Here is a 115,343-nt window from a genome sequence, read left to right as displayed (position 1 = left end):
GCCAGTCACAAAACGAGTGATGGATGGCCGGAAAGACCGGGTTGCCCGGAATGGTATAGAACACCGCGTGAAAATCCTTGTCGGATTCGTAAAAGGCTTCGGAATCCTCGATGCAGTCCCAATTGCGGTTCAGGGCCTCACGCAAATGCCGGATATCGTCCTTGGTCGCGTCGGTTGCGGCCAGCCTGACCAGACCCGCCTCGACAAAGATCCTGACTTCGAAAATCTGGCCAACCCCACCGGGTTGACCGATCAGATGCTGAACCAACCCGCCAAGAACATTGGTGACCGTTCCGTAGCCGGGTTTGCGGACAATCGGGCGATGGCGTGGGCGGTCTTCGAGCAATCCCCGCCCAACCAGAATCTTGACGGCCTCGCGTGCAACCGTTCGGCTGACCGAGAATTCTCCGATGATCTCTCGCTCGGACGGAAACATCTGGCCGTCGTGCAACTCGCCGGAATAGATGCGCCGCTCAAGAACGGCGACCACCCTGTCCGCCGCACGATCAGTCGGTGGCTCGGCACCGGCGGATGATCCTTGCTTCATCTGTTGCATCTACCTCGTTTGTTTCACAGGCGATTTGGCCAGACAACAGCAATTTTTAGCATACCAAAAATCCAATAATTCGCAAGAATTGAAAAATTTGTTGACCGATATTCTATTTTTAGTCATACCAAACTGACAAGAGGCGCCGATGAGTCGGATGACGCCAATCGCGGAAAGGTTGTTTCAACACGTGAAAGACGAGGCTCTGTGCGGCGGCGCACACGATTGCCAGACGCGACATGAACCGGACCCCGAGTTCTTTTGCATCGAAGCAGACATCGAAAACCAGGCCGGACTGCATTTCAGGCGATCCAAGACCTGGCGGGCTGACCTGGAAAAATTGCCGAAATCGGCACCTTTGGAGGAAAATTCATGAAGATCAAAACCATTCTTGGCGCGGTTGCCTCTGCAGCTGCGCTGGCTCTTGGCGCGCCTGTCGCGTCGGCCGACGCACTGAAGTTTGCGCATGTCTACGAGGTCAGCCATCCCTTACACGCGGCTGCGCTGGAGGCTGCGAAATTGTTCAGCGAGCGCACCGATGGTCGCCATACCATCGAAGTCTTTCCAGCTTCATCACTGGGCAAGGAAGCCGCGCTGAACGAAGGTCTTAGCCTGGGAACGGTCGACATCATCTATACTGGTGGCGGCTTTGCCGGATCGATCTACGGGCCCGCCGCCATGACAGATTTCCCGTTCACCCTGCGCAATCTCAAGCATTGGCAGGCGTATTACGAAAGTGATCTCTTTCAGGACGTGTCGGCGGGTTACACCGATGCATCCGGTGGTAATGTGATCGGCGCGGTCAGCTATTACGGATCGCGGCATGTGACGGCCAACAAGCCGGTGCTATCCCCTGCCGACATGAAGGATCTCAAGATCCGGGTACCAAATGCGCCGGCCTACGTGCTGTTTCCGGAGGCAACCGGAGCAAACCCGACGCCGATGGCCTTCTCCGAGGTCTACCTGGCTCTTCAGCAAGGCGTTGTCGACGCCCAGGAAAATCCGCTGACCACGATCCAGGCCAAGCGATTCTACGAGGTGCAAACCGACATCAGCCTGACCGGTCACATCACGAACTCGATCTTCACCGTGGTATCAGGCGTGCGGCTGTCTCAGCTAAGCGATGAGGACTCGGCGATCCTCTACGACGTTCTCGGCGAAACCGCGCTGCAATCGACCAAAGCGATTATCGCCGCCGAAGAAACGCTGGTCGAGTGGTTTCGCGAACAGGGGATCAACGTTCACGAGGTTGATCGCGCGCCGTTCATCGAGGTGGTTGCCCCGGCCTTGACCTCGGGCGATCTGCCTTTCAGCGGCGAACTCTATGAACAGCTGCAGGCCATTCCCGACGCCGAATGATATGACGACGCGCAGGCCCGGTGGCCTAAGAAAACTGCCGGGCCAATTCATCAGGGGAGGAAACCCAGTGACCGAGCATACAAAAGGCGATCATCTGGAGAGTCTTGTCGACGAGTTGGAGGAGATCTCGGACGATATTTCGGATGTCCGTTGGATGGACATCCCGGTTCTGGTGATTTTCGCCATCCTCTTCGTCATTGTCGCGTTGCAGTTCTTTACGCGCTACGTGCTGAATGACAGCCTCGGATGGACCGAGGAAATCGCCCGTTACTTCCTGATCCTTCTGGGGTTCGTCGGCGGCGTGACCTGTGTCCGCAAGGGCAAACACATCTTTCTTGAATTCTCTTACCATTACCTTCCGACCAGAGCGATCAAACCGCTTGTCTCGCTTTCCGAAGTGCTGGTCGCCGGGTTCTGGGGCTATGGTGGCTGGCTGGCCATCGAATTGGCACAACGCACCCGCAGCAACATGGTCTCGATCAATCTGCCCAAGGCCTACATCTACTATCTGGTCAGCGCGGGCTGCTTTCTGATGGCCGTGTATGCGGTCGCCAATCTGATCACGCTGCTCGGCAAACCCGCCGATCAGGTTGCGCGTGAGAAACTCGCACACCCTTCGGACGGAATCTGAACATGGCCCTAGCGACTCTCTTTATCCTCCTGACCCTGTTCCTGTTCTTCGGCGTTCCCGTCGCGGTCTCGCTGGGACTGGCTTCGCTGGTTTATATAATGATGGCCGGAATGCCGGACGTCCTGCTGATCCACACCATGATCGGCGGCATCGACAGCTTCCCGCTGCTGGCCATTCCGTTCTTCATCCTGGCCGGACACCTGATGAACACCGGTGGCATCACCACCAAGATTTTCGCCTTTGCCCGCGCGCTTGTCGGCTGGTTGCCCGGTGGGCTCGGGCATGTGAATGTCGGCGCGTCGGTGATTTTCGCCGGCATGTCCGGGGCTGCCGTCGCCGATGCGGGCGGATTGGGCAATGTCGAAATCAAGGCGATGCGTGAAGCCGGTTACGACACCGATTTCTCGGTCGGAGTGACCGCCGCCTCATCGACCATCGGTCCGATCATTCCGCCGTCGCTGCCGCTGGTGATATACGGTGTGATGGCCTCGGTCTCGATAGGCGAATTGTTCGCTGCCGGGCTGATTCCCGGTCTCTTGATGGCAGCGTCACTGATGGCGATGGTCGCCTGGTATGCCCGCGCGCGCAACTACCCCAAGGACAGCGGCATCAGCCTGTGCAACATCTGGATCACTTTCAAGCAGGCGTTTCTGCCGCTGCTGACCCCGGTGATCATCGTCGGCGGCATTGCCACCGGCGTGTTCACCCCGACAGAGGCCGCGATCGCCGCCGTGTGCTATGCGATGTTCCTTGGTCTGGTTGTCTACAAGACGCTGAACTGGAAACACCTGGTGCGTGTCTCGATGGACACCATCGAGACGTCGGCAGCGATCCTGATGATTGTCGCGGCGGCGGCGGTCTTTGCGTGGATCCTGACTTCAAACCAGGTCGCGGTCCATCTGGGCGACGCGATGCTGGGCATGACCACCAACAAGACGGTCCTCTTGCTGATCATGATGGTAATGGTGCTTGCCATCGGCCTGTTCATGGAAACCATCGCGGCGATCACCATTCTGGTGCCGGTGCTGTTGCCGATTGCACTCAAGGCCGGGATCGACCCTGTACACCTGGGCATTCTGGTGATCCTGAACCTGATGCTGGGTCTGCTGACGCCGCCGGTCGGCATGGTTCTCTTTGTCCTGTCCGAAGTGTCGGGGGTCAAATTCGAGCGCTGCGTCAAGGCGACCATGCCGTTCCTGGTGCCGTTGATCATCGTGCTGCTTTTGATCACCTTCTTTCCGCAAATCGCACTTTGGCTGCCCACGACGGTCTATCGCTGACCGAACATTCCAAAGACTATGAATGGAGACTGAACAAGTGACCAAACTAGCCGGGAAAACCTGTGTCATCACCGCCGCCGCACAGGGAATTGGGCGCGCCACCGCGGAACGGATGGTCCGCGATGGGGCGCGTGTGATTGCGACCGATATCAACACCGATCTGCTGAGCGAGGTCGCGGGTGCCGAACATGTCACGCTCGACGTCACGGATCAGGCGGCGATAACCCGATTTGCCGCCCAGACCGGTCCCGTGGACGTCTTGTTCAACTGCGCCGGCGTGGTCCACAGCGGCTCGATCCTGGACTGCCCGCGAAAGGACTGGGAGTTCGCGATCGGGCTGAACGTCACTGCAATGTACGACATGATCCGAGCCTTCCTGCCGGGCATGATCGAACGGGGAGCGGGCAGCATCATCAACATGTCCTCGGTCGCCTCCAGCCTCAAGGGCGTGCCGAACCGCGTTGCCTACCAGACATCCAAGGCGGCAGTGATCGGGCTGACCAAATCGGTCGCGGTGGATTTCGTCGGCCAGGGCATTCGCTGCAATGCGATCTGCCCCGGCACCGTCGAAAGCCCCTCGCTGCATGAACGGCTGCGCGCCACCGGTGACTATGACAAGGCGATGGCCGAATTCGTCGCCCGCCAACCCATGGGCCGCATCGCCCGCGCCGAAGAGATCGCCGCGCTGGTGACTTATCTGGCCAGCGACGAGGCCGGGTTCACGACCGGTCAGGCCCATGTCATCGACGGCGGCTGGGCCGCCTGAAATACAATCCCGATAAAAGGAAACACTCCATGAAACTCACTCGTTTTGGTGCGCCCGGTCAGGAAAAGCCCGGCGCTTTCGACGCGACCGGCACCCTGCGCGACCTGTCCGGGTATGTCACGGATATCGACGCCGACCTGCTGGCGGATCTGTCGGTGCTGGACGGCATCGACGTGTCCACCCTGCCCGCTGTCGATGGCAATCCACGACTTGGCCCTTGCGTCACCGGGACCACCAAATTCATCTGCATCGGCCTGAACTATTCCGATCACGCCGCCGAGACCAACAACCCGATCCCGTCGGAACCGGTGATCTTCATGAAGGCCACATCGACCATTGTCGGCCCGAATGACGATGTGATCATCCCGCGCGGCTCGGAAAAGACCGACTGGGAGGTCGAACTGGGTGTGATCATCGGCAAGCCCGCAAAATATGTCAGCGAAGCCGACGCATTGGATCACGTCGCCGGCTATTGCGTGATCGATGACGTATCCGAACGCGCGTTTCAGATCGAACGCGAAGGTCAATGGACCAAGGGCAAATCCTGCGACACCTTTGGCCCCATCGGTCCCTATCTGGTCACGCGCGATGAAATTCCCGATCCGCAGAACCTGACGATGTGGTGCGACGTGAACGGGCAGCGCATGCAGAACGGTTCCACCTCGACAATGGTCTTTGGCGTGGCGCACCTGGTGTCCTATCTCAGCCAGTTCATGACCCTGCTGCCGGGGGATGTGATCTCTACCGGCACTCCTCCGGGCGTGGGCATGGGCAAAAAGCCACCTCTGTACCTGAAGCCGGGCGATGTCGTCACCCTGGGCATCGAAGGACTGGGCGATCAGCGCCAGGTCTTTGTCGCCGATACCTGAACCAGAAACCGCCTATCGAAAGGGTCACCATGTCCGAGAAAACCGCGCTGAAACTGCATCCCGGCGACAATGTCGCCATCGTTCTGGTCAATGTCGAAGCCGGGGCACCCCTGTCTCCCTTCGACATTGCAGCGCAGACGCAGATCCCACGTGGCCACAAGGCCGCCGTGTGCGCTATCCGTGAAGGCGAAGACGTGGTGAAATACGGCCAGATCATCGGGCGCGCGAGTACCGATATCGCGCCCGGCGCGCATGTCCATGTGCACAATGTCAGCATGGCCGAGTTTGACCGTGACTATGCCTATGGCCAGCATGCCAAACCGCTGGAACCATTCACCGCGGCTGACCGTGCGACGTTTCAGGGCTACCGTCGCCCCGATGGCAAGGTCGGCACCCGCAACTATGTTGGCATCGTCACGTCGGTGAATTGTTCGGCGACCGCCGCACGTCTGATCGCACGCGAGGCGGAAAAACGCGGGCTGGTGGACAAATATCCGAATGTCGACGGCGTGGTGCCGATCATCCACGGTGCTGGCTGCTGTATCGGCACCGATGACGAGGCATTCTACAAGTTGCAACGCACCGTTTGGGGGTTTGCCACCCACCCCAATTTCGCCACCGTCCTGATGCTGGGTCTGGGCTGCGAGGCCAACCAGATCCCGCTGATGCTCGAGGTTTATGGTAATCCGCCAAAGGAACAATTCCGCTATTACACGCTCCAGGCCGAAGGCGGGACGCGCAAGACGGTGGAAAAGGGATTGGAATGGCTGGAACAGGCGCTGGCCTATGCCAACGAAGCGACCCGCGAAACCATCCCGGCGTCGGAACTGACGGTCGCGCTGCAATGCGGCGGATCGGACGGCTATTCCGGTATCACCGCAAACCCGGCTTTGGGCCACGCGGTCGACCTGCTGGTGCGCAACGGCGGCACCGCCGCATTGGCCGAGACGCCCGAAATTTACGGAGCGGAACATTTGCTGACCGGACGGGCCCAAACTCGGGATGTGGGCGAAAAACTGGTCGATCTGATCCATTGGTGGGAGGAATATGCCGCCAAGAATGGTTCGACCATGAACAACAACCCGACTCCGGGTAACAAGGCGGGAGGGCTGACCACGATCCTCGAAAAGTCACTGGGTGCGGTGGCCAAAGCCGGCACCACCAACCTTGCCGGCGTCTACAAATACGGCGAGAAGATCACCGCCAAAGGCCTCGTGTTCGTGGACAGCCCCGGCTATGATCCGGTGTCGATCACCGGCGAAGTCGCCTCGGGCTGCAACATGGTGTGTTTCACCACCGGGCGCGGGTCGTGCTATGGCAACAAGCCCGCCCCGTCGATCAAGATCGCGTCCAACACACCGATGTTCGACCGGATGAACGAAGACATGGACATCAATTGCGGCACGATCATCGATGGCGTCGAAACCATCGAGGAAGCCGGGCGGCGGATCTTTGATGAAATGCTGGCGGTGGCTTCGGGCAAGCGAACACTGTCCGAACAGCTCGACGTCGGTGACGCCGAATTCGCGCCCTGGCAGACCTACGCCCAGATGTAAGCGCACGCATCAGAACCAGATACGGGCGCCGTTCTAGCGGCGCCCGTTTTCGTCATGGCCAGGCAGTGATGCCCAGTTGATCGGGATCATGTGACCCGTGTGGCCGCCAACTTGTCCCAATCGAACGTCACCCCGATCCCTGGCGCGCTTGGTGCGACGGCCAGGTGATCTTCGACGACCAGCGGGCGGGTGGTGTAGGCATCTATGGGGAAGCTGTGCACTTCCAGCCAGCCGCCGTTGGGTCGGGCGGAAACCAGGCTGACATGCAATTCCTGCATGCCATGGCTGCACACCGGAATGCCATGTTTCAGGGACAATTCCGCGACTTGCAGCCAGCCGGTGACACCGCCGCAGTTTGACGCATCCGGCTGAATGAACGACAGACCCGCATCGGCAAAGGCATATTCGAACTCGTGGATTGTGTGCAGGTTCTCGCCCATCGCGAGCGGCATGCCGGTTGCGTCGGCAATCTGCTTGAAGCCATGGTAGTCATCCGGGATCGTCGGCTCCTCGAACCACAGCAGATCGAAAGGCTTGAACGCATGTGCGGCCTCGATCGCCTGCTCGACGCTCATTGAGTAATTCGCATCGACCATAAACGTGACATCCGGCCCGATCAGGTCGCGCACCGCCTTGATACGGGCGATGTCATCGGCCAGATCGGGCTGGCCGATCTTGATCTTCACGGCGCTAAAGCCACGGTCCAGATAGCCCCGGGTCTGGTCCAGCAACCGCTCAAGCGAAAAGTTGAGGTCGATACCGCCGCAATAGGCCTTGCACCTGTCCGCGGCACCCCCCGCCATCTGCGACAGAGGCTGGCCGCTGCGCTTGCCGCGCAGATCCCACAGGGCGATGTCGACGGCCGAGATCGCAAAGGAGGCGATACCGCCGCGCGCGACGTAGTGCAGGTGCCATTGCATCGCCTGATACAGTTCCTCGACCTGCACGCTATCCTGCCCGATCAGAAACGGCGCGAGATCATGCTCGACCATGGCGACAATCGCCCGCCCGCCGCGCCCGCCGGTATAGGTATAGCCGGTACCTTCGCTGCCATCGACGCATTGGACGGTCACAGTGATCAGTTCGAAATGGGTATGATCGCCATGCTTTGCATCGCTCAGAACCTCGGCGAGTGGCACGTTGAAATGTTTGACGTCGATACGCGAGATCAGGGTCATCGGAGGTCAGCTCACTTTCTGGTCTTGAGAGGAAACGCGGGTCTGGAACAGGATCACGACAAACAGGAAACCGCCTCGGATTACCATCTGCCAATAGGCACTCAGACTGATGGTACCGCGACCGTTCTCGAAGTTCAGGATATTAAACACCAGTCCAAGCAGCAGTGCCCCGGCAATGGTTGCCGGAACAGAACCGAGCCCGCCGGTCAGAAGGGTCCCGCCCACCACGACCGAAGCGATCGCCGACAACTCCCAGCCGATGCCTTCCAGAGGTTGACCCGCCCCAAAGCCCGAGGCGAGAAACAGCCCGGCCATCCCCGCGCAGGCCCCGCTGAGGATATAGACAAACGCCTTGGCCCTGTTGACCTTGAGCCCCATCAGGATCGACGCGTCTTCGCCACCGCCGATGGCCAGAACCGTGCGGCCAAGCGAGGTCTTTTCGAGCACGATCCACAACAGGACCGCGACGATGGCTACGATCAGGATCGCCCATGGGATTGTTCCAAATGCCTTTTCCATACCCAGCTTGGTAAAGTTCGACCCCCAGTCGACGCCAATGGTTTCGGCGCCCGAGATCACCAGCGCACCGCCCTTGGCCCCCAGCATCGTCGCCAGCGTTGCGATAAAGGGCGGAATTCGCATGGCGATTATGAAAAGGGCGTTGACCGCGCCGAACGCAGCCCCGGCCAGAATTGCTCCGGGGGCCGCCACGTCAAGTCCATAGGGGCTGAGATAGGCCGCCACGACCGAGGTGAAGGCGGCAACAGATCCCACTGACAAGTCGATTCCGCCGGTCATTATGACGAAACACATACCCAGCGAAATCACGATGAACATGGCGTTGTAATTCAGAAACGATGCGATGTTATAGGCACCGCCAAAATTGTCATACCGCAGCAATCCGAACAGGATCAGCAGGATCAGCGCAAGCCATACTGCGGTGGTCTGGGTGTTGCCGGCCAGATACTTGCGCAGGTCAAGGGCATCGGTGTCCAGCATGGTCATTCCTTCCGCGTCTGCTGGACATAAACCGCCAGCACGATGATCAGGGCCTTGGCGATCAGGGCGACCTCGTCCTGGATGCCATTGGCCAGGAGCGTGTACTTCACCAGTTGGATGATGATCGCGCCCAGGATCGCCCCGAATATCGGCGCGCGACCGCCCTGCAACAGTGCCCCGCCGACAACGGCGGCGGCGATGGCGTCCAGTTCCATCAGGTTGCCGTTGCGCGCCGCGTCCGAGGCCGAGTTGATCGCCACCACGATCAGCCCGGCAATGCCCGACAGGAAAGCGCAGATCATGTAGGCCCCGATCTTGACGGAGCGCACCGGGCCGCCGGAAAGCCGTGCGGCCTGCTCGTTGCCGCCGACCGCCAGCAGATAGCGGCCGAAAGTGGTGCGCCGGACCACCCAGTACAGCAGGACCGCGATGGCCAACGCCAGCCAGCCCTGAAACGGCAGCCCGAGAATCTTTCCGGTGCCGAGATAGCTGAAGGCGGGGTTCTTGAAGGTCTGAAGGTTGCCGTTGGTCAGCACCTGGGCGATGCCTCGCCCCGATATGAACAGGATCAGTGTTGCGATGATCGGTTGCACCCGAAGTATGCTGACCATGGCGCCGTTGAACACACCGCAGATCGCGGCAACCGCCAATGGCAGCGCGATGGCGGCCGTCAGTCCCAAAACCGGATATGCCATGGCAAACTCGGACTGGAAGATCAGCGGCGCCAGAGCTCCGGCCAGCGCCATCACGGCGCCGACCGACAGGTCGATACCACCGGTGGCGATTACCAGCGTCATACCCATCGCCACGATGGCGATGGTGGCCACCTGGCTGATATTCACGAACAATGTCTGAAGGTGCAGAAAGTTGGGCGTGAACAGGGCGTTGAACACGAGCAGGACGATCAGCGCAACGATTCCGCCATGGTGACGCAGGTTCCGGAATAATATGCCGCGTGCAGGCATGGTCCCGCCTGCCTTCTTGCCGGTTGCCGGGGTCATCGTCATGCCGACACCTCCTGATCGTGGTGATGGGCGATGGCCTTGACCAATGCGTTCTCGGTGATCCCAGGGTTTTGCAACTCGCTGACCGAACAGCCGTCCTGCAGAACCACGATCCGGTCTGCACCTTCGACCAGCTCCTCGAATTCCGAACTGATCAGCACCACGCCGAACCCCTGATCCACATAGTCGCGGATGATCGACTGAATTTCCAGCTTGGCGCCGACATCGACCCCGCGTGTCGGCTCGTCCAGGATCAGCAGATCGGGCTGTGTCGCGAGCCAGCGCGCCAACAAGACCTTTTGCTGATTGCCGCCGGACAATTCGCGGATCGGTTGATCCATGTCGGAAGTCTTGATGCCAAGGGATTTGATGTAATGCGCCACCAGTTCCTGTTCGCGCTTGCGGTCAATCTGTGCATTGCGGGTCAGCTTGGGCAACAGCGCCAATGTCAGGTTTTCACGCACCGACATGTCCGGAATGATACCTTCGGATTTGCGGTCCTCGGTCAGAAATCCGATACCCTCGGCGATGGCAGCCGCTGGATTTTCCGGTTCGGAACCGGCACCCTTGAAGGTCACGCGGCCCTTGGTCAGAGGATCGACACCAAACAGCGCACGCGCAGCTTCTGTCCGCCCGGATCCCAACAGGCCGCCCAGACCGACAATCTCTCCGCGATGCACGTTCAGATCGAACTTGCGCAGGCGGTTGCCGGTCGAGATGTCGTTAGCCGTCAACAGGATCTCGCCCGGCTCCTTGGTGCCGCCGCCGAATTCCGTCATGCCAGCGGCCTGAATGTCTTCGACGTTGCGGCCCAGCATATCGGCGATCAGTTCCAGTTTCGAGGTCTCCGCAATATTGCGCACGCCAACCGTCTGCCCGTCGCGCATGGTGGTGACCCGGTCGCAGACCGCGAAAAGTTCATCGAGAAAATGCGACACATAGAGAACGCAAACGCCGGCCGCTTTCAGGCTTTTAACGACACCGAACAGGGTCTTGACCTCGTTTGCGTCCAGCGACGAGGTTGGTTCGTCCATGATCACCAGCCTGGCATCCAGCGACACCGCACGGGCGATCGCGACCAGTTGCTGTATGGCCGTCGAATAGCTGCCCAGCCGGGCCCTGACGTCGATATCGATGCCGAACCGCGACAGGATTTCACGGGTGCGCCGATGCGCCTCGTTCCAGTCGACCAGAACGCCGAGCCGTTTGGGTTCATACCCCATCATCACGTTCTCGGTCACGCTGCGCAGGGGCACCAGGTTCAGCTCCTGATAGATCGTCGCAATGCCCGCAACCTGCGCCTCGCGCGGGCTGGATACGGTGGAGTCCTGCCCATCGAAGCGGACCGTGCCGGCATCGCGGCGATAGACCCCGGTCAGGATCTTGATCAGGGTGGATTTGCCAGCCCCGTTCTGACCAATCAGACCGTGCACCTCGCCCGGCGCCAGTTCCAGATCGGCCGCACGCAGGGCGGGGACACCGGAAAAGGACTTTTCGATCCCCTGCATGGAGACAAGCGGTTGCATCGGGCACCTCGGTTTTGAAGGATCGGAAGGGGCCGAAACGTCCGGCCCCCATCCAACGGGAGGACTCAGTATGCGGCGTCGATGTTCTCTGCCGCGTTGTCGACGGTAAAGATGCGATCCTGCACCTGAACCCAGGGTTCGATGGTTTCACCGGCGGCGTATTTGTTCATCACTTCGCAGGCGAGCGGGCCGAAGAACGGCGAACTTTCCACGGTGACGCCCATCTTGCCGTCGATGATCGCCTGCAGCGCGTCGCGCGTGCCGTCAATCGAGACCACCAGAACATCCTCGCCCGGCTTACGCCCGGCCAGTTCAAGCGCCTGAATGGCGCCAATCGCCATCTCGTCGTTATGGGCATAGACGATGTTCACGTCCGGATGCGCCTGCAACAGGGTTTCCATTACCTGGCGTCCCATGTCGCGGGCGAAATCGCCGGTTTGCGACGCAACGATGGTCATGTTGTCATGCTGTGCCATCACATCGTCAAAGCCCTTGCGGCGGTCGTTGGCGGGCGATGACCCGGTTGTGCCTTCAAGCTCGACGATGATGCCCTGCTCGCCTTCGAAATTCTCGAGCGTCCATTCCGCGACGCGGCGGCCCTGGTCGATGAAATCCGAGCCGAGGAACGACACAAAATGCTCTCCGGGCTTGGCGACGGCTGGATCAACCGAGCGGTCGATGAGAAAGGTCGGGATGCCAGCGGCGCGGGCCTTCATCACGGCGGGGATCAGCGGCTTTTCCTCGCGCGGCGGCAGGAACAGCACATCGATGCCCTGGGCGATCATACTGTCCACATCGGCGACCTGCTTGGCGGCGGACCCGGCCGCGTCAGTGGCGATCAGGTTCCAGCCGCAGCTTTCGGCGGTGTCGTGAAACGACTTGGTCTCTGCGATGCGCCACGGGTTGTTGGATTCCATCTGAGCGAAGCCGACGGTATAGGTGTCTTTCTGCTCAAGCGGCGGCAGACCGTCGGCCTGTGCCACTGATACCAGCCCCAGGCCGAACGCGGCCACGGTTCCAAGCAATGTTCTACGTTTCATATTCTTCCTCCGATTGGGTGCGACAGGGCTCTCTCCCCGTCGCGGTTTTGGGTCATCCCCAGTTCAGACAGGTGGTCTGTTTCGCAGATACCCATCAAATCCATTTTTGCCGTCTTTGTCGCCAAGACCCGATTGGCCCCAGCCCTCGTGAAGACCCTGCACCTGCGCCCCCTTTTTGCACGGTCGAGGCAACAGTCGCCGAATTTGAAGCGCGGGCTCGTGCATCAGAGCACACTGTCATTGGTGAACAGATGAACGGGCCGGCTGCACGGGGTGCCGTCGTTCAGGAGATCTTGGCCAAAATGTCAGTCCTTTTTGTATGACAAAACCTAACAAAGGATAGGTCCAACTATGTTCGCCTTGTCAAGATATTTATGAGAATACGCATCAATTTCAGGGAATTTTCAAATCTCAGGGGATATTCTATTTGAAAGATGTACTCTTTTATCATACCAAATCGATGAACAGGCGCAAAACTGAGTATCTTGGGAGAGCGCCGTCGACCGAGTCACGGAAAGGCAGCGGCAAAATGGGGGAGGCCATGAAATCCACGATTTGCAGCAGCGCCATCCCCTCGCGCAGGCGCGCCCCCAAAGACCGCGCCGCCGATGCACCCGAACAGGAGATCGAAACTCCGACTCTGAAACCACCCTGCATGTGGCGGGCGGCATCACACGACCCGGCTGCCGCCAACGATACCTTGTTACGGCAACTGGCCGCTGGCGAGGATGACGTGCGCATCACAGTGATTTGGAGGTAACGTGACCGAGGAATTCGATCATATCGTTGTCGGCGGCGGCTCGGCCGGTTGTGTGGTGGCCGCTCGTCTGGCTGGCGATGGTGGCGCAAGGGTGCTGTTGCTGGAGGCTGGTCACTCGCATCGCCACCCGCTGCTGGACATGCCACCCGGTATCTTCAAGATGATAAACGGCTCGAAATTCATGCGGTATCACAAGACAGTGCCGCAGGCGCATCTTGGAGGGCGGGTACACGACATCCCGCAGGGAAATGTGCTGGGAGGCGGGTCGTCGGTGAACGCCCAGGTCTACATGCGCGGGCGCCCTTCGGACTATGACGATTGGGACGACATTCTGCGTGGCAACAATGATCGGGTCGGATGGGGGTGGGACGACGTGCTGCCGCATTTTAGCGGAATGGAAGCCAACAACCGCCTCAACGACGATCTGCACGGGACCCATGGACCGATGCTGGTATCTGACCCCGGTCATATCAACGAATTCTCGCGCTGGTTCGTGCAGGCGGTCCAGGCCTTGGGCGAGCCGTTCAACCCGGATTTCAACGGCACCTCGCAGCGCGGCGTTGGTTTCTATCAGTTCATGAACCGCCACGGCAAACGCAGCTCCTCCGCATATGCCTACATAGCACCGCAGGAGGACAACCCCCGGCTCACGGTGCGCCTGCATTGTGCGGTACAGAACGTTATCATCGAAGAGGGCCGCGCGGTCGGCGTGGCGTACCGGGACAAGGCTGGCAAGACCGTCCACGCGCACGCAACCGGAGAGGTGGTTCTGGCTGCCGGTGCGCTGGTGACGCCCAAGCTGCTGATGCTGTCGGGGATCGGGCCAGCCGATCACCTCAAATCTCATGGTATCGCGTGCGTGGCGGACAGCCCTGGCGTCGGGCAAAACCTGATCGATCACCCCGAAGTTCCCATCACCGCAGTGGCGAATGGGCCTTACGGCTACTTCCGGCAAGGCGTCGGCTGGCGGATGCTGCGCAACGGGATGCAGTTTAAACTCTTCGGTACCGGTCCGATAACATCGGCAGGCGTTGAGGCGGGGGCATTCGTGAACCCGACCGCCCCCGCCGAGGCGCCAACGATCCAGGCGTTTTGCGTGCCGATTGTCTACCTCGACCGCGATACGCGCGACGAAATCGCAGACGACTATGGCGTGACCGTCACCACCGTCGTGATCAAACCGAGGTCGCGCGGAACGGTGCGGCTTGCTTCTGGCGATCCGTCGGCGATGCCTTTGGTGTCTCCAAACCTGCTGGCCGATCCCGCCGACATGCAGGATATGATCGATGGCCAGCGGTTCTTTCTGCGTGCATTTGCGGAGAGCCCCCTGGCGGATCATGTGCGCCGGGTGGCTCTTCCTCGTCCGGGTGATTTATCTGATGAGGCGCTCGCCAGCCATTGCCGACGGTTCGTCAAGACCAACTACCACCCCGCCGGTACCGCCAAGATGGGGGCTGACGGTGACAAGGCCGCGGTACTGGACGCCCGGATGCGGGTGCGCGGCATCGAGGGGCTGCGCATTTGCGATATGTCGGCGGTTCCCAACATCAATGCCGGAAACACCAATGCGCCGGCCATGATGCTGGGCGACAGATGTGCGGATCTCATCATGGGACGGCTTTGAACGAGTTCCGGCGTCAACCGAGTTCGGATGTCTCGGCCTTGCATGGCTGTCGCGTGTTTTTTCAATCGGCTGACCAGCCTGCGTTGGCTCAATCGAGGGGTCGAAAGAATCGCGCTGTGATCGCCAATGAGGTCCAGCTTCTCAAGACGTCAACCGATCGATTTTGGCGGATGAGTGCAGCCCGAGCAAAGGTCAAGGGTCGTTGTCCATGTCTTGATCGAGCGGTAGGTAAGCGCGGCAAGCCTTTGATTTCTTGTTGTCCGAACGGCTGGATGGAGCGGCTGCAATCCTTGTTGCTCGGTCCGGTCACATATGCCCAAACGAGCCCTTGAGCATCGCGGCGTCGGTTCAGATATCCATACGATTGATCTTGGTGCCGTTCACGGTCAAATCCAGCCGCGCACCTTTTTCGTCAAAGACAAAAACGACAATACCGGGGTTGGTGCCAGACAGGCTGGTTCGGGCGGATGAACTTTCGTCCATTACCGTGATTTCACTCTCGGCTGTCACCTCATAGTCATCTTTGGCCGTGAAGTCCCTGATCGCTATCTGTTTCATGAACATGGCAACATAGCCATGCGTTTCAAACCCCATCTGCGCACCGAATGTTAAGCTCGTCGTGCGGTAGTACCCGATGCTCTTGCCATTTTCTCGCAAGACCCCCTTGCCGCGCTTGCCGCCGATGCCCGCCAGCCCGGTTTCGGTCACCTTCGGAAAGATCAACATGGCCAAAGCCGATTCTGAAAGCGTCTTTGCCTCGGCATTGCTCGCCAGCAGCACTTGCAATACGGTATCTGACGCCTTGTCGATTTCGGCACGTTCCGCGAGATTTTCGGCCATGGCGCCGTGCGCGCCCAAGCAGGCCGTCAACCCTACAGTGACCCCGAACTCTAGAAATCTGCGGCGGCTCTGGCGGTGCATGTCATATCCGATCATTGGAGTTCTTATGGTAACAGATCAAGTGTTGATGGTATAGTCGGGGGGGCGTAGGTCAGGGCTTGCCAAGCCGTTCGCCGATCCTGCTCTGACGGTCAACGCTCTGCGGACGATCCAACCCATCGGGCGAGGTCCGGTGCCGCGCAAAACGGGATGGTGTCAAAATGGATGATCAGCCGTTATGCTTTGTCGCAGAAACGCTGTTCATTGGCCTTGGAGAATGAGCGATGCCATTCGGTCGCCGGAAATTCTTGAAGACGGGCACGGCGTTGACCTTGGGGTCGGTGCTTGCGAAAGCGACCGATGCCGCGGCAGATTCAGTCAAAGCTGACCCCGAGAATGATTTTCGGAATGTTCTGGAACACCTCCGGTTGGCGCTCAACGAACGTGGGTTCAGCCAGATCCCCGCACAGCCGATCGTGTCGGAAATGATCGACTATAACGGAGGACTTAGGCACGATTCCGATCTGGGGCAGCTTGAAGCAGCTCAGTTTGTGGTTCAGCCCTGCGCTCGTCTGGCAGATATCGAAGAGCGCGAACGCGCGGATATCTTGCCGTTGTTTCATGAATGTGCGTGTCGACACGCCGAGGGCGTCGACCCCGGTGCCAATGCACGGATGCTGGTGAGATTACTCACTGATGAATTCGGGCTTGATCCTACACGTCTTGCCTTTGTGAGTGTGCCGATCGCAGAAGCGATGCGCCCTGATATGGCCGATCTTGGGTTTGATTTTGATGAGAAGGTTTTCATACGGGACCAGGACGAAGCCTTCGCAGCACGCGACTCGTCGGGCTTCTTCTTCCAGGATCCTTCCTTACCGGACCATATGGTGACAATGGGTGTGTATTACCGCTTGTCTGAAGATGGCGCAGCAGCTCTGACGGCTTACCCGCCGCCACCTGACTGGAGCGAGATTGCCGAGATTGTGATTGATGGGGCGTCACCACAGGTCTTTGCCATTGGAGTCGAGAGACTCGCTCTTGTCACTTCGGGGCGATTTCCATCCTGGCAACACCGCCTTGCAAGATTGCGCGACGCCGTCGCAAACGACTCGAGCGGGCGTGAACCGCCACCCGGAATGTCGCGCTATGAGTGAGGGCCAGCGTCCGAAGCCATGACAATCCTGCTGGCCCAGAATGCGGATGGGCCTGAATTCGGCTGCGGTGATGGCACGTATCAAATGTGAATGTTCGCCGAGCCGACGGGGCCACGGGATGTCGGGCTTGCGGTGCATGACCTGCTCGTCGGTGCAGGAACGTTGATTGTAGTTGCCGAAACTTGCCAACCCATCATTCGCAGGCGACGAGCGGCTTGATATCACGATTGGAACTGCGGTGCGGTTTGTGCCGTGTCGGCGCGGCGAGGTGCCACTGTTTCCGCTGGTTGGGAACCGGCTGGCCCCCGGTTTCATTCAGTCAGTGATGGGAAAGCTGGACTGATCGCCTCCGCGCGGTGTTAGATCAAACCCGGCGACCATCGCCGAACAAGCGAACCATCTCAGGGAGACGACCAATGTGTGATGTATGCGTAATGAACGCCGTCAAGGACCGGATGCTGTCCCGCCGATCCTTCTTCAAGGCTGGCGCGGCAGCAACGGCCACGGCGGCATTTACCGGTGCAAGCACCTCTGCGGCAATGGCCGCGGGCCATGGCGGCGTGGTCGACATGACCCATGCCTATGACGACACGTTCCCGACCTATTTCGGCGCGCCGGGCATAACCGCCGAACAGCTCTTCAAATTCGACAAGGACGGTTTCAACCTGTTTCAGCTGACAGTCAACGAACACACCGGCACCCATGTGGATGCACCGCTGCACTTTTCGGCGGATGGGCAATCGGTGGATGAAATTCCGGTGACCAGCCTGGTCTGCCCGCTCGCGGTGATCGACATTGCTGCCCGCGCCGCCGAAGACGCGGATACGCAGGTCACCCCCGATGACATCAAGGCATGGGTTTCCGCCAACGGGCCGATTCCGGACGGCGCCTGTGTTGCGATGCATTCCGGCTGGGCGGGCAAGACGGGGGGCGATGGGTTCCGCAACGCGGATGGCGAAGGGAAAATGCACTTTCCCGGCTTTCATGTCGATGCGGCGGCCATGCTGATCGAAGAAACCGGAGCGGTCTCGATCGCCGTGGACACGCTGTCGCTCGATCACGGGCCTTCGGCGGATTTCGCCACGCATTACGCCTGGCTGCCGACCAACCGCTATGGCATCGAATGCCTTGGTGGGCTGGATCAGGTGCCGGCATCCGGGGCAACGCTTGTGGTCGGTGCGCCCAAGCACAAGGGCGGCAGCGGCGGCCCGGCCCGCATCTTTGCGATGATCTGATGGGAACCGTTCCACTCTTGTCCGATGAAGAGGTCAGCGCTGAGGCGCTGGCTGTCTTCGAGGAGATCCGCAAGGTTCGCCAGACGGATTTCATCAACAATTTCTGGCGCGCGCTGGCCCATGATCCGGAACTTTTGCGCGCCACATGGGATCGGCTCAAGATGGTGATGGCGCCGGGGGCACTGGACCCGCTGGTCAAGGAACTGATCTATGTCGCCGTGTCAACGGCCAACGGTTGCGAGTATTGTGTGCATTCCCACACGGCGGCGGCCAAGGCCAAGGGCATGACGCCCGAAATGCATGGCGAATTGCTCGCCGTCATCGGCATGGCGGCGCAGACCAACGCGCTGGTTACAGGCTTGCAGACACCGGTGGACGAGTCGTTTCGGACATGAGGGAAGTGGGGTTCCCGAGTGCGGCGCGAACAGGAGACAGCGATGGATACTGACAAGCAATCCGAGGGTCTGCCAGCCTTCGATGCAGATTTCGCCCTCGTCGAATACAGTGAACTCAGATCGCTCGTCACCAACTATGGCCGCGCAATCGCCGAGACCGAACGCTATGCCGTCACGGGTGCCGCCGCACTGGCCGCCTTTGCCGCCTCGGAACTGGGCGACGGGCTTGCGGACGCGCGACAACTGATCGCCGCCATTCCGGCCATTCTGTTGGTGCTGGCCGGCTTGCGTTGCATGACGATCTACTGGGTTCTGAAAGAGGCGCTCCGACATGTCCGGCGGCTTGAGGAGAACCTCGTATCCCACCCCAAGATCGGCTTTCAGCGCCAGTATCGCGGGCGATGGAACCGTATCAACCGCCCGATCGAACTGATCATGGTCGCATACTGGGTCATCGCCATCGGTGCTGCGGTCATGTTCTGGTTCGCTCTGGCCACTTGAGAAAGGGTCACGCCGCATTCCCGTCGCCATGGCCTGCTTCTGACCCGCCAGTCAACCGAGGGTCTGTCGATGGCCCAACGCTAAACCCTGTTTCACTGCAGGAGGTGGGTCAACAAGCGCCCAGCCATTCGCAGGGTGCACAGCGGCTATTCGAAAACGCGCCTAGTAGATGGCCCGCTCGCGCCCTACCTCACTGACACGGGAGGAGATCACACTACGACAGGAATTGTTTCCAATGTCACACTACACAGCAGACCACCAAGCCTTTGCCCCCACGGGCAACCCGATCAGTCGCTTCTTTTCCGCAATCGGAAATGCGCTGGTCAGCATGAGCACGTCAAATGCGCGCGTCCGTCAGGTCGAAGCGCTGCAGCGTCTCAGCGATGAGGAACTGAAGGAACGCAACCTGAAACGCTCGGACATCGTGCGCCACGTTTTTCAGGACGCCTTCTGGACCTGACAACAATCGGGGGGCGGTCCTGACCGCCCCCCCGATATACCTCCATACTCCCGGCGATCATTGTCACAGCACCGCGCCCATTCGCACGGTACAATCGAACAGTGATGCGCGTTTTCTCCGCCCCACGGCGCTGCATCTTGATGATCGCCAACCGCTGCTGGTCGGTCCGTCCAGAACCATATCTTTGAGACATGGCATTGACCTGTTCCTCGACTACGGCGAGGAGCTTCAAGTTTTCGCCGCGCCCGGACCCCTTGTCGGTAGTGACAAGCGAAGCCCTTGCACGGATAGGGCGAGCACTGCATTTTCCTGTGTGCCGAGGTCAGATTGGGCAGGAGTATGAAACGGAAGGTGAATCCTGTTCCGGCGCTTGGCGATGCGGCATACCGCTTGGCAAATTTCATCTGAAACGCCTGCAAGGTCACGAATATCTGACCTGTAATTCCCGCGCGTTTACGCTAGAGTGCCGTCTGCGGGTTGCAGTGCTTGAGTAGGTATAAGTAGGAACGGAATGGGTTTCGCGATTAGATTCATCGCAGTTTGCGCGTTTTGCGTCATTGCCGGTGTCGCTTCGGCGACCACCGAACGGGTTGCGCTTGTTCTTGGACTTGGCGCCTATCAAACCATCGAACCACTCGACAACACCCGCAGCGACGCCCGCGCCATCGCACGCACACTGGAAGGAATCGGGTTTGACGTGACCCTGTCACTGGATGCCACCGGTGATCAGCTCCGCCAGTTGATGGACGATTTTGCCTTTCGCTCCGAAACCGCGGATCTTGCTCTGATCTACTTTGCCGGTCACGGAGTCGAGGTGCAGGGCGAGAACTTCCTGATCCCGGTCGATGCGGAAATCCGCTCGAATCTTGATGTGCAGCGCCAGTCGATCTCGCTCAAGCAATTGCTGGCCTCGGTCGAACATGCCCGCAAGATGCGGATCGTCATTCTCGACAGTTGCCGTGACAACCCGTTGGGCGACGCGATTGATCTTGCAAAATCAACGCCTGTGCCGGTTCAGGCCACCGATCAGGCGACGCGTGGCGGCGGCGGTCTGGCCCCGGCCCGACCCGATCGCGGAACGCTGGTCGCCTTTGCCGCGCGGGACGGTCAGGTTGCCCTTGATGGGACTGGCGAAAACAGCCCCTATGCGCAGGCGCTGATTTCCAAGATGGCAGAGCCCGGGCTGGAGATCAGCCTGATGTTCCGGCAGGTGCGCGATATGGTCCTGCAGGAAACCAATAACCTGCAAGAGCCGCATACCTACGGCTCACTGACGGGCGTTCCATTCTATCTGGCCGGGGCGGCGGCTGGGCAGATCGACATATCGGGCATTGCCGGACAGGCCGCATGGGCCGCGATCAAACCCGATCAGGAAGACCAACTTCTGGCCCTCGCGAAACTGGGTGACACCCGCTCGATGCTGGGCCTTGCTTATATGCGGCTCAATCCGAACGAAGGTCGTTTTGACCCCGAGCAGGCGGTCGATTTCCTTGAAAAGGCCTCGGCTGCCGGGTCCGCCGAAGCACAGTTCGAACTTGCCAAGATCTATGAACGTGGCACCGGCGTGCCGGTCGACGAAGTGCGCGCGCTTGAACTGTATCAGGCATCGGCCGTGCAGGATTATGCGGATGCGATCAACGATCTCGGCTTCATGCACTATCAGGGAGGGCTGGGCCTGCCCGCCAATCCACAAAAGGCGCTGGAGTTCTTTGAGCGCGCGGCGGATTTGCGGCACCCGCAGGCCTTGTTCAATTTCGCGGCCCTGATCGATGACGGTCTGATCAAGAGCAAGGGGCCCGGGGATGCTGCCGACTATCTCTATTCCGCACTGCGTTCAGGGAGTTCGGATGTGCTCGACCTGCTAACAACCCGGCCCAACATGTTCAGCCGTCAAACCCGCCGCGCGCTGCAATCCCGTCTGAAGGACTTCGGTTTCTACGCCGGCGCCATCGACGGCGAATTCGGCCCTGGCACGCAAAAGGCGATCCGACTGGCCTATGGGTTGAAGAACTAGCACACGTTCCGCGAGCCCTGCGGCCCCGCGGAGCAGCACCCGACCTATGGCCAATTGAGTCCTCCCTGCGAAAATGAAGGGGTTACGGCCCGGCGTTTTCGACAGGATCCGGCGTTTTTGCATCAGGGTAGTGGCAGGCGACACTTTGACCGGAAGCAAATTCGACCAGATCAGGTCGCGCGCGTGCGCAAAGTTCCGTGGCGATGGGGCAGCGGGTGCGAAACGGGCAACCACTGGGCGGGTCAATCGGGCTTGGCACTTCTCCCCTCAGGATGACCCTGTCGCGCCGCGCGGTTGGATCAGGCAATGGCACCGCTGACAGCAACGCCTTCGTGTAGGGGTGGCACGGCGCGGTGAACAGTGTGTCGCGATCCGCGATTTCCATGATCCGACCCAGATACATGACGGCAACGCGATCACTCAGATGCTCGACCACCGCCAGATCATGCGAGATAAAGAGGATCGCAAGGCCGAGATCGCGTTGCAGGCGCATCAGAAGGTTGATGATCTGGGCCTGAACCGACACGTCCAGCGCAGAAACCGCTTCATCGCAGATGATGAAATCCGGTTCGGATGCCAGCGCACGCGCGATACAGAGGCGCTGTCGTTGACCTCCCGAGAACTGGTGCGGCATCCGATCCATGATGTCAGGTGAGAGTCCGACCGTTTCCAGCAGGTCCGCCACGCGGTCATGCCGCGCTGCCCGAGACGGCACGAGACTGTGGCTGCGCAGCGGTTCCGATACCAGCGCTTCGACCGTCATGCGCGGATTCAGACTGGAAAAGGGATCCTGAAACACGATGTTGAGCCGCTTGCGAAAGGGTTTGAGACTGCTTTCGGCCAGCCCGTCGATCCGTTCGCCGTCAAGCATCAACTCCCCGGACGTCAGGTCCAGCAGGCGCGCGACACAGCGTCCGACGGTCGACTTGCCGCAACCGGATTCGCCAACAAGGGACAGTGTCTCGCCGGGCTGCACGGCAAAGCTCACACCGTCCACCGCCTTGACATGTTTCACGGCGCGCCCCAGCAAACCGCCGGGGATCGGAAAGTACTTCTTCATGTCGCGCACTTCGACGAGCGCATTGTTATCTGGGCCGGGCTCATGCACCTGCGTTCAACGGCTCCCTTGGGGCGAAATGACAGGCGGCAAAATGATCACGCGCCTTTTGCTCGAGAGCGGGGTCGATACGGTTGCAAACGGCCTCCGCGCGGGGGCATCGCGGAGCAAAGACACACCCCTGCACAGGGTCTGTCAGATCCGGGACACGGCCCGGAATCTCGGCCAGTTGCTCTTGCGGTGCGCCGCTGCGCGCACGGCCCAGCTTTGGCACCGCATTCATCAGGCCCCTGGTGTAGGGATGCCGGGGATTGGCAAACAGGTCCAACACGCTCGCCTCTTCCACCTTGCGCCCCGCATACATCACCAACACCCGTTCGGCGAACTCGGCAACCACGCCCAGATCATGTGTGATCAGCAGGATCGCGGTTCCGGTGCGTTTGCGCAGGTCACGCAGAAGGTCGAGAATTTGCGCCTGGATGGTCACATCCAGAGCTGTCGTCGGCTCGTCCGCAATCAGCAGCGCTGGATTGCAAGCCAGCGCCATCGCAATCATCGCACGTTGGCGCATGCCGCCGGATAGCTGATGGGGGTACTCGTCAACGCGCTGTTCGGGTGACGGAATACCGACAAGCGTCAGCATCTCGATCGCGCGCGTACGGCCCTCCCGCACGCCGATCTTCGTATGCAGGCGCACGGCCTCTCCGATCTGTTTCCCGATGGTGTAGACAGGGTTCAGCGAAGACATGGGTTCCTGAAAGATCATGCTGATCTCGCCACCGCGCAGGCGGCGCATCTCGCGTTCGGAGTTTTGTGACAAATCCGCGCCGCGAAACGTGATCTCACCCGCGATCTTGCCGGGCGGTGTCGGGAGCAGACGGAGCACAGACATCGCCGTGACCGATTTGCCGCAACCGGACTCGCCGACGATGGCCAGCGCCTCCCCCTGATCAATGGAAAAAGACAGCCCGTCAACCGCGCGGTTCACGCCACGGTCCGTCTGGAAATGGACCTGCAGGTCGATAACGTCCAGAAGGCCCATCGCGATTACATCCGCTTTGCCAGGCGCGGATCAACCGCATCCCGCAATCCATCACCCAACAGATTTACTGCGAGCACCGTCAGCGAGAGGAAGATCGCCGGAAAGAACACGATGTTCGGCTTGACCTGCCACAAAGCCCGCCCCTCGGCCATGATATTGCCCCACGAAGGTATAGACGTCGGCAGCCCCGCGCCGATGAACGACAGGATCGCCTCGGTGATCATGGCGGAGGCGCAGATATAAGTCGCCTGCACCGTGATGGGGGCAATGGTATTGGGCAGGATGTGCTGGCGGATGATCCCGAATTTTGACGTACCGCAGGCCACCGCTGCCTCTACATAGGCGAGTTCACGCACCGACAGCACCGCCGAGCGAGTCAACCGTGCGACCCGCGGGATTTCCGCCAGCGTGATGGCCAGTATGACATTGAAAACCGATCCGCCCCGCAGCAGCGTCATCAGGGCAATGGCCAACAGGATGGCGGGGATTGACATCATCCCGTCCATGACCCGCATGATCAAACCGTCCGCCCAACGGGTGAATCCGGCAACCAGCCCGATCACCATGCCTATGGCCGAGGCCAGCACCGCAACGCCCAGCCCAACGATCAGCGACACCCGGGCCCCGTAAATGCAGCGCGAGAAAACATCCCTGCCCAGCATGTCGGTCCCGAAAAAGGCGGCGGCCGATGGCGGCCGCACCCGCATCGCCGGGTTCAGCGCTGCCGGATCCGTCGTCGCGATAACCGGCGCAAAGATCGCCAGAAGCACCACCAATCCCAGCAACACTCCACCCAGCCACATGGTGGGATGACGGCGCAGCGACCGGATCATCCGCGAGTGATTTTTGGGCGCAGCCAGGATTGCCGGCATGGGGCGCGCAGCCGCGTATTTTTCGGGGTCACGAGGCAGGTCGGTCAATATCTGATCCTCGGGTCGATCACGGTGTAGCTCAGGTCGATCAGCAGGTTGATGACGACATAGACAAAGCTGAAGATCAGGATCACCGCCTGTATCACCGGATAGTCGCGTCGCAGGATCGAATCGACGGTCAGCCGACCCAGACCGGGCAGCGCGAACACGCTCTCGATCACCACGGCACCGCTGATAACCAGGGCAATGCCGATCCCGACAACGGTCACGATCGGCACGGATGCATTCCTGAGCGCATGCACGAAGAGGACCGAGCGTTCAGACACGCCCTTGCCGCGCGCGGTGCGGATGTAATCCTGCTGCATGATTTCCAGCATGGTGGCGCGGGTAATCCGCGCGATAATGGCGATGTAGAAGGTGGCGAGCGTGAACGAGGGCAGCAACAGGCTGCGCAGCCATGGCCAAAACCCGTCTGCGAAAGGCGAATAGCCCTGCACCGGCAACCAGCCCAGTTGCAAGGCCAGCGTCCAGGCGAGGACATAGCCAATTACGAACACCGGCACGGAAAAGCCCAGCACCGCGAAGAGCATGATCACCCGGTCCAGGACACTGCCATGTTTCCACGCCGCGAGCACACCCAGGGGCACGGCCACCACGATGGCGATGATCATGGTCACCACCATCAACGACAGCGTCGGCTCGACCCGTTGCAGGATCATTGTCGAAACCGGCAGTCGGGTAAAAATTGACGTGCCAAAGTCTCCCCGCATCACACCCGTGGACCATTCGACAAAGCGCACCGGAAAGCTGCGATCCAGACCGAGGTCGGTGCGGATCGCCTCGATTTCCGCCTGCGTGGCCTGATCGCCTGCGAGGATCGCCGCCGGATCGCCGGGCGTGATGTAGAGCAGGCTGAAAACAAACACCATCACGAACAGCACGACCGGTATGGTCGCGAGAATGCGGCGAAGAATGTAGCTGGCCATCAGAGGTGTGCTTTCCGGGCGCGACCCAGCGGGCCGCGTTGCCGTTTACTGGTACGGTTTACGTTCGGCGGATATTCCAGAACATGTCGACCGACCCCTGCAATGCGCCGTCAAGGTCCGCACGCACTGCACCGGAACGATAGGACAGCCCGAGCGGAAGTGTCGGCACCCTGTCGATTGCGCGTTGCTGTACGTCGAGATAAAGCTCGGCCGCCGCGTTTTCGTCCGCCGCCGCCAGCCAATCGACGACAAGCTGTTCCATCTCGGCATCTTCATACCAGCCCCACCAGCCTGAATCGCCAAGCCCCCTCGTTGTTGCATTGGTTGCCGGGTTGTTGATCGAGATCGCGGGCCAATTTGTTGCGGCCAGGTTCCAGCCACCGTTTTCGACCGTTTCCTTGGAGACCCGGCGTTGCACCACGGTGCCCCAATCGGTCTCCACCAGATCGACATTGAACCCGATCTTGCCAAGAAGATCGGCGGCCAGCAGTCCATGCGGGTGAATCGACGCGATATCGGTGGGGTTGAGGATGACCACCGGCTCTCCCTTGTAGCCAGCATCGATCACGGCCTGTTTCGCGGCCTCGATATCCAGGCTGCCGATGATGCCCTTGCCCACTTCCTCGACGTTCGGCGTTCCACAGGGGAACAGCGCCAGGCATTCCTCGCGATCCGCCTCGTTCGCCGCGACCGATTGCAGGAACGGCAGCTGATCCACGGCCTGCATCACGACACGCCGCAACTCCACGTTGTCAAATGGCGCGATCAGGTGATTGAAGCGTATGACATGCATGATGCCATAGGGATCCGTGCGGTGAAGGTTCACGTCCGGATGCATTTCGAGGATCGGTTGAAGGTCGGTGAGAACCGCGCCCAGCCAGTCGACCTCGCCCGCCTGAATGGCGGCGATTGCGGTGGCCGCGTCCGGGATGATCTGCCATTCCAGCCGGTCGAAATTGACCTGCTTGCCGCCCGATGTCCATTCGGCTGCACCTTCGCGTGGGACGTAATCGGCGAATCTTTCATAGATCACGCGATCACCGGACACGTATTCGTCTGCCAGGAACCGGTAAGGGCCGGAGCCGACCATCTCGGTGATCTGGGTTTGAGGATCGGTTTTTGCAAGCCGCTCGGGCATCATCATGGCAGGGCGAGAATGCGGCTTGCCGATGGCATTCAGCAGCGGACCAAACGGACGGGTCAACTTGATCACGATCGTCTTGTCATCCGCGTGACCAAAGGACTCGGTCGCGGCATTCAGGGCCTGCCCGAAAGGATCGCGCTGTGCCCAGCGGGCGAGGCTTGCGGCACAATCCTGCGCACGCACCGGTTCGCCGTCGTGGAATTTCAATCCGTCGCGCAGCGTAATCCGCCACTCCAGACCATCATCGGATACCGTGTGCCCCTCTGCCATCTGTGGTTGCGGCGTCTGGCTGGCGTCGACTCCATAGAGCGTATCGAACACGCAGTACCCATGCGTCACCGAAACCGCCGCAGGTGTGAAAATCGGGTCAAGGACTGTCAGGTTCGACGCAGGTACATACTTCAGAACCTTGGTATCGCCGGATTGGCCAAGAGCAGGCATCGACAGGAACGGGGTCGCCGCAGCGGCTCCCAGCAGTGTACGGCGTTTCATCATGGTTATTCCTCTCTGATGTGGGTGGCGGCTTTGCCGCGCTTTCTTGGGTCTGTTAGAGTGGTTCTGGCGTCTCCATATTGTCGGCTGGCCAATAAGGGCGCTTGCGGTTCTCCCAGGCAACATCCTGAAGTCTGAGCGGCGTGGCTCCGGGACCATGCAACGCAATGTACTCTACATCATCCGACAGCAGCTTGCGAAAATTCATCAGGTTCTTGAACGACACCAAGCGGCAGCCCGAGATATCTATGCCGCAGGCCGCATAGTGTTCGTCCATGTGCTCGTAGACAGCGTGGCTGGCGCACAGCAATTGCAACCCGCCCACCCGCAGCACCGCCGAAGGACCGAGCGACACTTCGGTATTTCCAACCGGTCCGCCCCGATACACAAAACGTCCGTCATGCAGGCTCTCGACCGTCGCCGTCACCTTCACCGGCGGACCCCAGCGCGTATCGAGCCATGCACCGACGCTGAATTCTGCCACCGCACCTACCCCCAGATCAAAGGCACGTTGGGCCGCGTGCGGATCGTAGATGCTGATCGCGGACGACACATCGGGTGCGTGTTTCAGGATTGCAGTAAGCAGCGCCGGAGAATCTCCCGCCGCACCGCCGCCGATGCTGTCAGGAGCATCGATCAACAGAACTGTGCCTGCATGCATGCCAAGAGCCGCGGGAACGGCTTGATCCGCCGTCATGGCCTCGAGTTCGAATGCGTGCCGCCGCTGCCACATTTCATCGAGAATTTCCTGTGCCGCAGCACGGGCACCTGCCGCATCGCCATCTGTCACCGCAACACCGGTGATCCCCACATCCGCCATATCCAGCCACGGCTGAACCGGGAAATAGCTGATGCTCAGCGCCCGTCCCTCCGCTTCCATCGACCGCGCCTTTGCTGCGACCTCGGCCATGGGCGCACCGTCAAGCGTCGCCCCGCCCAGGACCGGAACGATGGCGTTGTACTTGCAAAGCCGGACAACCGGATCAATCTCGCCCCGCAAGGTTTGCACCAGCATGTCGGCCGCCTTGCTGCCGGTTTCAAAGGCATCGACATGAGGATAGGTTTCGTACCCGACAAGAATATCCGCCATTTCAACCATTCGGTCCGTGACGTGTGCATGCAAGTCGAGGCTTGCCGCAATGGGTACATCAGGACCCACGATCTTACGCACCCTGGTCAGGATCGCACCTTCGGGATCCTTTTCTTTGCCACATATCATGGCACCGTGCAGTGCAAGAAATACGCCATCAAGCGGTGCGGCATCCTTCACGCGTTCAGCAATTTCTGCCAGGGTCTCCTGAAAGAACGTTTCTTCGATATGGCCACCGGCCCCGCCTTTTGCGGCCAGCGTCGGTATCGGATCAAATCCCGCTTCCTGAAGGACCCCGATGCCCCCCGCCAGGGCGGTGTTCTTGCCTTGAACATGGGCCAGCAAGGCCTCGCCCCTCAGCAACCCCCTGCGCTCGAAATCTTCGCGCCGCTCGACACGCAGAGACAGGCTGTTGCCCTCATACTCAAAACTCGCGACTGCAACGCGCAACGAACGCCTCCTTCTTTTCACTTGGTTGGCTGCACACGCGCGGAGAGATCTACGTGGCGGTATCACCGGCAAGAGTTGCGGGTCACCCGGTTGTTGTCAATGATGTCGGCGAGCGGCGCTGTGATCAGACAAAGACAAACTGGTTCTCATCAAAGCTGGCGATCTGCGCCGCATTGAACCCGTCGACCCGCAGGCTTTCGCTGCCGTAGTCGATGATCAGATCACCTTGGGCAACGCCGGACCCGTTCACGCGTTCGGAGATGGTCAGGTCTGCCACAGTGGTAGCCCCCCAACCACTGAGGTCAATCAGGTCGGTGCCCAGTTCGAAGTCATAGATCCTGTCCTGTCGATTGTCGCCCGCGATGAACCGGAAGGTATCGGCCCCGCTGCCGCCACGAAAGAAGTCCTTGCCCGCATCGTCGGTAAACTGGTCGTCGCCCGCGCGCCCGTTGAGTACCTTGACGGATCCGCCGGACAACAGGATGTCATCGAAATTCGTTCCCTGCAGCCGTTCGACGCTGACATAGGTATCGCCCGCCGCAATGCCGGTGCTGTTGGCCGTATTGGCGGCATCCACGGTCAGGGCGGACGAAGACAGGTGGTAGAACACCTCGTCATTGTTGCCTGCGCCGCCGTCATAACTGTCGGCGCCGTCACCGGCAAAGAAGCGGTCACGCCCAGCGCCACCCTCGATGGTGTCATTTCCTGCGCCATCGTAGATGCGGTCGTCTCCATCAAGGCCCTGAATCACCTGACCCTGCGCATTGATATAGTCGCCATCTGCATCGAAGTAGGATCCGTTGATCGTGTCATTGCCAGCAGTGCCGCTGACAATACCATCGCCGCTATTGGGCGCGAGGGTGAAATGCGCGGCGTCAAGGCCGGGGATGTCCGCGGTCTCCAAACCATCCAGTCGAAGGCTCTCGGAGCCGAACCTGACAACCAGCCGACCAAGAAGGCTGCCCGAACTGTTGGTGGCCTCGGTGATCGACAGGTCATTGAAATCAATGGCTCCCCAAGCGCTGATATCGATATGATCTGCGCCAATCTGAAAATCAAAGACCCGATCCCGTGCGCCGTCGCCCGCGACAAACCGATAGGTGTCCGCGCCATTGCCGCCCCGGAAATTGTCCTTACCGGCATCGTCGGTGAAATCATCGTCGCCGGAACGGCCGTTGAGCGTGATTGTTGCACCGCCCGACACCAGAATGTCATCGTGATTGGATCCTTGCAGGCGCTCAATGCTCGCATAGCTGTCGCCCGCCGCAATGCCGGTGTTGTTGGCCGTATCGGACATATCAACCGTAAGGCCGACCGAGGAGCGGGTGAAATAGACCTCGTCGCGATTGCCCGCGCCACCGTCGTAGCTGTCCGCGCCGTCGCCCGCAAAGAACCGATCTCTGCCCGCCCCACCGGACACGGTGTCGTCACCGGCGCCATCATGGATCCGATCGTCACCTGACAGCCCCTCGATCGCCTGGCCGGTATCGTTGATGCTGTCGCCGTCAGCATCCATGTAGGCCGCGTTGATCAGATCGTCGCCATTGGTGCCGGACACGATCCCGTCCGGTCCCGCGGCCTGCCAGGCAGCCAGGTCGACACCGGTCAGCGTAAGGCTGTCACCGGTTCCGAACGCGATCAGAACGTCTGAGCCGGACTGCGAAATCGCAACACCTACGCTTGTCTGGTTGGGGTCGACGAGCGCGCCATCGATCTCAACCTGATCAGCGTCGATGTCGAAATCTGTAACCACATCGGCCCCACCTCCGGTGCCAACGCGGATCAGATCTCGGCCTTCTCCGGTGGTATAGGTATCGTCACCGCCGCGTCCCTCCAGCGCGTTGTCCGCAGCAGAGCCGGTGATCTGGTCGCCGCCGCTACCGCCGATGACGTTTTCGATGTTGATCGCCGTTTCCAAGCCGCCCGCCGAGAAATTGACAGTGCCCGCAATCAGATCAAAAGTCGCCGCTTGCGTCAGGTATGAGAAATCAAGTGTGTCGACTCCATCGCCGCCGTCAAACGAGTCCAGCCCGAGGTTACCGATCAGGATATCATCGCCTGCTCCGCCCTCGTGGATGTCGTCGCCATCCTCGCCGTTCAGCGTATCGTTGCCGCCATTGCCCTGCAGCAGGTCATTGCCGTCATCGCCGAGAAAGGAATTGCCCGCGCCGTCGCCCAGGAAGGTGTCATTGTTGCGACTGCCTTCGGCATTTTCGACGCCCCGCATGGTCAGCGTGAGCGTCGAGAAACGCATCTCTTCACTCACGAAATCAAACACCGTCGCAGCCATGTTGAAGCCGATCCGGACAGTATCGTTGCCTGCGCCCCCCAGGAAGGTGTCCTGTCCGCCGCGCGTGACCAGAATGTCGTCCCCGTCGCCGCCATCATAAAGGTCGTTGCCGGTGCTTGAGCTGTAGATGTAGTCGTCGCCGGCCTCACCATAGAATTCGTTGTTGCCGTAGCCATCTGTCAGCGTGTCATTGCCCGCGCCGCCATAGGATATGTCGTCGCCGGTCACGCCATCCAGCCGGTTGTCCTGATCGTTGCCCAGCATCAGGTCGTCACCGTTTCCGCCGACCACGTATTCGATATTCTCGAACCGTTCGATACCGTAGGAATTGTCTTTCCAGGCAAAGTAGCCCTTGCTCATGTCGACGATCAGACCCGGACTGGAGCTTGTCGGGTATTCGTTCTGAAGCTCGAGCCGGTCATAGCCGTCGCCACCATCGAAAAAGTCAATGCCATCGCCACCGTAGAAATCATCGTCCCCGGCCCCGCCATAGAGCATGTCGTCACCGTCGCGCCCGAACAGAACGTCATCGCCCGACCCGCCATGCAGCGTGTCACCGCGTTCTGCGCCATAGAGAGTGTCGTCGTCCGCACCGCCATAGAAGAGGTTCGCGGCGTAGCCATTGCCGATGATCCTGTCCTCGCCGGCGCCGCCAAGGGCAATATTGTCGCCGTCGGAGAATTCAAGCCGGTCATCGCCGGCCCCGCCTACGACCACATCATCGCCCGCGCCTGCATTTACGGTGTCGTTTCCGGCTCCGGCCTGAATGACGTCAACGCCGTCGCTGCCGTTGATCGTTTCTCCAGCAGCAGACCCAAGCGTCTGTTGCCCGGCGGCATGTTGCCAGGTTTCCAGATCAACATCGTTCAGGATGACCGCGTCATCGCCACCAAAGGTTACGAAGGTGTCGCCGTTGATCGCTGCAACGGTCACGCCCGCCGGCACATCATTTGGATCGATGTATTTTTCGTCGACGATCAAAATGGTCCTGGCGACATCGAAATTGCCGATGCGCAGCGCGTCTGCGGCTTGGGCATTCGTTTCGGTGACATAGGCGTTGCGGTCAAGATCAATCTGGTCGGATGCGGTATCCGTCCCGTCGATGATCAGTGTCGCGGTGCCGGCCTTGATGACACCGCTCGCATCTGTCGCCGAATAGGCAACCGTCTCGCTGGCAGATTCCCCCGCGTCGAGCCAGGCGTAGGCGCCACCCTGATCCAGCGTCAGGCTGCCATCCGCCTCGACCGTCAGCGTCGCGCCGGATGCAAGGCGCACCACAAGTCCGGGAGTGACGGCCTGCCCCTCGATGCTGACAAGGCTGATCGGATCGCCCTGATACTCTAGATCATTGGCAATCAGGTCGATCGGACCGGTAGCAGCTTCGGCAACCCTGATGAAATCATCGATCACAGCGAACTCTGTGATCAGCGGCCCCGCGATCTGGGCATAGGTCAGGGTCACATCGTTGAACTGGACGAACTCGACATCGTCATAAATCGTGTCAACGGTGTTGCCGGTGGTGATCGCAATCCCGCCTTCGACAAAGGCATATCCCGCGCTGGTGCTGTCGCCAGAAATGCGGGCGGTATCTATGCCCACACCACCGTAGAGGTGGTTGGTCTCGACGTTGTCGGAATAGCCGCTTTCGGTATCGCCCACCAGCGTGTCATTGCCCAGACCGCCGACGAGCGTGTCGTCGCCGCCATCACCTACAAGTAGGTTGTCGGCATCACTCCCCACCAAGAGGTCATCCGAACGGGATCCGATGGCGTTCTCGATACTGATCAGCGTGATTGTTTCACCAAGCGACTGATAGATGGCCTGACCCGCACCCAGATCGACCACGAGATTATCCGACCACCAGAACTCTGCCGTGTCATTTCCTTCCCCGCCATCGAACAGATCGTTTCCGGGAGTCAGGTCGCCAAAGATGTTGGCCTGGAAGCCAGCGATCAACCGGTCGTCGCCCGCTCCGCCATACAGGAAATCATCCCCGCTGCTGCCATTCAGCTCGTCATTCCCGGCCCCGCCATAAAGCCGGTCATCATGCCAGTAGGACGTGGTGAGCTCATCGTCACCGTCCTCGCCGTGCAACTCGTCGATGCCGCCAAAGCCGTAAATCCGGTCATTCCCGGCACCGCCGTAGATGAAATTCCGCTGATCGTCACCACCAAGGTAGTCGTTGTGGTCGGAGCCGCGCAGGTTCTCGATATTGATCAGGACGTCGCCAGAGGCCTCGCCGCTCTGAAAGCTGGTATCACGCAGACGAATGCCCACACGCTCGGTCGCGCCTGCATAGCTTGCCGTGTCATTTCCGGCCCCGCCATCGATGGTATCACCGCCGGTGCCGCCAGCGATCTCGTCATCGCCACCGCCGGCATAGATGCGATCATCGCCGCCACCGCCATTGAAGCGGTCCGAGCTGTTATAGCCATAAAGCTCCTCGTCGGTTTCATCGCCATCGATCTGTGTTTCCGGGACCGCCCGTTCCTCTTGCAAGGCACCCCGCGCCGCGAAGGCATCTTGCCCCAGTTCCGAATTCTCGAAGGTATAGTTCGCATTGGCCGCATCCAGCACATTGTCCGGCCAACTCATGTAGCCGTCATCGAACTGTACCGTGAAGGGCACCGCCATCGAGGCTTCGATCTGCACGAGGCCCGACGGGTTGTCGCCGCGGGTGTGATACCCGATCACGTTCTCGACGACGATGCTGGAGCCGGTGGCATTGACCCTGATTTCATAGGATCCGACGGTCTGATAATGATCGACGGTTTGCGGCTCGAAATCGAAAGTCCACCAGAAGAACGGATCGAAATCCACCACCTGGCTGCCCAGAAAGATCTCTTCGTACTGATAGGAAATCGTGACGTCGCTGGAATTGATCCCCTCAAACCGCACCAGATCGACACCGCGCCCGTCGCCGATGATCAGATCATTGCCAAACCAGGTGTCGCTGTCGCTGGCGTCCTCTGAGAGAACGATGGTCAGATTGTCCTGCTGATCATAGCTGCCATGAACCTCGCCGATGGCCAGGTAGGTGTCGTGACCCGCGCCGCCCTCGAACACGTCCGTGCCGCCCGAATGCAGGAACACATCCGATCCCGCACCCCCCTGGATCATGTCGTCGCCATCCGTGTCATAAGCCAGCAGCTTGTTCAGGTAGGCGTCGAAATCCTCGCCTTCCCGGAAGTGTTCGCTGGCACCATTGTCATAGAGGTAATCTGCCCCGTCACCGCCATCGATGGTATCATTGCCGATGCCGCCATGCAGATCGTCATGCGCGGCAGAACCGACAATCGTATCGTCCCCTTCCGCGCTGTAAGAGGACAACCGGATGTTCCTGACGTCTTGGCCCATCTCGTCGATCAGGTGATAAGACGCCTCATCATCGAAATCGGTCAGCTCGTAGACTTCGAAATTCTGCAGCACCATGCGACCGCTGCCACCGGTGTCTTCAAGCCGGTAGGCGCGATTGGCGGGAAACTCCTGCGCGATGAAAATGCTCTCGGCGGATTCAGCGATAGAGAAGACGTTAGTCCCGAAAAAGCCACCATGGACCAGGACATCCATTCCGCTCTCAAGTGCCGCAACCTCGACATAGTCGCTTTCGTACTGGGTCAGATTGATCCGTTCGACATTCTGAATGAGGCTGCCGTTCAGCAACAGGTGTACCGGGCCGGTGATGTACCGGTAGTCAAGGATGTCGAATCCTTCGCCGCCATTGACCAGCCCGCCGCTGCCGACGGGCGTCCCATCGTGGGTAAAGTCCAATCCGGCGGCGCGGGGGTCTGCATCAAGATCCGGGATCCCTCCTGTCAGGGTGATCGACGGATCGACAACGATGAAAACGTCATCGCCGCCACCGCCCGACAGGTTGTCGGACTGTCCCAGATCGTTCTGGTTGTAGTATCCGACAATCGTGTCGTCGCCCGACCCGCCCAGAACATTGTCCCGGTCAAAATCATCACCCGCGACGATGACGACATCATGGGTTCCGGACGCATTGGTAAGGTAATCTGCGCCCTGGCCACCGTAAAGAGCGTACACCTGATCTCCTGCGGCGAAGACGGTGTTGGCATTCATGACATCGGCATTTCCGGTGCCGATCCAGGTCTCGTTCCCCGGCTCGTTCAAAGCGGTTTCAAACGCCAGGATGTCATAACCGGTTTCCGACACGCTACGCAGGATCGAGGTCACAAAGGAATTGGAATTTACCGTTGGCCCCCAGAACAGATCGCCACCGGGCAGATCCACGGTCTTGTAGGTAAAGATGTCATCGCGCGCGACGGCGGCCGCCTGAAGTGCTGCCCACACATTCTGTTCTTCGGGTCCCGCAAAAACCAATTCGCGACGGCGATCCTGCGCAGCTTCGTCACCATGTCCGGCGGCCACCAGTTGCTCGACCGTCAATCCAAGGTCGTCGTCAAAGCTACTGGTGAGCCAGGCATCTTTGCTAACGGACAGCGGGTCGTCAACAAATTCGGCATTCAGGAGCGACCCCGCACCAGTGTTGGCAGTCGATGTGGGATACGCCCCGATCGTGGTCCAGGCTGCGTAGTTCAGTTCTTCGCCAATCGGGACGTAGACCAGATATTCGTGACGCGCGAGAATGTTCCCGTCAAACTGGATACCCTTGGATTCAATATAGATTGGCATTAAACGCGTCCTTGTTATGTGATCACTTGGTGGGGCCAGACGTGACCCAGGTTATCTTGCCTTCAAACATCAGCACACTTGACTCTGCCAAGCATCCGCCAGTGCGCCATCGCGCGAACCATGGTCGCGGCAGGCAAAAGACCAACCCCCGGTCGGCACGATACGACGCCTCCGCGCGGCCATAGCGGCCACCTGTCAAATCCACGGCTTTGGCAAGGCGCCAACCGCCCGTCTCGAACCACGCATTGATGGTTGTTTCGCTGCATGCAATCCCGGAGAGGGATGCCCCGGATCGGTCCCAGCTCAGCTCGGAATAGGCCCCATCAGAGAGAACCCAATCCAACGCCGACAGCTTCGCCTCACAATCGCCATCTGCGACCGCTGGCTGCGAGGTTCCGGCAATGGCTGCGACGAGGCGCATGGATGCGATGAAAAGTCGCAAAAGAGACTTGGACCAAGACGCGCGGCCCTTTGAAACGATCCTGCAATTCTGGCTGCGTCCACGCCCGCGAGGTCGATCTGCAATCATTTTCCCCGGCGTCCCATCACTTGTTACGACTGTCTACATTTTAACGCTCAAATCAGCCCGAGCATAGATAAGGGATCGTCTGTGGGCCAGCCTGATTTGCCACGGTCCCCTGACGCCCGGCTCAACGCGGAGGCGGCACCTCGCCGATATCCCAGAACAGTCCGGCCATGACCCGAAGCGCGTCGCGGCAAAGCGGACGCAGAACATGTTCGTTGGGCGCATGTTGCGAGCAGCCCCGATAGCTGTGCGGCACCCAGACGGTCGGCAGGCCCAGAATTTCGGCAAAGCTGTCATTGGGCAGCGATCCGGCGAGGTTGGGCAGCACATGCGGCGGGTCGCCGGCGGTGCGGGTCAGGCTGTCACGGACATAACCCACCCAGGGATGGTCCGGGTCCAGCCGCGTGGCACGAAAGAATCCCCGCTCATGGGGGATGATCTTGACCGCGTCAAAGCCGTGTCGATCCAGATGCCGGCGTAGCGCGGGCAGGATGTCTTCGGGCTCGGTGCCAACTACATAGCGCAACTGGCACGTTGCCCGCGCGCTGGATGAAATCGCGTTGACCGGGGCGTCGGGCACACCCGAGGTCATCGCCAGAACCGCAAAGCTGTTCCAGCCATAAACGCGTTCGGCGGGCGTCAGACTTTCCTCGCCCCAATCCGCGTTCACCTCGGGGCCGTCGCCTTCGGATACCGGCAGGCCCTTCAGCGCTGCGCGGATATCGTCGGTCAGGCTGGTCGGGCGCCATTCCTCGATCTGAATCTGCCCGCGCGCGTCGGAGATCGACGCCAGCGCATGGGCGAGGATCATCGCCGGATCGGCCAGCAGACCACCCCAGTTGCCTGAATGATGCGCACCGTCGCGCAGATCGAGCGTGAGGTCGAAGCTGATGCCGCCGCGCGATCCCATGAACATGGTCGGCGTGTCCGGTTGCAAGCGCGGGCCATCGGAGGCAATCAGCACATCGGCAGCCAGCCGGTCCCGGTTCTGTGTGAAAAACTCAGCAAGCCCGGCAGACCCTGTTTCCTCGCTCGTCTCGATCACGATCTTGACGTTGAACCCAAGACTGCCGCGTTCCGCCAGCACGGTTTCCAGCGCCACGATATTGATCAGATGCTGGCCCTTGTTGTCCGCCGTACCCCGGCCATACAGCCGATCGCCCTCTCGCACCAATTTGAATGGATGCAGCCCCTCGCGCCACTGACCGTGCTGGGCGCGGATCACGTCGCCATGGCCATAGGTCAGAACGGTCGGCAGGTCGTCGCCTTCGATGCGTTCGCCAACCAGAATCGGGCCGCCATTGGACGCAGGGTTGTCGAAAATCTCACAGCTGAACCCGGCCCTTTCCAACCGAGGCTGCATCGCGTCTTGCAGATACCGGTAGAGTTGCGGGCCACTGTCAGGCTTTTGGCTTTCGGTCGGGTAAGCCACCAGTTCCGCCAGTTGAGCCTGAAAAGTGCCAGTATCGAAAAAGTCGGAAACGTGGTTTATCGCGTCGTCACGACTCATGTCTGATCCTCGGCTATGGCGTCGCCCCAGGGCGACATGATCTCTGTGCAGCCGGAGTTCCTGTCCTTTCGCCGCATGACACCGGCGGGGCAGGCAAAGGCATAGGGAAACACTGTGCGCCGCGTGGTCACAACGTCATGCTCTGCGGCCAGCGCAGCCAACACATCGTCAGGCAGGCTGTCATCGGCGACAATTTTTGGCCCACCCGACACATCAATGCGCGGCTGGTGGAACGCCGCCCCGACGTCCATGCCGTAGTCCGCCACAAAGGATGCCATCTGGACCATCGCCGAAACGATCTTGCGTCCCCCCGAGGCACCGAACGCAAAGCGCGTGCCATCGGTGGTTTCGCCCAGCACAGGGCAGACATTCATCAGACAGGCCTTGTCCGGGGCCAGCGAATTGGGCCGCCCCTGCACCGGATCAAACCACATGATGCCGTTGTTCATCAGGAGCCCGGTCGAAGGCGAGACAACCCGGCTGCCAAAGATCGACAGCAAGGTCTGGGTTTGCGCGACCATGTTGCCATGCCGGTCAACAATCGAGAAATGCGTGGTGCTGCCCGGGCTTTGCGGTACTTCGCCATCATCGCCCATACCCGACAATCGCGCCGCATAGGCGGCTTTGAGGGCATTTGCATAGGCCGCATAGGTGCCCGCGCCGGGGGACGCTCCGCCCAGCCCATCCAGTCGGGTGATCGCGTCACGAAAGGTCGGCCCAGCGGTAAGGCCGGGCAGCACGTGGAACCGCCCTGCCCCGTGTGAGAACGCAAGCAGATCGACGAATGATGCGCGATAGGCACGCAGATCGGCGTGGGACAGGCTGCCGCCCTTGGCCTGCACATCGGCGGCCATGGCGGCCCCCAGATCGCCGTCATAGAGTTCGCGCGCGCCCTTGTCGGCCAGTTCCGCCAGCGATGTGGCCATTGCGCTCATGTCGATGCGCTTGTCCGACAGGCTCGTCCAGCCAGCGATGGTGGGCCACTGCCCGTCTTCCAGAAACAGCGCTGCCGCGTCCGGGTCCGCCGCCAGCGCGCGGGTCGCCGACGCAATGATGAGCGCCGCGTACCAGTCGACATGCAGCCCGCCCCTTGCCAGCTCAATCGCAGGCAGCAACAGGTCGCGCCATGGCATGCGCCCGAACCGCGCATGTGCCTGCCCGACCCCATCGACCAGACCGGGCACGGCAATCGCAGCCGCGCCCTGCACGTTGCGGTCGCCCACGACCTGCTCCCACGGGAACAGATCGCCCGCGATACCGGCGCCTGACAGTGGATAGTCATCCGGGTTCAGCTCCTTGGGAGAGCGCATCCCGTAGTTCAGCGCATAGGCGCGGCCCTCGTCCGCGCGCCAGAGCATCATGCCGCCGCCACCTGCGGGGCCGCTCATCCATGGCTCGACCACACCGATGGCAAAGGAGACCGCAGTCGCCGCATCGACCGCATCGCCCCCCGCTGCCAACACCTCTGCACCGACGCGAGCAGCAATCGAATGCTGGGCTGCGACAACACCGTGTTCGGTTTCGATCACCGTCTTGGTGATCCGCTGACTTGCTGACAGATTCGGGGTCATGCGGCTGTCTCCGGTTTCAGTGGCGCACCCGTGTCCAAACCGCGTTCGGCATCAAACAGATGACATTCGACATGGCCGTCCTCGCTAACCACCGCGCGCGGCGCGGTCTGCACGCACTGCACCATCGCGCGCGGACAGCGCGGATGGAAATGGCAGCCGGGTGGCGGCGCGATCGGGTTGGGGTACTCCATGCCCAGTTGCGTGTCAGGCACCCCCTGTCCCGGATCGGGCGTCAGGACCGACGTCAGCAACGCCTGCGCGTAGGGATGGCGCGGCGTGTCAAATAACCCGCCGACAGTGGCCTCTTCGACGATGCGACCCAGATACATCACCGCAACGCGGCTCGCGAGGTGTTCGACCACCGCCAGATCGTGGCTGATGAACAGGTAGGTCAAGCCGAATTCGTCTCGCAGTTCGCCCAGCAGGTTCAGGATCTGGCTCTGCACCGACACGTCCAGCGCCGAGGTCGGTTCGTCACAGATCACGATCTCGGGCTTCATGATCAGGGCGCGGGCGATGGCAACACGCTGTCGCTGTCCGCCGGACATCTGGTTGGGATAGGTCTGCATCACCCGCGCGGGCAACCCGACGATGTCCAGAATGTCGCGCACGGCCTTGTTCTGGCTCGCCGCATCGCCCACCTTGTGAACCCGCAACGGCAGAGAGACGATATCCTCGATGCTCTTGCGCGGGTTCAGCGAGGAATAGGGGTCCTGAAAGATCGGCTGGATACGCCGGGCCAACTTGCGCCGGTCGGTCGACTCGACCCGCTCGCCATCCACCAGCACCTCGCCGGTCGTCGGCGCTTCGAGACCCAGCAGGATCTTGGCCAGTGTGGACTTGCCACAGCCGGACTCCCCGACCAGACCCAGCACTTCTCCCCGTCCGAGTGTCAGCGACACGTCATTGACCGCCGTCAGCGGCTTGGGCTTGCCAAATAGTCCCTGTTTGACGCTGTAGGTCTTGGTCACACCGCGCAATTCGAGAACCGGGGCGCTCATGCGGAAACCTCTGCGGCACCGCGATAGCCGCTCTCGTGCACGCATCGGAACAGGTGATCCTTGCCCGCCGCACGTCGCGGAATATCCGCGCGGCAGGACCCGACCGCCTGATCACAGCGGGTCCGGAACGGACAGCCGGTGATGCCGCCCACCAGACTCGGCACGATACCCGGAATGGTACCCAACTTGGCGCCGCGTTCGGTCTTGCCCGGTTGCGGGATACAGCGCAGAAGGCCGCGCGTGTAAGGGTGCATCGGGGCGTTGAACACCTGCGCCGCACTCCCGGTTTCCACCAGTTCGCCCGCATACATCACCGCCACCTTGTCGGCGACACGGGCGACGACACCAAGATCGTGGGTGATGAGGATCATCGCCATGTTCATCTCGCTCCCCAGATCGACCAGCAACCGCAGGATCTGGGCCTGGATGGTGACATCCAACGCCGTTGTCGGCTCGTCCGCGATGATCAGTTCCGGCTCGCACATCAGCGCCATGGCGATCATGACCCTTTGGCGCAAACCGCCGGACAATTGGTGCGGATACTGCGACAAACGGCTGGCAGCGGCGGTGATGCCGACCTTTTCCAGCAGTTCGATCGCCCGCGCACGGGCCTGTTCCTTGCCAACCTTTCGATGCAAGAGAAGTGCCTCTGCCAGCTGGTCGCCGATGGTATAGGCGGGGTTGAGCGAGGTCATTGGTTCCTGAAAGATCATCGCCATTCGGTCGCCGCGCAGGGCGCGCATGGTGCGCTGCCCCGCCTTTCTCAGATCAGTGCCGTCAAAATCCATCCGCGTGGCGCGCCGGTCGATCTTGCCGCCCAGCAACCCCATAAGCGCCAGCGAGGTCAGCGATTTGCCGGACCCGCTTTCGCCGACGATGCACAGGGTTTCGCCCCGGTTCACGTCAAAGTCGATGCCGCGCACCGCGTTCAGGGTACCGCCGCCGACAGGAATGTCGATGGTCAGGCCGCGCACGGAGAGGAGAGGTTCAGTCATCGCATTCTCACCGGTTCTCGGGAGCGGTCACGTCGCGCAGCCCGTCGCCCATCAGATTGATCGCCAGCACCAGCACAAACAGCACTGCACCGGGGATCAGCACCAACCAGGGTTCGAACAGCATCATGTTCTTGCCTTCTGACACCATCAGCCCCCAACTGGGCGTCGGCGGCTGAACACCAAGGCCCAGAAACGACAGCGCCGCTTCCAAAAGGATCGCGTGGGCCATTTCCAGTGTCACCACCACGATCAGGTTGTTGACAATGTTGGGCATGATTTCCGACAACAGAATGCGCGGTGTGGAACACCCGACAGCGCGCGCGGCGGCAACATATTCTCGGCCCCGGACCTGAAGTGTGCTGGAGCGCATGACCACAGCGAACCGGTCCCACAGCAAGAGGCCCAGCACAACGATCACCACTTCGAGCGAGCCGCCCATGATCGCCACGACCGCCAGCGCCACCAGAACCACCGGCATCGCCAGCCGCACGTTGATCAAAAAGGTAACGACGGCATCGACCTTGCCGCCGAAATACCCGGCCGCTACGCCCATGGCGGTGCCGATCACGCCCGAGATCAGCGCTGCAATCGTGCCGATCAACAGCGACACCCGCGCGCCATAGATCAGGCGTGACAGGTAATCCCGACCCAGATGGTCGGTGCCCAACGGATGATCCCACGTGCCGCCCATGAATACAGGCGGTTGCATGCGTGCCATCAGGTCCTGCGCATAGGGATCATGGGGCGCAAGGAACGGCGCAAACACGGCAACCAGCACCAGGAGGCCCAGAACCACGGCCCCGATCAGCAGACCCTGATGGCCGAACACCCGCTTGCGCAGCAACTGGCCCGGCGTCGGACCGGTGATCTCTGCCAATAGCGGATCGGAGGAGAGATCGGCCATGTCAGCCCGCCCTCATGCGCGGGTCGAGCCAGGCATTCAGAACGTCCGACAGAAAGGTGAAGATGATGTAGAACAGAGAAAACACCAGGATCAGCGCCTGTACCGTTGGCAGATCATTGCGCGCAATGCTCTCCCACGCGAGATAGCCGGCGCCATGCAGTGCGAAAATGCTCTCGACCACGATTGAGCCGCCGAGCATGAACCCCATCTGCACCGCGGCAAGGCTGACCACCGGGATGATCGCATTGCGCAGGGCATGCTTGAACAGCACCCGGCCCTCGGACGCCCCCTTGGCCCGCGCGGTACGGATGTAGTCTGATGACAGCACATCCAGCATTCCGGCGCGGGTCAGCCGCATGATCGCGGGCATTGCGTAATACCCGAGTACGATGGTCGGCATGACGAAATGGGCCCATGTCGCCGTGCCCGATGGCGGCAGCCAGCCAAGCTGAATGGCAAAGACCACGATCAGGATCAGCCCGAACCAGAAGGACGGCATCGCCTGCCCGGCAACAGACAGGAACAGCGCCACCCGGTCGATGATCGAATTGGGCCGGATCGCCGCCACGACGCCCAGAGGCACAGCGGTCAGCAGGGCAAAGGAAATGCCGCAAACTCCCAGCAGCATGGTGATCTGCAAACGATCGGCGATCAGGGTGGTGACCGGCAATTTGAAGTAATAGCTTTCGCCCAGATCACCGGTCAGTGCGCCGGAAAGCCAGTCCCAGTATTGCACGATCATCGGGCGGTCAAAGCCATAAAGCCTGCGGATCGCTTCGACATCCTGATCGCTGGCGGTTTCCCCCGCCAGCGCCGCTGCCGGATCACCCGACAGAAACAACAGCGAAAAGCTGATGATCGACACGGTCAAGGCCACCAGCAGGGCCAATCCGAGCCGTTTCAGGATGAATTGAATCACGGGCGCACAGCCTTCCTGCTAGGGTCAAAGGGCACGGTCACGCCCTTTGACAAGCTCTGCGGTCTCAGTTCCAGCGCATCGTGGTGAATCGCAACACTTCGTCGGGTGTCGGGGTGTACGAGACGTCGTTGTTGAAAACGTAGTTGGTGTTGTAGCTGAACATCGGCACCCAATAGGCCTGATCGGCGATCTTCTTCAGCGCCTTGGAATAGTATTCCTTGCGCTTTTCCGGATCGGTCGAACTGTCGGCGATATCGAGCCAGTCCTTGATCTCTTGATCACGGGCATCATCCAGCGAGCCGAATTTGAAGAACTGGCTGGTGATCGCAGAGGTATCGTTGATCGAATAGCTGCCCCAGGTCTGGAACGACACCGGTGTCCCTTCTTTCATCCGCAATTCGCGCAGGGCGGAATATTGCAGCATGTTGAAGTTGGTCTCGATCCCCACCGCGTTCAGGAAAGACGAGATCGCCTCTGCATAATCGCGGTTGCGATAGGCATAGAAATCGGTCGCGAACCCGTCGGGATACCCGGCCTCGGCAAGCAGCACTTTTGCCTTTTCAGGGTCGTATTCATAGCTGGTTACATCCTGCTCGCAGCCAAACTGACTGGGAAAACAGGCGGACGAAATGACCTGGCTCTTGCCTTTGAGCAGCGCGCCCACCAGCGCCTCGCGGTCGATGGCATGGGCAACAGCCTGCCGGACCGCCAGCTTGGTGAACGGGTTGTCCTCACCGGTGCGCCCGGCGGCATCCAGTGTGAGGTAGCCGATCCGCATGGTGCTTTCATTGGCGACGGTGAAATTGTCCATCGCTGCCAGCTTTTCGGCCTGATCCGCAGGCGTCTGCCAGATCAGGTCCAGCGTTCCATTGAAGAGTTCCGCAATCTGGGTGTTCACGTCCGGGATCGTGCGGATGTCCACCTTGCCGATTTCCGGCTGTCCCTTTGGACTGTCATGATAGGCTTCGTTCTTTTCCAGAACGAAATGCGCGCCCGGTACGACTTCGACCACCTTGTAGGGGCCGGTGCCAACAGGTTGCAGGCCCATGCCGCTGGCTCCGGCTTCGGCGTAATACTCGTTTGGATACATCGACACCGGACCCGAAAGAAATTCGATGGCTGCCGGGAACGGCTCCTTCAGCAGGATGCGCACGGTATGGTCGTCGATCTTCTCCGCCGATTTCATCCAGTTCACGTTGCGCTGCGTCTTTACACCATTGGCCTCTTCAGCGATAAAATTCACTGTATAGACCACGTCGTCGGCATTGAACGGTTCGCCATTGTGGAACGTCACGCCTTCGCGCAGCTTGAATTCGATGGTGGTGTCGTCGATCCAGTCCCAACTGGTGGCAAGGTTGCCCTTGTATTCATTGGTTTCGGGATCGCGATACACCAGCCCGTCCCAGACCGCGCGCTGAAGCACAACGCCCTCACGAGACGAATTGAAATAACTGTCGACGTTTTCCAGTTCCTTGGTAAACGCCACGTTCAGCGTGTCGTCGGCCTTGCCGGCCCAACCGGCACTGGCGGCGACAGCGCCAAGCACGGCCGCCAGAACGGCCGGTTTCAGAATTCCATTGATCATGTCAGCTCCCATATTGTCGATGCCGGATTCGTATGCCCGGTCATTGGTCATGAGGCACCGTAGACTGGCCCGGCGCATGCCTGCAAGGCGCGCAGTTGCAAATCGGCCCGCGAAACGGTCAGAAGATGCGTGCAACGACATCTTGCCAGAAATCCGGCCCCCTGGCGCGCAAACGGCGACCCGTTTTTCGCGGCGGCTCATGAATAGGCGGATTGCGGCGACGCCTGTCGGGCCGCTCGCGCGCATATCGATACAGGGTCATGGATTCCATGCCTACGCAATTGTGGGGTTGTATGTTATATTACCTTCACAACTATTGGGACTGAGACGTTCCGGGACAATTGGTCCCGGTTCGAGGGCTAAATTTTGAAGAGCTACATGCTGCTGCCCGAAGGTTGCGCGTGTGTCTTCGAGAATTCGAATTAATGGCTATGCATCGGGAGAGGCGGACACACTGTCGATCCCGAACTAGGATTTAAGATGGCCGAGCAACTGTTTCTTCGCGCAATGGCGTGGAGGTTCGTCTGTTACGACGACTGACATCAGAAAAACAGTCCAACGACCAGCGATGATGGAGTGCTGACGGGCAACCATCACACGTGGGATTCCGTCGGTGTGTCCATCGCGCGCTCAAGGCAATCGCCTTTGGCGCACAGAAGGAGACCGGCTGGGCCAATTGCAGGTCTGGCTTGCAACGGAGCGATCCCTTCGAGGGTTGCTTCATCAACCAATTTGGAGAAATAAATCATGAAACTTCTTGCATTACTGCGTTCGACAACGGCTGATTTTGAGCCCGAGACCGAAGACTTCATCGAACTGACTGCGGCAGAAGCAACTGCGGTTATCGGCGGTATGCCACCCCCTGATCCTGCAGAAATCTATGACGAGGGTGACGAAGGCGACGAGGCCGACGAAGGCAACGAAGACGACGAAGGCAACGAAGACAACGAGGCCGACGAAGGCAACGAGCCGCATCTGTTTGATGAAGGCAACGAAGGCAACGAGATCACGCCCAACGACGAGGGCGATGAAGGTAACGAGTTCACCCCTTTGGACGAGGGTGACGAAGGTAACGAGTTCACCCCGAACGATGAGGGCAATGAATTCAACGAGTTCACGCCGTTTGACGAAGGTGACGAAGGCAACGAGCCGGCCGATCCCGATTTCGCCGGCAATGAAAACGACGAAGGCAACGAAAACAACGAGAATGTAGGCATCTTCCAGGAAGGCGACGAAGGCGACGAAGGCAACGAGGACAACGAAGGAAACGAGTTCGATACCGGTGACGAAGGCAACGAAGGCAACGAAAACAACGAAGGCAACGAAAACGACGAAAACGACGAAGGCAACGAAAACGACGAGGACAATGAAGGCAACGAGAGCCTCTTTGATTTCGAGGATGAAGGCAACGAAAACAACGAAGGCAACGAGGGCAACGAAGGCGGCGAAAGCGACGAAGGCGACGAAGACAACGAAGGCAACGAAGGCGACGAAGCCAACGAAAGCGACGAAGGCGACGAGGGCAACGAAGGCGACAAACCCGGCGACGAAGGCAACGAAAACAACGAAGGCGACGAAGGCGACGAAGCCAACGAAGGCAACGAAAACAACGAAGGCGACGAAAACGACGAAGGCGGCGAAGGCGACGAAGGCGACGAGGACAATGAAGGCAACGAAAGTCTCTTAGACTTCGAGGATGAAGGCAACGAGAACAACGAAGGAAACGAAGGCCCCGGGATATACCAGGAAGGCGACGAAGGCGACGAAGGCGACGAGGACAACGAAAACAACGAAGGCGACGAATTCGACGAAAACGATGAAGGCAACGAAGGCGGCGAAAGCCAGGACGAAGACAACGAGAACAACGAAGGTGACGAAGGCTCGTCTTTTGGCAACATCTACCAGGAATTCGATGAAGGCGACGAAGGCAATGAACCGCATCTGTTTGATGAAGGTAACGAAGGCAACGAGCCCAACGACGAAGGCGATGAAGGCAACGAGCCTAACGACGAAGGTGATGAGGGCAACGAATCCACCCCGAACGACGAAGGCGACGAGGGCAACGAACCCAATGACGAAGGTGACGAAGGCAACGAGCCGTCTGATCCTGATCTCGTAGGTCTCAACGAGGGTGATGAAGGTAACGAAGACGACGAAGCCGACGAAGGCAACGAAGGCAGCGAAGCATCCTCTGTCGATGAAGGCGACGAAGGCGACGAGTTCACGCCTGGGGACAACGGCAACGAAAACAACGAAGGCAACGAAGGCGACGAGGGCAACGAAGCCGGAGCCGACGAAGGCAACGAAAACAACGAAGGAAACGAAGGCAACGAGGGCGACGAGCCTGGACGCGATGAAGGCAACGAAAACAACGAAGGCAACGAGGGCAATGAAGGCAACGAAGCCGGAGTTGACGAAGGCGACGAGGGCAATGAGACAGGCCCGAACGACGAAGGAAACGAGGACAACGAAGGAAACGAAGGCGACGAAGGCGACGAAGCCGGAGTGGACGAAGGCAACGAAAACAACGAAGGAAACGAAGGTGACGAGGGCAACGAAAGCGGGGCCGACGAAGGAAATGAAGGCGACGAGGGCAACGAAGGCGACGAGGGCGACGAAGCCGGAGTCGACGAAGGCAATGAAGGCAACGAGGACACGCCCAACGACGAAGGCGACGAAGGCAACGAAGCCGACAACGAAGGGTCCGAAGGCAACGAAGGTGATGAGCCTGCGCCTGCTGCCGGGTTTGCCTGTGGCGCTGATGGCGGTGCCGAAGAGACAGATGCCTGCGGCACAGATGCTTGTGCGGTCGATGCAGGTGGTGCGGCAGCGGGTGGCGAAGATGCCGACGATCTGCTCGGCGCCGATCTCGCGGGCGGTCTGGATGATCTGGACGCCGGCCTGTAAGGCAGAAACAGGGTAAGCGACATAGCAGGGCGACACGCCAGTCGCCCTGCGGATCTCACCCTACATGCTCTTTCGGTTGACGGCCCGGTTTTTCGAAACCGGGCCGTCAATTCGAGTGTCGCCACCGCGCGACAGGTTACCCTTGATGCAGGATCTGCAAGGATTCTGCGTTTTCAGTTCCGGCGTCAAAGATGTCCCGCGCTGTCGTGCCCAAGGCCTCTCCCGTCAGTTGTTGCGGTAAACGAAGGTCAACTGTCTGCTGGCACCTTTTGGCGGGCGCGGGAACGGCGCGGCCTTTCGGACCTGCGCCTTTGCCGCCTCATCGATTTCCCGCACTCCAGCGCTGTTGATGATCCTTACAAAAGCCAGCGTTCCGTCCGGATTGATTTCAAAGAAAACCCATGCCGCCCCCTGAGCAGAGCCTCGAACAGTCAGGGACCGGTTGAGATGGGCCAGAACCTGACCGGCATAGTTGGTGACGGTCGAATTTCCGGAACCGCCCGAGTCAAGGAAACCCGATCCACCGCCATTCTGCCGGACGACCAGATCGGTCTCGCCCCGCAAATGCGCTGCCAGCGGCGACTCGATCAGAGGCGGCGACAACAGCTCGCTGTATTTTGTCGAGCTGTCACTTCTCGCCGCGGTCTCGGTTGTGGGCTGGCGTTCGGGAAGGCGCGGGCGTGGCGAGGCGACGACCGCCAGATCAGAGCTGTCGGTTTCGGTTTCGGGCGTCACCTCTTGCACGCCCTCGGGATCAGGCTCGACCGCCACCTCGGGCGTTTCGGGCGCAAGCGCCTCACGCTCCACCGGGGCGACGGGCTCCGCTGGTGGCGGCAAGGCGGCGATCTCTTGTGGCTCATCCGGTTGCGGCGCGGGTGCGGCGGAAGGCTCAGGCGCCACTTGAGGCGCGACCGGCTCGGATACTTCGCCCGGGGACCCCTGGGGCGCAAAAACCTCCTCCGGCGTCGGCGAGGCCACAAGGGCCTCGGAGGTCGTTATCTCCGAAGGGGTGGGTTCGGGCATCGGTTCGGGCGAAACGGGTTCGGATACTGCTTCGGCAACATCTTCGAACGCATTGCCCAAGGCCACGGCGTCGGTCGAGCTATCCTCGACGGAAGGTCCGGTGGCACGGCCCGATGTAAGCGCCAGACCGAGGAAGTGCACCAGGAGTGACAGCAAGACAGCCGCTGTTGCGATGCCGGCGGATCGCCGGATCATTCCAGCGCCCGCGCGGTCACAAGAATGACGGATGGCGCACCGAGACGACGGAGGCTTCCGGCGACCTCGATCAGTCGAGACCCTGGAACATCACGGTCCGGCACGATCCGCACAGGCCCCGGCACATGAACGGCCATATAGTCCGCCGGTTCTGTCGGCACTCCGCGAAAACTCAGCGTTCCGTCCCTGTGCAACACCAGCGCGTCCGGTGGTTCACGCCCCTCAAGACCCGCCGTATCGACAAGCTCCAGATCAGGGTCGAGCGGTGCCGCCACCGTTCCCGCAATCAGGAAAAAGATCAGCATCAGAAAGACGACATTGATCATCGCGATGGTCGCGTCGCGCTGCTTGCGTGGAGTCGCGGGGCGGATCATGCGCCTACTCCAGAACAATGACGGTCAACCCGTCACGCCCGCGCAAACGCACCAGCAGATCGACCACCCGCTGCGCCGAGGCATCCGCATCGAGGCTGACCAGCACCCGCCCCGTTTCGACCTGCGCGCCCAGCTCGTCCAGCGTGACCGGCGCGCCGTTCAACACCAGCCGCTCTGCGCCAACCTGCACGAAAACCTGCTCGGACGGGGTGTCCGGCGTCGCGGCCCCGCCGGTGGCCTGGCTCAATTCAATCTCGCCAAAGCTCGAAAACGTGGAGGACAGCATGAAGAACAGCAAGAGCAGAAAGATCACGTCGATGAGCGGAGTCATCGACATCCGCCGCCTGACAAAGGGCGCGGCGTTACGCATGGCTTGGCGCGGCTGCCGGGCCACTTGCCCTGACGTCCGCAAGATCCGGCTGGCCCGGTGCCAAGACGGTGCGCAGCGCCTTGTCCGCAAAGACTCGCTCGCGCGCAGTGCGGCTTTCGAACCAGGCCAGGATCATCGAAGTCGGCATTGCCACGGCCAGACCAACCGCCGTGGTCAGCAAGGCCACCCAGATCCCCCCCGCCAGCAAAGACGGGTCGACCGACGATCCGGCGTCCTGCAAGCTCTGGAACGCCTCGATCATGCCGAGAACCGTGCCAAACAGGCCCAGCAGCGGCGCAAGTTGGGCGACCGTATCCAGAAAGCGGAAACCGCGTTCGAGCCCCGCGAGCGCCAATCCTGCCTCTGCATCAAGCCGCCCTTCCAGACCGGGTTGATCGGCTGCGTTCATTGCAGTGCCCAGAAGCGGGGCGAGATAGCTGCGGCTCTCGGTGAGACGCGCGCGCGCAGCCTGCCGGTTGCCGCCATCCCACGCCTCCAGTGCCTCGGACAGCACCTTGTGGCGACCGACACCACAGGCCGCAAATTGCCAGAGCTTGTAGAGCGTGACCCCTAGCGCCAGCACCGACATCACGAACAGGATCGCGACGACAGGCCCGCCAAGGGAGAAGATTCCGAGCAATGCATCAACAGGGTTCATCCGAGCAACTCCACCGCAAGCCGGCTGCTGAGCGACAGCGCCTTGTCGCAGATATCGCTCTCGGCGCCTTTGACAATGCAGGAGTTCGCGCCGTTGATCAGCGCCTTGCCCACCGTGTCGCAGGCGATCTCGGGCACTTCGAACTGGCGCACCCGCAGACGCTCTGCCGGCAGGTCGCGAAAATTGAAGAGCGACAGGCTCACCACCCCGCCCGATGTGTCGAAAATCACCGTCTCGAACACCGCCTTGTCGATCTCCATTCCGGTTTCATTGTTCACGAGAAACGTCAACCGGCACGCCCCACCGACATCCTGTACGGCGTTGAGTTCAAGGGAAAGGCTCATGGGCGTACTCTCGGCGGACTGTGCCAGCGCCAGGACTGGCACCGCACCGGCCAGCAGCACGCCAAATGCGAGACGACGAAACGACATGGGCGGGTTCCTTACTTGTGCAACGCCAGGCATGACGCCACGACCCGGCTCGCTCCGCCCCATATCGCAGATGAAAAGCAAGCGAAAGGATAGCAGACATTATTGTGATCAAAGGCGACACAGGACCTTTTGCGCGCAACCATGGTACATTTCCAACGCACCCACGTCAGGACAGAGCACGAAAGCTGCGGGCGCGTTCCCGCCGCCACGCCAATCAAAAGCGGTCCGCCCTTCAGAAATCCATTCTCCTGCGGCGAATGCTCTGGTGTTGTACCCTCACACGTCTGGACACTTGCCAAGCCCGTCCCGCTCGGGCTTTCTGCTCGCATGATCTCTCCGAACGGAAAGGAAAACAGGATGACGGCCACGCCCCCGCGTATGCGACTTCCCGGGATGGAAGGATTGAGAGTGGCGGTGACGGCAGGCGGCTCCGGTATTGGCCTCGCCATCGCACGCGAATTGAAAGCGCAAGGCGCACGACTCGCCATCTGTGACGTGGATGCGGCCGCTCTGGACAGCGCCAGGGCAGAACTCGGCGCGGAGGTGGCCGATATCGCCGATGTATCCGATCCGGACCAGGTCGGAGATTTCTTTGCCAATATCAAGGCGACGATGGGCGGGCTGGATGCTTTGGTCAACAACGCAGGTATCGCTGGCCCGACGGGCGGCGTCGAAGATATTGACCATAAGGACTGGGCGCGCTGTATCGATGTATGCCTGACCGGGCAGTTTCTCTGCGCCCACCACGCCGTCCCAATGCTCAAGGCCGCCGGTGGTGGCAGTATCGTCAGCATGTCGTCGGCGGCCGGGCGGTTCGGCTATGCCTACCGGACTCCTTATGCCGCCGCGAAATGGGGCGTGATCGGGCTGACGCAAAGCCTCGCAAAGGAGCTGGGGTCGGCGAACATTCGCGTCAACGCGATATTGCCCGGCATCATCGAGGGGCCACGGATCGAGGGCGTGATTGCCGACCGGGCGCGCCAGACCGGGGTCAGCCACGAGGAAATGAAGGACGACTACATCCGCCGGATTTCATTGCGGCGGATGACCCCGCCCGAGGACGTTGCCGATATCGCCGCGTTTCTGATTTCGGATGCCGGGCGCAACCTGTCAGGCCAATCGTTCCCGGTTGATGGCAACGTAGAGGCGCTTTGATCGCCGGGCAAATCCATTCACACCAAACAAACAGAGGCGAGTTCCAAGGGAGACTGAAATGAGCGGACCAGACAAGGTGATCATCAGCTGCGCAGTGACCGGAGCGATCCACACGCCCACCATGACACCACACCTGCCCATCACGCCGGATGAAATCGCGCAGAGCGCTATCGCGGCGGCCGAGGCCGGGGCCGCGATCCTGCATCTTCACGCGCGCGACCCCGAAACCGGAAAACCGGACCAAACACCCGAGGCCTTTGCCGGCTTTTTGCCACGGATCAAGCAGGCGACCTCTGCGGTGGTCAATATCACAACCGGCGGGTCGCCCTATATGACCGTGGCCGAGCGTGCAAAACCTGCCGAGCAATGGCAGCCCGAGGTTGCATCGCTCAATATGGGGTCGATGAATTTCGCATTCTTTCCGCTTCTCGGAAAATACAAGGATTTCAAATTCGAATGGGAACGCGAGTATCTGGAAGGGTCTCGTGATCTGGTGTTCCGCAACTCGTTCAAGGACATCGAGTACGTGCTTGAAACCTGTTATGGGAATGGCACCCGCTTCGAGTTTGAGTGCTATGACATTTCGCACCTCTACAACCTCGCCCATTTCGCGGATCGCGGTTTGGTCAAGCCTCCGTTCTTTGTGCAGTCGGTGTTCGGTCTGCTCGGCGGCATCGGCACGCACCCCGAGGACGTCATGCATATGAAGCGCACCGCCGACCGGCTCTTCGGCAAGGATTTTCGCTGGTCGGTTCTCGGCGCGGGCGCGAGTCAGTTCCGGGTTGCCACCCAGGCGGTCGCCATGGGTGCAAACATCCGCGTGGGGCTGGAGGACAGTATCTGGATTTCGCGCGGCAAGCTGGCGCAAAGCAATGCTGAACAGGTGCTCAAGGCGAGGGCGATCATCGAAGGGCTTGGCCTTGAGGTCGCAACACCCGACGAGGCGCGCGACATGCTGGCTCTCAAAGGCGGCGATCAGGTGAAATTCTGATCATCGTCTGCATTCACATTCGGCCCGGATGGCCCGCCAAAACAGGGGCTTGATCCTTGACGCGTGCGGCCGTCTTCGGCTCGCGCAAATGCCAGGACCCCTAGGATGCGGCCAAACGGTTGACCTTGATGCCCAACAGGAACAATGCCGCCAATAGCCGGAAATCTGCACCTGATCGGTGGTTTCTCCAGCAGGATCCACGGGGCGGCTACCAATCCCAAAGCGACATTTGGCAAGGAAAAATCAGCCAGTTCTATAGAGAGACCAATTGAGATCTGCAAGCTCAAGTTGGCCCAAGTCCACGCTACACTTTGCTGATCCCGATCTTTTTCGGAACCAATTCGGTTCGATTGGCGTTGACCTTCCAGAACGACAAATTGAAACTGCAAAAGGAAAATACCATGCTTGGTTGGGCTTTAACATTTCTTGTGGTTGCGTTGATTGCTGGTGCTCTGGGGTTTGGCGGCATCGCGGGCGCATCGGCCGGGATTGCACAAATCCTGTTCGTGATCTTCCTCGTCCTGTTTCTGGTTGCGATCGTGGCGCGCGCCGTTCGCGGCAAACCGCCCGTCTGAAAACTCTCACAACAGGCGCATGAGGGGCCCCGCACACCTGTGGGGCCCTTGGTGGTTTCGCTCTCAGGGTTTGGCGGTAAGCGGTTCAATCGGAAACGTCAGGTGAACCTTGAACTGGTTTGACGCGGGTTCGGCGGAAAAGCGACCCGACAGTTGTTCGGCAAAGGCCTCCATCAGCTCCGAACCGAGTCCGGAAGAGGCCCAGGTTACTGGTTCGGGAGCCTCGGATGCGATGGAGTTGACGATCGTAACCTCGGCAATGTCGCCGTCCAGTTCTTCGAGCGACACGTGCAGCAGCATCTCCTGATGCTTCGCCGCCCCGATGTACTTCAGGGCGTTGGTCAGACCTTCGGTGACAAACAGCGACAAGGGGACGGCCTGATCCGGGTTGAGACGAATTCCCGCAAAGTCTGTTTTCAGATCAATTGGCGTATCGCGGCGCGCAGCCATCCTGACAACCTGGCGCACGATAGCGTCAAGGTGCTCGTCCATGCTGATATCGGCCTGACCCGACGTCTGATAGAGATTGCGGTGAATGGTGGCGAGGCTGTTGACCCGGTCATGCAACCCCTGCATGATCTGCTGCACCTCCTTGGAGCGTGACTGGCGCATCTGCATGCTCATGATGGATGCGATCAGTTGAAGGTTGTTCTTTACCCGGTGATGAACCTCGCGCAGCAAGATATCCTTCTGCCGCAACGCATCCTCGATCTGGGCTTCATCGTGAATGATCTTGTCCGTCATGACGGCGAATGAGCTTGCAACGTCACGCAATTCGCTCGGGGCGGTTCGGAACCCGGAGGTCGGTGATATTTTTCGCGTCGCGGCAAACCCCTGGATTGCGCCACGAAGGTTGACCACGTGCCGGGTGACAAACAGCGAAGCCGCAAACCACGCGACAGCAAGACTTGCCAGCCACATCAACACGGGAAAAAACGCAGGGTTCTTGAGATAGAAGCCTCTGGTGATTTCAGCATCCAGCGGCCATGTCGACAGGGCATACAGCTCTCCATCCACAACCGGGGCCAAGGCATAAAGGCGTTCGGTTCCATCGCGACCCACGGCCCGAAAACTTGGTGCTTTACCGGCGATGTTTTCACCCGGTTGCAGACGCGGCAAGAGCGGTTCGGCCTCCTCCAGAGGGCCAGGAGCCGTCAACAAGGTGCCCGACGCGTCCAGTGTCAGGAACGTTGCCCCGGCTTCATCGGGAATGAACTGTCGCAACCTGCGATGCGGAACCGTGACCGATGAAAAGCCGATCAAAACATCGCTGTCGGAGAATACAGGAAAAGTTGCCGAGATCACCGACGCGCCCGAGCCTGGTGCATCCTCATTGACCAGAACAACTGGCTTTGGGTCTGCGATCTGTGCGGCCAGTTTCGGGTTCATGTCGATACTGAAGGGTTCCGGCGCGCTGGAACACGGATAGTGCCCGGTCGTGTCGTAGAACCCGGTGAACGAGAACGCCGTGTCTTCCAGTTTTGAGCGCATCACCTGACTGCAAAGAGCCGGGTCCTCCAGCAAGTAGGGCACTGACTTGCTCAGAGCCTGAGCAACCGCCTTTGCACGTTCGATGATGACCACTTCTTCGCGAACCGCGCGCAGGGTCTCGCCGACCAAGGCGGTTTGCGACCGCGCAACTGCTTCGTTCACGACACTTTGCGACCGGACGATTGAAACGATCATGAGCGGCAGCAAGGCAATGGCAAAGACAAGGGCCAGACGAACACCGAGCGGGTCAGTGACTGACCGCAATCGTGACACGAGCGACTTCATACCAATATTCCTTCCGGCCCGGACAAGGCTGCCCCAGATATAGACCATCGGGTTATCATGAAAACCAGTATGATCAGGCGTCTTGCCGCAGCAACCGAAAGACATCTTCCGAAGAGTACGGGCGCATCAGAACCGGATAGGGACACTCTGCCGATTCATCTTCGGCAGCATTGCCGAGCAGGATCACCCGCGTGCCCAATCTTGCAAAGGCATCCGACAGTTCACTGGCGAGAAATGCGCCAGGGCCCATGTTCAGGAACGCATATTTCCAGTCACCTGCCTGGTCCACGACAGCGACCGCACCGGCTTCATCCTCGACAGAGCTGGCCTCCAATGTTGGAAACCCCTCCTTCATGGTTCCAACGAGGTCATGCAAGGTAAGCCCCGTTAACCCCATCAGCAAAAACCGACCCGTGGTGACATCCATTGGTATCCCCTTTTGTCCAAAACCGACGAAAGGGTGGCGTATTCGCAAGAGCCTGTCTTTAATATTTGACATAGCGGCGGAACCAATTTCTCATCAAGCGGTTTCATTCCGAGACACAACGGCCAGCGAGTACTGGTTCACAGGGGCAGGTATGACATGGACGATGTGCGGATCATTCGAAACCTGCTTGCCGTCATTGCCGTCATACTGGCCTTTTCGGCAATCTATTTCGCAAGAGACATGTTCCTTCCCATCATGATCGGGCTGATCGTTGCCCTCACCCTAAGCCCGGTCGTGCGCAGCCTTTCACGTCTCGGTATTCCCGAACCCATTGCAGCGTCGGCGCTCATCGTCTGCGCGGGGCTGGTTCTGGGCCTTGGCTCCTATCTTCTGAGCGGTCCGGTCACGGCAATACTGGAAGATGCCCCGGCGATGGGGATCGAGTTGAGACATAAGCTTCAGGGCTTCATTGCCTCTCTCGAAGACGTCAAGAACGCCAGCGAGCAGGTCGAGAATATTGCGACCGGCGGAGACAGCACGCCGGTTGTCGCCGTCCAGCAGCCAGGGCTTCTTGCGTTTGCCGCCGGCAGTATTGCCAATTTCACGATGCTCACGATCGTCGGGCTGATTCTCGCCATGTTCATCCTGTCGTCAGGCGATCTGTTCTATGTAAAACTGGTCGAAGCCTTCCCGAATTTTTCCGACAAACGGCGCGCCATCCGGACTGCGCGCGACATCGAGCGCCAGATTTCGCACTATTTCCTGACCATTACGGTCATCAACGCAGGGCTTGGCCTGAGCATTGGTGTGGCCATGTATCTTGTCGGTTTGCCAAACCCCGTCTTGTGGGGCGCGCTGGCGTTCGTGCTGAACTTTCTGCCTTTTGTCGGCGGCATGATCGGAGTGGTCCTGGCCAGTGCCTATGGGATACTCAGCTTTGATACGCTTGGCATGGGTCTCTTGCCCGCGATCATCTACGCGGTTCTGACTTCGCTTGAAGCACAGTTCGTCACCCCGACGATCCTGGGCCGACGTCTGGAAATGAACACCGTTTCCGTGTTTCTGACGGTCATCGTCTGGAGTTGGCTCTGGAACGTCCCCGGTGCCTTGATGGCAGTCCCGTTTCTCGTCCTGCTCAAGGTGATTTGCAGCAATGTACCCCGCTTGTCCGTGCTCGGAAACTTCCTTTCTCCAAGAACCTTTAGCCAAACAGAATGAGAGAAGTTGCCGCGTTGAAGCGCGGCCAAACTTCCCTTGGGGTGAGCGTGCTGGCCGACCGGTGTCGCGCGCATCCTAATCGACCACGCTTTGGGGGCCGGCCCGCATCAACGCAAGTTATTCTGACATGACACAGAGTTTTCAGCACCAGGACTGGACCACACCGCCTCATTTCAACCTGCGCCTGGCGCGCCGCCACCGGCGTTGCCATGCGTTACTGCAAAACCGGAATGATCGTCGCGCAGCACCGCAAAGACCCGATCCGTAAAGCCCAGCGCCGCATCGAGATCATTTTCGGCGACTGCGGCCTGAAAGGCGGGGACATCGTCGCGCAGCGTGTTGAGCGCGGACCAACTTGCATCATGCAACTCAGCGCGCTTGCTGTCCGCTGTCGCCTCGCCCCATTTTTCAACGGCTGCCGTCAGCGCGGGAACCGCAACACCAAATATGGCCAGCACGACAACGAGTGTTTTTGAGTCAAACCCGGTCAGGACCGACGCCAGAGCCGCCAGCGCCACCAACAGCGCGGCGACAATCAGGCCCCGCATTGCAGACCGGTCACGGCGGCGGGCACTGGTATCCAGATACTTGATCTGACCTTCCAGAAAGGAAACGAACCAGTCGCCCGCCTGTCGGAACGCGCCCGGTCCTTTTTCATGCCCGATCTCAAGCGTTCTTCGGGCCAGAAGCAACCGCCCGTCCTCGGCCCGCATCCGGGCGGTCACCCACCGCTTTCCGGGTTCGCGTCGTCCAAGGATATAGCCAGAACCAGCCGCCGCCGCGAGACCAAGCCCTTGCACGATGATGAGTCCCGTGCGGGCGGCTCCGCCTGACAGCCAGTGGACAATCCTCGGACTGTCTTCTTGTGGGCTGGCTTCGGTGCCAAACAGCACCAACCCGCCGGCGATGGCGGCGACGGCCGACGCGACGACGAAGATGCGGGTCATCAAAAGATAGAGTGACTGTGCAGCGCGCGCCTCTGCTGCGTGCCGTTCGCGTTCGTCATGCACCCGCCGATAGCGCGGGTCCTGGGATATCTCGGACGGAAGGTCGGTCATTGCGGACTCTCCTTTGGCAAAAAAAGTGCCGATCGGGGTTCCTTGCACGATTGAGCATGTTTTCGTCAATCACAACCAAAACAACCAAAATGTGGGTGCGACGAAGCCCAGTTATTGATTGTCCGCATCAGGTGATCTCCCATTCTCCGCTCGCGTCCGGTTTGCTTGACAGTGTACCGGCAGCCTTACATCATGGGCCCGTTAGGAATAGCCGTGTTTGATGTCCCGCTGAATGGCGCACTATTTTTCGTTTTTCTGGCTGCGGTTCCGCTTGCATTTGGATTGAATCTGGCCATCCGTCACTTGTATCGGCGTGCCATACGGCGTGCGATGAAAAACCAATCCTCCACCTCCGAAGCCGACTTTGAGGTGCCGCCCGAAAATAACCCTGATCTGCGACAACTCGAGTTTGTCAAAAGGATCGCGGAACCACGCGCGCGACTCCGATGGTCTTTGGGCGCGCGCTATCTGATCGCCGGATTGGCACACGGCTTTTCGGCCACCGTTGTCTACTTCTTCCTGGAAGACATCGAACATGGCTGGCATCGCACGCTGGTTGTTGGCCTGATACTGTCCTGGCCCGCGGTGCCCTTGGCTATTCACGTTTTGGGGCTGCGCCGGCTCATTGTTCTGGCTGGTGTGTTGGTCTGGACGGGTGCTTTGGCGCTGTTGGAACCTGTCAGCCTTCAGCTGATTGCCTGGCTTGTTGGCCCAGCAGCGATTGCGGCACTGGTTCTGGCCAACCGCGCGTTCCGCTCAACCGCTGTCACGCTGTACTTGATCGCAATTGCATTGATCGCGCCGCTGCTCTTTTCGCTGGATCTGGCCGTTGGTCTGGTTCCGGCGCTCATGTCAGCCGCTTTGCCCGTCAGCTTTGCACTCATGCTTGCGTTGGGTGCTGGCCTGGCACTGTTGATCGCTCGTTTTCTGGGGAAGATCAGCGCAAAGTCCAGTGATCTGATGATGCAAAGCGACGCGGTCTGGTTGATGGTGACCTTTTGGCAAATCACTCAGCTTTCAGGACCGCATGGGATCATGTCGGGATTGGCGGCGCTGCCGTTTCTGATCTATCGCGCAACGCTCTATGTGATGTCGCGGCGACCGTCAGAGGAGAGGCCTCCTCTGACGCTGTTCCTGCGGGTCTTCGGACAACGGAAATTGCAGGAGAACCTGTCGTTCGGCTTGCTGACAAACTGGCGCATGCGTGGGCCAATCGTATTGATCGGTGCGGCCGATCTGGCCACGGATACGCTGGATTCTGCAGAGCTCTCGGCCTTTCTGAGCGGATCCACAGACAGTCTTTTCATAAAGTCGCCGGACAATCTGAAGACCGTCTTGGCCGAGGCCCCCCTGGCAGCGCATGACGGCATGTATCCGATGTTGGACTACTATTGCCAGGACAATACCTGGCGGCCAACCGTCATGACCCTGATGAGTCTGGCGGATCGGGTCGTTCTGGATCTGCGTGGGTTCACTGCAGAAAACCTGGGAGTTCAGTTTGAGATCGCCCAACTCGTGCGTCGGGTCCCGGCAGAGAACATCGCGCTGCTGACCAATGAAACGACAGATATGGCCCTTGCCCAAGAGTTGTTTGAAACAGAATGGGCTCGGGCCGATGGCGACGATGCCCACGGGTCCGCGCGCATCGAGTACCGACTGGTCTGAGTGTCATTTCGGCGGAGGAAGCATCGTGTTTATGCGCCAGCCCACTGGTCCGCACGACTCGCATCGCAGGCTTGCGGAAGTCGTCCCACCGTTTCAATCCCATAGAACGTCTCGTGTGTTGCCGTAAGTGCGATCAATGGAGCAGCACCAGCAATCGCGGTGCAGCGCGCATGGCAAGGTGTTTGGCGGCCCCCGCGAAAACAATGCGCCGTCTGGATGTCACTCGCCCTTGCCACACGGTGATATGTTGGCGATATTGCCGCAAGAGGATTTACCATGCGTTATCTGATCGCAGTGCTGACCCTATATGCCACCCAGCTATCTGCACATGAAATGCAGGACAACTTCGCCAACAAGAAATGCGGTGAAACCCTCGCATTGATAGACAGTCCCGAAATGGGCGACAAATCGGTCAAGACGCTGGTAGCGAGTGCGGGCGCGATGGCGATGGCGTTTGGCTACATGCTTGGTTTTGAAGCCGCGTCAGGTCGTGAATTGCGTGGAAGTTCGGAGACGCTCTTGACCCGGCTACGCAACGATTGCGCCAGGTCACCTGACAAGACGGCCCTTGAGTTGCTTTCAGGTTATTAAAGCGTTTCGCGCTAAATCTGAATGACCTAACGCTGCCTGAAATCATAGATTTCAACGCGTTAGGTGACACCAGATGATCCAAGTTAATCGCGAAACGCTCTAGATGCGGCGTTGATATGCCCGGCTGTGCGTTGCGCCAGCCAGAAATCTGCCAGCGGAGCGTCAGATCAGTGTGACAGCCGCTTTGCCCAACCCGGACATTTCCACTTCGATCTCGCCCGTGCCCTCATGGTACCAGATCGGACTGTGTGTTCCGCACAAGACGATCTGACCGGCTTGCAGCGTCAAGCCACGCGCCGCGAGATGTGTCGCCAACCAGGCAACGGCGTCCAGCGGGGATTGCGGTGCGGCCCCCGTGACGTCGTGCTCGACTTGCCCGTCAATGGTAAGCGTCGTGCGGATCTGCGCCGTGTCCAGATCTTCGGGTGCGATGCCGGGTCCGCCGATAACGGCACCCACATTGGAAATGTTCTGCGCGATGGCGTCCGGGATATGTGTGTTCGGCATATCGGTGCGGCGCATGTCCAGCAATTCCATTGCTGGAACGAACCGCTCTATGGCGGCCACCACGTCGCCGCGCCGGAACGGCGCATCGGTTGGGTCCAGGGTGGACTGCATGATCGCTGCAATCTCGGGCTCGAACGCGAATTCCGAATAGTCCGCAGCATTCAGCGTTGCGGGGCCCGCGTGTTTCTGGTCAGCAAAGACACGGCCAGAGGCCGGCTCGTCGAGCTTGAACCGTTCCAGCAATTGCGGTGAGTTGGCAGCAATCTTCCAACCTGCAATCGCGCCACGTTGCCCCGAACCGATCAAGGCCGCGACGACTCCGTCCTGGATTGCATAGGCCTGCGCCACAGTACGCTGTGGTTGCGTGGCATAGGCCTCAAACGGCGCAGCGGTCACGACATCCTGCACGATCTGTTCAATCGTCCCCGATTGGTCAGTCATGTCATCATCCTCTCGAATTCGGCCATCCACCCCAACCCGTCGCTCGTGGTGCGCCGTGGATTGTATTCGGCAGACACCTCACCATCATAGCCGATGTCCCGCAGCGCGGCGAAAGCGGCCGCAAAGTCGATTGTGCCGGTGCCCGGCTCGTTTCGTCCCGGCGTGTCGGCGAATTGCACATGGCCGATGCGCGACCCGGCGCGCCGGATAGCGGCAGGCAGGTCGGGTTCCGTGATCGCCATGTGATAGAGATCAAACTGCAGTGCCAGATTAGGGTGGTCGATGCTGTCCAGCAATTCCAGCCCTTCGGAAAGTCCCGACAGGAAAAACCCCGGCACATCGCCCCGGTTGACCGGCTCGACCATCACGCGCACGCCGATGGCCGCCATCACATCGGCCGTGTGCTTGAGGTTGCGGTGCAAGGTGGCCAGACAGGCATCATGCGTCGCGGCTGCGGGCGGTCGGCCCGCCAGGACATTGACCTTGCAAACACCCAGCATCCGGGCTTGCTCGGCACAGACGGCAACCGCGACACGATAGGCGTCTGCCTGCCCCGGCAGCGCCGCAAGACCGACCGCGTCCCCGGGTCCTCGCGGGACATTGATCAGTGTGACAGGCACCCCGGTGGCATCCGATGCGGCCCGAATGGATGCAATGTCCGAAACTTCCGGAAACTGGATTTCAACTCCCTCAAAGCCCGCCAATCGCGCGGCCTCCAGCCGGGCCGCAAGGGCTGCTTCGGTGAACATCATCGAGATGTTGGCGATCAGTTGCATGAGCAGTTCCAAAATTCCTCGTTGACAGAAAACGACAAACGGTGGTTTTGTTCAAGTTTAAACGTTCTTTGATGAAACTTTCTCCAAAGGTGACTATCCATGGCTCCGACCCGCAAAAGACCACTTCGGTCGCGCATCACCACCGACGGGATCGACCGCACACCGCACCGCGCCTTCATGCGCGCCATGGGGCTGGACGATGCGGCGATTGCCCGGCCGATGGTCGGCGTGGTCAGTCAGAAAGGCGAAGTGACGCCCTGCAACATGACGCATTACACACAGGTCGATTATGCCAAGGAAGGCGTCGCCATGGCCGGCGGCACGCCGCGTGAATTCACCACCATCTCGGTCTCTGACGGGGTCGGCATGAATCACGAGGGCATGAAGTTCTCTCTCGTCAGCCGAGAACTGATCGCAGACAGTATAGAGGCGGTGATCCACGGGCACGCCTATGACGGCATTGTCGGCTATGGCGGCTGTGACAAGACGTTGCCCGGGGTCATCATGGGCATGGTGCGGTGCAACGTGCCATCGGTGTTCGTCTATGGCGGATCGGCGTTGCCGGGGCGGTTCCAGGGCAAGGACGTCAGCGTTCTGGACGCGTATGAGGCCGTTGGCGCGGTGCAGGCGGGAACCATGACCGAGGACGAGCTGACCCAGCTTGAAGAGGCGTGCAAGCCCACCATCGGTGCCTGCGCCGGACAGTTTACCGCGAATACCATGGCCATGGTCAGCGAAGCCCTGGGGCTGACGGTGCCCAATTCCGCGATGATCCCCGGCGTCTATTCCGAACGCAAAGGCGTTGGCCACCGGGCCGGAGCCTTGGTGATGGAAATGATCGAACGCGGCGGCCCGCTCCCGCGCGAGATCGTGACCCGCAAAGCGCTAGAGAACGCCTGCGCCATCGTCGCGGCGACGGGCGGCTCCACCAATACCGCGCTTCACATTCCCGCCATCGCAAACGAAGCAGGCATCAAGTTCACCGCCGATGATGTGGCCGAGGTCCTGCAACGCACACCTTTCATCGGCAACCTGCGCCCGGCTGGCAAATACCACGCCAAGGACGTCTACGAGATCGGCGGCGCACATGTGGTCATCAAGGAACTCATCGCCCACGGGTTCATGCATGGTGACACCTTGACCGTCACAGGCCGCACACTGGCCGAAGATGTGGCCGACGCGCCCGCTCCGGATGGCGAGGTCATTCGCCCGGTGTCCGACGCCATCATGGCGTCTGGCGGTGTCGTCGTGCTCAAGGGCAACCTGTGCCCCGATGGCGCACTGCTCAAGGTGGCAGGATTGAAATCGCTGACCTTCACCGGTACGGCGCGGGTCTTTGAAAGCGAGGATGACGCCGTCCAAGCCGTGCACAGCCGTGACTACGAGGCCGGGCAGGTTCTGATCGTGCGCAACGAAGGCCCTGTCGGTGGCCCCGGCATGCGCGAAATGCTGGGCCTGACCGCTTTGATTTACGGACAAGGCATGGGCGAAAAGGTTGCGCTGTTGACGGATGGGCGCTTTTCGGGAGCGACGCGCGGCATGTGCATCGGCCACGCCGCCCCCGAGGCGGCGACGGGCGGGCCGATGGGGCTGGTCCGGGATGGCGACACCATTACCATCGATGGCAAGGCCGCGACGATCACTCTGGATGTGAGCGACGCGGAATTGGACAGCCGCCGCGCCAATTGGACGGCTCCGGAAACACGACACAAGGCCGGGTTGTTGTCAAAATACGCGGCCACCGTCGGGCAGGCACATGAGGGGGCTGTCACACACCCGGGCAATGCCCAGTGGCCGACACCCCGCGGAAAAGGAATGGACACATGACACAACAACCAACGCTGGGCTACATCGGCACCGGCCTGATGGGCCTGCCAATGTCGGCCCGCCTGTTGGCGGCCGGATTCGACCTGACAGTATGGAATCGCACGGCCACCAAGGCGAAGCCGCTGGTCGACGTGGGCGCTGCGATGGGTGAAAATCCGGCGGACGTGGCCAGCAAATCAGATGTCGTGTTTCTCTGCCTGACCGATACCAAGGCTGTCCAAGAGGCCGTGTTCGGCGACAACGGGGTGGCCAGCGGCGCGCGCAAGGGATCTGTCCTGGTTGATTTCTCTTCCATTCAGCCAGATGCAACCCGTGACATGGCTGAGCGGCTGAAGGCCGAGACCGGAATGGATTGGATCGATGCGCCGGTTTCCGGCGGCGTACCGGGGGCAGAGGCAGGCACACTTGCCATCATGGCGGGCGGCGATCAGGCGGCGTTTGACCGGGTCGAAGATGTCGTGCTCAAGATGGCGGCTCGGTTTACGCTTATGGGTCCGTCCGGGGCGGGACAGACGACGAAATTGTGCAATCAGGTGATTGTCGGCTGCACCATGGCCGTTCTGGCCGAGGCCGCGCGGCTTGCGACCAACGCCGGCGTCGATGCCACGCGCCTGCCCGAAGCTCTGGCCGGTGGGTTTGCCGACAGCAAGCCGTTGCAGATTTTCCTGCCGCGAATGGTCAATGCACAGCACGAGCCGCCCCTGGGGCATGTGTATACGATGCTGAAAGATCTGGACTCGGTCTGCGATCTGGCGCGATCCTGTACGTCACCAGTACCTTTCACCGCGATGGCCGCCGAACAATTCCGCCTGCTGAGCGGGCGCGGCGGAAACGAGGCCGACGCACTGGAGATCTACAAGCTGAGCGCAGCGAGCAAGCTCTGACAACAAGACAATCACGCGGTAACATCCGCTTTGCACCAAGGGAGAACGAAATGAAGATATTCACAACCTGGGCAGTGGCCGCGGCACTCAGTGCCGTCACCCTGCCCGCCCTGGCACAGGACACCAAGACCATTCGCGTTGGGTCGTGGTTGCCGCCTCACCATCTGATCGTGTCAGGCATTCTGCAACCCTGGGCCACCGCCATCGAAGAAGAGACCGGCGGGTCGCTCAAATTCGAGATCATGACATCCTCGCTCGGTCCCCCACCCGCACAATTCGACCTGCTTTTGGATCAAGCCTTTGACGTGGGCTATGGCGTTTCGGGCCACAACGCCGGCCGGTTCACCATGACACAGGTCATGGACCTGCCCTTCATGTCGCCCGATCCCTGGGCCGGATCCGCCGCGTCCTGGTTGACGTATGAGAAGTTCGGTGCGGAATACGGCGAACACGAGGGTGCGCATGTCGTCGGTCTGTTCACCCATTCCAACCCGAACATCAACATGGCCAAGGGTCGTGTCGAGAAACTGGACGATCTCAAGGACAAGACCATCCGTGTCGGCGGCAACGTCACCGGGCGCATGATGTCGGAACTGGGTGCCTCGCCCGTGCAACTGCCCCCGACCGAAGCACAGACCGCCATGTCGCGCGGCGTGGCGGACGGTATCACGTTCCCGTCGGAGTCCATCGACTTCTTTGGCATCACGCCGGTCATCTCATCGATCACGCGCATTCCCGGCGGGCTCTATACCGACACGTTCTGGGTGGCCTTCAACCAGGAAAGTTGGAGTGGCCTTTCGGACGCCGAGCGTGCCGCAGTCGAAAAACACTCGGGCATGGCCATCGCATTGCTGGCCGGCTTCGCCTGGACCAACGGTGACATCGTCGGCGAGCAGAAGCTGAACGAAAAAGGCGTCGAATTCATCGTCCTCTCGGAAGAGGATATCGCCGCTGCGCGCGAAAAGCTGAAACCGCTGGAGGCGGAGTGGATCGCGCAGGCAGACGACAAGGGCTTTGACGGCCAGCAGATCCTGACCTACGCGCGGGATATGGTCGAAAACTATCGGGCTGACAAACAGGTGAACGTGGTCAAGTGATCCGTCCCGGCGGCATCTGGCAAACCGGTGCCGCCACTCTTCTCTCTGACGCATACCCCCAGGCAGCGAGGACGCGGTGACAGTGGCAATTTCCCTTTTCGACCGGCTGTGCCTGGTCTTTGCATGGCTGTCGGGTCTCCTGGCTTTTTTTGTCATGTCGGTGACCTTTATCGGCGTCGTCATGCGGTACGGGCTGCGGCAACCGTTGATGGGCGGATTCGAGATGATCGAGATCGGCATGGGGCTGATCGTGTTCACCGCTGTGCCGCTGATGATACGCCGGCGCGGCAACATCTCGGTCACCATCCTGGCGGAACGGTTCCCGCCCATGCTGTCGCGGGTGACCAGTCTGGTTTCCGATCTGCTGGGCGCCGCGCTGATGGGGTTCATCGCCTGGCGTGTCTGGCTGCAGGGCGAACGCCTGTTGACCTACAACGAGGTAACGATGGAATTGCGGGTTCCCAAAGGGCTGATCGCACAGGGCATGGCCGTCTTGCTGGCTGTCGCCGCCCTGGCGTTTCTGGTTTGCGCAATCGAGGCGCTGCGCCGCAATCCCTCGCCCCTGCCCGACAAGCCGGACAGCATCTGATGGGGGTCTGGGAAATCGCCGCAATCTCCTTTGGTGGCGTGTTCGTGCTGATGATGGGCGGCATGCCGATAGCGCTTGCAATGCTGTTGGTCGGGCTGTCGGGCATCTGGATCAACATATCGGAACGCACGGCCATGGGCATGATCGGGCAATTGCCCATCAACGCCACGATGTCCTACGAACTGTCGGTGTTGCCGATGTTCATCCTGATGGGCGTGTTTGTGACCCGTGCGCGGATGTCCGAAGATCTGTACCGTCTGTGCCACGGCTTCGTCGGGCATCTGCGCGGCGGGCTCGCGGCGGCGACGATCCTGGCGTGCGGCGGATTCTCGGCCCTCAGTGGCTCTTCGCTGGCAACGGCGGCCACGATGGCCAAGGTCGCGGTGCCCGAGATGCGCAGATATGGCTATTCCGACGGGTTCGCGGCCTCTGCCGTGGCCGCGGGCGGCACCCTGGGCATTCTCATCCCGCCGTCGGTGATCCTGGTTCTCTACGGCATCGCCACCGGAACAGACATCGGTTCCCTGTTCATCGCCGGGATTCTTCCGGGTGTGCTGGCCATCGTTCTTTATCTCGCCGCGATCCGGATTACGGCACAGCTCGATCCAACCTGTGCACCCGCCGCACCGCGCATCGGGTGGCCCGAACGGCTCCGCCACCTGCGCAGCGTCGGGCCGATCCTGCTGCTGTTTCTTGGCATCATTGGTGGGCTGTACAAGGGTGTTTTTACCCCGACCGAAGCGGGAGGGGTCGGCGCCACCGGCGCGCTGGCCTTTGCGTTGTGGCGGCGATCGTTGTCTCCCGGCGGGCTGATCGCGTCCCTGGTAGAGACCGTGCTGACCACTGCCAGCCTGTTTCTGGTGCTGATCGGGGCGCTGGTATTCGCAAATTTCATGAACCTGATCGGCCTGCCCGGCGCGCTCGCGGACCTTATCAATTCTCTGGGCCTGGGCCCGACGGCGGTGATCCTGACGATCGTCGCGATTTACCTCCTATTGGGCATGTTCATGGAGAGCCTGTCCATGATCCTGCTGACCATCCCGATTTTTTTCCCCATTGTGACGCAATTGGGGTTTGATCCGGTCTGGTTCGGAATCTTTGCCGTGATGGTCACCGAACTGTCGCTGATCACCCCGCCGGTGGGGCTGAACCTGTTCGTCATCAAATCGGTGATCGATGATCTGTCGGTTGGCGACATGTATCGCGGTGTTCTTCCCTTCGTGCTGGCCGATGTCGTGCGTATTCTCATCATCATCGCATTTCCATGGCTGGTCATGGTACTGCCCGAGATGGCGCGATAGCAATGGCCGGTCCAGAGAACCAGGATCCGCCAGAAGATGATGTCCTGTCCTATTCATCGGCGCAGGCACCGGACAGTTCCACGTTGGATCACGGTATCTTGCACGAGTTTATCGGCATGTACCTGCGCCGCGCCCACGAGGTCGCCTATGAAGATTTCCGAATACGGCTGGGGCCCGACGCGCTGCAACCGGGGTACTTCACGATCCTCACCCTGATCGTTCGCAATCCGCGCATCAGCCAGACCCAGATCGGCGCGGCATCGGCACGCGACAAGTCCAGCATCACCAAGGCCCTGAGATGGATGGAAGAACAAGGCCTGATCCTGCGCCTGCGTTCGGCTCGCGACCGGCGCATTCATCTAAGTGTTGCGACCGAAAAAGGCATCGCGCTACAGGCCCGTATGGAGGCAAAAGCCGTTGCGCATCTCAACGCGCTGGACGATGCAATCGGCGCGGAAAGATATGCAACATTCCTCGCGACGTTGAAGGACCTGATTGGCAACCTGGAGTAGATGCACCGGTAGAGACAGAGCCTCTGCGGGATTGATCTGATCACTGCAAGCGACGGTCGCAATACGCCACATGAAAGCTCCGCGCATATGTCGAATGCCCAACCCGCGCCAAATGGCGTATCAATCCAAAAGGCATCAATTCCGGTTGGATAAGAGTTCAGTGGCAGGTCACAGCGTTCGCCGGGATGGTCATGGCGGGGCGCAGAGCACACCACCACCCGGCTTGCGGGACGTCCCCATCTTGGCCGCTCGCGGCCCGATGCGGTCATCGCACTCAGTGACTGATATGGGGCGAAGCGGAGCTTCGGTGACATGATACCGATGCCCGCATTTCTTGTCGCAGCGCTTCATTCCATTTGACGATACTCCTGAAAACAACTAGCCGTCGCATCACCAGGGGCGCTGCAAAGCTGAGACGTACCCTTTGAACCTGAACCAGATAATGCTGGCGGAGGGAGGTCGTATGTTCTTGTGCTACATGCCCCATCTCCCCTTTTGCCTGCGAAAGAGGAGAGAACATGGTCCCCCAGGACTTGCTGACAGAGGTGCGTGACGAAAACCCACTGGTGCATTGCATCACGAACTATGTGGCAATGAACATCGCCGCGAACGTTGTTCTGGCCGCAGGTGCATCGCCTGCGATGGTACATGCACCCGAAGAGATCGCCGATTTCACGCCGATCTGCGGTGCGCTGACGATCAATATCGGCACCCTCTCGGCTCCCTGGCAGGCCAGTATGGTGGCGGCGGCAACGACTGCGCATGCGCGGAGTATTCCATGGGTTTTGGATCCTGTCGCGCATTTCATCTCGGGCTACCGCAAGCGCACTGCCCAGGATTTGTTGTCCTTGCGGCCAACGATTGTGCGCGGAAATGCCTCGGAAATACTTGCCTTGACGGGAGAAGCGGGTGCTGGGAAAGGTGCAGATACCGGCGACAGCGTGGATGCCGCCCAAGGTGCAGCAAAGGCGTTGGCGGCACAGTTTGGCACCGTCATCGCGATCACGGGGCCCGTCGATTATGTCACGGACGGTGTGCATGAGGCCCGTGTCGTGGGTGGATCACCAATGATGCCGAAGGTCACTGCCTTGGGGTGTGCGCAAACGGCACTGATGGGGGCTTATGCCGCGACCGGCCCCGCGTTCGATGCAGCCCTGGCCACGCTTGCGCATTTCAAGGTGGCAGGCTCTGCGGCTGCAAAGCTGGCCAAGGGCCCGGGCAGTTTTAAGATGCATTTCCTGGATGCCCTTGCCGCCACCCAAGCTGCTGATCTTGAACAGGTTATCGCGTGATGGCGGCGCTGAAGGACCGGCTCTGCCTTTACCTGGTGACGGACACCCAACTCTGCGCAAAACCGGGCGTTGTTGAAACTGTCCGACGGGCAGTGGCGGGCGGCGTCACCATGGTTCAGTTGCGCGACAAGACCGCGACAACCGCGCAGCGCACAGAGTTGGCAATTGCCTTGAAACAGGTGTTGGATGGCAGCGATGTCCCGCTGGTGATCAATGATGACGTCACCGCCGCTGTCGCCGCAGACGTCGACGGCGCACACATCGGCCAAGGGGACCTATCGCCCGAACAAGCGCGCGCATTGCTTGGGCCCGGCAAGATCCTCGGGCTGTCGTGTGAAACACCGCAGACTGTGCAAGCCGCCGATCCCCTGATTGTGGACTACCTTGGTCTTGGGCCGGTCTTTGAAACTCCGACGAAGACAGACCATGCGCAGCCTATTGGCTTTGACGGGCTGGCCCGGTTGGTGGCGTTGTCATCTTTGCCCAGCGTGGCCATCGGTGGCTTGTATTCCACCCATGTCAGTGGTGTCCGCCTCAGCGGCGCGGATGGCATGGCTGTTGTGTCCGCGATCTGCGGGCAACCTGATCCATACGCTGCCGCGCGAGCATTCGACGCTGCCAGAACGGAGCGAGCAACATGATCCCCAATGTCCTCAGCATCGCAGGTTCCGACCCATCGGGCGGCGCGGGCATTCAGGCTGACATCAAGACGATTTCCGCAAACGGGGCCTTCGCCATGGCCGCCATCACCGCATTGACGGCGCAAAATACCCAAGGCGTTACGGGCATCCATTTCGTGCCGCCTGATTTCGTGCAGAGCCAAATAGGGACCGTGTTTGCAGACATCCGTGTCGATGCCGTCAAGATTGGGATGATCGCAAACGCAGATATCGCCGCCGCTGTGGCGAGGTCACTGCAACGGCAGCCAGGTGTCCCTATCGTGCTTGATCCAGTGATGATCGCCAAAGGCGGCGCAGCACTTTTGCACCCCGACGCGGTGATCACACTGCGCGACACTTTGTTGCCCATGGCCACGCTGCTGACGCCCAACCTGCCGGAGGCCGCACATTTGCTGGGCACGTCCGCCGCTACGACGCGGGAAGAGATGTTTGACCAAGGTGCCGCGCTTTGTGCGCTCGGGCCCCAAGCGGTCTTGATGAAAGGTGGTCATCTTGCTGGCCCCGAAAGCCCTGACTGCCTTGTAACAGATCGAGATGTGATGTGGTTCGAAGCTGCGCGCACCCAAACCTCAAACACCCATGGCACCGGCTGCACTCTATCGTCTGCGCTGGCGGCACAATTGGCGAGGGGGAAGACACCTGCCGCCGCCACAGCCGTTGCCAAATCTTATGTTGCCAACGCCATCGCAAATGCGGGTGCATTGTCGGTCGGAACAGGCCAAGGCCCCACTCACCACTTCGCCGCCCTCTATTCGAACTGAAAGTGAAACACCCATGAAATCCATCGTTTTTGCAACTGCCCTGTCACTATGCGCGGTACCCCTCTGGGCGCAGGATCAAGTCACCTTGCTGCTGGATTGGTTCGTGAACCCCGATCATGGCCCTGTCATCATTGCGCAGGAAAGGGGCTATTTCGCCGAGCAAGACCTCTCGGTTGAGATAATCGCCCCGGCAGACCCGTCAGCGCCGCCCAAGATGGTCGCCGCGGGGCAGGCCGATCTTGCGATTTCATATCAGCCGCAATTGCACCTGCAAATTCACGAAGAGATGCCATTGCGGCGGGTTGGTACGTTGATCGCCACCCCGCTGAGCTGTTTGTTGGTACTTGCGGATGGCCCAATCATTACGCCCGCCGACCTCAGCGGACGCAAGATCGGCTTTTCCGTGGGCGGTGTTGAAGAGGCGGTGCTTGGCCAAGTGCTCAAGACCCACGGCGTTTCGCTGGATGAAGTCGAGTTGATCAATGTGAACTGGTCGATGTCGCCATCCTTGATGTCGGGGCAAGTGGATGCGGTGATCGGCGCCTACCGGAATTTCGAGCTAAACCAGATGGAAATCGAAGGCATGCCGGGCCGCTGTTTCTACGTCGAAGAAGAAGGGCTGCCGCCTTATGACGAACTGATTTACGTGGCCAACACAGATACGATGGACGTTGATATGATCCGGCGCTTCCTTGCCGCCACGGAAAAGGCGACGCAATACATCATCAACCATCCGGCAGCAAGCTGGGAGATCTTTGCAGGCACCGCACCGGAACTGAATGATGCGTTGAACAAGCGCGCATGGGCTGACACCTTGCCCCGCTTTGCGCTGCGCCCCACTGCAATGGACCCGGGCCGCTATGCCACGTTCGAGACGTTCTTGCATGATGCGGGCCTGATCCCTGCGATCAATCCAGTCAGCCACATCGCCATCGATGTGACAGCACAATGACCGCATCACCTTACGGGGCAACCTTTGCGCTTTGGCGTACAGGTTGCCCGGATCCGTGGAACGCATACACCCATCATGCCTTTGTTCAGGGTTTGGGTGACGGGACACTGCCCCAGGCATCGTTCCTGCATTACCTTGTCCAAGACTACATCTTTTTGGTGCATTTCGCGCGGGCGTGGTCGTTGGGTGTGGTCAAGGCAGAAACGCTGGATGAAATGAGGGTTTGCGCGGGCACCGTCGACGCGCTGGTCAATCACGAGATGGCGCTGCACGTCAAAACCTGCGCCGCGGCCGGCATAGATGAAGTCACCCTATTCGCAGCCACGGAAGAATTCGAGAACCTCGCCTATACGCGCTATGTGATGGATGCCGGGCTGCAAGGGGACTTCCTTGATCTGATGGCTGCCCTTGCGCCGTGCTGTTTCGGCTACGGCGAAATCGGCCAGCGGTTGGCGAAGTCGGCCGCTCCTGATACGCCATACGGTGACTGGATCGAGACCTACGCCGACACCGCCTATCAGAGTGTCATGGTATCTGTTGGACAAATGATGGATGCGGCCGTCACGCGTCGCTTGGGACCTGATCCCGCAGAATCGGCACGTTGGCCGCATCTGCAGGGACGCTTTGCCACTGCCACTCGACTAGAGATCGCATTTTGGGACATGGGATTGCGCGGCGCGTGACACAGGCCCCCGCAATCCACGTACGCGGCACGCATGAAGTCGATGGTGTGCGTCAGTTCGGGCCCCTTGATGTGAGGATGCCTGCCGGGAAATGGACCTGCATTCTGGGGAGGTCCGGCGTCGGAAAGTCGACACTCTTGCGGCTGATTGCTGGTCTCACCACTGCGGGTGAATTTGATGGGCATATCACCACATCTGACGCGGGCACGTTGGAGGGTCGCGTCACTGTGATGGCCCAATCCGATTTGTTGCTGCCGTGGCTGAGCGTTCTAGAAAACACGGTGCTTGGGGCGCGTCTGCGTGGCGAAGACCCCGATATGAAAAAAGCCCAAGGCTTGCTGGACCGTGTTGGGCTCTCGGGTCATCTGGACAAAAGGCCAAACGCGCTATCAGGCGGGATGCGACAACGCACCGCCCTTGCGCGCACCCTGATGGAAGATCGGCCAATCGCCCTGCTGGACGAACCGTTTTCCGCGCTGGACGCAAGTACACGAGCAGATATGCAGGAACTCGCGGCCGAGGTTCTGGCCGCCAAAACCGTATTGCTCGTCACGCACGATCCCGCAGAGGCCGTTCGGCTCGGCCATCAAATCACCGTTTTGACGCCTGATGCGGCCCAAACATGGCCCACTCTTCACATTCCGCCCATCCGCGATCAATACGCACCCGCCACCGTCGGGTGTCAGGCGGGATTGCTGGCCCATCTGAGAGAGATGCGATGACACGCATTTGCCATGTCTTGGGGGCCTGCGCCTTTGCACTGTTTCTATGGCAGGGGATTGTGTGGATCACGGGCGTGCCTTCGTTCATCTTGCCATCGCCCTTGCGGGTCGCACAGGCCGCTGTGACCAATCGCGCGATAATTGCAGAAAACACACTTGTGACCGCGACTGAAGTGATCCTGGGCCTGATCATCGGCACCGTATCGGGCGCGACTACGGCGATCCAATTGGCCAGTTCGGCGCGCCTGCACCGCCTGGTTATACCGCTGCTTGTCTTTACCCAGGCAGTCCCTGTTTTTGCTCTGGCTCCGATCCTCACACTTTGGTTCGGCTATGGCATCACGTCCAAGGTCGTTATGGCGGTCTTGATCATCTACTTTCCGGTGACTTCTGCGTTTTATGACGGGCTGACACGGGTGCCTGCGGATGTTCTGGATATGGCCAAGACGATGCGTGGCACCAAACGGCAGATCATGCGCCGAATCAAAATCCCGCATGCGTTGCCGTCCTTGGGGACCGGTTTGAAACTAGCCGCAGTTTACGCCCCTATCGGTGCCGTCATCGGAGAATGGGTCGGGGCTTCCAAAGGCTTGGGGTATCTGATGTTGCTGGCCAACGGGCGGGCCAAAACGGACCTGATGTTCGCCAGCCTGTTCACGCTCGCGATCATGACATTGCTGTTGCATTTGGCGGTTAGCAAGGCAACTGCCACCCTTGGCGCGCCTTGACGCGAAACGCTCGGTGCCCTCAACGGACCCACCTTTTGACAAAGTGGTCGTCCGCCGCAAAGCAAAACATTTCCACCATGCGGTGTTGACCTGCTGTTCGCAGAACTTGCCGCAAAGGCACGCTGTCGGGAAGTGGTGCGGGTGAAGCGCATTGAAGTCTTACATCACTGCGTTTCACCATGTATCAAAACTGCATATATTCAGCACCTTAGAGAAAACTTCCTGTTTCACGCTGTTGCATTTTGCCCCATACTATCCCACATCTTGGGGTGGACGCAAAGGGGGACGGAATGACAAGAGCCTTGAACAAGATGTCTGCGGCTTTCGTGAAGTCTGCCCCGACAGGAAAGCATTCCGACGGCGGCGGCCTTTGGCTTCACCGACGATCTGATGGTGGCGCGCAATGGGTTCTGCGTGTGACTGTGCACGGAAGACGGCGCGAGATGGGTCTTGGCTCGCTTTCGGACACACCTCTCAAACAAGCCCGTATGGAAGCCGAAAAATGGCGAGCTTTGGCGCGGGACGGCACGGACCCGATCAAGGAACGCGAAAAACAACGGCGGCAAAAGGCACGCAATCTGCACATGCTGGGAGACGTTGCCCGAGATTGCTTTGACGCACGCAAGGCCGAACTCAAGGGCGACGGGACGGCTGGACGCTGGTTTTCACCATTGGAACTTCACGTCCTGCCCAGACTGGGCAAGGTTCCCGTGGCAGAGATCGATCAGATTGACATCCGAGACACTCTCAAGCCGATCTGGCACGACAAGGCGGCGACAGCGCGCAAAGCCATGGAGCGTCTCTCAGTATGTCTTCAACACGGCGCGGCCCTCGGTCTGGACGTGGACCTCCAGGCCCCTGCCAAGGCGCGCGCACTATTGGGCGCGCAACGTCATAAGGTCACGCACATACCATTCTTGCCTTGGCAGGAAGTTCCGGCTTTCTACGCCTCATTGGATCAGGATACTGTGACAAATCTTGCGCTGCGGCTTTTGATCCTCACGATTGGCACAAGATCACGCCCCCTTCGCTATCTGCGCGCAGATCAAACCCTGGGAGACATCTGGATCGTGCCCGCCGACGAGATGAAAGGGAAACGAGGTACCGGCGCGGACTTTCGTGTACCGTTGTCCCGTCAAGCAATGGGTGTGATCGACAAGGCCCGCGCCCATGAAAAAGACGGGTTTCTGTTTCCCAGCGTCCGCAAGGGAGTGATTTCCGATGCCACCATGTCCCGGTTGATGGAGAGACGCGGGATGGAAGCACGGCCACATGGTTTTCGCTCCAGCTTTCGAACTTGGTGTTCAGAGGCGGCAGAAGCCCCTTGGGAAATCGCAGAAGAATGCCTTGCGCACAGCACAGGCGGCAAGGTGGAACGATCTTACAAACGGACGGATTTTCTGGAGCAGCGGCGTGAACTGATGCAGCGCTGGGCTGATTTTGTTGATGGGTGAAAGCGTGGCGAAGCCCGGACCTCGCGGTCGATATGCGCCCGGCTCAGGGTCAATGGGCTTCGCACCACTCAACGCTGCCAGTGACAGAACGAGGGTCGAGGCAATGTTTGACAGAAACGTTCCTGAAGATTCCTGGCGTCGGTTGAGAGATGCACTTTGGAACAATCAGTGTGATTTCCGAAACCGAATAAGCCTTTCTGACTGGTTGCGCCGCAACAGAGCGCTAAAAAAGCGGCTCAAGAACGGATTGCCTTCCGATGACTCCGAAATCCTTGAACTTGCCTGTGTACATCACGGCATGCCAGGCCGGAAAGCCTGGGACGTTGTACACATGATGCAAAAGGAACTATTGGCCGACCAGAGAAGGTATTCGGAACTGAAACGTTCCGGCGAGTTGTATGACAGGGACGAAGACGGTCATCCGTTGCACACCTTTTGTTGGCTGGACTATTTTCACCTGCAAACCGAAGCAATATTGTCATGTGAAAACATTCTCAACGAAGCGGGCATTGACACTTCGCTAACCGATACAAGAACTCCCGAGATAGACGCGGAAGGACAAATCGTCCCGACACCGTTCGAAGAGTTCTGTTTCACATATATTTTCAAGGGGTCAGTCAAAGAATTTCGAACCAGAGACGGTGAAGATAGCCATCGGGTGTTTCAGCGCGTTCGTGATGCTCAGAGACAACGAGGCAAACTGAAGCCAAAAAGTGAAGAGTCTGCTTTGTGATCTGAAAAGCCGTTCTCGCGATAATCCGTGTGTGTTCATAATTCACGGAGAAGCCCCATGAAGTACCTTACCTGCCTAGACGTAATGAGCCGCTACAGGATCAGCCGCTCTACAACACACCGTTGGATCGAGAACCCTGATGTCGGCTTTCCAGCCCCGATAAAGATCGGCCATCGGATCTTATGGCGTGAAGCCGATCTCGCAGCTTTTGATGCGAAATTTGCCAGAGGCCAAGTCACTTAACCACCCACCCAGCCTTGCCCGCCCGTTGTGCTGATCCGTCGCGCGCAGCGCGCCCCCCGCAATGTCTTAGCAATATATGGAGGCTCTTTATGAGCATCAAAAATAACGCCCATGGGCGAAAGAAAGATCGTGTTTTCAGACTGGTCTACGGACCAGATTTCCAGGCCAAATGGTCTGAGAACACTTGGACGGATGGCCCGTCCAAAGTGGTCATCATTCCAAATCACGGTGTGCTTTTCGTCGGGTTTGTCGACGCCGATGGGCGGGCGCGGCGCGGTTTCCTCCTCGACGCAGAGGACGCAATCCAACTCGGTCTTGGCCTTCAGCAAAACGGCGCCCTTTCAAAGTCTCTGGGAGATATCCAATGAACCTGCCGGATAGATTCCTCAACTGGCGGTCGATCGACGGGCGCAAGGTGCCTTGCCGCGCCGACGGGACCGTGTGCGACGCCCATGACCCGGCAAATCATACGGACTATGCGACGGCCGCAGCGGCACCCTACAGCGTGGCCTTCGACATCCGCGCCGAGGACGGCTTGTTCTTCCTCGACATGGACAAGTGCCGTAAGGACGACGGCTCGTGGACGGCCGAGGCCGAAACGATCTTCCTGTCCTTCGCAGGCGCGTGGGGTGAGGTCTCGCAGTCGGGCAAAGGGCTGCACATCATCGGGCGCTGCGACCCATCCAAGCTTCAAGATCGAAGAAACAAATTCGACGGGTGGAAAGAATTTTATACCGACGGACGCTTCGTTGCCTTTGGGCGTAAGGGGTGGAACCCTATCGGCGGTGAACTCCGATGGGATACGGACTGGACAGACCAGCTTCTTCGTGTGGTCCCCGAACGAGCAAATCTCGGCGAACTGCCCGAAGGTGTTGATCCTGCCTATACTGGACCCAACGATGACGATGAACTGATCGAAACGATGCTCGCGTCGAAAGGCGGTGCCGGTGCAAAATTCGGGCTCAAGGCGACGGTACGCGACCTCTGGGAAGCCAATATAGCAGTCTTGGGCAAGATGTATCCCGCCTATGACGGCAAGGGCGACTTCGATCACAGCAGCGCCGACGCCGCGCTGATGTCGCACCTGGCGTTCTGGACCGGCAAGGACATGCCGCGAATGGATCGACTGTTCCGTCGGTCCGCGCTCAACCCAATGAAGAAGTAAACTTTGGACACGACGCCAACATCTTGCAGGGCCTGGTAAATTATAAGCGGAAACACCGAAATCAGTATGCCTCTGGCTATCGCTTCAGTTCCCGCCAAAACTGCGAAACCGCGAACGCTAGGCGAAGGTGCATGGCGAAGCCATTCTGGGATTCGACGTTCGTGCATCAGGACAACTCATCTGGATAACTCCACTAATCACAGGTTCCGTGTTGCTGTGCATTTCCAGTTGCGACCCAATGTCGTTTTTCCGCAAAACCCTCTTCCTTACAGTATGCCGAGGCACCGAGGAGACGTTGTTGAACGTAGTCGTATTTTGCCCGTTTGGTCGAAAACGTGGCAGCGCTTTACAGGAATCCTGCCGAAGCTATCGAAGACAACTTCAAATGGTGGCCAAAATGATAGGCGTTCACTCCATCGAAGGCGGGTTCACACGCAAAGAATGTGATGAGATTGTCATCGCAACGAATGCGGCCCCTGCGCGAGAAGCGTTGCTTGTCGGTCAAAACCGCGATCACAATCTACGCCGCTCTGACTTGGTGTGGCTGGATGAAGTCGACGGCATGGGATGGGTCATGGACCGGCTTATCGACGTCGTCCGAAAATCGAATAGGGATAGGTTTGATTTTGATCTGCAAGAATTTGCAGAAAGCCCGCAAGTCGCAACCTATGAAGCGACGGAGGGCGGGCATTTCAAGTGGCATTCTGACATTGGTGATGGGCCAGTTGCGCGCAAACGCAAGCTAACTTTGGTCGCCCAACTCAGCAAACCCGGAACCTATGACGGCGGCGACCTGGAAGTGATGCCCGGTGCGCACATCGTCGGGGCCAGTCGTGCACAGGGTTGCGTCACCATCTTTCCAAGCTTTCATTTGCATCAAGTGACGCCCGTGACCCAGGGAACTCGCCATTCATTGACTGTCTGGGCCCACGGTCCGGCATTTCGATAGTCACAAGAGGGGGCTTGGTAACTTAATCGACGTCAACCTACCGGTTAAAAAAGGTCCTTTGCGCCGTTGACACAAATGTTGGGTTTTGGCCGGAGTTATTTTGAAGCTAACAGCTCCAAACGTTCTTTGGGGCAATAACTCATTCTAAAGGAGTATAGGATGGATGAATTGGATGTGGATGCGCTTCGGATTTTGAAAGCTATTGCAGAGGAATATGGGAAAGTTTTGACCCTTCACGCTATTGATGAAATTGATGATTGGGCTATCGATGAGCTCGTGAGATACGGGTTAATCAGCGTCCGACAGCTTCACAACGCCGATGAATTGACGCTGACGAACGAGGGTGAATGGTATCTGGAGAACCTACTGGGTGAGTAAAAAAGTAAGTTTTCTGTCTGTCATATTCCTGTCTTTGCAGACGTGGTCGCGGATTTTGGACCAGTCGTTAAGGTGGATCGCATGACGAAAGAACTGATCCAGAATGAAAAACCAAAAGAACCATTCGCCTGCATTCAAAGCCTAGGTAGCGTTTGAAGCAAGTCGTGAGGAGATGACGTTTGCAGAACTGTCCAAGAAGTATGGAGTTCATCCAACGCAGACCCGGCAGTCGCCCCGCAGACCACGAATGGCCGCCGTTGAACAAAACCTACTGCCAAAATGCTGCCTCAGCAATGGCCGCACGTGCACAAGTCCGGTTTATCCCGCGACCTAATTGTTCGACCTCCCTGCAGCGAAAGGGTGGTTTGGGAATGCCCAATTTCGACCCTCTCAATGTCCTCGACGGTGAATTCGCTGCGTTGCAAAATGTGAGACTCTGCAGATGCGAAGAAATGCTGCGTCAGCAATAGCCGCATCTGCATGGGTCCGGTTTGTCCGCACAACGATCCTCCATCCAGACCGAAACGAAAGTTCAGTCTGGGGCTGAACTGCTTGACGTCTAGTCCATTAGTGTGCGACGCGGCCCCGACGATCGTGACCCTTCACGGGTAGATCAGCGTGACCTTGGACGGGCATGAGACAAAGGAAGGGATGTGCCATGGCAGTGGCACATCTGCGACTATTGGATCAGCCCGCCCAGGGCCGCGAAAAGCGACCCCGATAGGGATGACAGACAACATTTCCAACAAGGGACATGGGTAGGGATCGTGGAGGGTCGGGCCGTCACATTTTTGTTTTGCTCTTGCGGACACGTCGCCACGGTGGACCGGATAGACGGATTGCGCTCGGGGATATTGCCGCGAGCAAAGTGCTCAGCCTGCGGTAAGCGCGGTGCTGATGACATGAGGCATGGCTACCGGTGTGGTGAAACCGTTAGACGTGAGACTTCCAAGAAGGGAGATTCCACATGATTGCCGACAGCGAAATTGCATTCGACCGGCTGGGTGGAGAAACGATAGATAGTTTGCTAATCTTGATTGGTGGGGCAAAGAACGGCCTCACCAATTTTCATCATTCCGAAGGAGCGTCCAGTGAATAAAACAGCGGTTCTGCGCCTATTGTTTGCACTTGTTATCGGTTTGGTCGGAGGGTGGATTCTTGCTCAGATGTGAGCAAGCCTCTGCTTCTAGCGCTCTCTAATCGGGGTCCTTTGCGGAACGAGGCGTCTAGCGCGGGTCGGCCTGATCCGCGTCAGTTCTTGTTCGTAACCGGCGTCTGGTCGACAATGTGGACCAAGGTCGAAGCCGTCAGGGTCGCGGCACCGGACTCGATGGTGGTGTATGTGGTAGAGGACAAAGCAACGGCGGCTGCGGTCAGCGCGATCCAGTCAACTGTTGTATCACCCGCGTCACTGTCGCGGAAGCTCTTGAAAAATCTGACCATGACTTGCGCCTTTAAAAAGATCACTCGTTACTCGACAGTCGGCAAACACTGCTGGACCGCCTCTTGCCTCGCCCCAACCCACCGCTGTGTTGACCTGCATTAACCATAACGCGATGGCGGGAATTGGGCGGAATATTGGAATGCTGCGCCACAATCAGAAATGTGCAATCTGGTGGGCTCCTATTTCGCGAATTCTATCCCATTCATGCCCTGATCCTGCGGCTGTAGGTGGAAAACTCCTCAACCCGCATTCCCCAAGTAATCCGACGTTTTCGGACATCTGACAGGCAGTAATCTGTTATATTTCAGCATGTTAATTAGGCCGAAGGCGGTGGGTTATGGATCACCCGAAGGGTGCAAGCGAAACGGGTGATGCGCGGCTCGGTTTTGACCGTCGGGTGCGGCTGGATTCCCATGGATCCAAGATCAGCTCGGACGGCGGTCTGCTGCTGTCTCGGGAGTTGGATGAGGTGCTGGGCCTGCACGACATTGCGGGCGGATTTCTGAGAGACACGCGAACTGGCCATAACCGGCTGCATTCACTGGTCGGGCTGTTGCGGCAGTCGGTTTTCGGGCGGTTGGCTGGATATGATGATGTGAATGACGCAGGTCGTCTGGCGTTTGATCCGGTGTCCGAAGCGAGGCTCTTTCGCCGGACCTCTTCATCTCGGCCATCGAACAAGCAATGGACAGGTTTCCGAACAATAAAAACCTGTCGCAAAATGAACTGTTCGGCGCCATAGGGACTCTGAACAGCACGTTGGAAGCGATATCTCACTATTTCGACTGCAACTTAGCCCGATAGCGGTTGCCGACAGCAGATCACTCTGCTGTCGGCTCGGTCTACGGTCTTTGGTCAGCAATGAGATCTGGGAAATGGCTGGTGAGACCCGCCACCTCGTTCCGAAACGGTGATCGGTGCGAAGGTTGACGAGTAGTCCAGTATTTCGATGGTAACTGCGCCTCGTCCCTTCGCTGCGTGAGCCTCGATTATGTAACGGCCCGCTGGAAGATCGTCGAACAGAAATCTGCCGTCAGCACCAGTCAGGAGCGCTATGTCCGCAACCGGCTCGGGAGCGTTTGCGATCGCCACCGACGCTCCCTCAACTACCGAGCCGTCAAGTGTCAATACGGTTCCCGTGATTCGTGCATGTCCGACGTCAAGCCTGGGCATCGATCATTGCTCCGTCCAGGCTTTGATATTGCGGTAGACAGCCGGAGTGATGCGGGTCGCGATGTTGCCAGTCCGCGCGCCATAGTTGTGAATACCGACGATGTACCGGCGTCCGTTCCGCATCACGTAGGGGCCGGAACCGCTCTGTCCGCCGTAAGTGTCGTGTTGATAAAACAGCTGGCGGGACGAGACCCTCGACAGGCGACGCGCCATGCCCCAGAGCTGCGCGAAGGGTTTGTCGCCAGGATATCCAGCAAGGACGATACGACGGGCAAGAAGCTCCGAGTCCGGCAACGCCGCATAGCCGAAATGGCCAAGGCGTTTGCCCGCGAAGGCGTTGGATGGGAGCTTGATGCAGCCGTAGTCGTATTCGGCCTTACCTTGTGAGACCCATCCCTTGACGCTCCTGAACGATCTGGCTTTGACCGAACCGAATGGTCTGGTTTGGCCGTCGGAACCGGGAATGACCTCTATATCCTTCGCCCAGCGATTGCCATACTTGGAGCTACGCATATAGACGCAATGGCCGGCTGTCAGGATCGTATCCGGACTCACGATGGATCCGCTGCCCACGAAGAACCGGCCGCCCATGTTGATGCGCAGCGCAACTGTGCGCGGCCATGGCTGGCGTGTAGTGTTCGTAATACGGATCCGGTCGTCAGTTCCGATGATGACCTCGAGAACCCTGCCGAGCTCCTCAGCCGCAGCGTGTTCAGCGGGGCTTGCATCGCCGTAGGCCTCCGCGCCGCCGTCGTCAAATTCTGGAGCGTTCTCGATCCGGGCAAGAATTTGGGCCAAAAGCCGCATGAGTTGGCTCTTGCTCTGATTGCCACGACGAATGCCCTTCTTGCGTTTGCGGCGTGAAGTCTTACGTTTTATAAGAGACAACAGTTTCGGCGTGGCAGATGCAATCGTCGGGAGGACAGCACCGATCAGGCTTCCGATAAACTCCGGTTCTCCAAGTTCCGAAGCGTCCCCAACATTCGGGAGGAACTCCGCGTCGTCGCCCGCCTCTTCCCCGGATTCGGCACTGTCAGAACGCTGCGCACCAAACTCCGTTTCCCAACCTTCGGCATCCCCGATGATGTCTTCGAAATCGCGTGCCGCGTCTTCAGTAGCTTCAGGGAGTTCTTTGAGCGCAGTATCGCTCGCTTCGGGTAGGGTTTCGCCGCCGAGCACTTCGTGCGAGAGAGTATCGTCACCCACTTCTTCGTTGGAACCTGCTCCGGCTTCGGTGTCGAAGTTTTCGCCGGGCTCAGCCTCCGAGATCAAACTTTCCGTGTTGGTTCCCGCGTCTCCAGCGCCAGCATCGCCACTGTTTTCATCCGAGGGCGACATGATATCGTCCTCGAGGCTTTCGGACAAAAGATTTAGTTCCATCATTTTTCTCCATTTCTCTGAAAAGTGCTTCTTCTCGGCGAAATCCGCCTAAATGGGATTCCCGGTTCGAATGAGGGGAATCTCGTTGAATCCGCCGTAAGAAAAGTCCTATCGTGATCGGTGTAATGTGCGTGTTACTTGCCTAAAGCCCGTGAAATCTGATAGGTAACGGTTGAATAACGCCAAGGTGCTACCACACATTCAAGTGACGAATTTTCCAGAAAACTGACCCTGGACGTTGTTGGGACCAGTCTGGGACGGTTTTCCTAGGTATTAAATTTTGCAGTCTAATTGGGAGAGTTGAGCATGGCAGACAAATCCATTCCGGTGGCCGATGTTCCCAAGATCGTCGATCACCAAACCTTCGGTCGTTTCGTTATCGAGTGGGCCCTTATTGCGCCCGAGAAACGTCCTACAACCGTCGCAAAGATGCGGGAGAAATATCCGCGGGCCTTCGAGGCAATGGAGTTTCCTGCCCATGTCGGAGGGGACGTTCGCCTGAATATGGTGCAGGGTGAGATCAACGAGATCGTTGTCAACCTGCCTCCGTTGCACAAACTTCTACCGATGCTCAGATACCTAGAGGACAACCCGGAATCGTTCGCGAACCCCGGTGATTTTTCCTTTGATATCAATAATCCACCCCAGGTGCCTGAGGTGCCGGGAGCTGAACACTATCAGATTCCGAGATTTTTCGAAGAGTTTATCGATGACAGGCGGCAGAATGGCGACGATGCTGTAGACTACAAGCAATTCTTCCTTAAGCAGGTTGCCGACTACAGCATCAGGCATTGCCGGTAATCCGAGATCTTTCCGGAAGGGCACGCATTGGTGCACCGCATGCTGCAAGCCCTTTCATGAGCCGTTCGGTCACCGAGCGGTCTCGAATTGGATAGGAGGTCAATAGCCAATCAGTTATAGCCTCATCCGTCGCGGGCTGTGTTCCCCACCAGCGCCTCCGAATATCACTGAAATAGCGTGCGAGTTCCTGACGGCCATCGTCCTGTCGCCCGGAAAGCGCAAGCGCAGCGCTCTTCCAGCCGTCAATGTAGTTTGTCGCCCCAGCTCCGAGATGTGCAGTTCCTACGGCGGCTTCGTAATCCGAGGCAATGAATAACACACCCGAATAATAGGCCCAGTGCAGGCGCGATATTCCGAAGCTTAGTTCTGCCATCTGCTGACCAATGCGGACTGCACGATCGACCTCACCGACATAGGCAAAGCCGAGCGCGCTGGAGGCAAGCACCCACGCGTCGCGGTCATTGAGGTCGATCGCCACATCGAAGGTCGCCGCAGCATTGTCCCAAAGCCCGACAAGTGCAAACGACCACCCGAGTGTCAGTTGCGCCTTCGCATCGAGCGGATCCAGCCCAACGGCTCTGAGGGCCAAGCTCAGTGCCTCTTGATGAGCTGCAGCAGACCGCGCGATCCCTGGTCGGATGAGATGACGCGTGTTGAGTACCTGGGCGAGACCGGTGGAGGCCGGCGCAAAGTCCGGATGAACGCTCGCAAGCCGTCTGAACAGCGCTTCGGCCTTGTCCTCGCTTTCGGGACGCCAGTCTCGCAAGAGCGCCTGGGCAAGAAACCATGAGTCATCCGGAGTTCCGCCCTCATCGCCTGAGTCTTGGAAGAGTGCGAGGCGTGCCGAGGAGATATGAATATCGAATGCCATCGCAATCCTTCTTGTAATTCGGCGCTCAATCTTTCGAAGCGTTTCCGATTGCAGTTCGACTGTCTCGCTCCAGATGACCTGGCCCCAAACGTCACGGAATTGCACAGACAGCTCCGCATCGGAGTCGCGCGCAACGATCCGACCCGAGATCAGGAAGAGTGGTCCCTGCACCGTGGGCGGGGGCGGGTCGACCATCGATCCGTCGACGATCCGCCACTCGCGGAACCTGCAAAGCGTTGCGATCAAACTGTCGCGCAGTCCCTGCGCGCGAAGTGTGGTCTGTTCGGGCACACCGGCGTATCCGAACTGTTCTACCCAAACCACCGGAGGACGACGTCTGTTATCACCGACGCTCGTCTGAAGCGGATGAAGGACCGAACTGGTTTCTGCCTCCAACGTGGTCAGACCCGCCGCCTTGATCTCTGCGATCAGCGACTGCGTTGCCTCTGATGGCAGGCAATCGAACTCCTCGTCGAGATGCTGCCAGAGGTCATTGTAAAGTTGCAAGGCGTCGGCAATGTTGCCATTTGCATGATGCAAGCGGATGAGATATCGGCACGCCGCCTCATGCGTTGGTTCCATCCGGCTCAGTAGTCGCGCTACCGCCTCTCCTTCTAGGTGAGGCGGTTCTAATTCGTTAAGCCGTGCTGAAAGCGTTCCGACCGCATCGTCATGGGCGCGCTGGCGCTGAACGGCAAGCCAGCTGCTGTAACCGGAAGACACATCCTCAGTTCCCGTCGCCATTTCAAGGAAGAGGCTTGGCAGACGTTCGACAAGCTGAGGGAGCATTCCACCCCGCAGTTCGCCAAGAGCTGCCGTCACGTCGACAGTCGCAGCTTCGAGAGATACCGAATCAGGTGTTACATGGAGGATGTCGTTGGCGGCGCTTCCGAGCTCGCGCCGCAGTATGTAGAGGATTTGGCGCAGAGAATTGCGCGCACTTGCGGGATCTGCGTTCTCCCATAGATAGGCCATAAGTTTCTCGCGGCTGACTGGAAGAGGCGAACTGAGTGCCAAGAGTGTGATCATGGCGTGGATTTTCCGTCGTTTGACGGTGATCTCTACGCCGTCGCAGATCAGGCCGACGCCACCTGCAAGTCTGACCCCGTTCGCTGCGGGTACACTCATTTTGGCGCCATACCAATGGTTGATGTTCGGGTGTCGATCGATGCCTTAGCAGACGTACCAGGTGGCGGATCGTAGGGAGATAACCAACTTTTGCGGACGTCCATTGAAGTGTCGTATTGCGCCCTATCAGCTTCCTGCGAAGTGGTGCAGCAGCTTGGTTCCAACTGAGGAGACAGGCACTTGAATACCGGAATATCGAACTCCGCTCGAGTTAGATCAGCCGCAGCGATCAACACGCAAAATGTCTCAGCTCGATCGAGCAATCCAGCGACCAAATCCGATTTATCGCCGAGGGGAAGATCGGTTGATACGGCCGAGGGGTCTGCGAAAACCCCGGTGAGTCTGGAGGTGTCAACAACGGTTGTTTCCGGTGTGCGAGGCACCACTGTGCACTGCGGCCGAATATCGTGTGACAGAGATCTCAATTCACAGAGCGCCAACTCTCTTAAGGCGGCTGCGCCGGCTGCTGCCAGCGTAGGACGAGAAGCCGCGCCGAATGCGTAAGCGCTTCCGTCCAATGCAGTGGAAATAGCCGCGACTACGGGCGCTAGAGATTCCACACCGATATCTAAGACCGTAACTCTCCGCGTCGATCCGCCTCGGCGTTCAGCCAGACCGCGGCTCATAAAACGTGCTGGTTTCTCGCCGCGCCACCAGCGGGCGACGGCGTCGCGTTCAATGAGCTCACAAATCGCAGCAAGCAACGCAGCCTCGCGCGTCGAGCCCGCGGCACATCCTTCACTAGGGGCTGGCAATCTGCCCGTGGTTTCACCCCTCCGCCTCAAGATCCAATCGGCAGGGATGGCTATCCGGTCGCCCCTAGCGAGATCGGTGGCCTGAACCCACTCCTTCGACTGGGGTCGAACCGTCAGCCAAGAGTCGGACGGGACGGATAGAAGGGGGATAGTTCGATCGCTCTTGAGATCGCCAGCGCGTTCAAACTGCGACAGGGCCTCTGCGGCTTCGCCGGCTGCTGAAAGAGTGGCCTGATCCTGTGTCTCTCCGACACCTGCAACGTCACATTGCACCCCGTCAGGAAGTCTGATGGTAGCGAGGTGTACGCAATATCTGCGGTCAAATGGCACGCGCCCAATGAACTGTCGGACCACCTGTCGGTCGAGGAACCGGGCAGCGGCAGCGGTTGATTGCAATGGGTGCGGCGTCATCTCCTCTATCCCCGAGTTTTCTCCCGAAGTGTGCTTGAGTCGGGTGGACGACCGTCGAGTTTATATCCGATCCTACCCCGGACCGGCAGGCGCGTCGACCTAAAACAAAATTTTAGGCGGCTCTGTCGCTTGCACTACTTTGGCACTTTAGGTTTGGTGGATTCTGCAAGAAGCATTTCACAATGAGGGCAGCGTCTGGCTGGATGTCGCGCCAAGATATCAAGGATGGCATGCCTGATGGCTGGCATGTTGGTTGCGGCGGAGGCCCGGGGACGGTATTGCCAAGTTGTTTGAGGATGCATGAAAAGTGATATTGTTTTGCGCTCAGGCTGTCATTTCTGCTGCGTATTTCATACCAGAGTGTGAACGCATCAGTCCGTGAGTGGCGGTATGAGGTTGCGGTGAGTTGGCAGCGAGGAGGGCGAAAGATCAAGTTGATCTGGTCATGCGCAGACAGAAACCTCTGAGCCTGCCGGGGGAGTGGAATGAACCTTGGGGTCTGCCGATTGAATCTATGCTAGGTTCGCCATTTTTAGGGGGTGTCGGATGGACGATCGGATTACAGTTGAGACGGTGTTTGAAAATGGGGAAACGCGTAAGCATGAGTTGGGTATTTGGCCCAGGTCCTCTCGGCAGACAAGTGGTGAAGCCATCGGTCTATTACTCGAGGATGGCAGATCAATCCTCGCCAGACTGCAAAATGTCATTGTCCAAGATCAGCTTGAGGAAGTGGCGGGGACCTGTCGCAAATGTCCGGGGTGCAATCAGGTCCGGCGCATTCATGACTATCGAACACGTAAGCTAGATACGATGTTTGGGCGGCTCGACGTTCGGGCTCCGCGCATCAAACTGTGCGCTTGTCAGGTCGATGCGGCAGGCAGAATTGGTAGCTGTTCCATCCCGGACGATCACATTGACCCTCGGCGCTCTGGCCTTTTCATGGCAAGATCGATCTTGGGTGAGGTTCGGAACAGAGGACGAGAATGCTGATCCAACTTCATAATCAGGCGACGACGACGCCGAAGATCAGGGCTGCGATCCAGGCGAGCGACGAGCCTGCGTGGATGGTGGCGGAGCGCTACGGCATCTCTGAGCAGACGGTCTGGAAATGGCGCAAACGCGACAGCGTGTATGACCACAGCAAATCAACAGGCAGCTGTTCGGACGGAGCGAGAGGCGCGCCGTTTGCAGTTCCGGCGCGTTTTCGCCGTTTTGGAAGCATTGAACGAAAACACGTCTGTTGAGTGCAGAACTACGGTTATCGTACCATCGCGGTACACCCACAGCAAAGAGGAGCACATGGCATGTCCCGAAACTCACTCATCATCGCTGGGGTCGCGGTCTTTGTCCTGATCATACTATATGCCGTCTTCGGCGGAGGCGGAGACAAAGCCCCTGCCCCGATCCCAGAGACCGAAGCGTCAGAGCCAAAAGCAAACGATTAGAGCATATTTCACCGAACAGGTTTCATGTGTTCCTGGGGCATCGTGAGTCAGAACTTGTCTCGCAAAGCGCTGTTTCCCAAACAAGTTCCAGCGGGCGAAGAGCCTGTATGTCGCCCTGACAAACACCTGATTGAGTCGACGCCCGGAGGGCTTTCGTTTCCATCGCGTGTCCATTTTCTGTTCCATCTGGGTCTAGGGCGCGTTCCAAGTTGCCGCTGATCTGTGCAACAAGGCCTAGCTTAGGATATCTGCAACGACAAGTGAATCGGTTCGGTTGGTTTGAGGCTGCGGCGGTATGACTCAGGCAGGGACGATTCCCTGTCGTCGCGGCGGGTATTACGCATGGAGGTATGTTTGACCGGCACGGAATAGAGCAGCGGTGGGAGGCGGACGGCTCGAAGCGGGACGAGCGGGGCCGACGGGTGTTCGCCGCGAGCGAGGCGAGGGCAGCGGGTCGAGGCGGGCTGGCGGCGGTCTCGGCGATTACCGGGCTCGCCCGCTCGACGATCGGGCGCGGGCTGAAAGACCTTGACGCGCCGCCGCCGCACGGCCGGGTCCGGCGTGAAGGCGGCGGTCCGCGGCCGCTGACCGATCGCGATCCGACGCTGCTCAGTGATCTCGAGCGCTTGGTCGCGCCGGCGACGCGGGGCGATCCGGAGCGTCCGTTACTGTGGGTGTCAAAGAGCCTCGACAAGTTGGCCGCAGCGCTCACCGACATGGGCCACGCGATCAGCCCCAACAGCGTGCGCAAGCTGCTCGTCGGGCTCGGGTTCTCGCGCCAGTCCAACCGAAAGGCGGATGAAGGCTCCCGGCATCCCGACCGCGACGCCCAGTTCGAGCACATCAACAGGAAAGTCGTTGCCGCGCAGGCCACCGGCCAGCCCGTCATCTCCGTGGATACCAAGAAGAAGGAACTGATCGGCAACTTCAGGAATGGCGGAACCGATTACCGACCGAAGGGCGATCCGCGGCGCGTGAAGGTCCACGACTTCGAGGACAAGAGCCTCGGCAAGGTGGCCCCCTACGGGGTCTACGACCTGGCCGCCGACGAGGGCTGGGTCAGCGTCGGGATTACCGCCGACACGGCAGAATTTGCTGTGGCCGCCATCCGCACGTGGCTCGAGCGCATGGGGCGCGGGCGCTATCTCCAGGCGCGCGAACTGACGATCACGGCCGACTGTGGCGGCTCGAACGGGGTGCGTGTCAGGCTGTGGAAGCGCGAACTCCAGAGGTTCGCCGACGAGAGCGGGCTCATCCTCCACGTCCATCACTATCCGCCGGGCACGTCGAAGTGGAACAGGATCGAACACCGGCTGTTCTGCCACATCACGCAGAACTGGCGCGGCCGTCCATTGACCGACCGCCGCGCCGTGATCGAACTGATCGGCGCGACGACGACCAGCTCCGGGCTCAAAGTCGAGTGCGCGCTCGACACCCGCACCTACAAGAAGGGCGTCAAGGTCTCCAACGCCGAGATGGCCAGCCTCGACCTCACCGGCGATGCGTTCCATCCTGAATGGAACTACACGATCAAGCCGCGGCCGCCCAAAGCGTAGCAGTTATCAATGCGGATGTCCTTAGCCGAAAACCCCCAGCTTTTGCCCACTCCCTCGGTCAGATCCCGGGGCGGGCGGCCGACACGCTGGAAAAGGACCTGCTTCCCGGGCGCGGTGCAGGTAGGTCGCCACGGTCGTCTTGCTGAGCTTCAGGCGCAGACCAATGTCGCGCACCGAAAGCCCCTGTTCATGCGTCAGCCGCAATCTGGTTCGTATGTCTTGCACAGTCATGCGCCTCGCTTGCTTGCGTCGTGGCATGTCCCCTCCCGATCTTGTTCAAGACCGGCAGAATGCCGTGACGGAGCAGGCGATGACCAACCGTGTCCGGGTCCCCGGAGCTGTCCGGGAATTACCGAAATCCCTGTCCGGGATTTACCGAAACGCGTGTCCGGGAATTACTGAAATCCGTGTCCGGGAATTTGCGAAACCCGCACTGACCTTCTCACAGGCGTCATAGGGCACAAGTGGCAGGGCCAAGCGGAGTGAAGTTGTGCGTGCAAGGCATGCTGCGCCATCTTAGCGGTCACGTCTTGGCGGGCCAAGCGTGGTTCCTCATCGCCTGATGGCTTAGTCCCTAGTTGCAAATCCCGCTCAGGTTGCGCTAGCATGTCGTGGAGAACCTCCATCGTTCGAGGCAACCTATGGCTAGCCTAACCGCTGCGCAAAACACATTCATCGAAACGTTTATCGTCGGCAAGGGTGCCGCGCGCGTGTCTGACGCGGTTACCGTGAACGACCTGAAAAAGGAGATCGAAAACTGGAAAGACGGAAAAAGCCGGATCAGCACGCACGTCGCGACAATGCGAAAAATGGTCCTCGCCGAGAACGCCGAAACGCTTGGAAAGGACGTCGCGCGCAAACTCACGCGCCTGCACCTTGCCATCGCTAGGGACGTCGATAATGCGTTCGGCGATTGCATCAAGCAGTTGAAACAGGGGCCCGGGCGTCCGATGTCAACGTCACAGATCGATGCGGTGCGCACCAAACTAGGCGCGAACAAGTCGATCAACTTCCTGAAAACGAACCCTTTTGGTGTAGCGCTTGATATCCTAGCCGAAGTGACCCCGGTCCTCGACAGATTGCAATCGGTGATGGATGGACAAAACAAGATGGCTGTCTGAACACACCACCTCTCGTCACTCATCCATTGCCAGGAAATCACTCATCCAGGTTATCTTGGCTTTTTGAACAGTTTTGTCGCCTTTGGACCGCCGCAACTTGTCCGGGTTTTTGAGCGAGTCCGACATGATATCTTCATCGACCGATCTCTTGTGAACCTTGCCGCCAAAGTTCGATGACGACGACTGGAACGTGCCGCCGTGCTGCCCCCCCGAAGCAGTGGAAGACGAAAAATGAGTGCCGCTGCCAAAGGTCCCGCTTGATCCGCCGCCCAGCCCCGATGCACCGCCGGACGGTGGCGGATCCCGGTCATCCTTGTGTTTCTTGATCACAGGGCCATCAAGCTGCATGTCGTCGTCGTCTTCCTCCTCGTCGTCGTCGTCATCAAGATTATGTGCGGCGGATGACGTCAGATCTGACTTGCGTGACTTTGCCGGTCTGGTGTCTGTCGCAAACATGGGCGCCTTGCGCACGTTTGCGCTCAATGCAGAGGGTTGTGTCACCGGCTCATTTCCGATCCCGGCATCATCATCATCATCATCATCGACATCGTGTTGGTCAAACAGATCAATCTCATCTTCCTCTGAATACTGGCTCAGGCTGACGGATTGATCGTCTTCAATATCTTCTGCGTCCACGGCCTTCTGTATGACATCGCGAATCTCAGAGATGGACTTGTCCTGTTGCGTCAACTTCTTGAACGACTTTTCATTCCGCTCCATGCGCTTCAAACGCAGGTTTCGCGTCGCTGTCTCTTTGTTGTCGAGGGCGTTTGGATCGTCGATCTGTTCTTCGTCGCGCTCGTCGCGCCACATTACGTACACGCGGCGAATGACCTTGATGGCAGTGGCCTGCTGTTGAAAATATTTGGCGTCGAATGTGGTGACTTTGCCTTCTTTGCGCACGTTTTCTATGCGCTTCCAAATCATGTCAAAGGCGTCCCGCTGAGGCGTATCGGCCTTGTCATTATAGATCTCATTCAGTTGCTCGATAATCCTCTGGATCGCTCGAGATTTGTCTTCGAGGTTCCCACGGGCCTCGAAATATTCGTCGAGAACGGAATCGTCGAAATCAACAGACTTGGCATAGTTCGCCAGAACAAGGCCGACCGGATATGTCTTTTTGCCGATGGTCACATCGGTCTTTTTTTGCACGAACGCGTCCGGGTCATTCAGACAGTCGCGCAACTCGGCCAGATCGCTTTTCGACACGTCTTCGGGCAGGTCATCGTCACTGCCCAGGGCAAGCTCGCACAGCACGATAAGGTTCAGGTTATTCAGGTAACGAAAGACTTCCCGGCTCGGGTCTTTTCTTGCGTTGTCTACAGCTGCGCACAACGGCTTTGAACCGGGGTCATCCTTGAGCACGTCCAATGTCTTGTCGCTCGGCGGTGTCTCCCAATCGTGCATGCGGGATTTTGCCAGGTCGCTGATCCCGCTTTGCTTGAAAAATTCGGGTGGGATGATTTTCCAGTTGCCGCCCAATACACCCTTGATCAATTCCCTCGCTTTGGCGGGATCATAGTTCTCCACTTCCGTGCCAAGGCTCATCATCGCGTTGTCGATGGTGTTCTGCTCATCGTCCGTGAAGGTTTCCCAATCGTGACTGCCGTTACAGGTTGAACATTCGAACTGAAGGTTATTCAGATCGTTGTAGGCAATCTTCGCCATCCTGAGGCTGTCTACATCCCGGTTCTTGAGATATGATTTCCAGGGAACAATATGTCCGCGCTGCATCCCTGACGCCTCATTGAAGCCATTGCAGGACATGCAACAGTAATAGTTGACGTCATTGCCCTGCTTGACGAGTTGATTGTCTTTCCAGCGCCGAAAAAGCGCCTTGCCGGTTTCCGGAAACCACTCCATCTGGCTGCGCTTCAGCGCCTTAAGGTCAAAGTTGTCATCCTTGTCCGGATGCTTGACCTCCCTGGCGATGGCCATGCCTGAAAATTTCGACTCTTTGACTTCATCGGCGCCATGCTCGAACTTTTGGTTCGCAATCCTGAGAAAATCCTCGGGAGTCAGATCCTCAAGGAACTTCGTTACGTCACCCTCCTTGGCAAGGTTTTCCGCGATGAAGTCTTTGATAAGGGTGGCTCGCAGCAGGGCCTTTACCTTGTCTTTTGGGTCCACCATCTCGAACGGATTTCCGTCCTCAAAGATGTGGGTCGTGTTACAGGTCGCATGTTCCCAATGCAGGTTGTTAAGATCATTGAACCATGTGTCGAGTTGAGATTGCGAGATTTCATAAAGCTTGTCTGCCTGCATCTTGCCCAGCACATAGTCTTTCCAACGTTCCTTATGTCCTATCTGCATCATCGAAGCCTGGCCAGGCTGCTTGCAGGAGGCACAGGTTGCAAACAACAATGCGTGGCCATCAACGGTCTGACTGAATGGTTTGTCGAACCGCGCCTCCATGCTCATGCGCGTCTCTTCTGTAAACCTCGGTCGGGTTTCCAGGTCCTCAATTTCCTTTGTTGTCAGGTTTGGCACATGCAGGTCTCCAGCAATGTCTGCAGTATAGCTGAAGTTCTTCCGTCCTGGTAGTATGAAGCTGCGCCAGTACGATCTTCAAACCGGTTTCTCCCGATCAGTTTTGCTGTACTGAAATTCTCCGAAAAGCCTTGTTCCACGCGGTGGACGTCCGAATGTGAGTACTGCTAACTGTCGATTGATATCCGCTTCGTAGAACGGGAGCATTGTCGAAGTTGAGCTTGGTGCCGCTAACGGCAACCGAGTCAGCACTCCAGACCCTGCGCCGCTAAAAATATTGCGTTGCGCACGAAGGTCCGGGCCGGTTGCGCTCAAATAGCTTACTGTCTTTGGATAGGCCAACAGAGCGCATCAAGCCTGCGCAATCCAATGTCCTTGGTGCGTTCGAACGATGCCTTGTGCGTCCACCGAAAGGTGGGAAGTGGTGCCTGTTTCGGTCTTCAGGCATTCGTATTGGTCATTCGCGATGCGTCGATAAATGAGGTGGAGCGGTATCAGCCGTTCCATTTCATGATCCAAACTTGCCACCATAATCTCGGCTTCGTCGCCGACGTCGAGCTTGAGGCGGCGGAGCGGCAAAGTAACTGTTGCCGGCGTGAAGCCCAAATCAATATCCTTGGCACCATTGACTGCTGGAACCGGTGTACCATTCAGCGTCCATGTATCATCAGGCGCGCGTCGCACGAAGATGCGTGACTTTGCACCGATCCGGGCGCGTCGTGTTGTTCTATCGCGTCGGGCGCGAATACGGTAACGCAGGATACTCCGGTCTGCGCCCGTCGACGAACCGTCAATCAGGTACCCTCCCTCAGCGTCGGCAAAACGGCAGGCGTCATTTCCTGGCCCGTCCTGCTTGACCCACAAGACTGCATGTGCACCCGCGATCATGGCTTGCTCTCCTTGTTTCGGGAAATCCTAACACGTCGCGGTCATTGATGACTGTAATAATTCCGCGCCTTGCTTGCGTGTCGGGATTACGAAGGCTCCATATTGGCGCCGGTCAATCGAGAGAGTGGGCAAAACCTGGGGGTCACTGGACTGTGCTATCCTGAGTTCTTTTGTGGGAGAGCAGTGATGGATGTACAGATTTCGGTGGAAACGACCTTCGACGATGGCACGAAGCGAACGCACCGGCTTGGACGGGTGTCGCGCCCCTATCGGTTGGCGCAACCGGAGGCGCTCGGATTGTTGCTTGAGGACGCCAAGGTGATCCTGAGGCAGATTCAAAAAGCCGTGCTATCCGATCAGGTCGAGGAAGTTTGCGCTGTAAGCCGCGCTTGCCCAGACTGTGGGTCTGGGCGAGCTGTTCACGATTATCGTACCCGGGTTCTTGACACGGTATTCGGACGGTTTCGGCTTCGAGCGCCGCGTTTCCGCCAGTGCAAATGCGATGCTTTGGCGGAGAAAAACTGCGGACGGACATTGTCCCCGGTGACCCACTTCTTCCCCGACCGAACGACGCCGGAATTACGCCGACTTCAGGCCGAACTCGGGTCGCGCCACTCTTTTCGGGAAGCCGCGCGGATCATTGAAACGCTTTTGCCCTGCGCAAAGCAGATTAACACAACGGTGCGCAACCGCCTGGGCCGAGTCGCGCAGAACTTCATTGACCGTGAATCTGCGCAAATCGGTGTAGATGAAGATGCGCAATCGCCTCCGCTGACCGTGTTTCTAGACGGTGCCCATATCGGCAAGAGCTTCTCTTCGAGAAGAGCCTAGATGGCCTGACCGATGGTTGTATCGGCTGCTCAGTTGAAGACGGCAAAGTAATCATGGCCGAAATCCAGAAGGCCGTCGTGCAGCGGGAGCTTGATCTTTGGGTGTGCTACCGACGCGTCTGTCAATGCTGCGGCGGTCAGTTGCCGATCAAGGATTATCAGAAACGGAGCATTTTGACGGTTTTCGGCGCGGTTTCTGTGAAGTATCCGCGCCTTATGATCTGTCAGAGCTGCAACCCCTGGGCATGCTTTACCTTCTCTCCTGCAGCAGACCTCTGCCTCGATCGCGCCACGCCCGAATTGATGGAGTTGTCGGCGAAGCTCGGCGCTAGGATGTCCTATCGCGAGGCATCTGATATTCTGTCGACTTTCCTGCCAGGTCACCTGTCCCGCAAGTTCACCACCCTTCGACATCGCACGCTTTCCGTTGGAAAGCGCATCGAAGAGGCTGAACGCAGACGGGGTTGGCACGAGTTCCTGGATAAAGAAGAACGCACGCAGTTGGAGCTGCAGATGGAAAGCGATCCTGCGCGCGAATTCGCCTTCACCGTCGACACCGCACATATGCTGAACGGTGACCTCTCGGAGCGAACCCGCTATGTCCCACCCGAAACTGAGGGATCGCCTTATGTGGCAAGTCTGCTGAATCCAACGCCACCCCTCCTCAAAGCGGCATGACCCCAGGCTTTTGAACGGTCTCCCGTGTTTCATGCCTGTCGCAAGTGGAATCTACCAAAACCATAAACAGTATGGCCGCCAGCGCCACAATTGCTTGCCAAGGCTAGTGCCTCGCGCCAGTCCGGGTCAGGGACATAGAGCAGCAATTCGCTGGCCTCACCAACTAGGGTCATATGCCGCTTCGGATGCTGACGCGAGGCCTTGTACAACCGCGTAGCCGGCCCTTGTCGGCCTAGTCTCGGTCTCGTTCTGGATCGCGCCTCGGCCAGACCAGGCATAGAGACATTCAATAGCACCCGGTGCCATCTGGCCATCAGGGTGACGCGACTGAAGGCGGCCAATACAAAGCGCTCGGGTTCCCACCGCAAGTGTTCTTCTGCTCCAAAACAGAGCGCGCTTTTCGGGCAAACCCGCAGGTTGGGGCCGTCAGGAACCTCAGGCACACGCTGGTGCTGCATATAGTGAAAATCCAAAACCTCCCATGGGGACCTTTCAGAGCTGTTTTCACTTATCGACACTCCTCTGTTAAGCGCTGAGATCAATGCGGCCAGCAATTCATCACGCCACAGATCGGCAAAACCGAACAGCCGTGCCATTACTTTGATCCGACCGCCTTCAACCCCAACATCCAGCAAAAGCGGGCAAGGCACCTGGCGGCGATACAATTGCAGATGGCGGGTGTTGAACAATGCCTGATAGGCAGATGCGTGGTCAGCCCGAGGCAGACCACGCTGGAACAGAACGTCCCCCAACGCGCCGCGCAAGGCATAGACCATCCACGCCCCGGGCCGTAGTCCGGGCGGAGTCAGGCATTCCACCTCAATGTCACAAACGCGCCACTGCGCGCGCAGCGCGGCAAAACCGCCGACAATTGGCGGAAAGTTCAACTGGTCGCGTAGCCATTCGCTAGGCTGGTGATTGGGGTGATCTGCTCCGGACACCGCCACCTCAGACAATCCAGAAATCCGTTGCTGAAGGCTGCAGGCCGCGCCCATGCACAATGCAGCGCGTCAGTGACCGATTTACGATCGGGTAAATCCGGAGGCTGTCACCGGCTTCCAGATATATCCGCAATTGTTCTGCGAGAAGCTCCGCCGCACGCGGGGTCATGCGGGCTTCGAAAACCGATCCCTGAACTCGGGTCGCCCGGTCCTCAAGCCGTCGCGCCACGCGCCCGCGTGCCTTGTTGTCGGAAATGTCATAGGCGAAAACATGAAGGATCTTGCTACTGGCCATGAAAGAACTTCTCGGTTCAGAATATGCTACGCTAACATATTGATCTTTGGCGATAAACGAGAGTTTTTCTCTTGAAATAACTATCTGGATACGTTAACCTGATGAAAATCATAGATAATATTAAAATCCGAACACAACCTAAAGATCTTTATCCAGTATTTTGGTACCTATCTGGTTTTACGGCTTTTCTTGCAATTACTACAAATATATGCAAGATGACCCCCTCAAAGAGCCCCTTCTCTCTGGGTGCTCGCTAGACAGTGCACTTCCAGCACAATCCTTGCTTATGCTCAAAGAGCCCCTTCTCTCTGGGTGCTCGCTAGACCTTATATGTTCGTACTGCGGTGTGTCTCCAGCTCAAAGAGCCCCTTCTCTCTGGGTGCTCGCTAGACGCGACGCATGGCGTTCTCCTCATATAAACTCAAAGAGCCCCTTCTCTCTGGGTGCTCGCTGGCCGTAACGTTCATCAGACGAAGGATCAGTTAGGGCGTGTTGACGTTGGAGGATTCCCAATTGATGCGCTGACTGATTCAAGGTTGCCAACATATCGCTACACGCTGCTGCAAGACACCAGTTTCAGTGCTTTCAGTGCTCTCGCAGCAACCATCATCCGGCTAAGGTGAACGTCAACAGACCCTAGTAGCCGCGCAGGATCGGCACATATGTTGACTGACCCGATACTGTTTTGGAAAAGCTGCGTGCCTGATCGTGCATCAGCCCGCGCCAGCTTTTTCCCTGCTTGCCCTCGTTCCCACTGCCGCGGTTCCTGCGGGCGACGTGGTGCCTGTAAGCTGCGATTGTGGTGCGCCTCGCCTGCGGGGTCAGTCTGACCGCGCCAGTTTCGAGGTCCTTATGGAAATCCTCTGCTTCGAGGTCACGATTGTTCAGCAGCCTGCGCGCTAGCGCCTCGACCACAGGCGCGCGGAATTCTTCCATCAGATCGAACACCAGCGCATCGGCGTAGTCGCGTGTAGAATGATAAATTCCGATCCCAGGATGCAACCCGGCGCGGCGGATAGCCATTTCTACATCTCTCTGCAACAGCGACGTCAGATAATTCAGCACCGCGTTCCCAGCGTCCAATGCAGGACGGCGCGAACGGGCTCCAATGGAAACATGTAGCAGCGATCGCCGCCAGAACCGGTAGAAACGTGCAATTGCCGAGCCTTCCAGTCCCAATAACGACGCACGGTCGGTCGCAACACGGCACTTTTTCGAGGCAACCAACATCGGCTGAACGGCACTGTCAGCGTGTTCAAGAAGTGTGGCAGCGCGTTCACGGGTCGTTGATTTGCGGGCCTGGCGAGCCTTGCGTTTCAGATCTTGTCGCCAGCCCATCATCACCTGACGTGCAGAGAGGATGCGACCTTCGGCCAGTATGCGGGCCAACGCCAGACCTTCCACCGGGTCCAACGCCATACGGGCCTGATCCAGATGCAGCCCAGCGCGGTCGGCCAGTGGGGCCTGCGTGCGGCTGATGGTAATGCCGGCGTGGCTGACCCAGTAGATAGGTAAACCTTTGGACGCGGCCAGCCTGAGGGCTGCATCACTGACGACGACACCCGGTGCCACCTCGATGCGGTCCAGCCCGTTGGGCGCACGAGCCCAGTGTTCACGCCCTTCCGAGAGAACCGACAACACCCCGCCACGTGCCTGCAGTACCGCGCCCTCGCGCTGAATGAAAAGGGTCGCATCATCCACGAAGTCTGCCCACGTGTCTGCGGGAGCAGTTCCATCGGCAATAACAAGTGGGGCATCCGGCCCTTTGGGCGCCAGCATGTCGCTGGCGCGCAACGTGTTGAATTCCTTGTCGTAAAGACGACTTACCCGTGCTGGTTCAGGTCGAATACCTGCGGATTCAGCGCGCGCCTCGGCCTTGCCCCAGCGGGTCACAGCCGCGCGTTCCTCGGCATCCAGACCATCCGGGTCCTCGGTCAGGTGATCGCGCAAAAACCGGCGGCCAAGAAAGTCAAAGCCGTCGGAAAAACGGCTGATCCGGGTCTTTTCCGGGTTAAGAAACAAGCCAAGGCGGGCGAGTTCATTTGCTGCCAGCGTCATTCCGCGACGCGCACTCTCATAAGAGCGTGCCAGCAGAAGGAAGTCATCCGCATACCGTACCAGACGAAAGCCGGCGTCTTGCAGGCGTTCATCCATTTCATCAAGGTAAAGGTTCGCAAGATATGGTGCCATGGGGCCGCCCTGAGGCAGGCCGATCCCGGCCCCGGGATTGCCGCTGGCCGTGGGATCCTGTCCGCCTGCGGCCAGCCATCTTTCTACCAGACCCAATACCCGGCCCTCGGGAACGAGGCTTGATAAAATGTCGAGCAGCGGTGCGTGAGGCACATTGTCAAAATAGGCGCGGATGTCAGCCTCGACGACCCATTCATGGCCCTCCTGCCATAAAGCAGTCACTGCGCGCGCTGCCATATCGACAGAACGTCCGGGCCGGTAGGCATAGGAACAATCCTCGAATTCCGCTTCGAACAAGGGGCGCAAAACCCGCGCCAGCGCACCCTGGGCCACCCGGTCCACAACCGAGGGAATTGACAGGATGCGGGTACCGCCGCGCTTTTTCGGGATCGCCTTTCGCTCATGGGATCGGGGCTGATAGGTGCCGCCGCGAATCTCGGTTACCAATCGGTCCAGGTTATCCTCCAGCGACGCGGCGAACATGCCAATCGTCACCCCATCGCCCCCTGCACAACCGCCATTTTTGCGATTTTTTTCCCAAGCTGCACGCATATTTTCCGGGGCCAGCATGGCCTCGAACACATTGGGCAGTGGGTACGCGTCGGCAATTGGGTCTTGCATATACCTATCTGGATTTGTTAATATACTGGTAAATAACAATTATTAATGGCCTTGGTGAAAAGTCAATGAAAAAATGGCTCCCAAATACTAACCTATCTGGAAAATGAGATTTTCTTGCAGTTCTATCAGATACATGCAAACTACCAGTCGAAGAGCCCCATCTCTCTGGGTGCTCGCTAGACGCTCTATAATGAGCTTGTACATGTCGTGGTCGAAGAGCCCCATCTCTCTGGGTGCTCGCTAGACTGGTCCAGTTGTAGACAGTTTCTTCATCTGGTCGAAGAGCCCCATCTCTCTGGGTGCTCGCTAGACTCCAGAACCCTGGAATCAAGAAACTGAAAGCCGAAGTCGAAGAGCCCCATCTCTCTGGGTGCTCGCTAGACGACAGTAGCCTTCTATAAAATCATCAGGTCGAAGAGCCCCATCTCTCTGGGTGCTCGCTAGACCAGCTGACGCCGGGATTTGCTGCACAGGTCGAAGAGCCCCATCTCTCTGGGTGCTCGCTAGACGAGTGCCTTGCACGTAGCGCCATTGTTCAGGTCGAAGAGCCCCATCTCTCTGGGTGCTCGCTAGACCACCGAGATGGACTGTGCGAATGCTCCGCGTCGAAGAGCCCCATGTATGGATGCCGCCGTTAGTGCAAGGGTTTTTCTGAACCTATGAGTGTGTGATCAGGTGCGGTCATGTATAAGGCCTCTTCATTGCGACGCTGTTCATGGCCGCGGGCCGGTATGGTGATGCGCGAACGGGGTCCAAATCATATCCAAGAGCTAAAAGCTCAATGCCACATAGATGGTTTTCCCAGCCCGGATCTGGCCGATCAATCTCCCATAAACTTCAGTGACCTCCTCACACGTCTCTTACACCGGGGCGGTAGTTGCGCGTATCGCTGTTACGCCACCGCCTCGGGATTCCGATAATCCTCGTTCTTCGTCATCATCGCCCAGATCGCACGGGCCATTCTATTGGCCAAGGTGATCGCCGCCACGAGTTTTGGTTTTCGTGCGAGAAGGCGTTCAAGCCAGGAACCCTTTTTGACACCGAAACGGCTGGCTGCTGTGATGACAGACATGGCACCACGTATCAAATGGCTGCGGATGTCCACTTGTCCCATTTTCGAGACTTTCCCAAGACGGCTTTTGCCGCCCGTGGAATTTTGTCTGGGCACCAGCCCCAGCCAAGCCGAGAAATCTCGGCCACGGGTGAAACACGTCAGATCCGGCGCGAAGGTTTCTATGGCCATGGCGGTCTGTAGCCCAACCCCCGGCACGGTTTGCAATCGTTTCATAACCGTTGACGTCTTTGCCACTGTCTTCATCGCCTCGGTCATCTCGGCGATTTGCGCCGTCAGCCCCTGAATGTGATCGACATAGACACGGGCAATCCCCCTGACTTTGTCCGGCATGCTCTCCGTCTCATCTTCGATCATTGCAGACAGCTTTTTCAAACCGCTCTTGTTCGTCGCGGCAATCACACCGTGCTCGGCCAGGTGCGAGCGTAAAGCGTTGATCGATTGGGTGCGCTGACCGATGAACATCTGCCGGGTCCGATATGCCATGGCACTGGCCTGTTGATCCTCTGACTTGACCTCGACGAACCTCATGGTCGGCCGTGATGCCGCCTCAGCAATTGCTTCAGCGTCAGCCATATCGTTTTTCTGCCGTTTAACGTAAGGCTTCACGTATTGCGGCGGGATGAGCCGCGAACTGTGACCGAGCCTGCCAATCTCCCGCGCCCAGCCATGTGCGGTCGCACATGCTTCCATCGCAATAATACACCTCGGTTGTTCTGAGAGAAACGGAAGAACCTGATTGCGGGTCAGCTTCTTACGGAAAACGACCATGCCGGTCTCAGTTGCGCCGTGAGCCTGGAAAACGTTTTTTGCCAGATCAAGGCCGATGATGGTAACTTGTGCCATATTGATGCGTCCTTTCGAGCACTATGCTGTGACGTCACCATGACGATACATTGCGACGCCACCAAGGTGGCGGCATCCACACCATCATATCCCTTTCTCGGCAGAGAATTGACGGCGTCTGAACACCGCCATGATATGCCGCCCCTCAGGGCATCACCAACTTTCGCGCGTTTCTCTCTGGGTGCTCGCTAGACACTCTGAAGCCTCTGCTGTTGGCGTCAAAGTCGAAGAGCCCCATCTCTCTGGGTGCTCGCTAGACCTTGCCCTTGGCCGTATCGTGCCTGTTTTGTCGAAGAGCCCCATCTCTCTGGGTGCCGTCAGGCATTTTCACCAAGGGTGTTGTTGAGGATTATCTCTCAGAAACGCTTCGCTTTTGAAACACGCGCGGGAGCTGGAGCGCCAATGTGGATTATCGATGCTGCGCCGGTCGAAACACTTTTTCCCAGCACAAGGCAAGTGCCCAAGACAACGCAAAAGCAATAATGGTAAAAACCAGAATCGCGAAGAATAGGATAGTGACGTTCATTACCTCAGGCCCGCCTTCGGTTGGGGTAGTGAACCAGGACTTGAACCATGTCAGTGGGAAGTATATTGTCCTTTCATTCCCCAAAACCTGCAGCATCCCAAGTGCGGAAGTGGCCAGCCCGATCAGGAAGGCGAACGCCAAGCGTTGTTTTTCAACTCGAGTCGCGCGCGCTTCTTCGTTGACTCGGATATCCTGGGCCTCGACCCGGTCCATAGCTTCAAAATCGGCTGACAGCTTGTCAATACGTTCGCGAATTGCAAAGCGCTCAGTGATAAGGGCAAACAATTCCTGCCCTTGCACCTGTGAAGATACGGTTTCACGCCAGGCTCGATGCACGAATGTGGCGAACTTCTGGTGCAAAATGCGGACTTCACCCCGGTTGTTTTTGATGCTTGAATAGCTGTCCAGCGTTTTCTCGAAGAGGTTCAATCGGGCCCGGATCAGTAGGGCATAGATCACCATGCGCCGGTAATGTCCGGGCATGTGTATTTCGTGGATATAGTCCAGGGCAAAGGAGTCATAACCATCCTTGTCCCCCGCCCATTTGTCGGCAAAACCGAGAAACGAGAAGGAGTGATCGGTGCACATGAGTGCCGACCCGTGCTGGGCAAAGCGGGGATAGGCCGAGGCGGCAAATTCTCCGCGCGAAAATTCTTCGGCATAAAAGCGCGACGGGCCCCAACCGTCCACAGTATTGTAACGCTCCAATGCTATTTGCAGATGGTCCGCGGCAAGGGTGCCGGGTGTCGGTGCCGGGCCTTCCAATATCGCAGATTGAAATACAAAGGCGCGGTCATCCCCCAGATATTCATACCGCATATCCAACCCTGAATGTTTGCGCAGGATTGCCAGCACATCGTCATCCCCATTCAGGCTCGAGGTGACAAATTTATCCTGACCATCCGGGTCAGGGGCTTTGGTGTCAAAAACCCGGCTGACTTGGCGGGCGCTAGCCGTGAAATCCAGAAGCTCAGCCAGAGTGAAATTCTCTGCCATTTCACCTTCAGTAAGCGTGATTTCCGCTTCCAGCAGCACGACCGAAGGTGTCAGGCAATGAACCCTTGTAGCGCTGACGGATCGGTTCAGGCGAGGTTCTTTGTCGCCGTAGCCCGGATACGAGGGATGGTTGACTCTGAATTTGAGCCTTGTTTCTGTATTTCCACATCGCTGAAGGACGGGGTCATTTGAACTCGGTTGCGCTTCTTTTAGCGGCATGCCGAACAACGGTTCCAGATGTTGCTGGAAGTAATTCTCAACTCCATCGTACGGGTCGGCGCTGTCGCGTGCATTGGGAAGGCCGACATCTTCCTTGGCCTCGAAGGGCAGGAACAGGCTGACGGTTGCGCTGCGGGCCTTGCGTGCTGCGACCGGGGCATTGCGCTTGAAGAAATTTATCAGGCGCCTTACGTCTGCGTCGTTTCCCGTGGCTTCGCCAGTGACAATAATCCGACCGCAGCTTGTGCTGCATTCAGATTCACCATTCTGGAGTTTGGCAATTTCCTCCATGGCCTTGGTGGCGAGCGCGTTTTCCGCCATGGGTAAAGCAGCGGTCAAATTCAATTTTTCGCCAGCAGTCTCAGTTGCCAGCACCATACCTTGATCGGGAAGTTCACCATAGATCGGCTCTTTCAACCCCCGTTTTAAATGCTGTTCGACTGCCGCGATGTTCAGTTCGTCATTGGCCTTTTTCCCAGCGGTAATGGCGTACGAGATCAGTGCGAGATTTGCGGCATGCTTCTCATGGCCACAAAACAACGCTGCCAAGTTCTTCGCCGTCGGGTCCAGACGGCCCGAGACCATCAGTGACTTTTCCATCGGCCACTGGAGGGAAAAGTCTTTAGCGGGCCAGCCCTCCTCCGCCTCAGCCGACAGAGACTCGGAAAAGAGTTTCAGAGCCGCTTTCAACTCATAACCATCAATGCGGGCCTCTGAGAGAGCATCCGCCTGTGCGACAGATTTTCTCAACGCCTCATCGGGATTAAAACCGTACAGAGCAAGGTGCTCGAGGATGTCGCGCCCACTTCCCTTCCCACGTCGTACCCCACGCACATGGCGCAAATTGTCTTGAGGCATCATGGCGCGTTCAGACAATGTGAGGGGGCGGCCGGCAAGAAAAACCGTTTTGGCGCTCCTAAGATCCTCGATATCGTACCTGCAGCCGCGTGTTGTTTCCACTTGCCGCTTGTTCGTGAAAACCAAAAAGACCTCAAAAGTCGGGTTGTCAGAAGAAAATCCGCGTTCCAGCGCTTCCAAAATTCGCTTTTCGGACAAATTCTTAGTGTTCAGAAAAATAATGCCGCGCGGCAAAGCTTGTGTATTCCCCATTACGAATTCGATCCTTGACCGTTCAGCTTATTGACTAGTAGCCTCGGGTTATACACATAGAAAGTAAAGCGATATGCCGCGCAATTGGGTGTTTTTTGAGGGAGTAAACTACGAAGAAACCGTCTATAATAGTGATGAATTGCCAGCTATTCGTGGGGCTTCGTACGCGCTTTTGATGGCACCTGAAGTTTTCGCGACCAGGCTCAAAACGATACGACAGTTGGAATTCAGCTCTTCGCTTTTGTGTGAGGTCGAAGCCACCGAGGAAGATATCAAAGAGGTGTTCTTCGATTTCTGTGCAAATCCGGACACCAACGATGAGGATTTGGACGAGACGCTGAAGTCCTTGTGTTTCAGCTACGGGATCGTGGGTTGTTCGGGCGATGAAGAAAAGTTTGCCGCAGAGTATGTCGCCGTGCGAAATGCTTCGCAAAGAAACCGGTTCCGCCTGAATGGCGCCCGCCGCCCGTCCGAGAAAAAACGAAAATCGCTGGGTAGTGTCAACAACAGAGGCAAGTACTACAAAACGCTTGGGATCAATTTTTCGGGCTCTTCGCCTGAATTTCCTCAGAATTTCAAAAACATCTTGGAAACCAAACCTGACTGGGTACCTGAAAAATTCCGACACAAGATGGCGGTGCTCGAGTTTGACGCCGACCGCCTGGGAGGCAAGCTGCCGCTGGACAATTTCGAAATCTTTTCCGCAGCGTCCGAGAGGCAACATGTCCATATGCAGGTACTTCTTCAAGAGCTTTTCGATTTGCTGAACACCGGAGAACGGCTGGAACTGGAAACACTATTGTATGCTGGTGATGAAGGCATCTTGATTTTCCCAGTCTGGAGGCTGCAGGATGTCATGAATGTTGTTGCAGATCATTTGACCGGGAAGGACGCGATGAGCAGCTACAGCGTCGGTTTGGTAATATGCGGCGTCAAAGCCCCTATCTTGGGCATTCGCCGCTTGACGCAAAAACTGCTGAACAATTGCAAGAAGTTTCATGAAAATGACTATTCAGATACCTACAACGGAATCTCATTCCTGCAATACTTGGTAACCGGTGGTATGGACGTCCCCGGCGGATCCATTGAAAATTACAGAACCAGGATACTTGAGGTGGTCTCGTTCGATCAGCCCGTAGTGTTCTCTCTCCAGCTTAGCAAGTTGAATGCCGCGTTTGATCTGATCCGCGAAAAAAAGACCAGGCGCGCCGGTGAAGCAGCAATTTCACGCTCCAGGATAAAGGAAGCGATAAATGTATTCCGAAAGCTTGGGGTGCTCACCAAATCATGGAGTGACTGGAGCGATTTTACAGACTGGGTGAAGAAGAATAATCACGAGGGAAATTCGCTAGATGGCGTAGTTGCGGTTGCATTAGAATTGGCGGGTACGGAAACGGACCCTTCGCCATTGGTTCCCACAACCGCGTCTGGTTTGTCTCCAATCATCCTCGCCCCATTGTTACATTCCGAGGCGTTGATGGCATTCCTGCCGGATGCAGCAGTTGGGGTATCGGAGGGGCCAGATGCAACAGTGGGGCGCGTGGATGTCTAGAATCCGCGTAACCTTCACCTATCATGGCCGGATCAAGGCACCGTTTCTCCAGACTGGGCAGGAAATTGCGGAATACGGATTTGACCGTTCTGCCCTGCGCAATCACAAGGATCAACTAATCCTGTCAGGCTACCAGATCCTGGGCAATCTGAAGCATGTCCTTCGTGGTCTTTTTGGCATCACAGAGAAAGAAAGCGCAGTTGGCCTGGATCTCTTGATTTCCGGCACCAAGCAAGATTGCAAACTTTCCGGTGAGGAGTTCATTGAATTTTTCGGGCAAGAGGAAGAAAACGCTTTGCCGGCCGGCGTAAAACTGTTCGATGCGCTGCTGTCGCGCGACACCGATCCACCACAAACGATCACTGGAATCGGTGCGCCTGAAACGCGCTCGGCGCAGGATCCCGAAACTGGCGCGGTCAAGGACGGGTTTTTGGTTACCAGCGAAACGCATTTTGCGCCGGAAGAGGTCGTACGCTTTGACGGCTCGGGCTATTGCTTAGTCTCGACAATGGACGATGCAAAGCGGTTGTTCCGGGTTCTGAATTGGGTAGCGGGCCAAATTGTTCTTTTAGGCGCTGACAAGACCGCCGGATATGGGCGCGCTTTGGAGTTCGTTTTCGATACCCCCACCGAAAAACCGCTTTGGGCGCTGACAAATGTTGCGGCTGCTCGCAGATACAAATTTGATGTGACAAGCGACCGGCCGCTTGTTCTTTCTCCACGCAAACGGAGCGGCAACGTTTTGGAAAGCTTGGATTACATACCCGGTGACGTCATGTTCGGAGCCGTTGCCGACTGGCTAAAACTGTCTGGAAAATACGATTATTTTAAAGGTGTACTTGCTGAAATACGCCTGCTGCATTGTTATCCCACGAAGGAGGGGACCAATGATCGCCCTGTGCCGGTTTCATGGGCCACGACCCAGAATGAGTTGGTACCTGCTGGTCTGGTGCTCCATCGGGATTCCTTTCGTAACGATCCTGTGTCCTCGGATGGTTTTAGCTTTGTTCCCGAACGGGTCTTTCGTACTCGCACAGCCGTTACTGAAGGCGACCTGACGCCAAAGGACGAGCAATTGTACACCACCTCGGCCCTTTCGCCGGAGGGTGTAAAATGGATTGGCGGATTGGAATGGGTGGGGAAGGATTCGCCGCCGGACAAATTCGTGGAGTTTGCCAAGGCGCTTGGCGCGGGCCTCCCTCGATTGGGAAGAACCGCTGCGCCAGTGAGTATTACCCTTCATGCCATGGGCGAAGTAAGTATTGCGGCGGAAACAAACGTCTCGATACAACTTTTGTCTGACGCCTGGATGACCAACTTGCAGGGCGCGCAAGACATGCACCAGATTTACGAGAGTTATTTCAGATGTCTTTTAAGTGAGGCGGTGAGGCTGAAGGATTTCGCTGCGATTCAGGCAAACCGCACTACGCCTAAATTCCGGAACGACGTCTGGCCGCTGACGTTGACTGGCTCGGAATTCGCCCTGATCATTAACGACGAGGCGCGCGACAAGCTCAACCGTCTTGCGCAAACCGGATTGCCCCCCTTCGACGCACAGGCTCACTTCGAGACTTGCCCCTTCATACGCGCCAATGGTTATGGTGATTTTCTAGTGAGGACCTGATCGATGGCGTTTTTCTTTGCAAAACGATGGAGTTTTACCCTGTCTCTGGACGCACTGACAGATGTTCACGTCGGCTCTGGTCGGCTGGTATTTGTCGAAAGTGACGGGAATTCTCGCCAAGTGCTGGAGCAAGCGAAGGATGTGAACGGCAAAGCCTATATCCCGTCAACCGCATTCAAGGGCGCATCGCGCGATACCGGCCGCGGCGCAGGCCATGATATAGATACCCTGTTCGGAAAGGCGTGCGTAAATGCGCCATCCTCACGGGCCGGACGCCTGGTATTTTTTGGGGCAACCCTTAAAGAGCATGGCGCAGCATTGGACATGCCAAAGTTCAACCCACAAAGCGGAACCTATATTCGACCGCAGCATGCGCGCGATCGCGACACACGGACGGTGAAGCCGAAATACCTTTACCACGCCGAAAATATACCGCGCGGCACGCACTTTACGCTAGAAGCTATGTTTTTTGATCACGATGGCGCTGCGGATGGGCTAAAAGAACTCGTTATGCCCTTGCTGGACCGGATGGCTGCAGATGACGGGTTTTCTGTGGGAGCAAATAAGACCACGTTGGGGCAAATGCGCCTTGCAGACACAGAGGTTTCCTTTGCTTGCGATAAAATCACTCGCAAAGAAAAAAACGATCATGGGCGCACATGCATAACTGTTGGGGCGAAAAAAACTGTTCGGGTAATTCCGATCAAACCAACGAGTCCGGCGCAGAGAATGCTGAACATTAACTGTCCCGGCCCTCTTCTGATCGCCGATCCTGAGCGTGGCGAAGCAGCAGCAGCCCTGACTCCTGACCGTAAAAAGGTCATCTCTGAAATGCGCTTTGCAAAGGGGCAGCCATCGGGATGGGAACGCGCGTTGCGCCAGAGCCTTCGCAGTCTGGCAGGGTATCTCGAGGCAACTCTGGATGAAAATTCGTCCGATCGCATAGATGACCCCTTTTTGTCCTATAAAAGTTTCAACTTGCTTTGCTCCACGCAGCGTCTGTTCGGGGTTGAGGGGTTTCGTGGGCTGTTATCGCTGCATGTTTACGAAGCTGAAAACCAAGACCACGGGTCATTCCCGGGGCTTGAGCTTGATGTGTTGACCCAAGGGGCATTGGAGCCTGCGGCTTTTTTAATCAACTGCCCGGTTGGGGGTAGGCTAAAAATTGCCCTCCGCATTGATAAGGCGAGGTATGATTGCCTCCTTAGCAGGCTAGATGACGCTGAGGCGATTAGGAAGGGCGATGCGGCCCTTGTTGACCGCCTGAACGAATATGTAGCCACCCAAGGCATTCAGGCTGGAGCAAAGGTGACACGGGGCTATGGCTGGTTCGCCCCGTTCGATATGGCTTTGAGCCTGGGGGAACCGTAAAATGCCTGATATGTTGAGAAACAGCAGCGCGCGGATCAATTATGCCTTTGTTCCGGCAACGCTGCCAGTCCCGCCCGCGATTGTCGGCCCAGGCAAAGTCCTGCTGCTCAGCCACATCCAACCCATTCCTAGCGGAATAAATGCAACCTTGCGCATTCGATGGCGTGCGACCTCGCCCATACTATGTGGTAACGAGGGGGAGACGTCAGAATATTCCTATACAGATAATAATGGGCGTCGGCAAAAAACCAAGGTCAAATTGACCATACCCTTAAAAAACGGCGCAGAGGGGCGCGAAACGCTTAGCGGCACAGCGCTGGCCGGAATGATCCGTAACGTGCTGAAAGCGGTGACAGGGTCATATTATGGGCCAATCAATAAAAAATATATCAATCGTTTTGGTAGTAGACTTGCGCGAGGAGAACACCCGATCACCTCCGCGGATATAAACGAAGAGAATAGTGAAATTGGCAAAGCATTGCGGATACTTCAAAACAGACAAGCAAGCGGTGAAGAAAAGCGAACGGCGAAAGAAACCATAGCGACGGAACGCACCAAGACGCTCAACGGCATGAGAACAGACAATAGCGACTGGAGTACGATCGCCGATGTCGCAGACCGGACTTATTGTCCGGATGCTACCAATAACGTCCTAGACTGGACTAATGCCATGATGGGCTTTGTGCTGGGTGAAAATGAAAATGCCGAGCGGAGCAATGACCAATGGCGCCCCGAATGGCCTGCGGGCCTGGGTGATGCCTTTCCGCAAGGGATCCAAAGCCGTATTTCCTTTAGCTTTGCTGATTGTCTAACCGTTGCACCCGGACTGTGGCCGAACCGGGTAGAAACGGTCCTGAAGGTTCCCGGTGCCAGCCCCAAGGTAAGCTTTAACCCGTCATACTTAGCAGAAGGGGCCTGGAACACGGGCGACTCACGCTTGGCCGGGCTGAAAATATATCCAGTACATGACCCGGACTTGGGAGCATTCAGCGAGAATGCGGCTTTCTTTGAGAATTATACCAGTTATGACAGAGACAGTACAACAAACCCGCCCGTGGCCTCCGATACGCTTCTTCGTTTCATCATGGCGAGTGATGAGGCACCCATCGAATTCGAGGGCACCATCGCTTGCCACAATCTTGCACCCGCCGAGTTTGGAGCTTTAATCTGGGCGCTGTTTGTGGGTGAGCCAGTCAGCGTAACGGCGCATGATGATCTCCGGCACAATATTGGACATTTGCGCGGTTTCGGAATGGGGCAATTGGCACCGATGCTAGTGGATGCGAACCTTAGCATCAATCCCAATCCAGAAGCGGGTAAACGGCGTCAAGAGCTTTCGGGTGAGCTCGCATACAAAAAGATGGATGACCTGCGTCAGGACTTCGAGAAAACAGATACCGGTAAGTTGACCGCCCCTGCACGCGAGCGCCTCAAGTTGTTTAGGTCACGGAGGTTCGGAAATAGGTTGAAGGACCACGGGAGAATAAAATCATACGTCGCGTCCACGGGGCGGGACGCACTGAAATTCACGGAACTGAAAGGCAGAGATTTTAGCATATCCAAGGAAGACGATGCTATCATCGAATCTCTGGAGTAGTGAATTCCTTTTATCTCGACATGAGCAGTGTTGTCAGAACAAATCGGCTTGAGACAGGCAAGGCGGTTTTGTAGCTCCTGCTGATGACTAAACCAGACCCTTTCAACCGACATTCCCCAAGTAGAACGCCGTTCTTGTGATGTTGACGCCTGATTACATAGCAATCAAGCCTCTTTGGCGCGCCATAGCAGTTTCTGGGCATCTGGAACGCAAGTCGAGCGCGATTTCTGGTCACGGAGGTGCGGTCTGCACAGATTTCGGTTTGATCAGCACATGTTTGGTTTGGACAGCGCTATCGAGCCGCTCTTCCTCAGATTTTGGTGCTGACGTCTTCATGTTGGAACCGGCGGTGCGCGCAGCCGCTGGATGGCTGCCAGAATACGGTTGAACAAATCGCCGCTGACCGCAACTTCAGCAAGTTGGAAGGTAAGCCGAGCCATTCCTCGAAATCGAGACCCATCGGCCGGGCGAAGACCGGCAGTCCAAGGCGACGCATCGACAGTTCGCTTTCATCGATCTTGAAATCGTGGTTGCGGTCCAGAATGGCAAGCGACTCTGTGGCGCCTGCAATCTCTTCCGCCGAAAGCCGGATATCACCGTCACGATCCAGAAGGTTTGTGATCCGGTGCCAACGGATTAGCGGAAGAACCTCTTCATAGGCACCCATTTCAACGCCATTGAGCTTCCCATCGCCGTTGTCATCAAGCGTCAGCAGTCGCTCCCCGGCGCGCAAGATTTCATCTCCAGAGAGGACACCGTCGCCGTCGGCATCAACGGCCATGGGCACGCGCAAAAGCTGCTCGATCATGTCCGGGAAAGGCTTGCCGTCCCCGCTGTTGTTTTCGAGCATTGAGTGACGCGCGTCTGAAAGTACCGTGGTCGGTACTGCGGTCAGTGCCGTCACCGCAACGGCAGATACGTAAAGCATCCCGTAACGAAGTCTCATTCATTCTCCTCCTTGGTGATAGGATTTTTCACATCGGGTCTTTCCAAGGCTACGCGAGAGCCACGCGGGTCGGTGCTCGCTGGCGCACGGCATTGGCCCATCCCTTTGTTGGTAACGAGGTATCGCGATAATTTGCAGCCGCGATTATTCAATCGCGATTACAAAAAAAAATCGCTGTCGAGCAACGAACCAGCCATCTTGAATTAGAAAGCCTCGATCGATCTGAATATTGCGTATTCCGGGGTGATGTGCCCACCGATACCGATTTGATGCGCCCACCCGTTCCGATTTCATCCGCCCACCGATTCCGGGGTATTCGCCCACCCCTGTGACGTGCTGCTGCGAGGCAATCTGTAACCGGCTACCTTCCGCCCTTTTGGCACGAAGGAAGTCCGATGAAGAGATTGCCGATGCGGAAGATACGAGATGTTTTGCGGCTCTCAGCCGAGGGGTTGTCGACGCGCCAGATTGCGGCAAGCCTGGCGATCGGGCGCACCACTCTTCGGGGCTACCTTGATCGCGCCGACGAGTTGGGCCTGAGCTGGCCGCTGCCGCCAGATCTTTCTGACACTGACCTTGAACGGAAAATCTATCCCCGGAAGGCGCGTGATGTGTCAAACCGCGCGACCCAACCTGACTGGGCGCATAAGTGACATGCCGAAATTCGTGCCCGGGAATTAGCGAGAACCGGATCTATGCCTGTCCGAACGCCGCCTGATGGGCGGTCAATCACCCAGATCACGAAATACGCGCTGTCACGGGCAGCTCACGCCGTCAGCCAAAAGCGCCAATGCCGCGGAGCAGCTTAGTCCTCCCGCCCTTCCAACGTCTTTCCGACGGTAAAGCCTAACTCAACTCCACTGGTGTCCACAGCGAACTGAGCGGCAAAGCAAAGTTTCCGTCACCAAAAGTGAGCTTTTCCTGCCCCAGATAGAACACAAGACCGGTGGTGTTGCGCCCTTTGCCTGGCCCATCCGTTGCAAACCACTTCAGATGTTTGAAATCGTCAACCGCAACCGTGGCCGCTGACTTGACTTCGACCGCCACCAGCCGGTGACCTCCGTCGATCAGAATGTCGATCTCTCGCCGGTCCGCGCTGCGCCAGTGATAGAGTCGGTAGTCCTCGTCTTGCATCGGCAAGGCACGCTGCAACTCGCCAACCACGAAGCTTTCCAATAAGCCGCCCAGTGCTTCCGGGCTGTTGCCGATCTCGAACGATCTGTCATTCAGCCGGCGAAGGGCTGCGGCAATGCCAGTATCGACAAAGTGGAATTTCGGCTGCTTGATATCTCGCTTGCTCTCGCCCGGCATCCAGGCACTCAGCTTGCTCACCATCGAAAGCCGCATGAGAATGTCGAGGTATTGATCGACAGTCTCGCGCTTGAGCTTTGCGAGTTTTGCCAGTTCGGATGTGTTGATCTCCTGCGCAGTCCGCACGGCCATTTGGTCAATCAAGATGCGCAACGCATCAGGCTTGCGAATGGGCATGACGTCGGCCACGTCCCGATCCACCACCGCATCAACATAGTCGCGATACTGCCGCTGCCTCGGTCGCAGAGGAAGTATGCGCGTTTCAGGGAAACCGCCCGCAAGTATGAGGTCAATGTAGCCTTTGCGGCCGAGAGGCGCAGGATCGGAGATCTGTGCCAGCGATGGTGCATCCTGCATCGCCCAGTCGATCAATCGGCTCACGGGCGACCGGTTGATTTCGGACGTGGTCAAAGGCCAGAGCTTGAGTGTCCTCATCCTGCCGGCAAGCGAGTCTGCGACCTCTGCAGTGGTAAAGACGTTCGAAGACCCCGTCAGAACAAACTGACCTTTTCGGCGATTGCGATCGACAATCGTTTTGATGGCGAGCGCGAGCTTTGCAGACCTTTGTGCCTCGTCGATGATAACCGGCATATCGCCCTGATCATCTGCAAGGCTTGTCAACTGCCCCTCGGGGTCCGCATTCATGGCTGCCAATACCGCCGCATCATCCAGCGTGACGAAACGACCCTTGTCAAACAGGTCTCGAACAAGCGTCGTTTTGCCGACCTGCCTTGGCCCAACAAGGTTTACAACCCGCGCTGATGCCAAGGCATCACGCAGCTCGGGCGTAAGATGGCGCGGCAGATATTCGTCTATCTCGGTCATTTCACAAGATGCTTAGTAGAGACTTCACCATATGTCCACTACAAGCTACACCATTTGACCGGTATGAGCCTCACCAAACAACCATCTCTGTCACCCAACTAAGCTGTCCCCAGCCCCGCATCCGCGAGCTGTTCCCGGTCTGGGAGGTCGCGCAGGGTCTCCAGCCCGAAGGCCGCGAGAAACTGTTCGGTGGTCACATAGGTATAGGGCTCGCCACGCCGTGGGGATCGCGGCCCGGTCCCGATCAGCCCTTGCGCGTGCAGCCGTCCGATCAGGTCGCGGCTGATCTCCTTGCCAAAGATGTCCTTCAGCCCGTCACGTGTGATGGGCTGATGATAGGCAATGGCGGCCAGGACGGCAAAGTCGAACTCCCTCAGATCGAGGCTCTGCGCGCCGATATCCGCCGCGGCCCGGATCGCCGGCGCATAGGCGGGTCGCGTCCGGAACATCCATCCACCCGACACACTGGCCAACTCAAAGGACCGGCCTTCCAGATCAGCAGCAAGATCTTCGACCAACAGATCGACCGAAGCCCCCTGCCCCACCACCTTTTCAAGGTCTTCACGCGACACCGGTGAAGCGGAGGCAAACAGCACGGCCTCGACGCGTTTCATCCATTCCCGCCAGCGCAACTCGGGCGGCAGGTCTTCAAGCTCGCGGTCCAGGTCCGGCTCAGGTCGATCCTTTGCCATCCCTACACTCCGTAAAGCCGGAAGAAGTCGCGCCCGGTCAACTCGCGCGCAACACCCAGATCGACCAGCCGATCGCAGAACCGCCGCGCGGCGCGGTCCGAGTTGAGAGATGCCAAGGCGGCCGGTGCCACCGCATCGCGGGTCAGAAACATCTCGACCGCCGCGCCTGCCCCCTTGGCGCGCAGTTTCGGCGCCACCGCTTTCAATCGATCCGTCCGCCGCGACAAATCCGAGGCCTGACGCGCGAGTTCCGCGGCCGACCTGGTCACCGCGCGATGGCACGCCAACCGCAACTCTTCCCCGCGCTGGCGCAGAGCGCCCCGCCGCAGGCTCGTTGCCAGCAATGGCAGCGCATATCTCCACCCAAGCGCCTGCGCCAATGCAACATCGGCAAGGATCAACGCGACAGCTTCCTCCTGCGGGTGATCGGACAAGACAGTTTCCAGAACCAAAGCCGCCCGTGTGACCGGTGCCCCCGTCCCGGTATCCAGCCAGGTCGCGATCCTGGCCGGTTCGACCCCGGGCAAAGCACGGTGCAGCGCCTTGATCGAAAGCGGCCGCTCACCCGAACCACCTGATGCCACGTCCACCGTGCAAACCAGTCCGATTACCCTGCGCTCCCATGTGGCAAGCTCAGGAACGCACGACTGCAATCTGATCACACGAACCCCGGACCGTTTGTT

The 115,343-nt window shown here is 58.6% G+C and carries 100 protein-coding genes, 6 pseudogenes, 1 CRISPR repeat array and 1 riboswitch (1 of these 108 running past the window's edge); of the genes and pseudogenes, 54 read left to right on the top strand and 52 right to left on the bottom strand.

What is annotated here, in order from left to right; genetic code table 11:
* Positions 1 to 547, bottom strand: partial view of an FCD domain-containing protein gene (locus QO231_RS11995; RefSeq protein ID WP_316776404.1) — the 5' portion only. It extends 179 nt beyond the left edge of the window; only the first 547 of its 726 coding nucleotides appear in the window; its start codon is at positions 545 to 547; its stop codon lies off the left edge, out of view.
* Positions 548 to 919: 372 nt separating this feature from the next.
* Here QO231_RS11995 and QO231_RS11990 point away from each other — a divergent pair, with 372 nt between their 5' ends.
* From QO231_RS11990 to QO231_RS11965, 6 genes are all read left to right on the top strand, one after another.
* Complete coding sequence (locus QO231_RS11990) at positions 920 to 1,906, top strand: sialic acid TRAP transporter substrate-binding protein SiaP (RefSeq protein ID WP_316776402.1); 987 nt, start codon at positions 920 to 922, stop codon at positions 1,904 to 1,906.
* A 67-nt stretch (positions 1,907 to 1,973) separates the two neighbouring features.
* Positions 1,974 to 2,537, top strand: a complete 564-nt coding sequence (locus QO231_RS11985) for a TRAP transporter small permease (RefSeq protein ID WP_316776399.1) — start codon at positions 1,974 to 1,976, stop codon at positions 2,535 to 2,537.
* Between the two features lie 2 nt (positions 2,538 to 2,539).
* Positions 2,540 to 3,817 (top strand): TRAP transporter large permease, encoded by a 1,278-nt coding sequence (locus tag QO231_RS11980; RefSeq protein ID WP_316776398.1) that lies wholly within the window; start codon positions 2,540 to 2,542, stop codon positions 3,815 to 3,817.
* A 22-nt stretch (positions 3,818 to 3,839) separates the two neighbouring features.
* Positions 3,840 to 4,583, top strand: coding sequence for an SDR family oxidoreductase (locus tag QO231_RS11975; protein ID WP_316776396.1), 744 nt, complete (start codon positions 3,840 to 3,842; stop codon positions 4,581 to 4,583).
* Between the two features lie 29 nt (positions 4,584 to 4,612).
* On the top strand, positions 4,613 to 5,452 hold the full coding sequence (locus QO231_RS11970; RefSeq protein ID WP_316776393.1) for a fumarylacetoacetate hydrolase family protein: 840 nt from the start codon (positions 4,613 to 4,615) through the stop codon (positions 5,450 to 5,452).
* Positions 5,453 to 5,481: 29 nt separating this feature from the next.
* Complete coding sequence (locus tag QO231_RS11965; protein ID WP_316776391.1) at positions 5,482 to 7,008, top strand: UxaA family hydrolase; 1,527 nt, start codon at positions 5,482 to 5,484, stop codon at positions 7,006 to 7,008.
* 86 nt (positions 7,009 to 7,094) lie between these two features.
* Here the strand turns inward: QO231_RS11965 and QO231_RS11960 are convergent, their stop codons facing one another.
* From QO231_RS11960 to QO231_RS11940, 5 genes are all read right to left on the bottom strand, one after another.
* Entirely contained in the window at positions 7,095 to 8,186 is a 1,092-nt protein-coding gene (locus QO231_RS11960) for a mandelate racemase/muconate lactonizing enzyme family protein (RefSeq protein WP_316776389.1), read from the bottom strand.
* A gap of 6 nt (positions 8,187 to 8,192) precedes the next feature.
* Positions 8,193 to 9,185: an ABC transporter permease gene (locus QO231_RS11955; RefSeq protein ID WP_316776386.1), complete on the bottom strand. Its 993-nt coding sequence runs from the start codon at positions 9,183 to 9,185 to the stop codon at positions 8,193 to 8,195.
* A 2-nt stretch (positions 9,186 to 9,187) separates the two neighbouring features.
* On the bottom strand, positions 9,188 to 10,192 hold the full coding sequence (locus QO231_RS11950) for an ABC transporter permease (RefSeq protein WP_316776383.1): 1,005 nt from the start codon (positions 10,190 to 10,192) through the stop codon (positions 9,188 to 9,190).
* Complete coding sequence (locus QO231_RS11945) at positions 10,189 to 11,715, bottom strand: sugar ABC transporter ATP-binding protein (RefSeq protein WP_316776380.1); 1,527 nt, start codon at positions 11,713 to 11,715, stop codon at positions 10,189 to 10,191. The genes QO231_RS11950 and QO231_RS11945 overlap by 4 nt, the downstream gene beginning before the upstream one ends.
* A gap of 65 nt (positions 11,716 to 11,780) precedes the next feature.
* Positions 11,781 to 12,755: an ABC transporter substrate-binding protein gene (locus tag QO231_RS11940; protein ID WP_316776378.1), complete on the bottom strand. Its 975-nt coding sequence runs from the start codon at positions 12,753 to 12,755 to the stop codon at positions 11,781 to 11,783.
* A gap of 541 nt (positions 12,756 to 13,296) precedes the next feature.
* On the opposite strand from QO231_RS11940, the gene QO231_RS11935 reads away from it, so the two are divergent.
* Positions 13,297 to 13,515, top strand: coding sequence for a hypothetical protein (locus QO231_RS11935; protein WP_316776376.1), 219 nt, complete (start codon positions 13,297 to 13,299; stop codon positions 13,513 to 13,515).
* Position 13,516: 1 nt separating this feature from the next.
* A complete protein-coding gene (locus QO231_RS11930; protein WP_316776373.1) occupies positions 13,517 to 15,139 on the top strand; it encodes a GMC family oxidoreductase in 1,623 nt (540 codons plus the stop codon).
* 348 nt (positions 15,140 to 15,487) lie between these two features.
* Here QO231_RS11930 and QO231_RS11925 read toward each other — a convergent pair whose 3' ends face one another.
* On the bottom strand, positions 15,488 to 16,075 hold the full coding sequence (locus QO231_RS11925) for a lipid-binding SYLF domain-containing protein (protein ID WP_316776370.1): 588 nt from the start codon (positions 16,073 to 16,075) through the stop codon (positions 15,488 to 15,490).
* Between the two features lie 227 nt (positions 16,076 to 16,302).
* Between QO231_RS11925 and QO231_RS11920 the strand changes: the two genes are divergently transcribed.
* The 7 genes from QO231_RS11920 (at position 16,303) to QO231_RS11890 (ending at position 21,777) form a co-directional block, all read left to right on the top strand.
* Positions 16,303 to 17,172: a hypothetical protein gene (locus QO231_RS11920; RefSeq protein ID WP_316776367.1), complete on the top strand. Its 870-nt coding sequence runs from the start codon at positions 16,303 to 16,305 to the stop codon at positions 17,170 to 17,172.
* 172 nt (positions 17,173 to 17,344) lie between these two features.
* Positions 17,345 to 17,515 carry an urease subunit beta gene (locus QO231_RS11915; RefSeq protein WP_316776364.1) on the top strand — a complete coding sequence of 57 codons (171 nt, stop codon included), beginning with the start codon at positions 17,345 to 17,347 and terminating at the stop codon, positions 17,513 to 17,515.
* Between the two features lie 73 nt (positions 17,516 to 17,588).
* Positions 17,589 to 18,407 carry a cyclase family protein gene (locus QO231_RS11910; protein WP_316776362.1) on the top strand — a complete coding sequence of 273 codons (819 nt, stop codon included), beginning with the start codon at positions 17,589 to 17,591 and terminating at the stop codon, positions 18,405 to 18,407.
* Positions 18,407 to 18,802: a carboxymuconolactone decarboxylase family protein gene (locus QO231_RS11905; protein WP_316776361.1), complete on the top strand. Its 396-nt coding sequence runs from the start codon at positions 18,407 to 18,409 to the stop codon at positions 18,800 to 18,802. Before QO231_RS11910 ends, QO231_RS11905 begins: the two co-directional genes overlap by 1 nt.
* A 42-nt stretch (positions 18,803 to 18,844) precedes the next feature.
* Positions 18,845 to 19,303, top strand: coding sequence for a hypothetical protein (locus QO231_RS11900; RefSeq protein ID WP_316776359.1), 459 nt, complete (start codon positions 18,845 to 18,847; stop codon positions 19,301 to 19,303).
* Between the two features lie 235 nt (positions 19,304 to 19,538).
* Positions 19,539 to 19,763: a DUF1127 domain-containing protein gene (locus QO231_RS11895; RefSeq protein ID WP_316776358.1), complete on the top strand. Its 225-nt coding sequence runs from the start codon at positions 19,539 to 19,541 to the stop codon at positions 19,761 to 19,763.
* Positions 19,764 to 20,274: 511 nt separating this feature from the next.
* Positions 20,275 to 21,777: a caspase family protein gene (locus tag QO231_RS11890; protein WP_316776356.1), complete on the top strand. Its 1,503-nt coding sequence runs from the start codon at positions 20,275 to 20,277 to the stop codon at positions 21,775 to 21,777.
* 82 nt (positions 21,778 to 21,859) lie between these two features.
* Here the strand turns inward: QO231_RS11890 and QO231_RS11885 are convergent, their stop codons facing one another.
* The 15 genes from QO231_RS11885 to QO231_RS11815 all read right to left on the bottom strand — a co-directional run bounded on the left by QO231_RS11885 (position 21,860) and on the right by QO231_RS11815 (position 44,867).
* Positions 21,860 to 22,885: an ABC transporter ATP-binding protein gene (locus QO231_RS11885; protein ID WP_316776355.1), complete on the bottom strand. Its 1,026-nt coding sequence runs from the start codon at positions 22,883 to 22,885 to the stop codon at positions 21,860 to 21,862.
* Positions 22,878 to 23,876 carry an ABC transporter ATP-binding protein gene (locus tag QO231_RS11880; protein WP_316776354.1) on the bottom strand — a complete coding sequence of 333 codons (999 nt, stop codon included), beginning with the start codon at positions 23,874 to 23,876 and terminating at the stop codon, positions 22,878 to 22,880. Before QO231_RS11880 ends, QO231_RS11885 begins: the two co-directional genes overlap by 8 nt.
* A gap of 5 nt (positions 23,877 to 23,881) precedes the next feature.
* On the bottom strand, positions 23,882 to 24,796 hold the full coding sequence (locus tag QO231_RS11875) for an ABC transporter permease (RefSeq protein ID WP_316776353.1): 915 nt from the start codon (positions 24,794 to 24,796) through the stop codon (positions 23,882 to 23,884).
* Positions 24,793 to 25,734: an ABC transporter permease gene (locus QO231_RS11870; protein ID WP_316776352.1), complete on the bottom strand. Its 942-nt coding sequence runs from the start codon at positions 25,732 to 25,734 to the stop codon at positions 24,793 to 24,795. The genes QO231_RS11875 and QO231_RS11870 overlap by 4 nt, the downstream gene beginning before the upstream one ends.
* Before the next feature lie 58 nt (positions 25,735 to 25,792).
* Positions 25,793 to 27,373, bottom strand: coding sequence for an ABC transporter substrate-binding protein (locus tag QO231_RS11865; RefSeq protein WP_316776351.1), 1,581 nt, complete (start codon positions 27,371 to 27,373; stop codon positions 25,793 to 25,795).
* Between the two features lie 52 nt (positions 27,374 to 27,425).
* Complete coding sequence (locus QO231_RS11860) at positions 27,426 to 28,910, bottom strand: M81 family metallopeptidase (protein ID WP_316776349.1); 1,485 nt, start codon at positions 28,908 to 28,910, stop codon at positions 27,426 to 27,428.
* A gap of 124 nt (positions 28,911 to 29,034) precedes the next feature.
* Positions 29,035 to 35,856 carry an Ig-like domain-containing protein gene (locus QO231_RS11855; protein ID WP_316776347.1) on the bottom strand — a complete coding sequence of 2,274 codons (6,822 nt, stop codon included), beginning with the start codon at positions 35,854 to 35,856 and terminating at the stop codon, positions 29,035 to 29,037.
* Positions 35,857 to 35,878: 22 nt separating this feature from the next.
* Positions 35,879 to 36,277: a hypothetical protein gene (locus QO231_RS11850; protein ID WP_316776345.1), complete on the bottom strand. Its 399-nt coding sequence runs from the start codon at positions 36,275 to 36,277 to the stop codon at positions 35,879 to 35,881.
* A gap of 229 nt (positions 36,278 to 36,506) precedes the next feature.
* Entirely contained in the window at positions 36,507 to 37,892 is a 1,386-nt protein-coding gene (locus QO231_RS11845) for a M20 family metallopeptidase (protein WP_316776343.1), read from the bottom strand.
* On the bottom strand, positions 37,889 to 39,463 hold the full coding sequence (locus tag QO231_RS11840) for a gamma-glutamyltransferase (protein WP_316776341.1): 1,575 nt from the start codon (positions 39,461 to 39,463) through the stop codon (positions 37,889 to 37,891). The genes QO231_RS11845 and QO231_RS11840 overlap by 4 nt, the downstream gene beginning before the upstream one ends.
* Complete coding sequence (locus tag QO231_RS11835; protein WP_316776340.1) at positions 39,460 to 40,464, bottom strand: ABC transporter ATP-binding protein; 1,005 nt, start codon at positions 40,462 to 40,464, stop codon at positions 39,460 to 39,462. The genes QO231_RS11840 and QO231_RS11835 overlap by 4 nt, the downstream gene beginning before the upstream one ends.
* Positions 40,461 to 41,459 (bottom strand): ABC transporter ATP-binding protein, encoded by a 999-nt coding sequence (locus QO231_RS11830; protein ID WP_316776339.1) that lies wholly within the window; start codon positions 41,457 to 41,459, stop codon positions 40,461 to 40,463. Before QO231_RS11830 ends, QO231_RS11835 begins: the two co-directional genes overlap by 4 nt.
* A gap of 7 nt (positions 41,460 to 41,466) precedes the next feature.
* Positions 41,467 to 42,363 carry an ABC transporter permease gene (locus QO231_RS11825; protein ID WP_316776337.1) on the bottom strand — a complete coding sequence of 299 codons (897 nt, stop codon included), beginning with the start codon at positions 42,361 to 42,363 and terminating at the stop codon, positions 41,467 to 41,469.
* 1 nt (position 42,364) lies between these two features.
* Positions 42,365 to 43,282: an ABC transporter permease gene (locus QO231_RS11820; RefSeq protein WP_316776335.1), complete on the bottom strand. Its 918-nt coding sequence runs from the start codon at positions 43,280 to 43,282 to the stop codon at positions 42,365 to 42,367.
* A gap of 64 nt (positions 43,283 to 43,346) precedes the next feature.
* Positions 43,347 to 44,867, bottom strand: a complete 1,521-nt coding sequence (locus QO231_RS11815; RefSeq protein WP_316776333.1) for an ABC transporter substrate-binding protein — start codon at positions 44,865 to 44,867, stop codon at positions 43,347 to 43,349.
* 747 nt (positions 44,868 to 45,614) lie between these two features.
* Between QO231_RS11815 and QO231_RS11810 the strand changes: the two genes are divergently transcribed.
* A complete protein-coding gene (locus QO231_RS11810) occupies positions 45,615 to 47,774 on the top strand; it encodes a hypothetical protein (RefSeq protein WP_316776331.1) in 2,160 nt (719 codons plus the stop codon).
* 225 nt (positions 47,775 to 47,999) lie between these two features.
* On the opposite strand, the gene QO231_RS11805 is transcribed toward QO231_RS11810, so the two are convergent.
* The 5 genes from QO231_RS11805 to QO231_RS11785 are packed head-to-tail and all read right to left on the bottom strand — an operon-like array spanning position 48,000 to position 50,825.
* Complete coding sequence (locus tag QO231_RS11805; protein ID WP_316776330.1) at positions 48,000 to 48,992, bottom strand: energy transducer TonB family protein; 993 nt, start codon at positions 48,990 to 48,992, stop codon at positions 48,000 to 48,002.
* Positions 48,989 to 49,366 carry an ExbD/TolR family protein gene (locus QO231_RS11800; protein WP_316776328.1) on the bottom strand — a complete coding sequence of 126 codons (378 nt, stop codon included), beginning with the start codon at positions 49,364 to 49,366 and terminating at the stop codon, positions 48,989 to 48,991. The genes QO231_RS11805 and QO231_RS11800 overlap by 4 nt, the downstream gene beginning before the upstream one ends.
* A gap of 4 nt (positions 49,367 to 49,370) precedes the next feature.
* Positions 49,371 to 49,697 carry an ExbD/TolR family protein gene (locus tag QO231_RS11795; RefSeq protein WP_316776326.1) on the bottom strand — a complete coding sequence of 109 codons (327 nt, stop codon included), beginning with the start codon at positions 49,695 to 49,697 and terminating at the stop codon, positions 49,371 to 49,373.
* 31 nt (positions 49,698 to 49,728) lie between these two features.
* Positions 49,729 to 50,394, bottom strand: coding sequence for a MotA/TolQ/ExbB proton channel family protein (locus QO231_RS11790; protein ID WP_316776323.1), 666 nt, complete (start codon positions 50,392 to 50,394; stop codon positions 49,729 to 49,731).
* A complete protein-coding gene (locus QO231_RS11785) occupies positions 50,391 to 50,825 on the bottom strand; it encodes a hypothetical protein (RefSeq protein WP_316776321.1) in 435 nt (144 codons plus the stop codon). The genes QO231_RS11790 and QO231_RS11785 overlap by 4 nt, the downstream gene beginning before the upstream one ends.
* Before the next feature lie 357 nt (positions 50,826 to 51,182).
* Between QO231_RS11785 and QO231_RS11780 the strand changes: the two genes are divergently transcribed.
* From QO231_RS11780 to QO231_RS11770, 3 genes are all read left to right on the top strand, one after another.
* A complete protein-coding gene (locus tag QO231_RS11780) occupies positions 51,183 to 51,980 on the top strand; it encodes an SDR family oxidoreductase (protein ID WP_316776320.1) in 798 nt (265 codons plus the stop codon).
* 58 nt (positions 51,981 to 52,038) lie between these two features.
* Positions 52,039 to 52,971: a BKACE family enzyme gene (locus QO231_RS11775; protein WP_316776318.1), complete on the top strand. Its 933-nt coding sequence runs from the start codon at positions 52,039 to 52,041 to the stop codon at positions 52,969 to 52,971.
* Between the two features lie 401 nt (positions 52,972 to 53,372).
* Positions 53,373 to 53,546, top strand: a complete 174-nt coding sequence (locus QO231_RS11770) for a DUF1328 domain-containing protein (protein WP_316776317.1) — start codon at positions 53,373 to 53,375, stop codon at positions 53,544 to 53,546.
* 63 nt (positions 53,547 to 53,609) lie between these two features.
* On the opposite strand, the gene QO231_RS11765 is transcribed toward QO231_RS11770, so the two are convergent.
* Positions 53,610 to 55,322, bottom strand: a complete 1,713-nt coding sequence (locus tag QO231_RS11765) for a histidine kinase dimerization/phosphoacceptor domain -containing protein (RefSeq protein WP_316776315.1) — start codon at positions 55,320 to 55,322, stop codon at positions 53,610 to 53,612.
* A gap of 73 nt (positions 55,323 to 55,395) precedes the next feature.
* Positions 55,396 to 55,749: a hypothetical protein gene (locus QO231_RS11760; RefSeq protein WP_316776313.1), complete on the bottom strand. Its 354-nt coding sequence runs from the start codon at positions 55,747 to 55,749 to the stop codon at positions 55,396 to 55,398.
* Positions 55,750 to 55,905: 156 nt separating this feature from the next.
* Between QO231_RS11760 and QO231_RS11755 the strand changes: the two genes are divergently transcribed.
* A complete protein-coding gene (locus QO231_RS11755; RefSeq protein WP_316776312.1) occupies positions 55,906 to 56,967 on the top strand; it encodes an AI-2E family transporter in 1,062 nt (353 codons plus the stop codon).
* A 173-nt stretch (positions 56,968 to 57,140) separates the two neighbouring features.
* On the opposite strand, the gene QO231_RS11750 is transcribed toward QO231_RS11755, so the two are convergent.
* Positions 57,141 to 58,025, bottom strand: coding sequence for a hypothetical protein (locus QO231_RS11750; protein ID WP_316776311.1), 885 nt, complete (start codon positions 58,023 to 58,025; stop codon positions 57,141 to 57,143).
* 330 nt (positions 58,026 to 58,355) lie between these two features.
* Here QO231_RS11750 and QO231_RS11745 point away from each other — a divergent pair, with 330 nt between their 5' ends.
* Both QO231_RS11745 and QO231_RS11740 read left to right on the top strand, forming a co-directional pair.
* Positions 58,356 to 59,690, top strand: coding sequence for a hypothetical protein (locus tag QO231_RS11745; RefSeq protein ID WP_316776310.1), 1,335 nt, complete (start codon positions 58,356 to 58,358; stop codon positions 59,688 to 59,690).
* 276 nt (positions 59,691 to 59,966) lie between these two features.
* Positions 59,967 to 60,281: a hypothetical protein gene (locus tag QO231_RS11740; RefSeq protein WP_316776308.1), complete on the top strand. Its 315-nt coding sequence runs from the start codon at positions 59,967 to 59,969 to the stop codon at positions 60,279 to 60,281.
* A 162-nt stretch (positions 60,282 to 60,443) separates the two neighbouring features.
* On the opposite strand, the gene QO231_RS11735 is transcribed toward QO231_RS11740, so the two are convergent.
* Entirely contained in the window at positions 60,444 to 61,229 is a 786-nt protein-coding gene (locus tag QO231_RS11735) for a 2-keto-4-pentenoate hydratase (RefSeq protein ID WP_316776306.1), read from the bottom strand.
* Positions 61,226 to 62,005, bottom strand: a complete 780-nt coding sequence (locus QO231_RS11730; protein ID WP_316776305.1) for a hydroxypyruvate isomerase family protein — start codon at positions 62,003 to 62,005, stop codon at positions 61,226 to 61,228. Before QO231_RS11730 ends, QO231_RS11735 begins: the two co-directional genes overlap by 4 nt.
* A gap of 99 nt (positions 62,006 to 62,104) precedes the next feature.
* Between QO231_RS11730 and ilvD the strand changes: the two genes are divergently transcribed.
* From ilvD to QO231_RS26145, 16 genes are all read left to right on the top strand, one after another.
* Positions 62,105 to 63,832: a dihydroxy-acid dehydratase gene (gene ilvD, locus QO231_RS11725; RefSeq protein WP_316776303.1), complete on the top strand. Its 1,728-nt coding sequence runs from the start codon at positions 62,105 to 62,107 to the stop codon at positions 63,830 to 63,832.
* On the top strand, positions 63,829 to 64,716 hold the full coding sequence (locus QO231_RS11720; protein WP_316776301.1) for an NAD(P)-dependent oxidoreductase: 888 nt from the start codon (positions 63,829 to 63,831) through the stop codon (positions 64,714 to 64,716). Before ilvD ends, QO231_RS11720 begins: the two co-directional genes overlap by 4 nt.
* 50 nt (positions 64,717 to 64,766) lie before the next feature.
* The gene (locus tag QO231_RS11715) at positions 64,767 to 65,813 is read left to right on the top strand and encodes a TRAP transporter substrate-binding protein (protein WP_316776299.1); all 1,047 of its coding nucleotides are present in this window, start codon (positions 64,767 to 64,769) and stop codon (positions 65,811 to 65,813) included.
* A gap of 82 nt (positions 65,814 to 65,895) precedes the next feature.
* On the top strand, positions 65,896 to 66,402 hold the full coding sequence (locus QO231_RS11710; RefSeq protein ID WP_316776296.1) for a TRAP transporter small permease: 507 nt from the start codon (positions 65,896 to 65,898) through the stop codon (positions 66,400 to 66,402).
* Positions 66,402 to 67,703 (top strand): TRAP transporter large permease, encoded by a 1,302-nt coding sequence (locus QO231_RS11705; protein ID WP_316776294.1) that lies wholly within the window; start codon positions 66,402 to 66,404, stop codon positions 67,701 to 67,703. The genes QO231_RS11710 and QO231_RS11705 overlap by 1 nt, the downstream gene beginning before the upstream one ends.
* A 2-nt stretch (positions 67,704 to 67,705) precedes the next feature.
* A complete protein-coding gene (locus QO231_RS11700) occupies positions 67,706 to 68,215 on the top strand; it encodes a MarR family winged helix-turn-helix transcriptional regulator (RefSeq protein WP_316776292.1) in 510 nt (169 codons plus the stop codon).
* A gap of 385 nt (positions 68,216 to 68,600) precedes the next feature.
* A riboswitch (TPP riboswitch) is annotated at positions 68,601 to 68,689 on the top strand.
* A gap of 44 nt (positions 68,690 to 68,733) precedes the next feature.
* Positions 68,734 to 69,507: a hydroxyethylthiazole kinase gene (gene thiM / locus QO231_RS11695; protein WP_316776290.1), complete on the top strand. Its 774-nt coding sequence runs from the start codon at positions 68,734 to 68,736 to the stop codon at positions 69,505 to 69,507.
* Complete coding sequence (gene thiE, locus QO231_RS11690) at positions 69,507 to 70,148, top strand: thiamine phosphate synthase (protein WP_316776288.1); 642 nt, start codon at positions 69,507 to 69,509, stop codon at positions 70,146 to 70,148. The genes thiM and thiE overlap by 1 nt, the downstream gene beginning before the upstream one ends.
* Positions 70,145 to 70,948 carry a bifunctional hydroxymethylpyrimidine kinase/phosphomethylpyrimidine kinase gene (gene thiD, locus QO231_RS11685; RefSeq protein WP_316776287.1) on the top strand — a complete coding sequence of 268 codons (804 nt, stop codon included), beginning with the start codon at positions 70,145 to 70,147 and terminating at the stop codon, positions 70,946 to 70,948. Before thiE ends, thiD begins: the two co-directional genes overlap by 4 nt.
* Before the next feature lie 13 nt (positions 70,949 to 70,961).
* Positions 70,962 to 71,900: an ABC transporter substrate-binding protein gene (locus tag QO231_RS11680; protein WP_316776285.1), complete on the top strand. Its 939-nt coding sequence runs from the start codon at positions 70,962 to 70,964 to the stop codon at positions 71,898 to 71,900.
* The gene (gene tenA, locus QO231_RS11675; protein WP_316776283.1) at positions 71,897 to 72,583 is read left to right on the top strand and encodes a thiaminase II; all 687 of its coding nucleotides are present in this window, start codon (positions 71,897 to 71,899) and stop codon (positions 72,581 to 72,583) included. The genes QO231_RS11680 and tenA overlap by 4 nt, the downstream gene beginning before the upstream one ends.
* Entirely contained in the window at positions 72,580 to 73,305 is a 726-nt protein-coding gene (locus QO231_RS11670) for an ABC transporter ATP-binding protein (protein ID WP_316776281.1), read from the top strand. The genes tenA and QO231_RS11670 overlap by 4 nt, the downstream gene beginning before the upstream one ends.
* Positions 73,302 to 74,033 carry an ABC transporter permease gene (locus QO231_RS11665; RefSeq protein WP_316776280.1) on the top strand — a complete coding sequence of 244 codons (732 nt, stop codon included), beginning with the start codon at positions 73,302 to 73,304 and terminating at the stop codon, positions 74,031 to 74,033. The genes QO231_RS11670 and QO231_RS11665 overlap by 4 nt, the downstream gene beginning before the upstream one ends.
* A gap of 290 nt (positions 74,034 to 74,323) precedes the next feature.
* The gene (locus QO231_RS11660; RefSeq protein WP_316776279.1) at positions 74,324 to 75,487 is read left to right on the top strand and encodes a tyrosine-type recombinase/integrase; all 1,164 of its coding nucleotides are present in this window, start codon (positions 74,324 to 74,326) and stop codon (positions 75,485 to 75,487) included.
* A gap of 103 nt (positions 75,488 to 75,590) precedes the next feature.
* Positions 75,591 to 76,220, top strand: a complete 630-nt coding sequence (locus QO231_RS11655) for a hypothetical protein (protein ID WP_316776277.1) — start codon at positions 75,591 to 75,593, stop codon at positions 76,218 to 76,220.
* A gap of 57 nt (positions 76,221 to 76,277) precedes the next feature.
* Positions 76,278 to 76,463, top strand: a complete 186-nt coding sequence (locus QO231_RS26145) for a helix-turn-helix transcriptional regulator (protein WP_394356597.1) — start codon at positions 76,278 to 76,280, stop codon at positions 76,461 to 76,463.
* On the opposite strand, the gene QO231_RS11650 is transcribed toward QO231_RS26145, so the two are convergent.
* Positions 76,460 to 76,792 carry a hypothetical protein gene (locus tag QO231_RS11650; protein WP_316776276.1) on the bottom strand — a complete coding sequence of 111 codons (333 nt, stop codon included), beginning with the start codon at positions 76,790 to 76,792 and terminating at the stop codon, positions 76,460 to 76,462. The two genes, QO231_RS26145 and QO231_RS11650, sit on opposite strands and share 4 nt — an antisense overlap.
* A 35-nt stretch (positions 76,793 to 76,827) precedes the next feature.
* On the opposite strand from QO231_RS11650, the gene QO231_RS11645 reads away from it, so the two are divergent.
* The gene (locus tag QO231_RS11645) at positions 76,828 to 77,628 is read left to right on the top strand and encodes a phage NrS-1 polymerase family protein (RefSeq protein WP_316776274.1); all 801 of its coding nucleotides are present in this window, start codon (positions 76,828 to 76,830) and stop codon (positions 77,626 to 77,628) included.
* Here the strand turns inward: QO231_RS11645 and QO231_RS11640 are convergent.
* Positions 77,610 to 77,795 (bottom strand): annotated as a pseudogene (locus QO231_RS11640) (MFS transporter); the annotation flags it as partial. The gene QO231_RS11645 and the pseudogene QO231_RS11640 sit on opposite strands and share 19 nt — an antisense overlap.
* Before the next feature lie 230 nt (positions 77,796 to 78,025).
* Here QO231_RS11640 and QO231_RS11635 point away from each other — a divergent pair.
* The 3 genes from QO231_RS11635 (at position 78,026) to QO231_RS11625 (ending at position 80,054) form a co-directional block, all read left to right on the top strand.
* Positions 78,026 to 78,577, top strand: a complete 552-nt coding sequence (locus QO231_RS11635; protein ID WP_316776518.1) for a 2OG-Fe(II) oxygenase — start codon at positions 78,026 to 78,028, stop codon at positions 78,575 to 78,577.
* A gap of 159 nt (positions 78,578 to 78,736) precedes the next feature.
* Positions 78,737 to 78,955 (top strand): hypothetical protein, encoded by a 219-nt coding sequence (locus QO231_RS11630; protein WP_316776273.1) that lies wholly within the window; start codon positions 78,737 to 78,739, stop codon positions 78,953 to 78,955.
* Positions 78,956 to 79,922: 967 nt separating this feature from the next.
* Positions 79,923 to 80,054, top strand: a complete 132-nt coding sequence (locus QO231_RS11625) for a hypothetical protein (RefSeq protein WP_316776271.1) — start codon at positions 79,923 to 79,925, stop codon at positions 80,052 to 80,054.
* Positions 80,055 to 80,206: 152 nt separating this feature from the next.
* Here QO231_RS11625 and QO231_RS11620 read toward each other — a convergent pair whose 3' ends face one another.
* The gene (locus QO231_RS11620) at positions 80,207 to 80,398 is read right to left on the bottom strand and encodes a hypothetical protein (protein ID WP_316776269.1); all 192 of its coding nucleotides are present in this window, start codon (positions 80,396 to 80,398) and stop codon (positions 80,207 to 80,209) included.
* Positions 80,399 to 80,736: 338 nt separating this feature from the next.
* Between QO231_RS11620 and QO231_RS11615 the strand changes: the two are divergent.
* Positions 80,737 to 81,036 (top strand): annotated as a pseudogene (locus tag QO231_RS11615) (transposase); the annotation flags it as partial.
* Between the two features lie 218 nt (positions 81,037 to 81,254).
* Here the strand turns inward: QO231_RS11615 and QO231_RS26140 are convergent.
* Positions 81,255 to 81,572, bottom strand: coding sequence for a carboxypeptidase-like regulatory domain-containing protein (locus tag QO231_RS26140; RefSeq protein ID WP_394356596.1), 318 nt, complete (start codon positions 81,570 to 81,572; stop codon positions 81,255 to 81,257).
* A gap of 3 nt (positions 81,573 to 81,575) precedes the next feature.
* Complete coding sequence (locus tag QO231_RS11610; RefSeq protein WP_316776267.1) at positions 81,576 to 82,952, bottom strand: trypsin-like serine peptidase; 1,377 nt, start codon at positions 82,950 to 82,952, stop codon at positions 81,576 to 81,578.
* A gap of 306 nt (positions 82,953 to 83,258) precedes the next feature.
* Between QO231_RS11610 and QO231_RS11605 the strand changes: the two genes are divergently transcribed.
* A complete protein-coding gene (locus QO231_RS11605; protein WP_316776265.1) occupies positions 83,259 to 83,753 on the top strand; it encodes a hypothetical protein in 495 nt (164 codons plus the stop codon).
* Here QO231_RS11605 and QO231_RS11600 read toward each other — a convergent pair.
* The 3 genes and pseudogenes from QO231_RS11600 to QO231_RS11595 form a co-directional block, all read right to left on the bottom strand.
* Positions 83,737 to 85,752, bottom strand: coding sequence for a BTAD domain-containing putative transcriptional regulator (locus tag QO231_RS11600; protein ID WP_316776264.1), 2,016 nt, complete (start codon positions 85,750 to 85,752; stop codon positions 83,737 to 83,739). The two genes, QO231_RS11605 and QO231_RS11600, sit on opposite strands and share 17 nt — an antisense overlap.
* Positions 85,749 to 86,918 (bottom strand): YcaO-like family protein, encoded by a 1,170-nt coding sequence (locus QO231_RS26135; protein ID WP_394356595.1) that lies wholly within the window; start codon positions 86,916 to 86,918, stop codon positions 85,749 to 85,751. Before QO231_RS26135 ends, QO231_RS11600 begins: the two co-directional genes overlap by 4 nt.
* Before the next feature lie 324 nt (positions 86,919 to 87,242).
* A pseudogene (locus QO231_RS11595) lies at positions 87,243 to 87,393 on the bottom strand (IS6 family transposase); the annotation flags it as partial.
* Positions 87,394 to 87,901: 508 nt separating this feature from the next.
* Here QO231_RS11595 and QO231_RS26260 point away from each other — a divergent pair.
* A pseudogene (locus QO231_RS26260) lies at positions 87,902 to 88,060 on the top strand (helix-turn-helix domain-containing protein); the annotation flags it as partial.
* 653 nt (positions 88,061 to 88,713) lie between these two features.
* Positions 88,714 to 89,919, top strand: a complete 1,206-nt coding sequence (locus QO231_RS11585) for an ISAzo13 family transposase (RefSeq protein WP_316776262.1) — start codon at positions 88,714 to 88,716, stop codon at positions 89,917 to 89,919.
* Positions 89,920 to 89,930: 11 nt separating this feature from the next.
* On the opposite strand, the pseudogene QO231_RS11580 reads toward QO231_RS11585, so the two are convergent.
* Positions 89,931 to 90,177: pseudogene (locus tag QO231_RS11580) on the bottom strand (sigma factor-like helix-turn-helix DNA-binding protein); the annotation flags it as partial.
* 383 nt (positions 90,178 to 90,560) lie between these two features.
* On the opposite strand from QO231_RS11580, the gene QO231_RS11575 reads away from it, so the two are divergent.
* Positions 90,561 to 91,040 carry a hypothetical protein gene (locus QO231_RS11575; RefSeq protein ID WP_316776260.1) on the top strand — a complete coding sequence of 160 codons (480 nt, stop codon included), beginning with the start codon at positions 90,561 to 90,563 and terminating at the stop codon, positions 91,038 to 91,040.
* Between the two features lie 15 nt (positions 91,041 to 91,055).
* On the opposite strand, the gene QO231_RS11570 is transcribed toward QO231_RS11575, so the two are convergent.
* Positions 91,056 to 93,461: a hypothetical protein gene (locus QO231_RS11570; protein ID WP_316776259.1), complete on the bottom strand. Its 2,406-nt coding sequence runs from the start codon at positions 93,459 to 93,461 to the stop codon at positions 91,056 to 91,058.
* 420 nt (positions 93,462 to 93,881) lie between these two features.
* Complete coding sequence (locus QO231_RS11565; RefSeq protein ID WP_316776256.1) at positions 93,882 to 94,418, bottom strand: putative glycolipid-binding domain-containing protein; 537 nt, start codon at positions 94,416 to 94,418, stop codon at positions 93,882 to 93,884.
* Positions 94,419 to 94,604: 186 nt separating this feature from the next.
* Here QO231_RS11565 and QO231_RS11560 point away from each other — a divergent pair.
* Together QO231_RS11560 and QO231_RS11555 are read left to right on the top strand one after the other, a co-directional pair.
* Positions 94,605 to 95,219 (top strand): annotated as a pseudogene (locus QO231_RS11560) (ISKra4 family transposase); the annotation flags it as partial.
* An 83-nt stretch (positions 95,220 to 95,302) separates the two neighbouring features.
* The gene (locus QO231_RS11555; RefSeq protein WP_316776254.1) at positions 95,303 to 95,926 is read left to right on the top strand and encodes a hypothetical protein; all 624 of its coding nucleotides are present in this window, start codon (positions 95,303 to 95,305) and stop codon (positions 95,924 to 95,926) included.
* Between the two features lie 29 nt (positions 95,927 to 95,955).
* Here QO231_RS11555 and QO231_RS11550 read toward each other — a convergent pair whose 3' ends face one another.
* The 5 genes from QO231_RS11550 to QO231_RS11530 all read right to left on the bottom strand — a co-directional run bounded on the left by QO231_RS11550 (position 95,956) and on the right by QO231_RS11530 (position 104,742).
* Positions 95,956 to 96,702, bottom strand: coding sequence for a hypothetical protein (locus QO231_RS11550; RefSeq protein ID WP_316776252.1), 747 nt, complete (start codon positions 96,700 to 96,702; stop codon positions 95,956 to 95,958).
* A gap of 172 nt (positions 96,703 to 96,874) precedes the next feature.
* Positions 96,875 to 97,162 (bottom strand): CRISPR-associated endonuclease Cas2, encoded by a 288-nt coding sequence (gene cas2 / locus QO231_RS11545; protein WP_316776250.1) that lies wholly within the window; start codon positions 97,160 to 97,162, stop codon positions 96,875 to 96,877.
* A gap of 636 nt (positions 97,163 to 97,798) precedes the next feature.
* Positions 97,799 to 99,973 (bottom strand): CRISPR-associated endonuclease Cas1, encoded by a 2,175-nt coding sequence (cas1, locus tag QO231_RS11540; RefSeq protein ID WP_316776248.1) that lies wholly within the window; start codon positions 99,971 to 99,973, stop codon positions 97,799 to 97,801.
* Positions 99,974 to 100,119: 146 nt separating this feature from the next.
* Positions 100,120 to 100,548: a CRISPR direct-repeat array (repeat unit 36 nt; unit sequence GTCGAAGAGCCCCATCTCTCTGGGTGCTCGCTAGAC).
* 317 nt (positions 100,549 to 100,865) lie between these two features.
* Entirely contained in the window at positions 100,866 to 101,891 is a 1,026-nt protein-coding gene (locus QO231_RS11535; RefSeq protein WP_316776246.1) for an IS110 family RNA-guided transposase, read from the bottom strand.
* 409 nt (positions 101,892 to 102,300) lie between these two features.
* The gene (locus tag QO231_RS11530) at positions 102,301 to 104,742 is read right to left on the bottom strand and encodes a hypothetical protein (RefSeq protein ID WP_316776244.1); all 2,442 of its coding nucleotides are present in this window, start codon (positions 104,740 to 104,742) and stop codon (positions 102,301 to 102,303) included.
* 73 nt (positions 104,743 to 104,815) lie between these two features.
* Between QO231_RS11530 and QO231_RS11525 the strand changes: the two genes are divergently transcribed.
* From QO231_RS11525 to QO231_RS11510, 4 genes are read left to right on the top strand one after another with little or no spacing between them, the layout of a single operon-like run.
* A complete protein-coding gene (locus tag QO231_RS11525; RefSeq protein ID WP_316776242.1) occupies positions 104,816 to 106,294 on the top strand; it encodes a hypothetical protein in 1,479 nt (492 codons plus the stop codon).
* On the top strand, positions 106,266 to 107,918 hold the full coding sequence (locus tag QO231_RS11520) for a hypothetical protein (protein WP_316776240.1): 1,653 nt from the start codon (positions 106,266 to 106,268) through the stop codon (positions 107,916 to 107,918). The genes QO231_RS11525 and QO231_RS11520 overlap by 29 nt, the downstream gene beginning before the upstream one ends.
* Before the next feature lie 3 nt (positions 107,919 to 107,921).
* Positions 107,922 to 109,289 carry an RAMP superfamily CRISPR-associated protein gene (locus QO231_RS11515; RefSeq protein ID WP_316776238.1) on the top strand — a complete coding sequence of 456 codons (1,368 nt, stop codon included), beginning with the start codon at positions 107,922 to 107,924 and terminating at the stop codon, positions 109,287 to 109,289.
* Between the two features lies 1 nt (position 109,290).
* Positions 109,291 to 110,886 (top strand): hypothetical protein, encoded by a 1,596-nt coding sequence (locus QO231_RS11510; RefSeq protein WP_316776236.1) that lies wholly within the window; start codon positions 109,291 to 109,293, stop codon positions 110,884 to 110,886.
* Positions 110,887 to 111,196: 310 nt separating this feature from the next.
* Here QO231_RS11510 and QO231_RS11505 read toward each other — a convergent pair whose 3' ends face one another.
* Positions 111,197 to 111,832 (bottom strand): EF-hand domain-containing protein, encoded by a 636-nt coding sequence (locus QO231_RS11505; protein WP_316776521.1) that lies wholly within the window; start codon positions 111,830 to 111,832, stop codon positions 111,197 to 111,199.
* Positions 111,833 to 112,242: 410 nt separating this feature from the next.
* On the opposite strand from QO231_RS11505, the gene QO231_RS11500 reads away from it, so the two are divergent.
* On the top strand, positions 112,243 to 112,485 hold the full coding sequence (locus tag QO231_RS11500) for a helix-turn-helix domain-containing protein (RefSeq protein WP_316776233.1): 243 nt from the start codon (positions 112,243 to 112,245) through the stop codon (positions 112,483 to 112,485).
* A 193-nt stretch (positions 112,486 to 112,678) separates the two neighbouring features.
* Here QO231_RS11500 and QO231_RS11495 read toward each other — a convergent pair whose 3' ends face one another.
* The 3 genes from QO231_RS11495 to QO231_RS11485 all read right to left on the bottom strand — a co-directional run bounded on the left by QO231_RS11495 (position 112,679) and on the right by QO231_RS11485 (position 115,322).
* Positions 112,679 to 113,968 (bottom strand): ATP-binding protein, encoded by a 1,290-nt coding sequence (locus QO231_RS11495; RefSeq protein WP_316776231.1) that lies wholly within the window; start codon positions 113,966 to 113,968, stop codon positions 112,679 to 112,681.
* Between the two features lie 98 nt (positions 113,969 to 114,066).
* Positions 114,067 to 114,660 (bottom strand): SMC-Scp complex subunit ScpB, encoded by a 594-nt coding sequence (gene scpB, locus QO231_RS11490; protein WP_316776229.1) that lies wholly within the window; start codon positions 114,658 to 114,660, stop codon positions 114,067 to 114,069.
* Positions 114,661 to 114,662: 2 nt separating this feature from the next.
* The gene (locus tag QO231_RS11485) at positions 114,663 to 115,322 is read right to left on the bottom strand and encodes a DUF1403 family protein (protein ID WP_316776515.1); all 660 of its coding nucleotides are present in this window, start codon (positions 115,320 to 115,322) and stop codon (positions 114,663 to 114,665) included.
* Positions 115,323 to 115,343: the final 21 nt, after the last annotated feature.

Source organism: Sedimentitalea todarodis (genome assembly GCF_032595355.1).
In the GTDB taxonomy this organism is placed as follows: domain Bacteria; phylum Pseudomonadota; class Alphaproteobacteria; order Rhodobacterales; family Rhodobacteraceae; genus Sedimentitalea; species Sedimentitalea todarodis.
This window is presented reverse-complemented; position numbering and strand designations above follow the sequence as displayed.

Coding starts and splice junctions, on each gene's coding strand:
- QO231_RS11505 (WP_316776521.1), bottom strand. CDS start 111,832: ATGAGACTTCGTTACGGGATGCTTTACGTATCTGCCGTTGCGGTGACG.
- QO231_RS11925 (WP_316776370.1), bottom strand. CDS start 16,075: ATGATCGGATATGACATGCACCGCCAGAGCCGCCGCAGATTTCTAGAG.
- QO231_RS11795 (WP_316776326.1), bottom strand. CDS start 49,697: ATGACTCCGCTCATCGACGTGATCTTTCTGCTCTTGCTGTTCTTCATG.
- QO231_RS11515 (WP_316776238.1), top strand. CDS start 107,922: ATGGCGTTTTTCTTTGCAAAACGATGGAGTTTTACCCTGTCTCTGGAC.
- QO231_RS11600 (WP_316776264.1), bottom strand. CDS start 85,752: ATGAGTGTACCCGCAGCGAACGGGGTCAGACTTGCAGGTGGCGTCGGC.
- QO231_RS11780 (WP_316776320.1), top strand. CDS start 51,183: ATGACGGCCACGCCCCCGCGTATGCGACTTCCCGGGATGGAAGGATTG.
- QO231_RS11855 (WP_316776347.1), bottom strand. CDS start 35,856: ATGCCAATCTATATTGAATCCAAGGGTATCCAGTTTGACGGGAACATT.
- QO231_RS11530 (WP_316776244.1), bottom strand. CDS start 104,742: ATGGGGAATACACAAGCTTTGCCGCGCGGCATTATTTTTCTGAACACT.
- QO231_RS11720 (WP_316776301.1), top strand. CDS start 63,829: ATGACACAACAACCAACGCTGGGCTACATCGGCACCGGCCTGATGGGC.
- QO231_RS11990 (WP_316776402.1), top strand. CDS start 920: ATGAAGATCAAAACCATTCTTGGCGCGGTTGCCTCTGCAGCTGCGCTG.
- QO231_RS11715 (WP_316776299.1), top strand. CDS start 64,767: ATGAAGATATTCACAACCTGGGCAGTGGCCGCGGCACTCAGTGCCGTC.
- QO231_RS11815 (WP_316776333.1), bottom strand. CDS start 44,867: ATGATCAATGGAATTCTGAAACCGGCCGTTCTGGCGGCCGTGCTTGGC.
- QO231_RS11980 (WP_316776398.1), top strand. CDS start 2,540: ATGGCCCTAGCGACTCTCTTTATCCTCCTGACCCTGTTCCTGTTCTTC.
- QO231_RS11870 (WP_316776352.1), bottom strand. CDS start 25,734: ATGGCCAGCTACATTCTTCGCCGCATTCTCGCGACCATACCGGTCGTG.
- QO231_RS11575 (WP_316776260.1), top strand. CDS start 90,561: ATGGCTAGCCTAACCGCTGCGCAAAACACATTCATCGAAACGTTTATC.
- QO231_RS11865 (WP_316776351.1), bottom strand. CDS start 27,373: ATGATGAAACGCCGTACACTGCTGGGAGCCGCTGCGGCGACCCCGTTC.
- QO231_RS11785 (WP_316776321.1), bottom strand. CDS start 50,825: ATGTCGTTTCGTCGTCTCGCATTTGGCGTGCTGCTGGCCGGTGCGGTG.
- tenA (WP_316776283.1), top strand. CDS start 71,897: ATGACCGCATCACCTTACGGGGCAACCTTTGCGCTTTGGCGTACAGGT.
- QO231_RS11790 (WP_316776323.1), bottom strand. CDS start 50,394: ATGAACCCTGTTGATGCATTGCTCGGAATCTTCTCCCTTGGCGGGCCT.
- QO231_RS11970 (WP_316776393.1), top strand. CDS start 4,613: ATGAAACTCACTCGTTTTGGTGCGCCCGGTCAGGAAAAGCCCGGCGCT.
- QO231_RS11625 (WP_316776271.1), top strand. CDS start 79,923: ATGATTGCCGACAGCGAAATTGCATTCGACCGGCTGGGTGGAGAAACG.
- QO231_RS11745 (WP_316776310.1), top strand. CDS start 58,356: ATGAAAAACCAATCCTCCACCTCCGAAGCCGACTTTGAGGTGCCGCCC.
- QO231_RS11800 (WP_316776328.1), bottom strand. CDS start 49,366: ATGATCCGCCCCGCGACTCCACGCAAGCAGCGCGACGCGACCATCGCG.
- QO231_RS11825 (WP_316776337.1), bottom strand. CDS start 42,363: ATGGCCGATCTCTCCTCCGATCCGCTATTGGCAGAGATCACCGGTCCG.
- scpB (WP_316776229.1), bottom strand. CDS start 114,660: ATGGCAAAGGATCGACCTGAGCCGGACCTGGACCGCGAGCTTGAAGAC.
- QO231_RS11805 (WP_316776330.1), bottom strand. CDS start 48,992: ATGATCCGGCGATCCGCCGGCATCGCAACAGCGGCTGTCTTGCTGTCA.
- QO231_RS11565 (WP_316776256.1), bottom strand. CDS start 94,418: ATGATCGCGGGTGCACATGCAGTCTTGTGGGTCAAGCAGGACGGGCCA.
- QO231_RS11555 (WP_316776254.1), top strand. CDS start 95,303: ATGGCCGAAATCCAGAAGGCCGTCGTGCAGCGGGAGCTTGATCTTTGG.
- QO231_RS11890 (WP_316776356.1), top strand. CDS start 20,275: ATGGGTTTCGCGATTAGATTCATCGCAGTTTGCGCGTTTTGCGTCATT.
- QO231_RS11910 (WP_316776362.1), top strand. CDS start 17,589: ATGTGTGATGTATGCGTAATGAACGCCGTCAAGGACCGGATGCTGTCC.
- QO231_RS11765 (WP_316776315.1), bottom strand. CDS start 55,322: ATGAAGTCGCTCGTGTCACGATTGCGGTCAGTCACTGACCCGCTCGGT.
- QO231_RS11940 (WP_316776378.1), bottom strand. CDS start 12,755: ATGAAACGTAGAACATTGCTTGGAACCGTGGCCGCGTTCGGCCTGGGG.
- QO231_RS26140 (WP_394356596.1), bottom strand. CDS start 81,572: ATGCCCAGGCTTGACGTCGGACATGCACGAATCACGGGAACCGTATTG.
- QO231_RS11775 (WP_316776318.1), top strand. CDS start 52,039: ATGAGCGGACCAGACAAGGTGATCATCAGCTGCGCAGTGACCGGAGCG.
- QO231_RS11945 (WP_316776380.1), bottom strand. CDS start 11,715: ATGCAACCGCTTGTCTCCATGCAGGGGATCGAAAAGTCCTTTTCCGGT.
- QO231_RS11955 (WP_316776386.1), bottom strand. CDS start 9,185: ATGCTGGACACCGATGCCCTTGACCTGCGCAAGTATCTGGCCGGCAAC.
- QO231_RS11705 (WP_316776294.1), top strand. CDS start 66,402: ATGGGGGTCTGGGAAATCGCCGCAATCTCCTTTGGTGGCGTGTTCGTG.
- QO231_RS11750 (WP_316776311.1), bottom strand. CDS start 58,025: ATGACCGACCTTCCGTCCGAGATATCCCAGGACCCGCGCTATCGGCGG.
- QO231_RS11755 (WP_316776312.1), top strand. CDS start 55,906: ATGGACGATGTGCGGATCATTCGAAACCTGCTTGCCGTCATTGCCGTC.
- QO231_RS11610 (WP_316776267.1), bottom strand. CDS start 82,952: ATGGAACTAAATCTTTTGTCCGAAAGCCTCGAGGACGATATCATGTCG.
- QO231_RS11550 (WP_316776252.1), bottom strand. CDS start 96,702: ATGGTCTATGCCTTGCGCGGCGCGTTGGGGGACGTTCTGTTCCAGCGT.
- QO231_RS11495 (WP_316776231.1), bottom strand. CDS start 113,968: ATGACCGAGATAGACGAATATCTGCCGCGCCATCTTACGCCCGAGCTG.
- QO231_RS11905 (WP_316776361.1), top strand. CDS start 18,407: ATGGGAACCGTTCCACTCTTGTCCGATGAAGAGGTCAGCGCTGAGGCG.
- QO231_RS26145 (WP_394356597.1), top strand. CDS start 76,278: ATGAAGTACCTTACCTGCCTAGACGTAATGAGCCGCTACAGGATCAGC.
- QO231_RS11730 (WP_316776305.1), bottom strand. CDS start 62,005: ATGCAACTGATCGCCAACATCTCGATGATGTTCACCGAAGCAGCCCTT.
- QO231_RS11810 (WP_316776331.1), top strand. CDS start 45,615: ATGAAACTTCTTGCATTACTGCGTTCGACAACGGCTGATTTTGAGCCC.
- QO231_RS11700 (WP_316776292.1), top strand. CDS start 67,706: ATGGCCGGTCCAGAGAACCAGGATCCGCCAGAAGATGATGTCCTGTCC.
- QO231_RS11635 (WP_316776518.1), top strand. CDS start 78,026: ATGATAGGCGTTCACTCCATCGAAGGCGGGTTCACACGCAAAGAATGT.
- QO231_RS11830 (WP_316776339.1), bottom strand. CDS start 41,459: ATGACTGAACCTCTCCTCTCCGTGCGCGGCCTGACCATCGACATTCCT.
- QO231_RS11950 (WP_316776383.1), bottom strand. CDS start 10,192: ATGACGATGACCCCGGCAACCGGCAAGAAGGCAGGCGGGACCATGCCT.
- QO231_RS11735 (WP_316776306.1), bottom strand. CDS start 61,229: ATGACTGACCAATCGGGGACGATTGAACAGATCGTGCAGGATGTCGTG.
- QO231_RS11770 (WP_316776317.1), top strand. CDS start 53,373: ATGCTTGGTTGGGCTTTAACATTTCTTGTGGTTGCGTTGATTGCTGGT.
- QO231_RS11895 (WP_316776358.1), top strand. CDS start 19,539: ATGTCACACTACACAGCAGACCACCAAGCCTTTGCCCCCACGGGCAAC.
- QO231_RS11960 (WP_316776389.1), bottom strand. CDS start 8,186: ATGACCCTGATCTCGCGTATCGACGTCAAACATTTCAACGTGCCACTC.
- QO231_RS11920 (WP_316776367.1), top strand. CDS start 16,303: ATGCCATTCGGTCGCCGGAAATTCTTGAAGACGGGCACGGCGTTGACC.
- ilvD (WP_316776303.1), top strand. CDS start 62,105: ATGGCTCCGACCCGCAAAAGACCACTTCGGTCGCGCATCACCACCGAC.
- QO231_RS11740 (WP_316776308.1), top strand. CDS start 59,967: ATGCGTTATCTGATCGCAGTGCTGACCCTATATGCCACCCAGCTATCT.
- QO231_RS11570 (WP_316776259.1), bottom strand. CDS start 93,461: ATGAGCATGGAGGCGCGGTTCGACAAACCATTCAGTCAGACCGTTGAT.
- QO231_RS11965 (WP_316776391.1), top strand. CDS start 5,482: ATGTCCGAGAAAACCGCGCTGAAACTGCATCCCGGCGACAATGTCGCC.
- QO231_RS11605 (WP_316776265.1), top strand. CDS start 83,259: ATGGCAGACAAATCCATTCCGGTGGCCGATGTTCCCAAGATCGTCGAT.
- QO231_RS11585 (WP_316776262.1), top strand. CDS start 88,714: ATGTTTGACCGGCACGGAATAGAGCAGCGGTGGGAGGCGGACGGCTCG.
- QO231_RS11665 (WP_316776280.1), top strand. CDS start 73,302: ATGACACGCATTTGCCATGTCTTGGGGGCCTGCGCCTTTGCACTGTTT.
- QO231_RS11660 (WP_316776279.1), top strand. CDS start 74,324: ATGACAAGAGCCTTGAACAAGATGTCTGCGGCTTTCGTGAAGTCTGCC.
- QO231_RS11760 (WP_316776313.1), bottom strand. CDS start 55,749: ATGGATGTCACCACGGGTCGGTTTTTGCTGATGGGGTTAACGGGGCTT.
- cas1 (WP_316776248.1), bottom strand. CDS start 99,973: ATGCAAGACCCAATTGCCGACGCGTACCCACTGCCCAATGTGTTCGAG.
- QO231_RS11845 (WP_316776343.1), bottom strand. CDS start 37,892: ATGAGTCGTGACGACGCGATAAACCACGTTTCCGACTTTTTCGATACT.
- QO231_RS11655 (WP_316776277.1), top strand. CDS start 75,591: ATGTTTGACAGAAACGTTCCTGAAGATTCCTGGCGTCGGTTGAGAGAT.
- QO231_RS11630 (WP_316776273.1), top strand. CDS start 78,737: ATGGATGAATTGGATGTGGATGCGCTTCGGATTTTGAAAGCTATTGCA.
- thiE (WP_316776288.1), top strand. CDS start 69,507: ATGGCGGCGCTGAAGGACCGGCTCTGCCTTTACCTGGTGACGGACACC.
- QO231_RS11835 (WP_316776340.1), bottom strand. CDS start 40,464: ATGAGCGCCCCGGTTCTCGAATTGCGCGGTGTGACCAAGACCTACAGC.
- QO231_RS11620 (WP_316776269.1), bottom strand. CDS start 80,398: ATGGTCAGATTTTTCAAGAGCTTCCGCGACAGTGACGCGGGTGATACA.
- QO231_RS11525 (WP_316776242.1), top strand. CDS start 104,816: ATGCCGCGCAATTGGGTGTTTTTTGAGGGAGTAAACTACGAAGAAACC.
- QO231_RS11935 (WP_316776376.1), top strand. CDS start 13,297: ATGAAATCCACGATTTGCAGCAGCGCCATCCCCTCGCGCAGGCGCGCC.
- QO231_RS11850 (WP_316776345.1), bottom strand. CDS start 36,277: ATGCGCCTCGTCGCAGCCATTGCCGGAACCTCGCAGCCAGCGGTCGCA.
- QO231_RS11510 (WP_316776236.1), top strand. CDS start 109,291: ATGCCTGATATGTTGAGAAACAGCAGCGCGCGGATCAATTATGCCTTT.
- thiM (WP_316776290.1), top strand. CDS start 68,734: ATGGTCCCCCAGGACTTGCTGACAGAGGTGCGTGACGAAAACCCACTG.
- QO231_RS11840 (WP_316776341.1), bottom strand. CDS start 39,463: ATGACCCCGAATCTGTCAGCAAGTCAGCGGATCACCAAGACGGTGATC.
- QO231_RS11680 (WP_316776285.1), top strand. CDS start 70,962: ATGAAATCCATCGTTTTTGCAACTGCCCTGTCACTATGCGCGGTACCC.
- QO231_RS11500 (WP_316776233.1), top strand. CDS start 112,243: ATGCGGAAGATACGAGATGTTTTGCGGCTCTCAGCCGAGGGGTTGTCG.
- QO231_RS11880 (WP_316776354.1), bottom strand. CDS start 23,876: ATGGGCCTTCTGGACGTTATCGACCTGCAGGTCCATTTCCAGACGGAC.
- QO231_RS11900 (WP_316776359.1), top strand. CDS start 18,845: ATGGATACTGACAAGCAATCCGAGGGTCTGCCAGCCTTCGATGCAGAT.
- QO231_RS11535 (WP_316776246.1), bottom strand. CDS start 101,891: ATGGCACAAGTTACCATCATCGGCCTTGATCTGGCAAAAAACGTTTTC.
- QO231_RS11520 (WP_316776240.1), top strand. CDS start 106,266: ATGCAACAGTGGGGCGCGTGGATGTCTAGAATCCGCGTAACCTTCACC.
- cas2 (WP_316776250.1), bottom strand. CDS start 97,162: ATGGCCAGTAGCAAGATCCTTCATGTTTTCGCCTATGACATTTCCGAC.
- QO231_RS11975 (WP_316776396.1), top strand. CDS start 3,840: ATGGAGACTGAACAAGTGACCAAACTAGCCGGGAAAACCTGTGTCATC.
- QO231_RS11645 (WP_316776274.1), top strand. CDS start 76,828: ATGAACCTGCCGGATAGATTCCTCAACTGGCGGTCGATCGACGGGCGC.
- QO231_RS26135 (WP_394356595.1), bottom strand. CDS start 86,918: ATGACGCCGCACCCATTGCAATCAACCGCTGCCGCTGCCCGGTTCCTC.
- thiD (WP_316776287.1), top strand. CDS start 70,145: ATGATCCCCAATGTCCTCAGCATCGCAGGTTCCGACCCATCGGGCGGC.